Source organism: Cellulosimicrobium sp. XJ-DQ-B-000 (assembly GCF_031119065.1).
In the GTDB taxonomy this organism is placed as follows: domain Bacteria; phylum Actinomycetota; class Actinomycetes; order Actinomycetales; family Cellulomonadaceae; genus Cellulosimicrobium; species Cellulosimicrobium funkei.
Genome location: NZ_JAVHYN010000004.1, coordinates 226844 through 342186 on the forward strand (window position 1 = coordinate 226844; position 115343 = coordinate 342186).

Annotated in this window: 97 protein-coding genes, 3 tRNA genes, 1 pseudogene and 1 riboswitch (2 of these 102 running past the window's edge); of the genes and pseudogenes, 51 read left to right on the forward strand and 50 right to left on the reverse strand. The window is 73.4% G+C overall.

Annotated features, from left to right (window positions below; genetic code table 11):
• The 3 genes from RDI86_RS08815 to RDI86_RS08825 all read right to left on the reverse strand — a co-directional run.
• Window positions 1–566: the 5' portion of a Wadjet anti-phage system protein JetD domain-containing protein gene (locus RDI86_RS08815; RefSeq protein ID WP_308821199.1), read on the reverse strand. Its footprint begins 607 nt before the window's first position; only the first 566 of its 1173 coding nucleotides appear in the window; its start codon is at window positions 564–566; its stop codon lies beyond the left edge, outside the window.
• Complete coding sequence (locus tag RDI86_RS08820; protein WP_308821200.1) at window positions 544–1173, reverse strand: SbcC/MukB-like Walker B domain-containing protein; 630 nt, start codon at window positions 1171–1173, stop codon at window positions 544–546. The genes RDI86_RS08815 and RDI86_RS08820 overlap by 23 nt, the downstream gene beginning before the upstream one ends.
• A 183-nt stretch (window positions 1174–1356) precedes the next feature.
• Window positions 1357–4980: a replicative DNA helicase gene (locus tag RDI86_RS08825; protein ID WP_308821201.1), complete on the reverse strand. Its 3624-nt coding sequence runs from the start codon at window positions 4978–4980 to the stop codon at window positions 1357–1359.
• Window positions 4981–5452: 472 nt separating this feature from the next.
• Here RDI86_RS08825 and RDI86_RS08830 point away from each other — a divergent pair, with 472 nt between their 5' ends.
• Window positions 5453–6748, forward strand: coding sequence for an MATE family efflux transporter (locus tag RDI86_RS08830; RefSeq protein WP_308821241.1), 1296 nt, complete (start codon window positions 5453–5455; stop codon window positions 6746–6748).
• 99 nt (window positions 6749–6847) lie between these two features.
• On the opposite strand, the gene rplI is transcribed toward RDI86_RS08830, so the two are convergent.
• The 5 genes from rplI to RDI86_RS08855 all read right to left on the reverse strand — a co-directional run bounded on the left by rplI (window position 6848) and on the right by RDI86_RS08855 (window position 11218).
• Window positions 6848–7294 carry a 50S ribosomal protein L9 gene (gene rplI, locus RDI86_RS08835; protein WP_021481585.1) on the reverse strand — a complete coding sequence of 149 codons (447 nt, stop codon included), beginning with the start codon at window positions 7292–7294 and terminating at the stop codon, window positions 6848–6850.
• A 19-nt stretch (window positions 7295–7313) separates the two neighbouring features.
• Window positions 7314–7550, reverse strand: coding sequence for a 30S ribosomal protein S18 (gene rpsR, locus RDI86_RS08840; RefSeq protein WP_021481584.1), 237 nt, complete (start codon window positions 7548–7550; stop codon window positions 7314–7316).
• A gap of 101 nt (window positions 7551–7651) precedes the next feature.
• Window positions 7652–8197, reverse strand: a complete 546-nt coding sequence (locus RDI86_RS08845; RefSeq protein ID WP_021481583.1) for a single-stranded DNA-binding protein — start codon at window positions 8195–8197, stop codon at window positions 7652–7654.
• A 153-nt stretch (window positions 8198–8350) separates the two neighbouring features.
• Window positions 8351–8641 carry a 30S ribosomal protein S6 gene (gene rpsF / locus RDI86_RS08850; RefSeq protein WP_009863694.1) on the reverse strand — a complete coding sequence of 97 codons (291 nt, stop codon included), beginning with the start codon at window positions 8639–8641 and terminating at the stop codon, window positions 8351–8353.
• Between the two features lie 153 nt (window positions 8642–8794).
• The gene (locus RDI86_RS08855) at window positions 8795–11218 is read right to left on the reverse strand and encodes a penicillin-binding protein (protein ID WP_308821203.1); all 2424 of its coding nucleotides are present in this window, start codon (window positions 11216–11218) and stop codon (window positions 8795–8797) included.
• 414 nt (window positions 11219–11632) lie between these two features.
• On the opposite strand from RDI86_RS08855, the gene RDI86_RS08860 reads away from it, so the two are divergent.
• From RDI86_RS08860 to RDI86_RS08875, 4 genes are all read left to right on the forward strand, one after another.
• Complete coding sequence (locus tag RDI86_RS08860; protein ID WP_021482833.1) at window positions 11633–12328, forward strand: PadR family transcriptional regulator; 696 nt, start codon at window positions 11633–11635, stop codon at window positions 12326–12328.
• A complete protein-coding gene (locus tag RDI86_RS08865) occupies window positions 12325–13416 on the forward strand; it encodes an inositol-3-phosphate synthase (protein WP_074803974.1) in 1092 nt (363 codons plus the stop codon). The genes RDI86_RS08860 and RDI86_RS08865 overlap by 4 nt, the downstream gene beginning before the upstream one ends.
• 327 nt (window positions 13417–13743) lie before the next feature.
• Window positions 13744–15075, forward strand: coding sequence for an MFS transporter (locus RDI86_RS08870; RefSeq protein WP_061268288.1), 1332 nt, complete (start codon window positions 13744–13746; stop codon window positions 15073–15075).
• Window positions 15076–15401: 326 nt separating this feature from the next.
• A complete protein-coding gene (locus RDI86_RS08875) occupies window positions 15402–16979 on the forward strand; it encodes an MDR family MFS transporter (RefSeq protein WP_308821204.1) in 1578 nt (525 codons plus the stop codon).
• Between the two features lie 135 nt (window positions 16980–17114).
• Here RDI86_RS08875 and RDI86_RS08880 read toward each other — a convergent pair whose 3' ends face one another.
• Entirely contained in the window at window positions 17115–18569 is a 1455-nt protein-coding gene (locus RDI86_RS08880; protein WP_277351112.1) for a CCA tRNA nucleotidyltransferase, read from the reverse strand.
• A gap of 152 nt (window positions 18570–18721) precedes the next feature.
• Here RDI86_RS08880 and RDI86_RS08885 point away from each other — a divergent pair.
• From RDI86_RS08885 to RDI86_RS08920, 8 genes and pseudogenes are all read left to right on the forward strand, one after another.
• Window positions 18722–19309, forward strand: a pseudogene (locus RDI86_RS08885) (NUDIX hydrolase); the annotation flags it as partial.
• Between the two features lie 128 nt (window positions 19310–19437).
• Entirely contained in the window at window positions 19438–21708 is a 2271-nt protein-coding gene (locus RDI86_RS08890; RefSeq protein WP_308821206.1) for a DUF6049 family protein, read from the forward strand.
• A 203-nt stretch (window positions 21709–21911) separates the two neighbouring features.
• The gene (murJ, locus tag RDI86_RS08895) at window positions 21912–23627 is read left to right on the forward strand and encodes a murein biosynthesis integral membrane protein MurJ (protein WP_251177182.1); all 1716 of its coding nucleotides are present in this window, start codon (window positions 21912–21914) and stop codon (window positions 23625–23627) included.
• A gap of 98 nt (window positions 23628–23725) precedes the next feature.
• A complete protein-coding gene (locus RDI86_RS08900) occupies window positions 23726–25585 on the forward strand; it encodes a protein kinase family protein (protein ID WP_308821207.1) in 1860 nt (619 codons plus the stop codon).
• A 352-nt stretch (window positions 25586–25937) separates the two neighbouring features.
• A complete protein-coding gene (gene trxB, locus RDI86_RS08905; RefSeq protein ID WP_086150122.1) occupies window positions 25938–26966 on the forward strand; it encodes a thioredoxin-disulfide reductase in 1029 nt (342 codons plus the stop codon).
• A gap of 39 nt (window positions 26967–27005) precedes the next feature.
• Complete coding sequence (gene trxA / locus RDI86_RS08910) at window positions 27006–27338, forward strand: thioredoxin (protein WP_021479912.1); 333 nt, start codon at window positions 27006–27008, stop codon at window positions 27336–27338.
• 148 nt (window positions 27339–27486) lie between these two features.
• Window positions 27487–28815, forward strand: a complete 1329-nt coding sequence (locus RDI86_RS08915) for a PLP-dependent aminotransferase family protein (RefSeq protein ID WP_061268283.1) — start codon at window positions 27487–27489, stop codon at window positions 28813–28815.
• A gap of 205 nt (window positions 28816–29020) precedes the next feature.
• Window positions 29021–29941, forward strand: coding sequence for a D-alanine--D-alanine ligase (locus RDI86_RS08920; RefSeq protein ID WP_076404571.1), 921 nt, complete (start codon window positions 29021–29023; stop codon window positions 29939–29941).
• Between the two features lie 1269 nt (window positions 29942–31210).
• Here the strand turns inward: RDI86_RS08920 and RDI86_RS08925 are convergent.
• The 9 genes from RDI86_RS08925 to rpmH form a co-directional block, all read right to left on the reverse strand.
• Window positions 31211–31378, reverse strand: a complete 168-nt coding sequence (locus RDI86_RS08925; RefSeq protein WP_168945033.1) for a hypothetical protein — start codon at window positions 31376–31378, stop codon at window positions 31211–31213.
• A gap of 570 nt (window positions 31379–31948) precedes the next feature.
• Window positions 31949–33376 carry a ParB/RepB/Spo0J family partition protein gene (locus tag RDI86_RS08930; protein ID WP_308821208.1) on the reverse strand — a complete coding sequence of 476 codons (1428 nt, stop codon included), beginning with the start codon at window positions 33374–33376 and terminating at the stop codon, window positions 31949–31951.
• Window positions 33373–34545 (reverse strand): ParA family protein, encoded by a 1173-nt coding sequence (locus RDI86_RS08935; RefSeq protein WP_374990527.1) that lies wholly within the window; start codon window positions 34543–34545, stop codon window positions 33373–33375. The genes RDI86_RS08930 and RDI86_RS08935 overlap by 4 nt, the downstream gene beginning before the upstream one ends.
• Window positions 34546–34660: 115 nt before the next feature.
• Window positions 34661–35323 carry a 16S rRNA (guanine(527)-N(7))-methyltransferase RsmG gene (rsmG, locus tag RDI86_RS08940; RefSeq protein WP_308821209.1) on the reverse strand — a complete coding sequence of 221 codons (663 nt, stop codon included), beginning with the start codon at window positions 35321–35323 and terminating at the stop codon, window positions 34661–34663.
• A 411-nt stretch (window positions 35324–35734) separates the two neighbouring features.
• Window positions 35735–36262 (reverse strand): R3H domain-containing nucleic acid-binding protein, encoded by a 528-nt coding sequence (locus RDI86_RS08945; RefSeq protein WP_061268280.1) that lies wholly within the window; start codon window positions 36260–36262, stop codon window positions 35735–35737.
• A gap of 39 nt (window positions 36263–36301) precedes the next feature.
• Entirely contained in the window at window positions 36302–37387 is a 1086-nt protein-coding gene (yidC, locus tag RDI86_RS08950; protein WP_076404161.1) for a membrane protein insertase YidC, read from the reverse strand.
• 60 nt (window positions 37388–37447) lie between these two features.
• Window positions 37448–37783, reverse strand: coding sequence for a membrane protein insertion efficiency factor YidD (yidD, locus tag RDI86_RS08955; protein WP_082774590.1), 336 nt, complete (start codon window positions 37781–37783; stop codon window positions 37448–37450).
• Window positions 37780–38148 carry a ribonuclease P protein component gene (gene rnpA / locus RDI86_RS08960; RefSeq protein WP_061268278.1) on the reverse strand — a complete coding sequence of 123 codons (369 nt, stop codon included), beginning with the start codon at window positions 38146–38148 and terminating at the stop codon, window positions 37780–37782. The genes yidD and rnpA overlap by 4 nt, the downstream gene beginning before the upstream one ends.
• 6 nt (window positions 38149–38154) lie before the next feature.
• Complete coding sequence (gene rpmH / locus RDI86_RS08965) at window positions 38155–38292, reverse strand: 50S ribosomal protein L34 (protein ID WP_034225701.1); 138 nt, start codon at window positions 38290–38292, stop codon at window positions 38155–38157.
• Window positions 38293–38835: 543 nt separating this feature from the next.
• On the opposite strand from rpmH, the gene dnaA reads away from it, so the two are divergent.
• The 5 genes from dnaA (at window position 38836) to RDI86_RS08990 (ending at window position 45805) form a co-directional block, all read left to right on the forward strand.
• Window positions 38836–40257: a chromosomal replication initiator protein DnaA gene (gene dnaA, locus RDI86_RS08970; RefSeq protein WP_043651559.1), complete on the forward strand. Its 1422-nt coding sequence runs from the start codon at window positions 38836–38838 to the stop codon at window positions 40255–40257.
• Window positions 40258–41733: 1476 nt separating this feature from the next.
• The gene (gene dnaN, locus RDI86_RS08975; RefSeq protein WP_034651929.1) at window positions 41734–42864 is read left to right on the forward strand and encodes a DNA polymerase III subunit beta; all 1131 of its coding nucleotides are present in this window, start codon (window positions 41734–41736) and stop codon (window positions 42862–42864) included.
• A 53-nt stretch (window positions 42865–42917) separates the two neighbouring features.
• On the forward strand, window positions 42918–43856 hold the full coding sequence (gene gnd, locus RDI86_RS08980) for a phosphogluconate dehydrogenase (NAD(+)-dependent, decarboxylating) (RefSeq protein ID WP_034651935.1): 939 nt from the start codon (window positions 42918–42920) through the stop codon (window positions 43854–43856).
• A gap of 37 nt (window positions 43857–43893) precedes the next feature.
• Complete coding sequence (recF, locus tag RDI86_RS08985) at window positions 43894–45198, forward strand: DNA replication/repair protein RecF (RefSeq protein WP_061268277.1); 1305 nt, start codon at window positions 43894–43896, stop codon at window positions 45196–45198.
• 106 nt (window positions 45199–45304) lie between these two features.
• Entirely contained in the window at window positions 45305–45805 is a 501-nt protein-coding gene (locus RDI86_RS08990; protein ID WP_061268303.1) for a DUF721 domain-containing protein, read from the forward strand.
• Window positions 45806–45895: 90 nt separating this feature from the next.
• Here the strand turns inward: RDI86_RS08990 and RDI86_RS08995 are convergent, their stop codons facing one another.
• Window positions 45896–47455, reverse strand: a complete 1560-nt coding sequence (locus RDI86_RS08995) for a hypothetical protein (RefSeq protein WP_308821211.1) — start codon at window positions 47453–47455, stop codon at window positions 45896–45898.
• Between the two features lie 561 nt (window positions 47456–48016).
• On the opposite strand from RDI86_RS08995, the gene gyrB reads away from it, so the two are divergent.
• The 6 genes from gyrB (at window position 48017) to RDI86_RS09025 (ending at window position 54365) form a co-directional block, all read left to right on the forward strand.
• Window positions 48017–50080 carry a DNA topoisomerase (ATP-hydrolyzing) subunit B gene (gyrB, locus tag RDI86_RS09000; protein ID WP_061268302.1) on the forward strand — a complete coding sequence of 688 codons (2064 nt, stop codon included), beginning with the start codon at window positions 48017–48019 and terminating at the stop codon, window positions 50078–50080.
• A gap of 186 nt (window positions 50081–50266) precedes the next feature.
• Window positions 50267–52903: a DNA gyrase subunit A gene (gyrA, locus tag RDI86_RS09005; RefSeq protein ID WP_061268301.1), complete on the forward strand. Its 2637-nt coding sequence runs from the start codon at window positions 50267–50269 to the stop codon at window positions 52901–52903.
• On the forward strand, window positions 52900–53904 hold the full coding sequence (locus RDI86_RS09010; RefSeq protein ID WP_308821212.1) for a DUF3566 domain-containing protein: 1005 nt from the start codon (window positions 52900–52902) through the stop codon (window positions 53902–53904). Before gyrA ends, RDI86_RS09010 begins: the two co-directional genes overlap by 4 nt.
• 126 nt (window positions 53905–54030) lie before the next feature.
• Window positions 54031–54104: transfer RNA gene (locus RDI86_RS09015), tRNA-Ile, on the forward strand.
• 27 nt (window positions 54105–54131) lie between these two features.
• Window positions 54132–54251 carry a DLW-39 family protein gene (locus RDI86_RS09020; protein WP_021483216.1) on the forward strand — a complete coding sequence of 40 codons (120 nt, stop codon included), beginning with the start codon at window positions 54132–54134 and terminating at the stop codon, window positions 54249–54251.
• A 38-nt stretch (window positions 54252–54289) separates the two neighbouring features.
• Window positions 54290–54365: transfer RNA gene (locus RDI86_RS09025), tRNA-Ala, on the forward strand.
• Window positions 54366–54568: 203 nt separating this feature from the next.
• Here the strand turns inward: RDI86_RS09025 and RDI86_RS09030 are convergent.
• Window positions 54569–55735, reverse strand: a complete 1167-nt coding sequence (locus RDI86_RS09030) for a hypothetical protein (RefSeq protein WP_308821213.1) — start codon at window positions 55733–55735, stop codon at window positions 54569–54571.
• Window positions 55736–55875: 140 nt separating this feature from the next.
• Between RDI86_RS09030 and RDI86_RS09035 the strand changes: the two genes are divergently transcribed.
• Together RDI86_RS09035 and RDI86_RS09040 are read left to right on the forward strand one after the other, a co-directional pair.
• Entirely contained in the window at window positions 55876–56415 is a 540-nt protein-coding gene (locus tag RDI86_RS09035; RefSeq protein ID WP_021483785.1) for a peptidylprolyl isomerase, read from the forward strand.
• Between the two features lie 197 nt (window positions 56416–56612).
• Window positions 56613–57332: a rhomboid family intramembrane serine protease gene (locus tag RDI86_RS09040; protein ID WP_044144705.1), complete on the forward strand. Its 720-nt coding sequence runs from the start codon at window positions 56613–56615 to the stop codon at window positions 57330–57332.
• Between the two features lie 106 nt (window positions 57333–57438).
• Here RDI86_RS09040 and RDI86_RS09045 read toward each other — a convergent pair whose 3' ends face one another.
• The gene (locus RDI86_RS09045; RefSeq protein ID WP_021483485.1) at window positions 57439–57690 is read right to left on the reverse strand and encodes a cell division protein CrgA; all 252 of its coding nucleotides are present in this window, start codon (window positions 57688–57690) and stop codon (window positions 57439–57441) included.
• A gap of 321 nt (window positions 57691–58011) precedes the next feature.
• On the opposite strand from RDI86_RS09045, the gene RDI86_RS09050 reads away from it, so the two are divergent.
• Genes RDI86_RS09050 through RDI86_RS09065 form a run of 4 tightly spaced genes read left to right on the forward strand, consistent with a single transcriptional unit; the run spans window position 58012 to window position 60438 of the window.
• Window positions 58012–58812: a DUF881 domain-containing protein gene (locus RDI86_RS09050; RefSeq protein ID WP_308821214.1), complete on the forward strand. Its 801-nt coding sequence runs from the start codon at window positions 58012–58014 to the stop codon at window positions 58810–58812.
• Complete coding sequence (locus tag RDI86_RS09055) at window positions 58809–59588, forward strand: class E sortase (RefSeq protein WP_061268265.1); 780 nt, start codon at window positions 58809–58811, stop codon at window positions 59586–59588. Before RDI86_RS09050 ends, RDI86_RS09055 begins: the two co-directional genes overlap by 4 nt.
• Window positions 59588–59782, forward strand: a complete 195-nt coding sequence (locus tag RDI86_RS09060) for a hypothetical protein (protein WP_034650515.1) — start codon at window positions 59588–59590, stop codon at window positions 59780–59782. The genes RDI86_RS09055 and RDI86_RS09060 overlap by 1 nt, the downstream gene beginning before the upstream one ends.
• The gene (locus RDI86_RS09065) at window positions 59779–60438 is read left to right on the forward strand and encodes an aminodeoxychorismate/anthranilate synthase component II (RefSeq protein WP_076404157.1); all 660 of its coding nucleotides are present in this window, start codon (window positions 59779–59781) and stop codon (window positions 60436–60438) included. The genes RDI86_RS09060 and RDI86_RS09065 overlap by 4 nt, the downstream gene beginning before the upstream one ends.
• 119 nt (window positions 60439–60557) lie before the next feature.
• On the opposite strand, the gene pknB is transcribed toward RDI86_RS09065, so the two are convergent.
• The 7 genes from pknB to RDI86_RS09100 all read right to left on the reverse strand — a co-directional run bounded on the left by pknB (window position 60558) and on the right by RDI86_RS09100 (window position 70178).
• Entirely contained in the window at window positions 60558–62630 is a 2073-nt protein-coding gene (pknB, locus tag RDI86_RS09070; RefSeq protein ID WP_374990528.1) for a Stk1 family PASTA domain-containing Ser/Thr kinase, read from the reverse strand.
• A 110-nt stretch (window positions 62631–62740) separates the two neighbouring features.
• Complete coding sequence (locus RDI86_RS09075; RefSeq protein ID WP_211435823.1) at window positions 62741–64420, reverse strand: serine/threonine-protein kinase; 1680 nt, start codon at window positions 64418–64420, stop codon at window positions 62741–62743.
• Window positions 64417–65883: a penicillin-binding protein 2 gene (locus RDI86_RS09080; protein WP_076404155.1), complete on the reverse strand. Its 1467-nt coding sequence runs from the start codon at window positions 65881–65883 to the stop codon at window positions 64417–64419. Before RDI86_RS09080 ends, RDI86_RS09075 begins: the two co-directional genes overlap by 4 nt.
• Window positions 65880–67520: an FtsW/RodA/SpoVE family cell cycle protein gene (locus RDI86_RS09085; protein WP_076404154.1), complete on the reverse strand. Its 1641-nt coding sequence runs from the start codon at window positions 67518–67520 to the stop codon at window positions 65880–65882. The genes RDI86_RS09080 and RDI86_RS09085 overlap by 4 nt, the downstream gene beginning before the upstream one ends.
• Entirely contained in the window at window positions 67520–68950 is a 1431-nt protein-coding gene (locus RDI86_RS09090; protein ID WP_061268261.1) for a Stp1/IreP family PP2C-type Ser/Thr phosphatase, read from the reverse strand. The genes RDI86_RS09085 and RDI86_RS09090 overlap by 1 nt, the downstream gene beginning before the upstream one ends.
• 6 nt (window positions 68951–68956) lie before the next feature.
• Window positions 68957–69460 carry an FHA domain-containing protein gene (locus RDI86_RS09095; RefSeq protein WP_076404153.1) on the reverse strand — a complete coding sequence of 168 codons (504 nt, stop codon included), beginning with the start codon at window positions 69458–69460 and terminating at the stop codon, window positions 68957–68959.
• A 10-nt stretch (window positions 69461–69470) separates the two neighbouring features.
• The gene (locus RDI86_RS09100) at window positions 69471–70178 is read right to left on the reverse strand and encodes a DUF3662 and FHA domain-containing protein (protein WP_021480387.1); all 708 of its coding nucleotides are present in this window, start codon (window positions 70176–70178) and stop codon (window positions 69471–69473) included.
• Window positions 70179–70579: 401 nt separating this feature from the next.
• Here RDI86_RS09100 and RDI86_RS09105 point away from each other — a divergent pair.
• Window positions 70580–70663: transfer RNA gene (locus tag RDI86_RS09105), tRNA-Leu, on the forward strand.
• Window positions 70664–70786: 123 nt separating this feature from the next.
• Here RDI86_RS09105 and RDI86_RS09110 read toward each other — a convergent pair.
• Complete coding sequence (locus RDI86_RS09110) at window positions 70787–71236, reverse strand: DUF6389 family protein (protein WP_308821216.1); 450 nt, start codon at window positions 71234–71236, stop codon at window positions 70787–70789.
• A 90-nt stretch (window positions 71237–71326) separates the two neighbouring features.
• Between RDI86_RS09110 and RDI86_RS09115 the strand changes: the two genes are divergently transcribed.
• The 3 genes from RDI86_RS09115 to RDI86_RS09125 are packed head-to-tail and all read left to right on the forward strand — an operon-like array spanning window position 71327 to window position 74199.
• A complete protein-coding gene (locus RDI86_RS09115; RefSeq protein ID WP_168945043.1) occupies window positions 71327–71701 on the forward strand; it encodes a PadR family transcriptional regulator in 375 nt (124 codons plus the stop codon).
• Window positions 71701–73077 carry a permease prefix domain 1-containing protein gene (locus RDI86_RS09120; RefSeq protein ID WP_168945044.1) on the forward strand — a complete coding sequence of 459 codons (1377 nt, stop codon included), beginning with the start codon at window positions 71701–71703 and terminating at the stop codon, window positions 73075–73077. Before RDI86_RS09115 ends, RDI86_RS09120 begins: the two co-directional genes overlap by 1 nt.
• 39 nt (window positions 73078–73116) lie before the next feature.
• Window positions 73117–74199, forward strand: coding sequence for a squalene cyclase (locus tag RDI86_RS09125; RefSeq protein ID WP_308821217.1), 1083 nt, complete (start codon window positions 73117–73119; stop codon window positions 74197–74199).
• Here the strand turns inward: RDI86_RS09125 and RDI86_RS09130 are convergent.
• The 4 genes from RDI86_RS09130 to RDI86_RS09145 all read right to left on the reverse strand — a co-directional run bounded on the left by RDI86_RS09130 (window position 74124) and on the right by RDI86_RS09145 (window position 78346).
• Window positions 74124–75179 (reverse strand): ABC transporter substrate-binding protein, encoded by a 1056-nt coding sequence (locus RDI86_RS09130; RefSeq protein ID WP_308821218.1) that lies wholly within the window; start codon window positions 75177–75179, stop codon window positions 74124–74126. The genes RDI86_RS09125 and RDI86_RS09130 overlap by 76 nt on opposite strands.
• Window positions 75180–75270: 91 nt before the next feature.
• Window positions 75271–76053, reverse strand: coding sequence for an ABC transporter ATP-binding protein (locus RDI86_RS09135; protein WP_076404566.1), 783 nt, complete (start codon window positions 76051–76053; stop codon window positions 75271–75273).
• Between the two features lie 116 nt (window positions 76054–76169).
• Window positions 76170–77261, reverse strand: a complete 1092-nt coding sequence (gene fepG, locus RDI86_RS09140; RefSeq protein ID WP_228485153.1) for an iron-enterobactin ABC transporter permease — start codon at window positions 77259–77261, stop codon at window positions 76170–76172.
• Window positions 77258–78346 carry an iron chelate uptake ABC transporter family permease subunit gene (locus RDI86_RS09145; protein ID WP_076404150.1) on the reverse strand — a complete coding sequence of 363 codons (1089 nt, stop codon included), beginning with the start codon at window positions 78344–78346 and terminating at the stop codon, window positions 77258–77260. Before RDI86_RS09145 ends, fepG begins: the two co-directional genes overlap by 4 nt.
• A 183-nt stretch (window positions 78347–78529) precedes the next feature.
• Here RDI86_RS09145 and idi point away from each other — a divergent pair, with 183 nt between their 5' ends.
• Complete coding sequence (idi, locus tag RDI86_RS09150; RefSeq protein WP_051027835.1) at window positions 78530–79126, forward strand: isopentenyl-diphosphate Delta-isomerase; 597 nt, start codon at window positions 78530–78532, stop codon at window positions 79124–79126.
• A gap of 35 nt (window positions 79127–79161) precedes the next feature.
• On the opposite strand, the gene RDI86_RS09155 is transcribed toward idi, so the two are convergent.
• The 3 genes from RDI86_RS09155 to RDI86_RS09165 are packed head-to-tail and all read right to left on the reverse strand — an operon-like array spanning window position 79162 to window position 81715.
• Window positions 79162–79902, reverse strand: a complete 741-nt coding sequence (locus tag RDI86_RS09155) for a hypothetical protein (RefSeq protein WP_076404149.1) — start codon at window positions 79900–79902, stop codon at window positions 79162–79164.
• Entirely contained in the window at window positions 79899–80714 is an 816-nt protein-coding gene (locus tag RDI86_RS09160) for a hypothetical protein (protein WP_308821219.1), read from the reverse strand. Before RDI86_RS09160 ends, RDI86_RS09155 begins: the two co-directional genes overlap by 4 nt.
• Window positions 80711–81715 carry a hypothetical protein gene (locus RDI86_RS09165; RefSeq protein ID WP_137281383.1) on the reverse strand — a complete coding sequence of 335 codons (1005 nt, stop codon included), beginning with the start codon at window positions 81713–81715 and terminating at the stop codon, window positions 80711–80713. The genes RDI86_RS09160 and RDI86_RS09165 overlap by 4 nt, the downstream gene beginning before the upstream one ends.
• A gap of 194 nt (window positions 81716–81909) precedes the next feature.
• Here RDI86_RS09165 and RDI86_RS09170 point away from each other — a divergent pair, with 194 nt between their 5' ends.
• Window positions 81910–82758, forward strand: a complete 849-nt coding sequence (locus tag RDI86_RS09170; protein ID WP_308821220.1) for a methyltransferase domain-containing protein — start codon at window positions 81910–81912, stop codon at window positions 82756–82758.
• 30 nt (window positions 82759–82788) lie between these two features.
• Here the strand turns inward: RDI86_RS09170 and RDI86_RS09175 are convergent, their stop codons facing one another.
• A complete protein-coding gene (locus tag RDI86_RS09175) occupies window positions 82789–83262 on the reverse strand; it encodes a helix-turn-helix domain-containing protein (RefSeq protein WP_009862943.1) in 474 nt (157 codons plus the stop codon).
• A 128-nt stretch (window positions 83263–83390) separates the two neighbouring features.
• Here RDI86_RS09175 and RDI86_RS09180 point away from each other — a divergent pair, with 128 nt between their 5' ends.
• The gene (locus RDI86_RS09180) at window positions 83391–84905 is read left to right on the forward strand and encodes an MFS transporter (RefSeq protein ID WP_308821221.1); all 1515 of its coding nucleotides are present in this window, start codon (window positions 83391–83393) and stop codon (window positions 84903–84905) included.
• 460 nt (window positions 84906–85365) lie between these two features.
• On the opposite strand, the gene RDI86_RS09185 is transcribed toward RDI86_RS09180, so the two are convergent.
• Window positions 85366–86274 carry an SDR family oxidoreductase gene (locus tag RDI86_RS09185; protein ID WP_205688577.1) on the reverse strand — a complete coding sequence of 303 codons (909 nt, stop codon included), beginning with the start codon at window positions 86272–86274 and terminating at the stop codon, window positions 85366–85368.
• A gap of 86 nt (window positions 86275–86360) precedes the next feature.
• On the opposite strand from RDI86_RS09185, the gene RDI86_RS09190 reads away from it, so the two are divergent.
• Entirely contained in the window at window positions 86361–86885 is a 525-nt protein-coding gene (locus tag RDI86_RS09190; protein ID WP_228485158.1) for a low molecular weight protein-tyrosine-phosphatase, read from the forward strand.
• Here the strand turns inward: RDI86_RS09190 and RDI86_RS09195 are convergent.
• From RDI86_RS09195 to RDI86_RS09210, 4 genes are all read right to left on the reverse strand, one after another.
• A complete protein-coding gene (locus RDI86_RS09195) occupies window positions 86868–87476 on the reverse strand; it encodes a VanZ family protein (RefSeq protein ID WP_308821222.1) in 609 nt (202 codons plus the stop codon). The two genes, RDI86_RS09190 and RDI86_RS09195, sit on opposite strands and share 18 nt — an antisense overlap.
• A gap of 164 nt (window positions 87477–87640) precedes the next feature.
• Window positions 87641–88789, reverse strand: a complete 1149-nt coding sequence (locus RDI86_RS09200; RefSeq protein ID WP_308821223.1) for an alpha/beta hydrolase — start codon at window positions 88787–88789, stop codon at window positions 87641–87643.
• A gap of 94 nt (window positions 88790–88883) precedes the next feature.
• Window positions 88884–89483 (reverse strand): DUF1992 domain-containing protein, encoded by a 600-nt coding sequence (locus tag RDI86_RS09205; protein ID WP_251177151.1) that lies wholly within the window; start codon window positions 89481–89483, stop codon window positions 88884–88886.
• Window positions 89484–89546: 63 nt separating this feature from the next.
• Window positions 89547–90185 carry a hypothetical protein gene (locus RDI86_RS09210; RefSeq protein WP_308821225.1) on the reverse strand — a complete coding sequence of 213 codons (639 nt, stop codon included), beginning with the start codon at window positions 90183–90185 and terminating at the stop codon, window positions 89547–89549.
• A gap of 123 nt (window positions 90186–90308) precedes the next feature.
• Here RDI86_RS09210 and RDI86_RS09215 point away from each other — a divergent pair, with 123 nt between their 5' ends.
• Both RDI86_RS09215 and RDI86_RS09220 read left to right on the forward strand, forming a co-directional pair.
• Window positions 90309–91505, forward strand: a complete 1197-nt coding sequence (locus tag RDI86_RS09215) for a pyridoxal phosphate-dependent aminotransferase (RefSeq protein ID WP_076404561.1) — start codon at window positions 90309–90311, stop codon at window positions 91503–91505.
• Between the two features lie 95 nt (window positions 91506–91600).
• The gene (locus tag RDI86_RS09220) at window positions 91601–92500 is read left to right on the forward strand and encodes an endonuclease/exonuclease/phosphatase family protein (RefSeq protein WP_240696545.1); all 900 of its coding nucleotides are present in this window, start codon (window positions 91601–91603) and stop codon (window positions 92498–92500) included.
• 16 nt (window positions 92501–92516) lie between these two features.
• On the opposite strand, the gene RDI86_RS09225 is transcribed toward RDI86_RS09220, so the two are convergent.
• Entirely contained in the window at window positions 92517–92885 is a 369-nt protein-coding gene (locus RDI86_RS09225; RefSeq protein ID WP_128957677.1) for a hypothetical protein, read from the reverse strand.
• A 217-nt stretch (window positions 92886–93102) separates the two neighbouring features.
• On the opposite strand from RDI86_RS09225, the gene RDI86_RS09230 reads away from it, so the two are divergent.
• Together RDI86_RS09230 and RDI86_RS09235 are read left to right on the forward strand one after the other, a co-directional pair.
• Entirely contained in the window at window positions 93103–94020 is a 918-nt protein-coding gene (locus RDI86_RS09230; RefSeq protein WP_308821227.1) for a LysR family transcriptional regulator, read from the forward strand.
• 68 nt (window positions 94021–94088) lie between these two features.
• A complete protein-coding gene (locus tag RDI86_RS09235; protein ID WP_308821228.1) occupies window positions 94089–95570 on the forward strand; it encodes a lactate dehydrogenase in 1482 nt (493 codons plus the stop codon).
• A 47-nt stretch (window positions 95571–95617) separates the two neighbouring features.
• Here RDI86_RS09235 and RDI86_RS09240 read toward each other — a convergent pair whose 3' ends face one another.
• Genes RDI86_RS09240 through RDI86_RS09250 form a run of 3 tightly spaced genes read right to left on the reverse strand, consistent with a single transcriptional unit; the run spans window position 95618 to window position 99827 of the window.
• Window positions 95618–95983 (reverse strand): SdpI family protein, encoded by a 366-nt coding sequence (locus tag RDI86_RS09240; protein ID WP_168945057.1) that lies wholly within the window; start codon window positions 95981–95983, stop codon window positions 95618–95620.
• Window positions 95984–96021: 38 nt separating this feature from the next.
• Entirely contained in the window at window positions 96022–97932 is a 1911-nt protein-coding gene (locus tag RDI86_RS09245; RefSeq protein ID WP_308821229.1) for an ABC transporter ATP-binding protein, read from the reverse strand.
• Complete coding sequence (locus RDI86_RS09250; protein WP_308821230.1) at window positions 97929–99827, reverse strand: ABC transporter ATP-binding protein; 1899 nt, start codon at window positions 99825–99827, stop codon at window positions 97929–97931. The genes RDI86_RS09245 and RDI86_RS09250 overlap by 4 nt, the downstream gene beginning before the upstream one ends.
• A 197-nt stretch (window positions 99828–100024) precedes the next feature.
• Window positions 100025–100132, forward strand: a riboswitch (glycine riboswitch).
• A gap of 280 nt (window positions 100133–100412) precedes the next feature.
• Between RDI86_RS09250 and gcvP the strand changes: the two genes are divergently transcribed.
• Genes gcvP through gcvH form a run of 3 tightly spaced genes read left to right on the forward strand, consistent with a single transcriptional unit; the run spans window position 100413 to window position 104894 of the window.
• The gene (gene gcvP, locus RDI86_RS09255) at window positions 100413–103268 is read left to right on the forward strand and encodes an aminomethyl-transferring glycine dehydrogenase (RefSeq protein ID WP_374990529.1); all 2856 of its coding nucleotides are present in this window, start codon (window positions 100413–100415) and stop codon (window positions 103266–103268) included.
• Window positions 103265–104488, forward strand: a complete 1224-nt coding sequence (gcvT, locus tag RDI86_RS09260; RefSeq protein WP_076404138.1) for a glycine cleavage system aminomethyltransferase GcvT — start codon at window positions 103265–103267, stop codon at window positions 104486–104488. The genes gcvP and gcvT overlap by 4 nt, the downstream gene beginning before the upstream one ends.
• A gap of 28 nt (window positions 104489–104516) precedes the next feature.
• Window positions 104517–104894: a glycine cleavage system protein GcvH gene (gene gcvH, locus RDI86_RS09265; RefSeq protein WP_021483687.1), complete on the forward strand. Its 378-nt coding sequence runs from the start codon at window positions 104517–104519 to the stop codon at window positions 104892–104894.
• A 51-nt stretch (window positions 104895–104945) separates the two neighbouring features.
• Here gcvH and RDI86_RS09270 read toward each other — a convergent pair whose 3' ends face one another.
• From RDI86_RS09270 to RDI86_RS09280, 3 genes are read right to left on the reverse strand one after another with little or no spacing between them, the layout of a single operon-like run.
• Window positions 104946–105515, reverse strand: coding sequence for a hypothetical protein (locus RDI86_RS09270; protein WP_051027849.1), 570 nt, complete (start codon window positions 105513–105515; stop codon window positions 104946–104948).
• Complete coding sequence (locus tag RDI86_RS09275; protein ID WP_043653117.1) at window positions 105512–106012, reverse strand: pyruvoyl-dependent arginine decarboxylase; 501 nt, start codon at window positions 106010–106012, stop codon at window positions 105512–105514. The genes RDI86_RS09270 and RDI86_RS09275 overlap by 4 nt, the downstream gene beginning before the upstream one ends.
• Window positions 106009–108930: a response regulator gene (locus RDI86_RS09280; protein ID WP_308821232.1), complete on the reverse strand. Its 2922-nt coding sequence runs from the start codon at window positions 108928–108930 to the stop codon at window positions 106009–106011. The genes RDI86_RS09275 and RDI86_RS09280 overlap by 4 nt, the downstream gene beginning before the upstream one ends.
• A 70-nt stretch (window positions 108931–109000) precedes the next feature.
• Between RDI86_RS09280 and RDI86_RS09285 the strand changes: the two genes are divergently transcribed.
• The 5 genes from RDI86_RS09285 (at window position 109001) to RDI86_RS09305 (ending at window position 111070) form a co-directional block, all read left to right on the forward strand.
• Window positions 109001–109396 carry a response regulator gene (locus RDI86_RS09285; RefSeq protein ID WP_076404135.1) on the forward strand — a complete coding sequence of 132 codons (396 nt, stop codon included), beginning with the start codon at window positions 109001–109003 and terminating at the stop codon, window positions 109394–109396.
• Complete coding sequence (locus RDI86_RS09290) at window positions 109393–109746, forward strand: Hpt domain-containing protein (RefSeq protein ID WP_076404134.1); 354 nt, start codon at window positions 109393–109395, stop codon at window positions 109744–109746. The genes RDI86_RS09285 and RDI86_RS09290 overlap by 4 nt, the downstream gene beginning before the upstream one ends.
• 109 nt (window positions 109747–109855) lie before the next feature.
• Entirely contained in the window at window positions 109856–110137 is a 282-nt protein-coding gene (locus RDI86_RS09295; protein WP_021483475.1) for a hypothetical protein, read from the forward strand.
• Between the two features lie 170 nt (window positions 110138–110307).
• Entirely contained in the window at window positions 110308–110562 is a 255-nt protein-coding gene (locus tag RDI86_RS09300) for a helix-turn-helix transcriptional regulator (protein WP_043653127.1), read from the forward strand.
• Window positions 110563–110641: 79 nt separating this feature from the next.
• Window positions 110642–111070: a (deoxy)nucleoside triphosphate pyrophosphohydrolase gene (locus RDI86_RS09305; protein WP_044144702.1), complete on the forward strand. Its 429-nt coding sequence runs from the start codon at window positions 110642–110644 to the stop codon at window positions 111068–111070.
• Between the two features lie 113 nt (window positions 111071–111183).
• Here RDI86_RS09305 and RDI86_RS09310 read toward each other — a convergent pair whose 3' ends face one another.
• Window positions 111184–113277, reverse strand: coding sequence for a glycosyl hydrolase family 28-related protein (locus tag RDI86_RS09310; protein ID WP_308821233.1), 2094 nt, complete (start codon window positions 113275–113277; stop codon window positions 111184–111186).
• A 281-nt stretch (window positions 113278–113558) separates the two neighbouring features.
• Here RDI86_RS09310 and RDI86_RS09315 point away from each other — a divergent pair, with 281 nt between their 5' ends.
• Window positions 113559–115343, forward strand: partial view of a lipase family protein gene (locus RDI86_RS09315; protein ID WP_308821234.1) — the 5' portion only. Its footprint extends 66 nt past the window's final position; the window shows 1785 of its 1851 coding nt (coding positions 1–1785); its start codon is at window positions 113559–113561; its stop codon lies off the right edge, out of view.

Below are 115343 nucleotides of genomic sequence, written 5' to 3' on the forward strand. Positions count from 1 at the left end.
ACCAATTGGTGGTGGGTGTTCATCCACTTCGCGTGCATGCCCTCGATCGGCACCTGGCGCGGGGTCAGGCCTGTCGCGTCGTGCTCGGCGAAGAACCCGGCTGCGCGAACCAGCATCTGCAGGTTCAGGTCCGACCAGCCGTCCGTCGCCCGCACCGCCCGCGCCAGCAGGCCTAGGTCGGTGCCCGCCGTTGCGGGCAATGCGCCCGTAAGCAGCGAGCCGCGGCGCGCCCCGGCAGTCATCCGGTCCGCCCATGCCCCGCCGACCAGCCGGGCGGCGACGAACGCGTCCGCGACCATCACCGCGAACGCGAACCGCTGCGGGGTGCGTGCCACCTGCCGATCGCGGACCTCGACCAGAACGTCGTGGCGCTGGCCGAACGTGACCCAGTCCGTCGACCAGCGCCCGAACCGGGCGAGATCGCCCGCCGCCTGCGTCGCCGTCGGAGCACCCAAGGTGATCCGCGTATCCCACGCATACGGGGCGCCCACAGCTGCCAGATGCCACACCTTCCCCAGCCGGCCGGTCAGCCGGGCGCTCAGGTCACTCGGCGTCAGCTGCGGCATCGGCCACCCACTTCGCCCGCATGGAGGCCCGCTCGGGGTCCTCGACGACGCGGATGCGTGACTTCTTCGTCGACTGCTTCTTCGAGACCATCATGAACAGGTTCATGTGCGGCTCGAGGGCGCCGTACTTGTCCATCGGGGCGCCCACGATGATCTGGAAGCCCAGGCCGTCCCATGCTTTGACCGCACGGGAGGTGAACTGGGCGTCCGCCTTGATGAAGCCCTCGTCGAGGAACACGGGGGCAAACCGAGGACGCTCACGGTTCTCGTCCCCGAGGCGGAACCGCAGCGCCGCGCCGATGATGAACGCGACCAGCTCCTGAGTCTCCCCGCCGGACTTGTTGCCCAGCGTCTTGTACGTCGCCTCGCGCTTGTCCGACAGGGCAAAGCACTCGGCTAGCACCTCGACATGCTTGCGCACGTCCAGCAGGTCGAAGCGGCGCGACATGCGCGGGTCGAAGCGCTCGTCCTTCGGGGAGCGCAGCAGCGCCATGAACTCTTCGAGCTCCTTGAACTTTGCCTCCATCTGGTGATCCTCGAGCGCGAGGGTCGCCCCCGAGGACAGCGCCTTGAGGCGGGCGCGGAAGCGAGTCACCTCGTCGCGCACGATGCGGCGTGACCACCTCAATACCGCCATCGACAGGAGCGTGACAGCAGGGGAACTACGAGCCGGACCTCTGCACTGCTATGCGCACCACAACTGGACCAGGCTCAGGCAAAGCACTCCCCATGCAGCATAGGTGCAGGATTCTGCAATCTAGGCTGCACGTCGACAGGCAACAACACGTCACTACATCTGCATGTCGGCGAAGCGCTGGTAGTGGCCCTGGAACGCGACGGTGATCGTGTCGGTGGGACCGTTACGGTGCTTGGCGACGATGAGATCCGCCTCGCCCGCGCGTGGCGACTCCTTCTCGTAGGCGTCCTCGCGGTGGAGCAGGATCACGACGTCGGCGTCCTGCTCGATGCTGTTGTGTGCCGCGATGCCGTTCGCGACGAAGTTGTGCCCGTCGAGGACTGTGGCGTCGTAGACCTGCTTCTCCCCCATCGGCTCGATCGAGACGACCTCGTCCCACAGGAGGTCGTTGACCGCCATGATCTCCAGCTCCTCGCTCTCGAGCACAGCCGCGATCTTTCCGAGGCGGTGCCTCGACGGGGAGTTCTTCCACAGCGCGCTGCCGCAGAACTCGGTGCCGATTGCTGCCGCGAACTCGCGGTGCGTCATGCCGCGCTCGACGAGGATCTCGCGGACGTCGTCCCAGACCCGGCGCGGGACGGTGTCGACGTTCGTGTTGGCCCGCGTCTCGCGGATGATCGTCAGCAGCTTCTCGGCGACGTCGCCGCGGTCGCCGTGCACGCCGATCTCCTGGAGGAAGCGGCGCTGGTCATCCACCCCGCTCACGTCGAGCGTGTACCCGGGGCGGTACGACCCCTTGGGTGTCGCCGTGCGCACGCGCGTCGAGATGCCGAAGCGGAGCAGGAGGCGCGACAGCCCGTCGACGACCTCACGGGACGTCGAGGCGTAGTAGATCCGACCGCTGCGCCCGTTCTTGTTGATCGTCACCGAGCCGTCCGTGGCCCAGATGTGCTTGATGAAGAGCGCGATCTGACGCTTGGGCAGGTGGAAGACGCTCGTCGGGATGAACTTCTCGTGGCTGCGCGCCCCGAACAGGCCCAGGTCGTCGAGCCACTCGGCGATGGGGTTCCGGCGGCCGCGAGCGAGACGGTAGGGCGCCGGGAGGCGCAGGGTCGTGACTCTTGCGGCGGCATATTCATCGCGGATCGGGGTGATGCCGAAAGCGCCTGCGGCTTCGGAGACGGTCGCGAGGTTCCGCTCATCGATCGAGGCGTAGCGGATCGGCTGGCGCTTCACGAACGACCCGTCACCGAGGAGGTGCGCGAGCATGACGACCTTGCGGTCGTCCCACTCCAGGTTCCGCTCCGGCCCCGGTACGTGGCGCGGTACACCGATGCGCGAGCCCACCTCCAGGTCCCCGAGCGCCGTCCAGCCGTCGTAGGTGAGGAACGGGTGGTTCGCCGTCGCCTCGATCTCCTTGCCCGACGCGAGGCGCATCCTGAACACCGGCTTCACTCCGGTGGGGAACACGTGGGTGAGGTGACGGCGCACGTACTGGAGCCGGTCGTTGAGCGCCCACACGGGCACGTCCTTGGCGTTGAGCGCGAACAGCTCACCGAGAGTGGTCTCCGCGCCGGTGTCCGCGCGCAGGATCTTCGTGTCCTCGGTGAGGCAGCCCGACTCACGCAGGTCGCTCATCTGCGGCTTCTTGTCGCCACGCTGTTCAGGACCACGGTTCAGCTGCGAGATCGCGATGACAGGAACCTCGAGCTCCTTCGCCAGCAGCTTCAGAGCACGCGAGAACTCCGAGACCTCCTGCTGGCGCGACTCGACGCGCTTGCCGGAGCTCATGAGCTGGAGATAGTCGATGACGACGAGCTTGAGGTCGTGCCGCTGCTTGAGCCGTCGACACTTGGCCCGGATCTCCATGAGCGACATGTTCGGCGAGTCGTCGATGAACAGCGGAGCCTCGGCGACCTTGCCCATCGTCGAGGCGAGCTTCTGCCAGTCCTGCTCGTCCATCTTCCCGGAACGCATCCGCGTGAGCGGCACCTTCGCCTCGGCGGCGAGCAGACGCATCGTGATCTCGTTGCGGCTCATCTCCAGGGAGAAGATGACGGCCGCCATCTGGTGGTGCACCGCGGCGTGCGTCGCGACGTTGATGCCGAGGACGGAATTGTGCGTCGGCACCATCGACCGTCCCGCGAGGTACAGGTGCGACGGGTGGTCCACCTCGACGCAGCGCACCGGCACCGGGTCGACGCGTCGGACGTCGACCACGAACCGCGAGGTGAGCCGCGCCGTCCCAGGGCGACGGCGCTCCTTGTGGACGAGCCGCTTGCGCTCCAGCCAGAAGACGTCGTCCTCGGTCGTGAAGGTGATCGTGTACGCCGTGGACGAGGACTCGGTCCGACCCTGGACGGCCTTCGTCGACCACCCCGTGCGGTATCCCAGGGACAGGACCAGCTCTCGCGTCTGCAACGCGAGGCGCTCGCTCGTCAGCGAGATCTGGACGCTTCCCTGCGGCGTAACCGTCCCGTCGGTGTCGAGCAGACCCGCGAGAAGCTCGCGTCGTTGCGTCTCGCTCGCGCGCAGGTAGGCAACGGGGATCTCGTCGGCCGTCGGTAGGCCGAGCGCGAGCAGGTCGTCCGCGCTCGGCTGTGCGACGTAGCCCAGCCCTTCGATCCGCATCGCGATCTCGGGGTCGGCGGACGTGAACTCGGCGCGCCGAGAGCTACCGTCGCCCAGCCAGACCCCGAGCGCGTAGGGGTGGATCGGGAGGTCCGCCTCAGGAAGGTCCAGCGGTGCCGTCGTGGCGATCGAGTGGTTCGCACGGTTGTCCGCCGTGACACAACGGACCGTGGCTGCGAGCTCCTCGGTCGTACGGACGGACGACTCGGGCGTCTCGCCGGCGCGGACCGCGCGTCGCTGGGCACGGGTCGAGGTCACCCACTGGTGCTGCGCGTCCGCGACGATCACGGTGCCGTCGTCGAGCTCGACCTCGTAGCAGGGGCGGTCGACCATGACCTCGGTCGCGGCGACGACGCGCGTGGGCGTCCCGTCCGCGGAGACCAGGAGATCACCGACCGCGACCTCGCCCATCGTCGTCCAGCCCGACGGCGTGGGCAGCGGCGTGTCGAGCGCGAGGGCCTTGCCGATGGCCGGGCGCGCCGCGACGACGATCATCTGGCCGGGGTGCAGGCCGTTGGTGAGCCGGTCGAAGTCGGAGTAGCCGGTGGGGACGCCGGTCATGCCCTCGCCGCGCCCCTGGGCGGCCTCGATCTCGTCGAACGTGGGCCCGAGGATCTCGGCGAGGGGGAGGTAGTCCTCCGTCGTGCGCCGCTCCGTGACGGCGTAGACCTCGGCCTGGGCGTTGTTGACGATCTCGTCGACGTCGCCGCCGTCGGTCGCGTAGCCCAGCTGCACGATGCGCGTGCCCGCCTCGACGAGGCGGCGCAGGACCGCACGCTCGCGGACGATGCGCGCGTAGTACCCGGCGTTGGCGGCGGTCGGCACGCCGGCCATCAGGTCGTGGATGTAGGGCGCGCCGCCGATGCGCTGGAGCTCGCCGCGCTTGGTCAGCTCCGCGACGACGGTGATGGCGTCGGCGGGCTCGCCGCGACCGTAGAGGTCGATGATCGACTCGTAGACGATCTCGTGCGCCGGACGGTAGAAGTCGGAGCCGCGGATCTGCTCGATGACGTCCGCGATGGCGTCCTTCGACAGCAGCATGCCGCCGAGCACGCTCATCTCGGCGGCGACGTCCTGGGGCGGCGTCCGGTCGAACCCCGACGGCCCCGGTCCCCCGTAGCTCTCCTCGAGCTCCTCGATCGACATGCGCCCCTCGCTCCCCCGGGACTGGAACGGCCCTTGCGGGACCGCACGACCGGGACCACTCTTCGTCGTACACGTGTTCTACCGCGGGCCACCCACACGACTGTCCCGGTGGCCGCGCCCCCCGCCTCCGACAGGCACGACCCCGCGACACTAGATCGCGACCGGACGCCCTGCAAACGGCCCTGTGCACGCCCGGTGGACAGGGACCCCCGTTCCTGTGGACACAGTCCCCCACACTGTGCACACCCGGTGGAAAACGGTGTGGACAACCTCACGATCTTCCTGTGTACATCGCCGTGAGCGGCCTCTGACCAGCCTCATCACTACCCTCAGGGGTGTGGAAGAAAGAAAGTCGGGCGACACGCCGACGACACGCCGGACACCGTCCGGCCACCCCGACGACACCGGGCCGCCGTCCGGCCCCGGTACGTCGTCCACAGGTCGCCGCGCACGGTCCCGGCTCGACCGCGAGATCCTGGCCCTCGCCGTCCCCGCGCTCGGCGCGCTCGTGGCCGAGCCGCTGTTCGTGCTCGTCGACAGTGCCGTCGTCGGCCACCTCGGCACCGCGCAGCTCGCGGGCCTCTCCCTCGCGTCGACACTCCTCGTGACCCTCGTCGGCCTGTGCGTCTTCCTCGCCTACGCGACCACGGCCGCCGTCGCGCGCCGCATCGGCGCGGGCCACACGCGGGAGGCCCTCCAGTCCGGGATCGACGGCCTCTGGCTCGCCGTCGGGCTGGGCGCGCTCCTCGCCGCCGTCCTGTGGACGACGGCCCCGTGGGCCGTCGGCGCGATGGGCGGCACGGGTGAGGTCGCCGAGCACGCCGTGGTCTACCTCCGCTGGTCCGCGCTCGGCCTCCCCGGGATGCTCCTCGTCCTCGCGTCCACCGGCGTCCTGCGCGGCATGCAGGACACCCGGACGCCCCTGTGGGTCGCCGCGGGCGGCGCGACGTTCAACGCGGTCCTCAACGTCGTCCTCGTCTACGGGGCAGGGCTCGGGATCGCCGGGTCCGGCATCGGGACGGCCGTCGCCCAGCTCACCATGGGCGCGGTGCTCGTCGTGGTCGTGGTGCGCGGCGCCCGGCGCCACGGCGCGTCGCTGCGGCCCGCCGCGGGCGGGATCTGGGCCAACGCGCGCGCCGGCGCGCCGCTCTTCGTCCGCACGCTCTCGCTCCGCCTCGCGATCCTCCTCACCGTGTTCGTCGCGACCGGGCTCGGGGAGGTCACGCTCGCGGGCTACCAGGTCGTGAACTCCGTCTGGGGGCTCGCGGCGTTCGCGCTCGACGCGCTCGCCATCGCGGCGCAGGCGCTCGTCGGGCACGGGCTGGGGGCCGACGACGTCCCCCGCGTCCGCGCCGTCCTGCGCCGCACCCTCCAGTGGGGCGTGGCCGCCGGGGCAGGGCTGGGTGTCGTCATGGCTGCGGGCGGCTGGTGGTTCGCGCTCCTCTTCACGTCCGATCCCGAGGTGCGCACCGCCGTCGCCGTCGGCATGGCGGTGTGCGGAGTCCTCCTGCCGATGGCGGGGTGGGTGTTCGTGCTCGACGGCGTCCTCATCGGCGCCGGGGACGGCCGCTTCCTCGCCTGGGCGGGCATGCTCACGCTCGTGGTCTACGCGCCGTTCGCGCTCGCCGTCCGGCACTGGGCGCCCGACGGCGCGGCGGGCCTCGCGTGGCTCTGGCTCGCCTTCGCAGGGGTCTTCATGGCGGCACGCGCCCTCACCACGGGGCTCCGTGCGCGCGGGAGCGCCTGGATGGTCACCGGCACCGCCTGAGGGCTCGGCGCACGCAGCCGAGCACGACGGGGCCGGACGCGACGAAGGCCCGGCCCCTCCGAGGAGGGGCCGGGCCTTCGTGGACTGCTCAGCAGCAGATCAGGCAGCGACGACCTTCACCGCGAGGGTCGCGGAGACCTCCGGGTGGAGGCGGACGGAGACCGTGTAGTCCCCCGTCGCCTTGATCGGCTGACCGATCTCGATCTTGCGCTTGTCGACCGACGCACCGGCGGCCGTCACGGCGGACGCGATGTCCGCCGTCGTGACAGCGCCGAAGAGGCGACCGGCAGCGCCGGCCTTCGCCTCGACGACGACCGGCTTCGCCTGCAGCGAGTCGCGGATCGCCTTCGCGTCGTCGAGCGACGCGATCTCGCGGGCCTTGCGCGCCTTGCGGATCGCAGTCACCTGCGACTCGGCGCCCTTGGACCACGGCGTGGCGAGCTTGCGCGGGACGAGGAAGTTACGGGCGTACCCGTCCTTCACCTCGACGACGTCGCCGGGCTCACCGAGACCGGTGACCTCGTGGGTCAGGATCAGCTTGGCCATGAGTTCTCTCCCTTCCCGCTCAGCGAGCCGTCGACGTGTACGGCAGCAGCGCCATCTCGCGCGCGTTCTTCACCGCACGGGCGATCTGGCGCTGCTCCTGGACGGAGACGCCGGTCACGCGACGCGCGCGGATCTTGCCGCGGTCGGAGATGAACTTGCGCAGCAGCGCGGTGTCCTTGTAGTCGACCGACTCGATCTTGGCCGACTTCAGCGGGTTGGACTTCTTCTTGGGCTTGCGCACCACAGGCTTCGCCATGGTGTTGCTCCTCTACAAGGTGCGATCCCCGCGTGCGGACCGCGCCGACGAGCGGCGCGGCACCCGCGGGGACGGGTGTGTGTTCTGGGAGTGGCGGACGATCAGAACGGGGGCTCGTCGGAGAACGAGCCACCGGACGACGCGGGACCAGCCGTGGCCCACGGGTCGTCGCTCTGCTGCTGACCGCCGCCGGAGCTGAATCCGCCGCCGGAGGCGCCGCCGGAGTTGGCGCCACCTCCGTAGCCGCCACCGCCGCCGAAGCCGCCGCCACCGCCACCCGAGCGCTGGGCGCGGGTGACCTTGGCAGAGGCGTAGCGCAGGGAAGGACCGATCTCGTCCACCTGCAGCTCGACGACGGTGCGCTTCTCCCCCTCGCGGGTCTCGTACGAGCGCTGGACGAGGCGGCCCTGCACGATGACGCGCATGCCCTTCGTCAGCGACTCCGCGACGTTCTCCGCGGCCTCGCGCCAGATCGAGCAGCGCATGAACAGGGTGTCCCCGTCCTTCCACTCGTTCGACTGGCGGTCGAAGGTCCGCGGCGTGGACGCCACCGTGAAGTTGGCCACCGCCGCACCCGAGGGGGTGAAACGCAGCTCCGGGTCTCCCGTGAGGTTCCCGATCACCGTGATGACGGTGTCACCTGCCATGGCCAGCTCCTTCGTGTGTCGTCTGTGTCGTCGACGGCGCCGCGCGCCTCGCTCGTAACGTTCTCGCGTCGCTCATCCCACCACGCGGCGCCCACACGCGCTACGGCGTGCAGCGTCCGGTACGGGCCGGTCGAACGGGGGAGACGGGGAGGATCAGCGAGCGTCCGTGCGCAGGATCTTGGTCCGCAGGACGACCTCGTTGAGGCCGAGCTGACGGTCCAGCTCCTTGGCGGTGTCGGAGGTCGACGTGAAGTCGACGACCGCGTAGATGCCCTCGGACTTCTTGTTGATGTCGTACGCCAGGCGGCGACGACCCCAGATGTCCACCTTGTCGACGGAGCCGCCGTCGGTCTTGATGACCGACAGGTACTTGTCGAGCGACGGGGCGACGGTGCGCTCCTCGATCTCGGGGTCGAGGATGATCATCAGTTCGTACTGACGCATGCGGATAACCCACCTCCTCTGGTCTTCGCGGTCACGGTCTCTCCGTGACAGGAGGGTTCATGCTTCATGCTGCTGCCGTCCGACGGGCGGACGGCAGCTCCCCAGGGTACCCGCTCGGCGCGGGCGCCCGGAAATCTGCGGCCGACGGGCAGGTCAGCCCCGGCCCGGGATGATGCCGCCGACGTTGCCGTTGCCCCCGCCGGCGTTCCCTCCCCCGCCCGGGTTCCCGGGTTCCGTGGGCGACGGGTCCGGGTTCTCCGGGTCCGTGGGATCGGGAGGCGGTTGCTGGCCCGGGTCGGCGCCCTTCGAGACGACGAGCGCGATGGTCGACCCCGGCGGGACCTCGCTCATGGACGACTGGCTGATCACGAAGCCCCGGGGCTGCTGGTCGGAGAACTCCTCGGTGATCCGCACCTTGAGGCCGGCGCCCTCGAGCTGGGCGCGCGCGGCGCGAGCCTCCATGCCGACGACGGACGGGACTGCCACGTTCGCCGGCTGCTGCGGCTCCTCCGGCTCCTCGGGCGGCGCCTCCTCGGTCGGGGTCTCCGTCGGGGTCTCCGTCGGGGTCTCCGTCGGCTTCGGCTTGGGCGGGCTGTAGGGCAGGAACTCGCCCTCCGGGAGGTTCGCCGCCGCGACCTGCATGTAGGACGCCCAAGCCTCGACGGGCCACGAACCACCGGTGATCTCGGGGTTGCGCATGTCGGCCCAGCGGCCGAACGGCGTGATCTGCTCCTCCTCGCCGTTCGGTCCGACCTGGTAGAGGCCGACGACCGTCGCGAGCCCGGGGGTGAATCCCGCGAACCACGCCGACTTGTTCTCGTTCGACGTACCCGTCTTGCCGGCGGCGGGCCGCCCGATCTCCTGCGCGGGCTTCCCCGAACCCTGCTTGACGACCTCCGCGAGCGCGTACTGCGTGGCCGACATGGTCTCCGTGGTGAACTCCTGGGTGCGCTTGTCGGCACCCGGCGCCTGGTACACGAGGTTGCCGCGCGAGTCCGTGACCGACGCGACGATGTGCGGGGTGGACCGCAGGCCGCCCGAGGCGATGGTCGCGTACGCGTTCGTGAGCTCCAGCGGCGTCACGGTCGCGGTGCCGAGGACGTTGGCCGCGTTGCCCAGCACCTCCGTGCGGTCCGAGATGCCGAGGCGGTGGGCGACCTCCGCCGTCTTCTCAGGGCCGGTCTCGATGTTGAGCGCCGCGTACACGGTGTTCACGGAGTTGGCGGTCGCCTTGACCAGGTCGATGTCGCCGTAGGGCACGTCCCCGAAGTTCCGGACCTTCCAGTCCTCGCCGTTGTTGGCGTCGGGGAACGTCTTGGGCGAGTTGCCGTCGTAGCGCTCGTCGAGCGTGTGCCCGGCCTCGAGCGCCGCGATGAGGGTGAACGGCTTGAACGTCGAGCCTCCCTGCGCTGCACCTCGCGTCGCGTTGTTGTACGCCTGGGTGACGTAGTCGGGACCCCCGTACAGGGCTCGGATCGACCCGTCGTTGGGGTCGATCGACACGATCGCGGGGCGCAGGTTGGGCGAGACGGGGTTCTCGTCGCCTCGCGCCTCCTGCGGGAGGGAGTTCGCGGTGTCGACCGCGGCCTGCTGCATCGTCGCGTCGATGGTCGTGGTGACCTTGTAGCCCTTGGTCTGGAGGGCGTCGAACGAGATGTCGTTCTTCGCGAGCTCGTCCTCGACCATGCCGAGCAGGTAGCCGGTGGGCCCCTCGTACTTCTGGGACTTGACGTACGGGATCGCCTCGGGGAAGCCCGCGTCCACCGCCGCCTGGCGCTCCGCGGCGGTGATGTGGCCGTCCTCCTCCATGTTCCGCAGCGTCCGCTTCCACCGCTCCTCGGCCTGGGCGTGGTTGACGGCCGGGTCCCAGTTGCTGGGGCTGGGGATGATGCCGGCGATCATGGCCGCCTGCGAGACCGTGAGGTCGGCGGCGTTCACGCCGTAGTACTTCTGCGCCGCCGCCTGGATGCCGTAGGCGCCGCGACCGAAGTAGATGGTGTTGAGGTAGTTGCCGAGGATCTCCGACTTGTCCTGCTGCTGCGTGATCTTGACGGCGAGGATCGCCTCGCGCGCCTTGCCCGCGTAGTCCGTGACCGAGTCCGTGTAGTACCGCTCGACGTACTGCTGCGTCAGCGTGGACGCGCCCTGACGGCCGCCGCCCTTGATGTTGTTGTAGAAGGCGCGCGCGATGCCCTTGACGTCGACGCCGGAGTTCGTCCAGAACGTGCGGTCCTCGGAGGCGACGACGGCGTTGCCGACGTACGGCGGCAACGTCGCGTAGTCGACGATCTCGCGGTTCTCGACCGCGTACTTGCCCATCTCCGTGGTGCCGTCACCCCAGTAGACGGTGGACGTCTGGGCCCCCACGCTCGGCAGCTTCGTCGGGACCTCGGTCGTGAACCACGCGGCGACGGCGACGCCCGCGACGAGCGCGATGCCCGTCAGCATGGTCCCGACGACCACGCGCCACGACGGCAGCCAGCGGCGGACGCCCTTGACGTGCGAGCGTGGGTAGTTGAAGAACCGACGGCGCCCGCGCGGGGTCGGCCGTCCGTTCGTCCTCGTGGATCGCGCCACGGTCTACCTTCCTCTGGGGGGCATCGAGGAGCCGGCTCGCGTCGACCGCGGGCCTGCCCGTGGGCCGCCGTGCGGGGACCACCTGACCGACGGGACGGGCCCTGCCTCGGGGGCGGGCCGCCGTCGGGCACGAGGTCGGCGCACGCCGGACCACCCTGAACAATAGGGCGTCACCCTGTCCCGACAAGGGTTCAGCGCACCGTGAGCGGGATCGTCCGCCATTGATTCGCCCGGGCGTCCCGCCGCCTCCGCGGGTTCTTCACATGCCCGGCGACGTGTGTCACAGTCCGGTCAGGATTGCACGACACATCGGGACGACCTAACCTGTCGATGTATCGACTCGATACATCGGGTCGGACCAGATCCCAGCGAGTCCCTCCGGGGCTACGCCGAGGAGCGTCAGGAGGTGGGATCGTGCGGAGCAAGACACCTGTGCTCGAGACCGCGATCCTGGGTCTCCTCAAGGAGGCGCCGCTGCACGGGTACGAGCTGCGCAAGCGGCTCAACATCATGCTCGGCTCCTTCCGCGTGCTGTCCTACGGCTCGCTGTACCCCGCCCTCAAGTCGCTGGTGGCCCGCGGGCTCATCACCGGCACGGAGCAGTCGGCCGCGCAGTCGACCCTCGCGCCCGCCCTCTCGGGCAAGCGCGCGCGGATCGTCTACGAGCTGACGGCCGAGGGCAAGGAGCACCTCCAGACCGTCCTGGCCTCCTCCGGGCCGGCGGCGTGGGAGGACGAGAGCTTCGACGTCCGGTTCGCGTTCTTCGCGCAGACCGACGCCGAGACCCGCATCCGCATCCTCGAGGGCCGGCGCACCCGGCTCACCGAGAGGCTGGAGGCGGTCAGGGAGTCCGCGGCTCGCACGCGCGAGCGGCTCGACGAGTACACGCTCGAGCTGCAACGTCACGGACTCGAGCAGGTCGAGCGCGAGGTGCGCTGGCTCGACGGTCTCATCACCACCGAGCGCGACAGGAGCTCCGGGCACGCCCGGGGCGCCGCCCGCGCGCGGTCCAGCAGCACCCCGCATCCTGCGGAACCATCCGAGCAGGAGCCCGACGGCGCGAGGCGTCCCGAGGACCCTGGAACAACGAACACCAAGGAGCGAGGATGACCTCCATCCGCGTCGCCATCGTCGGCGTAGGCAACTGCGCATCGTCCCTCGTCCAGGGCGTGCACTTCTACCGTGACGCCGACCCGAGCAGCACCGTCCCGGGGCTCATGCACGTCCAGTTCGGCGACTACCACGTGTCGAGCCTGGAGTTCGTGGCGGCGTTCGACGTCGACGCGAAGAAGGTCGGCTTCGACCTCTCGGAGGCCATCAACGCCTCCGAGAACAACACGATCAAGATCGCCGACGTCCCGCCGCTCGGCGTGACCGTCCAGCGCGGCCCGACCCTCGACGGCGTCGGCAAGTACTACGCGCAGACGATCGAGGAGTCGGACGCGGAGCCGGTCGACGTCGTCGCCGCGCTGCGCGAGGCGCAGGTCGACGTGCTCGTCTGCTACCTCCCCGTGGGCTCGGAGCAGGCCGCGAAGTTCTACGCGCAGGCCGCGATCGACGCCGGCGTGGCGTTCGTCAACGCGCTCCCCGTCTTCATCGCGTCCGACCCGGAGTGGGCCGCGAAGTTCGAGGAGGCCGGCGTCCCGATCGTCGGCGACGACATCAAGTCGCAGGTCGGCGCGACGATCACGCACCGCGTGCTCGCGAAGCTCTTCGAGGACCGCGGCGTCGTGCTGGACCGCACGTACCAGCTCAACGTCGGCGGCAACATGGACTTCAAGAACATGCTCGAGCGCGAGCGCCTGGAGTCCAAGAAGATCTCCAAGACGCAGGCCGTGACCTCGAACCTCGAGGGCCCGCTCGGCGGCAAGACGGAGGACCGCAACGTCCACATCGGCCCGTCGGACTACGTCGCGTGGCTCGACGACCGCAAGTGGGCGTACGTGCGCCTCGAGGGCCGCGCGTTCGGCGAGGTCCCGCTGAACCTGGAGTACAAGCTCGAGGTCTGGGACTCCCCCAACTCCGCCGGCATCATCATCGACGCCGTCCGCGCCGCGAAGATCGCCAAGGACCGCGGCGTCGGCGGCCCGATCCTCTCGGCCTCGACGTACTTCATGAAGTCCCCGCCGGTCCAGATGGAGGACACGAAGGGCCGTGCGCAGCTCGAGGCCTTCATCGCCGGTGAGGTCGAGCGCTGACCTGGAGCCCTGAAAGCTGAGCGCTCCGCCGAGGTAGAGCCCTGGTCGTCCGGCAGGAGGACCAGGGCTCTACCTCGCTCGGCCGGGTTCGCCGTCGGCCGCGGGCACGCTCGAGGTGAGACGGCACCGGGAGGGCGGGGAGGCGCGCCGCGTCGTGGCGGGCCTGGCGGGAGCCGCGAGGGACGAGCGGCGGATGGTAGACGCGGCGCGCCTCCCCGCCCGACCTCCCAGCGCGACCCGGGCCCCCGACCCTCGCCCCCCCCCCGCGGCGCCCCACGGGGGACAACCGCATGTCCGACCGCACGACGACGAACGTAGGGTGACCGCGTGGGTGTGATCTCCGAGCTGCGGGCGCTGCTGCGCCTGGACGGCTTCCGCAAGCTGTTCGCCGTCCGGCTCGTGTCGCAGGCCGGGGACGGCATGTTCCAGGTCGGCCTGGCGTCGCTCCTGTTCTTCTCCCCCGAGTCGCAGGGCACGGCGGCGGCCATCGCGGGCGCGTTCGCGGTGATGCTCGCGCCGTTCACGATCGTCGGCCCGTTCGCCGGGGTGTTCCTCGACCGGTGGCAGCGTCGTCAGGTCCTCGCGTGGGGCAACGCGGTGCGCGTCGTCATCACGCTCGGCATGGCGGTGCTCATGCTGACGGGCGGGGTGAGCGGCTGGATCTACGCGCTGGGCCTGGCCGCGCTGTCCGTGAACCGCTTCCTGCTCGCGGGGCTCTCGGCGGGCCTGCCGCGGGTCGTCGACGGCCCGCTGCTCCTCACGGCGAACTCCCTCACGCCGACGCTCGGCGCGGGTGCGGCGTTCGTCGGGGGCGGGATCGGCGTGGTGCTCGGGCTGGCGTTCGAGCCGGGCCGGGTCAAGGACTCGTCGGCGCTCGTGTGCGCGGCGCTGGTCTTCGGCGTCGCGTCGCTCCTGGCGCTGCGCCTCGGGCGCACGCAGCTCGGCCCGGAGCGCCCGGCGGAGTCCGCGATCCGCTCGGAGATCGCGCGGGTCGCGCGCGGTCTGGCCGACGGCGCCCGGTACCTCGTCGCGCGCCGCACGCCGGGGCAGGCGCTGCTCGCGATGGCGACGCACCGCTTCCTCTACGGCGTGGTGTTCATCGCGTCGATCCTCATCGCGCGCAACCTCCTGAGCCCCGGCGACCAGGACGCGGGCTTCGTGACGTTCGGGCTCGTCGTGGGGCTCACCGGCGTGGGGGGTGCCGCGGCGGCGGTCATCACCCCGTTCCTGTCGCGCCGCACCGGTCCGCAGGTGTGGATCGCGATCATGCTGCTGCTCGCGGCGGCGAGCCAGCTCCTGCTCGTCACGACGCCGTCGCGCGCGGTGGTGTTCACGGGCGCGACGCTGCTGGGCCTGGCCGCCCAGGGCACGAAGATCGCGGTGGACACGATCGTCCAGCGCGACACGGACGACGAGTTCCGCGGCCGCGCGTTCGCGTTCTACGACGTGCTCTACAACGCGGCGTTCGTGGGCGCGGCGGCTCTCGCGGCCTTCACCCTCCCGGACACGGGCTGGTCGCGCGGCGTGTTCGCCGTGCTGGCGGTGGCGTACTGCGTCGCCGCCCTGGTCCTGTGGACGCGGGGCGCTCGCACGCCGTCCGAGCCGGGCGACGCCGTCGTGCCCGACGCCGGGGCGTCCCCCCGCACGCCGCACGCCTGACGCGCCGTCCCCTCGACCGCCTGCGCGACGCGCGCGGGCCTCCTTCTGCCCTCGGCGTACCGATGAGTCCGGGGCGGAAAAGAGGTCGTCACCGTCGGCGGGAATAACGCAGGATGGTGAATGGTCGTACAGGGTACGGATCTCGCGGCGAGCGCCGCGCGGGCCGTCCCGGGTCGGGTCACCCTGCTCGTGGCCCCGCCGACCGAACCGACACCGTCGTCGCGTGCCCCCGCACGCGACCGTCGCGCTGCCCTGCAGCGCACCCTGCCCCCCGACCGGGTCCGACCCTGCGCCCGGGACGCCACCGACGCGAGCGGAGACACACCGTGACAGCCTCCCCCACCCACGACACCTCGGCCGCCGTCGACCGCCTCCCCCGGGCGGACTTCCTCGTCATCGCGCTGCTGCTCGGCTCGGCGTTCGTCGTGATCCTCAACGAGACGACGATGAGCGTGGCGCTCGCGCCGCTCATGGCGGACCTCGGGATCACCGCGAGCACGGGCCAGTGGCTCACGACGGCGTTCATGCTGACCATGGCCGTCGTCATCCCGGCGACCGGGTTCCTGCTCCAGCGGCTCGGGACGCGCGGCGCCTACCTGCTCGCGATGTCGCTGTTCAGCGCGGGCACGCTGCTCGCCGCGCTCTCCCCCGGCTTCGCGTGGCTGCTCGTCGGGCGCGTCGTCCAGGCGTCGGGCACGGCCATCATGATGCCGCTGCTCATGACGACGATCATGACGCTCGTGCCGCCGGCCATCCGCGGCAAGGTCATGGGCAACATCTCGATCGTCATGGCCGCCGCGCCCGCGCTCGGTCCGTCGCTCTCGGGTCTCATCCTCAACTCCCTGAGCTGGCGGTGGGTCTTCGGCATCGTGCTGCCCATCGGCCTCGTCGCGCTCCTCCTCGGCTTCCTGTACATCCGGGACGTCGCAGACCGTACGCGCTCGCGCCTCGACCCGTTCTCCCTCGTCCTCGCGGCGTTCGCGTTCGGCGGGCTCGTCTACGGGCTCTCGAGCATCGGGGAGGCCGCGCGCCACACGCCCGTCGTCCCGCCGGCCGTGCCGCTCGCTCTCGGCGTCCTCGCACTCGCCGCGTTCGCGTGGCGGCAGATCGTCCTCCAGCGCGAGGACCGTGCCCTGCTCGACCTGCGCGTGTTCACGCACCGCGGGTTCAGCGTGCCGCTCGGCATCATGGCCGTCGGCATGGTCGCGATGTTCGGCTCGCTCATCCTCCTGCCGCTGTTCCTCCAGGACGCGATGGGCCTCGAGCCGCTCGCGACCGGGCTCATCGTGCTCCCGGGCGGGCTCCTCATGGGTCTGCTCGGCCCGACCGTCGGCCGGCTCTACGACCGGGTGGGACCGCGTCCGCTCGTCATCCCGGGCGTGAGCGTCGTCGCGGTGGCCCTCGCGGCCTTCACGACGATCCACGCCGACTCGTCGCCGTGGTTCGTCCTGGCGCTGCACGTCACGCTGAGCCTGGGCCTCGCGTTCATGTTCACGCCGCTGTTCACGTCGGCGCTCTCGTCGCTCGAGCCGCACCAGTACTCGCACGGCTCCGCGTCGATCGGCACGGTGCAGCAGCTCGCGGGTGCCGCCGGGACCGCGATGTTCGTCGCCGTCATGACGTCGCGCTCGATCGCGTACGGCGAGGCGGGCGCGTCGCCCCGGGTGGCGCTGGCCGAGGGCGTCGGCGACGCGTTCGTCTGGGGCACGGCGGTCATGCTGGTCGCCGTCGGCCTGTCGTTCCTCCTGCGCCGCAGCGCGCCGCCGGCGCACGGGCACGGCCCGGCGCAGCCCGGCACGCAGGACGCCCCGGTCGAGGACGCCCGCACCGGGGACTCCCGCGCCACGGACGCCCGCACCGCGGACGTGAAGGTCGAGGCCGCCCTGGCCACCGACGACGTCTGAGGCGACCGGCACGACGTCGCACCCGCGAGCACGGCGAGGGGTGCCGCTCTCATCAGCCCGAGAGCGGCACCCCTTCGGTGTCTTCGCTCCTTCTCACCCCCGAGGGCTCACCCGCGCGCCGGGGGTACGCCACGCTCAGGACGCCGACGACTCCGGCTGCTCGGCCCACCACCGCAGGAGGTCCGCGCGCGCCGTCTCCTCGTCGACGGGGCCCCGGTCGAGGCGCAGCTCCAGCAGGTGCTTGTACGCCTTCCCCACCACGGGCCCGGGGCGGATCCCGAGGATCTCCATGATCTGCTGCCCGTCGAGGTCGGGGCGGACGGCGTCGAGCTCCTCCTTCGCCTGGAGGTCGGCGATGCGGCGCTCCAGGTCGTCGTACGACTCGCGCAGCCGCTGGGCCTTGCGCCGGTTGCGGGTCGTGCAGTCGGCGCGCGTGAGACGGTGCAGGCGCTCGAGCAGCGGGCCGGCGTCGGTCACGTAGCGGCGCACGGCCGAGTCGGTCCACGCGCCGTCGCCGTAGCCGTGGAACCGCAGGTGCAGCTCGACGAGACGCGCGACGTCCTTGACCACCTGCTTGTCGTACCGCAGCGCCTTGAGGCGCTTGGCGACCATCTTGGCGCCGACGACCTCGTGGTGGTGGAAGCTCACGCCGCCCCCGGCCTCGAACCGGCGCGTGGGCGGCTTGCCGACGTCGTGCAGGAGCGCCGCGAGGCGGAGCACGAGGTCGGGCGAGGGGACGGCGCCGTCGGGCCCGGTCTCCTGCGCGATGGCCTGGTCGAGGACCGTGAGCGAGTGCTCGTACACGTCCTTGTGCCGGTGGTGCTCGTCGATCTCGAGCTTGAGCGCGGGCAGCTCGGGCAGCACGTGGTCGGCGAGGCCCGTGTCCACGAGGACCTCGAGCCCGCGCCGCGGCGCGGCGCCGCACAGCAGCTTCGACAGCTCGTCGCGCACGCGCTCGGCCGAGACGATCTCGATGCGCTCGGTCATGAGGACCAGCGCGGCGAGCGTCCCGCCGTCGACGTCGAACTCGAGCTGCGCGGCGAACCGCGCCGCGCGCATCATGCGCAGCGGGTCGTCGTCGAACGACTGCTCGGGGGCGATCGGGGTGCGCAGGACGCGGCGGGCGAGGTCGCCCAGGCCGTCGAACGGGTCGACGAACGTCATGTCCGGCACCCGCACGGCCATCGCGTTGACGGTGAAGTCGCGGCGCGACAGGTCGCCCTCGAGCGTGTCGCCGAACGCGACGACGGGCTTGCGTGACGTCGGGTCGTACTCGTCCGTCCGGTACGTCGTCACCTCGACGACGAGGTCGTCACCGGGGCCGCTGCTCCCGAAGCGCTTCGCGCCGATCGTGCCGAACTCCTTGCCGATGTCCCAGTGCGCGTCGCCCCACCGCGCGAGGATCGCCTCGGTCTCGTCGGGCGACGCGGAGGTGGCGAAGTCGAGGTCGTTGCTCGCCCGCCCGAGGAACGCGTCGCGGACCGGTCCCCCGACGAGCGCGAGCTCGTGGCCCGCGGCCCGGAACGCCTCGCCGAGCTCGATCGCCGCGGGCGCCATCTCGGTGAGCACCGCGAGGGCGCGGCGCTGCAGCTCGAGCGCGTGCGGCGTCGCGGGCGGTGTCGGCTGGGGCGACGGCGAGGGGGACGAAGGCTGGGGCACGACACCCAAGCCTGCCAGATGCGGCGCCCGCGCCGGGGAGCCGGTCCCGGGGAGGTGGGTGCCCACTCGGTAAAGTTGAACCCATGTCCACCCCCGCGCACGCCGACGACCCCCGGAGGGATCCGGCGGGCGGGCGTGGCGACGGCCGCGGGCAGCCCGCCCCCGTCCCGGCCCCGCCGGGCGGCCACGCCCTCCGCATCGACCCGCGCTCGCGACCGGGCCCCGCGCCGGCGCCGCTCCCGGTCGTCGACGAGGTCTCCGCGGGCGGCCTCGTCATCACCGTCGCCGGTGGCTACCCGTGCGCGGCGATCATCGCGCGGCGCAACCGCGGGGGCCGCCTGGAGTGGTGCCTGCCGAAGGGCCACCTCGAGGGCGACGAGACGCCGGAGCAGGCGGCCGTCCGCGAGATCGCGGAGGAGACGGGCATCCGCGGCGCGGTGCAGGAGCCCCTCGGCGTCATCGACTACTGGTTCACGGGCGACGACCGGCGCGTGCACAAGGTCGTCCACCACTTCCTGCTCCGCGCGACGGGCGGGCACCTCACGGTCGAGGGCGACCCGGACGGCGAGGCCGAGGACGTCGCCTGGATCCCGGTCGTGGACCTTCCGGCCCGGCTGGCGTACCCGAACGAGCGGCGCATCGCCGTCGTCGCGCAGGGCGTCCTCGAGGGCCGTCGCACGCGGTTCCACGGGGTGGTCGAGAGTAGGGTGACCCGGACGATCGTCCGCCCGCACGGCCACCCGCACGACGGCCGCGGCGGCCCGGCACCGCCCGCCCCACGGAGCTCGACCGACCACTCATGACGCCCTCCTCCCGCAGCGGTGCGCGCCCCCCCGGCGCCGCGCCGGCCTCGCTCCGCGGTCCGACCGCACGGCTGCTCGTCACCCTGCTCCTGGTGCTGGTCGTCGCGGCCGGCGTCCTGCTCGGCGGCACGACGGCGGCCCCGCCCGCCGCGGCCGACACCGTCCCGGAGGGCGAGGACGCGGTGACGCTCGAGCTCACGTCGTTCGCACCGACCGTCCTCGCGCCGGACAGCACCCTCACCGTCACCGCGCGCGTGACGAACGGGACGGAGCAGACGCTCGGCTCCCCCGCGGTGACCCTCGGCGTCGACCGCCGCGCGCTGCGCACGCGGTCCGCGCTCGAGAGCTGGACGACGATTGGTCTCGACGGGCGTGTCGGCGCCACCGTCGCCGCCGAGGACGTCGGGCGGCCGCTCGCGCCCGGGGAGAGCGCCGACGTGACGCTCTCCGCGTCGGCCGCCGAGCTCGGCCTCGGCACGGGCAACGACCCGGGCCCGCGCGGCCTGGCGGTCGCCGTGTCCGACGGCGGCACGCGCCTCGCCGTGCAGCGCACGTTCGCGCTCCGGGCCCCGGCGGACGACGTCTCTCCCGTGCGGCTCAGCGTGGTCGCGGCGCTGACGGGTCCCCCGGTCGACCCCGACCCGGTCGCGTACGACGACGCGCTCTCGGCCGCGGTGGCGAGCGAGGGACGGCTCGGCCGCCTGCTCGCCGCGACGGGCGGGACGTCCGACGTGGGCTGGGTCGCCGACCCGGCGCTGCTCGCGGCCGCTGCCGTCGCCGCCGACCCGGCGGTGAACGCCTGGGCGGACGCCGTGAGCGGGGCGACCGCCGGGCGCTCCACGTTCGCGCTGCGCGCCTACGACCCGGACGTCGCGGCGTTCGCGCACGCGGGCCTCGCGCTGCCCGAGGGGACGCCGCTGCCGTCGTCGGGCACCTCGTCCGACCCGGCGTCGGGCACGCCGGCCGACGACACGGCCGACGGCGACGACGCCGCGGACACGGGGACCCCCGCTCCCCCGGACCCGACGAACGGGTGGCGCACCGACCTCGCCTGGCCGGCCGACGCCGTCCCCGACCTCGCGACCACGACGCTCGCCGTCGCGTCGGGAGCGACCGCGACGGTCGTCGGTCCGGGCGGCCTCGCGCCGGCCGACTCGCTCACGTACACGCCCTCGGGCGTCGCGACGGTGACGACGTCCGCGGGACCGGCCACGGCGCTCGTCGCCGACCCGGTGCTCACCGCGCTGCTCTCCGCCGGCGACGGCTCCGGCGTCTCCGCGACGCAGCGCCTGCTCGCCGAGACGGCCGTGATCGCGCGCGAGCGCCCCGCCGACCAGCGGCACGTCCTCGCGGCCCTGCCCCGGTCGTGGGAGCCCGAGCCCGGCCTGTTCACGACGAGGCTCGACGCGCTGCGCGACTCCGGCTGGGTCGACCTCGCACCCGTGGACCAGCTCCTCGCGGTCGAGCCACCCGCAGTCGACCGCGCGTCGCTGCCCGAGGACGCGCCCGCCGACGGCGAGATCGGTGCCGCCGAGCTCCGGTCCCTCGACCGGTCGCGCGCGGAGCTCGCCGCGTTCGCGACGGTCGCGGCGGACCCGACGGCACTCATGCGCCCGCTCGAGCCGGCGTTCGTCACGCCGACGGCCGTCGCCTACCGCGCGGCGCCGCCGTCGCGCACGCTCGCCGTCCAGCAGGCCGAGCAGCGGTCCGCCGCGGTGCGGGGCGGGCTCTCGGTGGAGACGCGCTCGTCGTTCTTCTTCGTCGCCGAGCAGGAGGACCTGCCGGTCCGGGTGCGCAGCACCCTCACGCAGGACGCGACGGTCCAGGTCGTCCTCCGGCCGGACGACCCCCGGCTGCGGGCCCCGGAGCGCACGACGGTGACGATCCCGGCGGCGACGCGCGACGCGGACGGCGACCTCGTCCCGACCGAGGCGAGCGTCGGGGTGCCGGTCGAGGGCTTCGGGAGCGGCAACGTCACCGTCGAGGTGGAGCTCGTCAGCGCCGCGCAGCCCCAGGTCCGGGTCGCGGAGCCGCAGCAGTTCGTGGTCCGGGTGCGGGCCGACTGGGAGTCCGTCGGCACGGTCGTCGTCGCCGTCCTGCTCGTCATCGCCCTGTTCGCCGGCATCTGGCGCACCGTGCGTCGTGGTCGCTCGCCCCGCCGTCTGGCCGGCGCCACGCTCGACCAGCCGTCCCCGCAGGACCCGCCGGCCGCGGCGCCGAGCGGGCCCGACGGACCGCCCCGCCGCGACGAGGAGCGCGTCGAGTGAGCCCCGGACAGCCGCGGCACGTCCGTCCCGCGGGTGCCGGGCGAGGTTCTCGCCCGGGGACGACGCGCGACGCCGTCCCCAGGATCGAAGGCGCGCTCCCGGGCGACCCCGCGGCGTCGGGCACCCCCGACGAGACCGCGGAGGCGGGCGCCACCGAGGCCCCGGCACCCCGTACGGGGAGTCTCGGCCGGTCGTCGGCGCTCATGGCGTCCGGCACCTTCGTCTCACGCGGCCTGGGCCTCGTGCGCAACGTGCTGCTGGTCGCCGCGATCGGCACGACGGGCCTCGTGGCGGACGCGTTCGACGTCGCGAACAAGATCCCCAACGTCCTCTTCGCGATCCTCGCGGGCGGCGTGCTCAACGCCGTCCTCGTCCCGCAGATCGTGCGCGCCTACCGCGCGCGCAACACGCAGGAACGGCTCGACAAGCTGCTCACGCTCTCGGGCGTGATCCTGCTGGCGCTGTCCGCGCTGCTCACGGCCGGTTCGAGCATCCTCGTCGCGCTGTACACGGGGCCGGGCTGGACGGCGCCGCAGACGTCGCTCGCCGTCGCGTTCGCGTTCTGGTGCACGCCCCAGCTCTTCTTCTACGGCCTGTACACGCTGCTCGGGCAGGTCCTCAACGCGCGGGGGCAGTTCGGCCCGTTCATGTGGGCGCCCGTGCTCAACAACGTCGTGTCGATCGCCGGGTTCGCGGCGTTCATCGCGCTGTACGGCCCCGCGGCGACCGGGAACGTCGACGACCTCACGCAGTGGGACGGGACCAAGATCGCGCTCCTCGCGGGCACCGCGACGCTCGGCGTCGCCGCCCAGGCGCTCATCCTCGTCGTCCCGCTGTGGCGCGCGGGCTTCCGCTGGCACCTGCGGTTCGGCCTCCACGGCATCGGCCTGCGGTCCGCGGGCCAGGTGGCCCTGTGGACGTTCGCCGCCGTCCTCCTGGAGCAGGTCGGTGTCCTGTTCACGACGCGCTTCGCGAGCGAGGCGCCCCGTGCGGCGCTCGCGCAGACCTTCGGGGCCTACCGCGACGACCCCGGCACCCTGGGCGCCGTCACCGGGCTCGTGACGGGCGCCCCCGGCGCCTTCTCGGACGCGCTGGCCGTCGCGGGCAACGCGGCCTACACGCAGGCGCTGATGATCTACCTCCTGCCGCACTCCCTCGTGACCGTCTCCATCGCGACGGCGCTGTTCACGGGCATGAGCGCGGCCGCACACGCGGGCGACCTCGCGCGCGTGCGGCACGACCTCTCGCGCGGCGTCCGCACCGTGGGGGTGTTCACGGTGTTCGCGACGGCGGTCCTCGTCGTCCTCGCCCTGCCCGTCACCAAGCTGCTCGTGCCCTCGGTGGACGCCGCCTCGGGCGAGGCCGTGTCCATGGTGCTGCGCGCCATGGCGCTCGGGCTCGTGCCGCTCGGCGGCATGGTCCTCATGAAGTGGGTCTACTACGCGTTCGAGGACGGGCGCACGGTCTTCTGGATCCAGGTGCCGGGCACGCTCGTGCTCGTCGGCGTGTCGTGGGTCGGCACGCAGGTCCTCCCGCCCCAGCTGTGGGTCGTGGGCATCGGCCTGGCGATGAGCCTGTCCAACCTCGTGGCGGTCGGGCTGCGCACCGTCGGCCTGCGGCGCACCCTCCACGGGCTCGACGGTGCACGGATCCTCCGCCTGCACGTCAAGGCCGGCCTCGCCGCGCTCGTGAGCGCCGTCGCCGGGTGGGGCGTGCTGCGGGCCTTCGTCGTGCTCTCGGGCGACCCCGCCGACGGGATCTACGGGCTCTCGTGGTGGCAGTCGGTCGTCGTCGTGGCGGTCGGCGGCACCGTGATGGGCCTCGTCTACGCGGGCGGCCTCAAGCTCATGCGCGTGCGGGAGCTCGACCAGCTCGCGGGACCGCTCGTGGGCCGCGTCAGACGCCTCGTCCGCCGGTGACGCGACACGTCTGACGTGCGGGTATCCGGTGATACGGGGGCAATCCGGGCCCGCGTACCATGGGGTCTCGACCACGAGTCCCACACGGAGGAGGTCCGGTGAACGGCGTGGCCCCAGGAACGTTGCTCGTCGCGCGCTACCGGCTCGACGAGCAGCTCGCGTCCGACCTGTCGGACGTCACGGCATGGTCGGCCCACGACCAGATCCTCGACCGACCGGTGCGGCTCTCGGTCGTCACCGGCGCGCACGTCGCCGAGGCGCTCGACTCCGCACGACGCGCGGCGCTCGTCGTCGACCCGCGCCTCACGCGGGTGCTCGACGTCGGGTCCGAGGACGGCGTGGCGTACGTCGTGACCGAGCGCTACACGGGCATCACGCTGAGCGAGGTCGTCGCCGGCGGGATCGTCGACCCGCAGCAGGCGCGCGCCATCGTCGGCGAGGCTGCCGCAGCGCTCGAGGTCGCCCGGCGCCGCGGTGTCCACCATCTCGCGCTGCGCCCGGACGCGGTGCGCGTCGACGGCGGCCGCGTGCTCGTCACGGGCCTCGGGCTCGACGCGGGCGTGGCCGGCCACGACCAGCACGACGCCGAGCAGACCTCGCGCGCGGACGCCGTCGGGCTCGTCGCGCTCCTCTACTACGCGATGACGGCCCGCTGGGCCGGGCCGTCCCTCGACGTCCCCTGGATCGCCGCGGACTCCATCCACCCGCTGCCCGCGCAGCGCGCGGGCGACAGCGTGCTCGCCCTCTCGGACGTCCGTCCCGACGTCCCCGCCGAGCTCGACGAGCTGTGCGCCGAGACCTTCGCCGGCACCCACGGCACCGCGGCGGAGTGGACCGCGACGCCCCGGGGAGAGGGCCCGCGCTCGCCCGCCGACGTCGTGGGTGCGGTCGAGCCCTGGGGCGAGGTCTCCGTCGTCGCGGCGCTGCCCGCGTTCGTGCAGCCCGCCGCCGGTGTGAGCCGCCAGTCGGTGCGGACGGCGTTCGACGGCGCGGCCAGCGCGCCGCCCGGGACGCCGCCGCCCGCGCCGCCCGTCCGCCGTCCGACGACCGGACGCATCCACCGTGTCGGCGCGGTGCCGGGGTCGGCCGGTGCGGGCGCGGGGGCTGCGTACGCCGCCGGGGCGGCGACCGGGGCCACCGCCGCCGTGCCGCCGCCCACCGCCGAGGCGTACTCGGTCCCGCCGCCGCCCGTCGGCTACGACGCGGGCACCGTTCCCCTGCCGTACGACCCGGCGTCCGCGCCGCCCCCGCCCGCAGGTCCCGACGCCGCGCAAGCGTGGAGCGAGCCCGTCCCGTCGCGGCGCGGGCCGCGACGGTTCAACGCGACCCCCATCGTCCTCGTGCTCGTGCTGGCCCTCGTCGTCGGCGGTGTCGTCTGGGCCGTCAACACGGCGTTCGACGGCTTCGGCCCCGCCGTGCAGACCAACGAGCCCACCGCGGGCGGGTCGGAGGCGCCGGCCGAGGGCGGTGAGGGCACGGGCTCCGCGGGCGAGGAGGCACCGCCCGCGCCCGAGGTCCGCCCGATGATCGCGTCCGGCACCGCGCTCGATCCCGAGGGCGACGCCGCCGGCAACAACGACGGCGAGCACCCCGAGCTGGCGTCGCTGGCCTACGACCAGCAGCCGGACACGACGTGGATCTCGCGGCGCTACAACGCGGCAGACTTCGCCGGGCTGCGCTCGGGGATCGGTTTCGCCGTCACCCTGGAGGAGAAGGCGCCCGTCTCGTCGATCGTCATCGACACCGCGACGAACGGCGGCAACGTCGAGATCCGTGCGACGAGCCCGGACACCCCCACCGAGGGCACGGTGCTCGCCTCCGGGCCGCTCTCCCCCGGTGCGACGTTCACGTTCGAGCAGCCGGTCGAGGCCGAGTCCATCGTCCTGTGGTTCACCGAGCTGCCGCAGAACCCGGCCGGCGAGTACCGCGCGGAGATCAACGAGATCCTCGTCTCCTGACATCGTGGGGGGCCCGACGCCGGGTCCCCCACGGCCCGCGACGTTGCTTGCCCCTGTGCTCGTGCCAGCGGTGCGGTGCTCGTCGCGGACACGTGCGGCGTCGCCGCTCACCCGTCGCTCTGGCACCACGGGGCGTGGAGCGCCCGCCCACGGCACCGTGTCGGCGGGCACGGCCGCGGGCCGGCGCCGGGACCATCGCCGCGGCGAGCCGGGTGCCGGTCGGTTCGCACCCACGGTGAGCCGAGCACCCGCCGACCCGCGAACCCCCGTACCGTGGAACAGAAGCCGCCCCGGCGGCGTTCACACTCTCGCGTGGTCGGCCGCCACGCACCGAGCATCCGAGGAGCAGCACGTGACCGAGCAGTCAGCCGTCCAGAACCTGATCATCGTCGGGTCCGGTCCCGCCGGGTACACCGCGGCGATCTACGCGGCGCGCGCGGGACTGTCCCCGCTGGTGCTCGCGGGGTCGGTCACCGCCGGCGGTGCGCTGATGAACACGACCGAGGTCGAGAACTTCCCCGGTTTCCCCGACGGGATCATGGGCCCCGAGCTCATGGACCACATGCAGAAGCAGGCTGAGCGGTTCGGCGCGCGCATCGAGTGGGACGACGCCACGCTGCTCGACCTCGAGGGGCCGGTCAAGACCGTCGTGACGGGCAACGGCGACACCTACCGCGCCCGCGCCGTCATCCTCGCGACCGGGTCCGCCTACCGGGAGCTCGGCCTGGACGACGAGAAGCGCCTGTCCGGCCGCGGCGTGTCCTGGTGCGCGACGTGCGACGGCTTCTTCTTCCGCGACCAGCACATCGCGGTCGTCGGCGGGGGCGACTCGGCGATGGAGGAGGCCACGTTCCTCACCCGGTTCGCCGAGAAGGTGACGCTGGTGCACCGTCGTGACGAGCTGCGGGCGTCGAAGATCATGGCCGACCGCGCGCTCAACGACCCGAAGATCGAGTTCGCCTGGAACAGCGAGGTCGCGGGGATCGAGGGCGACAAGAAGGTCGAGGGCGTGACGCTGCGCGACACCGTGACCGGCGAGGAGCGCGAGCTCCCCGCGACGGGACTGTTCGTCGCGATCGGCCACGAGCCCCGCACCGAGCTCGTCAAGGGTCAGATCGACCTGGACGACGAGGGCTACATCCAGGTCGTCGGGCGCACCACCGCGACCAACCTCGAGGGCGTGTTCGCGTGCGGCGACGCCGTCGACCACACCTACCGCCAGGCCATCACCGCCGCCGGCTCGGGGTGCTCCGCCGCCCTCGACGCGCAGCGCTACCTCACCGAGCTCGCGGACGCGGCGGGGCTCGCGGACCTCGCCGGCACCCCGCAGACGCCGAACCCCGACGAGCTGCCCGAGGCGCTCGCCGAGCTCCAGGCCTGACCCCGCACCGCAGCCACCGACGACCCCAGGAGGTTCACCATGTCGACCGTCCCCGTCACCGACGCCACCTTCCGCGCGGAGGTCCTCGAGTCCGACGTCCCCGTCCTCGTCGACTTCTGGGCGACCTGGTGCGGCCCGTGCCGCCAGGTCGCGCCGATCCTCGAGGAGCTCGCCGAGGAGTACGACGGCAAGATCAAGATCGCCAAGCTCGACACCGACGCGAACCCGGAGACGACCGCCGCCTACGGCATCGTGTCGATCCCGACGCTCAACGTCTACGTCGGCGGCGAGCTGCAGAAGTCGATCATCGGTGCGCGCCCCAAGCGTGCGCTCACGGAGGAGATCGACGCGGTCCTCGCCACGACCGTCTGAGCCGTCGCCTCCGCGACCGCTCGGCACTCGGAGCTCGGACCGGGAGCGACGTCGGACCATGCACGCCGGAGGGCGGGCCACCAGCACGGTGGTCCGCCCTCCGGCGTCTTCACGCGATCCCCCGATCCTCCGTGCCACACTGGGGATCGTGACTGGACCGACGACTCCCTCGCAGCAGCCCGCTCCCAGCGGCACCCGCCTCGACCCGTGGTTCGGTGCCTACGCAGAGCGAGCGCACGGGATGCGAGCGTCGGAGATCCGAGCGCTGTTCTCGGTCGCGAACCGGCCCGAGGTCGTGTCGCTCGCCGGCGGCATGCCGTACCTCGAAGGCCTCCCTCTCGACCAGATCGCCGACACCATGCAGCGCCTCGTCGCGACGCGCGGTGCCACGGCGCTGCAGTACGGCTCCGGCCAGGGCGACGAGACCCTGCGTGAGCGGATTCTCGACGTGGTGCGGATGGAAGGCATCGAGTGCCACCCCGACGACGTCGTCGTGACGACCGGCTCGCAGCAGGCGCTCGACCTCGTCACGCGGATCTTCGTCGACCCGGGCGACGTGGTCGTCGCGGAGGCGCCGAGCTACGTCGGGGCGCTGGGCGTGTTCCGGTCGTACCAGGCCGACGTCGTGCACGTGCCCCTCGACGAGCACGGGCTCGTCCCGGAGGCGCTGGAGGAGACGCTCGCGCGCCTCGCCGCCGACGGGCGTCGCGTCAAGCTGCTCTACACCGTCCCGAACTTCCACAACCCCGCCGGCGTGACCCTCACCGCCGAGCGCCGCCCGCGCATCCTCGAGATCGCGCAGCGGTACGGCGTCCTCGTCATCGAGGACAACCCCTACGGGCTCCTCGGCTTCGACGGCCAGACGCTCCCCGCGCTGCGGTCGCTCGACGAGGACGGCGTCCTCTACCTCGGGTCGTTCTCGAAGACCTTCGCCCCGGGATACCGCGTCGGCTGGGTCGTCGCACCGCACGCCGTCCGCGAGAAGCTCGTTCTCGCGAGCGAGTCCGCGATCCTGTGCCCGTCGAACGCGTCGCAGCTCGCCATCGCCGCCTACCTCGACACGTGCGACTGGAAGGGCCAGATCAAGCAGTTCCGCGAGCTCTACCGCGAGCGTCGCGACGCGATGATCGGCGCCCTCGCCGAGCACCTCCCCTCGGCGCGCTGGACGGTGCCCGACGGCGGCTTCTACACCTGGGTCCAGCTTCCCGACGGGCTCGACGCGCGGTCCATGCTCCCCCGCGCGGTCACCGCGCGCGTCGCCTACGTCCCCGGGACCGCGTTCTACGCCGACGGCACGGGCGCGAGCCACGTGCGCCTCTCCTACTGCTTCCCGACCCCGGAGCGGATCCGCGAGGGCGTCCGTCGCCTCGCGGGCGTCGTGAACGCCGAGCAGGAGCTCGTCGAGATCTTCGGCACCAACGCCGAGCTCGACCCCGACGTCACGGACGTCGAGAACCCCTCGCCGAACCTGGCCTGAAGCCCCTCACCACACGACGCCGCGGCCGCCCCACCGGGCGGCCGCGGCACCGAACAGGAGTCCGTCACCAGTGGACACGACCACGGGCAGCCCCACGACGAGCGGCGTCGCCGACAGCACGACCTCGACGGACGCGCAGCGCCCTGACCAGCACCTTCACCTTCTCCGGCCCGACGACGACGTCCCCCCGGGCGGGCACGTCGCCATCCTCGCCGGCGGCCTCTCGCACGAGCGCGACGTCTCGCTCCGCTCCGGGCGCCGTGTCGCGGAGAGCCTCCGCGCCGCCGGTCTCGAGGTGACCGTGCACGACGTCGACGCCGACCTCCTCCCCTTCCTCGAGTCCGCGCGACCCGACGTCGTCTGGCCGCTCCTCCACGGTGCCAGCGGAGAGGACGGTTCCATCCGCGACGTCCTCGAGCTCGTCGGCGTGCCCTACGTCGGAACCGGTCCGCGTGAGAGCCGTGCAGCCTGGAGCAAGCCCGTCGCGAAGAACGTCGTCCTCGGCGCCGGCCTGTGCACCCCGGAGTACGTCACCCTCCCCCAGAGCCTGTTCCGCGAGCTCGGCGCCCAGCCCGTGCTCGACGCGGTCGTCGCACGCCTCGGGCTGCCGCTCGTCGTGAAGCCGACGCACGGCGGGTCCGCGCTCGGCGTCACGCTCGTCGAGCGAGCCGACCAGCTTCCTCGCGCCATGGTCGACTGCTTCGCGTACGGAGAGGTCGCACTCATCGAGCAGGCCGTCCGCGGTGTCGAGCTGGCCGTGAGCGTCGTCGACCTGGGCCGCGGTCCGGAGGCCCTGCCGCCGGTCGAGATCGTGACGACGGGTCCGTACGACTTCGACGCACGCTACAACCCCGGCCGCACCGAGTACTTCGCACCGGCGCGACTCGACGACGACGTCCTCGGCGTCGTCCGCGAGGTCGCCGTTCGAGCCCACTCCGCGCTCGGTCTCCGCGACCTCTCCCGGACGGACGTCATCCTCGACGCTGACGGGGTCGTGCAGTTCCTCGAGGTCAACGTCGCGCCGGGGATGACCGAGACGTCCCTCCTCCCCCAGGCGGCACGCGCTGCCGGACTCGATCTCGGGCACCTCTACCGGTCTCTCGTCAACGCGCACGTGCGGCACTGATCCCTCCTCCGCCTGGCTGACCGGCATCGCTGTTTCACGTGAAACGGCGGCGCCGTTCGTTTTCGGCCCCCTCCGGGGGGTTCGTTCTCGGCCCACTCCGGTGGCACTGGTGAGCGAGAGACACGGCGATGCCATGACCTGCCGCGACGGAGTTGGCGGTGTGGTGGCCCGACGGGATAGCACCGACTGATGCGACCCATCACGACCGTGGCGCGGATGCTCGTTCCCGGCCCGACCCACGTTCCCGTCATGATCTCGAACGGTGCACCTTCGCGCCCCACCGACAGGTCGGCTCAGGATCGCCGACAGGAGCGTCGTTTCACGTGAAACACGCCTGATGGGACCGGCCGACTTCGCGCGGGGCCACTCTCCGGGCGAACGGCCCCGCGTCGCGAACGCGCAGTCCCCGGCCGGCGTCCCGGGTCCGCGCCCATGGACTGGGCGACGCACGGCGTCGCGCTCGCGAAGCGCGTAGACGTCTGGTTCGCGTGGACGCACCCGTGCTGACTCGTTCTCCGAAGGCAGAGAGCTTTCCCACCCACGGCGACGCGCACGGTGCAGCAGAGCCACGGAGGCGAAGGTCTCGGGTGGACGGGGGTTCGCCCGTACCGATGTGTGATGGCACTGCCCGCCCACGACTGCCGCGGGGCCAGGATGGTCGCGAGGGGGAACAGCGAGCCTCACGCGGCGGGCGTCCCGAACGGCACTCCTGACCTCCCCTGTATCCAGGTCCACTCCCGGTGGTCCTGGCGGCGCATCACGGGAGCCCCTCCCCTCCCCCGGTGCCGGGCTGTAGCCTCCAAAGCCCCGCCGACGCGTCGCGCACCCGAGCGCTTCACATGCGGAGTCCGACGACGCAGTGCGGCGAGTGCCTGGCGTCCGGCACAGCCGCGTCGGGCGCTGCCACGACCTTCCGATGTTCCACGTGAAACAGCCGGTCACGCCGCGCGAGCGAACGACGCCGCGTTGTCAGGCCCCTCCGCGTACGGGCCCACCGCTACGCCGCTGTGTCCGCACAACGGGTCTCCACCGGACCGTCAACCGGCACCCGAGGTCGGCCGGCGGTGCACGGCAGCGGCATCGAAACGCTGTGGCCACCAACCCGAGAGGGTCAGCTCTGCGGCCCATCGTCGAAGGCCCGCCCCGCTCGACGGCCATCCCGTTCTCAGAGAATCCGCATGGTGTCGGGGTGCTCGGCCTCTGCCACAGGGAACAGCCGACACGCCGCCCCGCACATCGACCCGGGGGCGGGGTGACAGAGTGGCGACGTCACACGGGCGCCTTGATCTGCCCAGCGCTTCCGGGCAGCGTCGGCCTCTCCCCCTCCGCGAGCGTCTCTGAGCGGAGAGCGCCGCGGACCTCCGCTGCCTCGACGGTGGACTGGCGCTGCACGCGCATGAGGAGGTCGGCATCAACCGTCTGCTCGCTTGCCGTCATGGAACTCACTGACCAGGGGCCACGTCGTCCCTGACGTGTTCCACGTGAAACACGGCGCGACAACACCATGCTCCCTGCGGAGGGCCTCTGGCCTGCCGTTTCACGTGAAACCCGCCCTTCCCTCCGGGGAGCGATCATCGCAGTCGGGTGCGCGCAGTGCTCGAATGGCGTAGGCGAAAGCCGCTCATCGCGACGCGGCCCTCCTCGGCAGCGAGGCGGTCCGGCACTCGCCGAAGAACCTCGTGCTCCAGACGGCGGTCTTCCTCCTACCTGTCTCGAGGCGGGCCTGCGGCAGATGCACAGCTCCCACACCACGCACCATGGGCACAGCGCCTTGTGGCGACCGGCCGACACCGGGGTTGCTGGTCATGCGACTCAGACGCGTGCCGGTGAGGCCGGCCGGGCGTCTCACCGTAAGAATGCGGAGGAGACGCGGTGCGGTCCGTCCTCCAGACAGGCCAGCGGGGCGGGCGCACTCGCCGTATGGCGTGCGCACCCGCCCCGCTGGGTGATCCCGCGAGCCGACGCTGGTCGCCGCAGATGCGCCGACAACACCGGCACGAGCGTCGTCTACTTCCGCAACAGACCCGGGTCGTCGGGCGCCATGACATCGAGGATGCGGTTGAGGTCCTCGACGGAGGCAAACTCCACAGTGAGACGGCCCTTGTTCTTGCCGAGGTCGACCTTGACCCGCGTCTCAAAGCGGTCGGACAACCGATGTGCGAGCTCGTCGATCGCCGCGGAACGCTGTCCCGCCCGTGGAGTTCTCGGCGCGCGACGCTCGCCGTCAAGACCGCCCATCGCGACGATCTCCTCCGTCGCCCTCACGGAGAGCCCTTCGGCGACGATGCGCTGCGCCAGACGCTCGATCTCCGCACCGTCCGTGAGCCCCAGGAGCGCGCGGGCGTGTCCTGCCGAGAGCACTCCGGCAGCGACCCGACGCTGTACCAGCGGCGGCAGGCGCAGCAGGCGCAGGGTGTTCGAGATCTGCGGACGGCTTCGCGAGATGCGGTCCGCCAGCTCCTCGTGGGTGCAGCCGAAATCGTCCAGAAGCTGCCGGTACGCGGCCGCCTCTTCGAGGGGATTGAGAGCACTGCGGTGCAGGTTCTCCAGGAGCGCGTCGCGCAGCAGGTCGGCATCGTCGGTCTCACGGACGATGGCCGGGATGACATCAAGACCCGCTGCCTGCGTCGCCCGCCAGCGGCGTTCGCCCATGATCAGCTCGTACGCGGCGGACTCCCCTGTCACCGGGCGCACGACGATCGGCTGGAGCACGCCGATCTCACGGATGGAACCGATGAGCTCGTCGAGCTCGCCCTCGTCGAAGACGGTCCGCGGCTGCCGCGGGTTGGGCCGGATGGACGAGGTCGGGAGCTCGGCGAACCGCGCGCCCGGAACGGGCACCAGGTCGTCGGCGGCCCCGCCCGTCCACTCCTCCACGCTGGCCGATTCCGCAGGTGAAGGGCCACCGGACTCCGTTGCTGAGATCTGCTCCGTGCCCGTCTTCGGGCTGGAGTCCGACGTCGTTTCACGTGAAACCGCGGCCGTCGTCGCCGAGTCAGTCGTCGCCGAATCGGTCGTCGCCGAGTCAGTCGTCGCCGAATCGGTCGTCGCCGAGTTGATCGTCGCTCGGTCTGTCTTCGCCTGGTCTGTCGTCGACGAGTCGCGAGTCGGCGCGGAGTTCGCGCTCGAGTGGGCGGTGTCCCCTGCCGCCACAGCGTCCAACTCAGCGAGGTACGCGTCCGAGAGCGACGTGAGCGACGCGAGGTCAGCGGGCCCGGCGTCCGCGTCCGCCACCAGGGTCGTCACACTCGTCGTGGCTGCGTCCTCCCCGGCCTGCTGGTCCACAGAACTCTCTGCAGCGTCGCTCGTCTCGTGGTGCTTCGGCTCGTCCGTGGAGGGGCTCGGGAAGAAGACGTCGACGGGCCGCCTGCCCTCGGAGCTCGTCGGGATCAGGGCACCTAGTCCTCGACCGAGCCCTCGGCGCTTCTCGCTCATCGCTGTTCCTCCTGCCGCAGGCCGGGACCACCGATGGTGCCGGCGAACTCATGATCGTGGTGAGACGTGGAACCGGTGTGTGCTGATGCTGGAGGGTCCTGGGGTGGCGGCGATTCGGCGTTGCGCTGAAGGCCCTCGCTGGTCCCCTCGTCGCTACGGTTCTCCGCGCGTTGCGTGAGTTCGCGGGCCGCTTCGAGGTACGCGAGGGCCCCCGTCGACCCTGGGTCGTAGGTCATGACCGTCTGCCCATGGCTCGGGGCCTCCGAAATCCGCACGGATCGCGGGACCGTCGTGCGCAGCGTCTGCTCCGGGAAGTGCTCGCGGACTTCGCTGGCGACCTGCTGCGCAAGGTTCGTCCTGCCGTCGTACATGGTGAGCAGGATCGTCGAGACATGGAGCCCGGGGTTGAGGTGCGCCTTGATCAGCTCGATCGTCTTGAGGAGCTGGCTCAAGCCTTCCAGGGCGTAGTACTCGCACTGGATCGGGATGAGCACTTCCCGACCGACCACGAAGGCATTCACCGTCAGGAGGCCAAGGCTCGGGGGGCAGTCCACCAGGACGTAGTCGATGGGTTCAAGCCCGTCACGCTCACGCTGGGCGAGATACTCGTCGAGCGCACGACGAAGCCGTGTTTCACGTGAAACGAGCGACACGAGCTCGATCTCCGCACCCGAGAGATCGATGGTCGCCGGGACGCACCAGAGCGTGGGGATGTCGGGACACTGCTGCACCGCGCTCGCCAACGGGTCACCATCGACGAGAACCTCGTAGACCGACGGCGTCCCTGCACGATGCTCGACGCCGAGAGCGGTCGACGCATTGCCCTGGGGATCGTTGTCGATCACCAGGACGTTGAGCCCGGCCATCGCCAGCCCGGCGGCAAGGTTCACTGTCGTCGTGGTCTTCCCGACGCCGCCCTTCTGGTTCGCGACGGTGATGATCCGGGTCGTCACCGGTCGAGGGAAGCGTCGCCCGTGAAGGTCGATCCGACGGCGGGCGTCCTCCGCGAGCTGGGCCGCCAGCGGCGTCGACTCGTCGGCGACGGGAAGACTCGCCATCAGCGCTGCCCGGCGGTCGTCCTCGGTTCCCATGCTCCGTGCGCCCTCCCCGTCGTGGGAGAGCGCCACCTGCTCCTCGGAGCCGTCGGGGCCCACAGGGCTCTGCGTCACGCGTCTCATCCTCTCCGTCGTCGCCTCTCAGCATCCGCCGTGCGCCATGGCTTTCGACGGATCTCGGGGCCGAGAGCGGGCGTGTCGCTCACGTCCTCGGCACCCGTTCCCTAGATCAGCGTGAACCAGTCTGCCGCACGATACGAACGACCGTCGTGGTCTCCACACCGGGGAGCGTCGGTGCCTCGATGATCTCCGGCTCCGACCCCTTGAGCTTGCGCAAGGCCTTCCGTGCCGGATCGATCTCGCGACTCACGTTACGACCCTTGAGAACGATCATCTCCCCGCCTGGTCGAACCAGCGGGAGCGACAGGCGCGCGAGCTTGTCGAGTGCCGCGACGGCACGCGACGTCACCGCGTCGCACTCGAACGCACCGTGATACTCCTCGGCTCGGCCCCGCTTGACCTCGATGTTCGGCAAGGAGAGGTCCTCGGCGATCTCCGTCAGCCAGGCGCAGCGTCGCTCCATCGGTTCGATGAGGTAGACGGTCGCCTCCGGGCGCATGGCGGCGATCACGACGCCCGGCAGACCAGCGCCCGACCCCACGTCAGCGATCAGCCCGGTCCTGGGCAGGAAGGGCACGACGGCGGCCGAGTTCAGGATGTGACGATCCCAGATGCGCGGAACCTCCCGCGGTCCGATGAGACCGCGCAGCTCGCCTTCGTTCCGCAACCGTTCCGCGAACTTCTCGACGGCGACGAACGAGTCACCGAAGTACTCGATCAACGCCTCCCGGGGGATGTCCGGCTCCTCGTTGCCTGCGGCCTCGTGCTGCATCGGGTCGTCTGCCTCCTCGTGTGCGAACGCCTCATCGTTTCACGTGAAACGACGTCGAGGGTGCGCGGCCCACCGAGCGTCGAGCGAGGTTCGACGAGCTTCGACCATGTCGCCAACCGTTCCGGGAATCGTCGTCACACCTCTCCTCGCCGACCCGAAGAACGGCGGTCGTCACGACGTGGCGAACGCCGTCGAGCAGGGCATGCGCACAGGACTGCACGCGCCCCGCCACCCGGCGCTCGTCCCACTCCGCAGCTCCCGTGCGGTTCCCGTACCAGCGAACCCGTCAGCACCCCCGCACCCAGAGTCGCGCGGAACTCCTGGGTACCAGCACCCTCAGCAACGCACTTCGCCCCGTGTTTCACGTGAAACACGGGGCGAAGAAGAAGCGGGGGTTCGTCTCCGGCGGTGTCAGTCTGCCGGGTAGATGACGACGTAGCGCTGAGGCTCGACACCCTCCGAGTCGCTCCGCAGCCCCGCTGCGGCCACGGCGTCGTGGACGACCTTGCGCTCGAACGCGTTGAGCGGATCGAGCGAGACCTTGGCTCCCTCGGCACGCACGCGCTCGATCGCCTCTGCGGCCTGCGCCGTGAGCTCACGACGACGGCCCGCTCGGAAACCGGCGACGTCGAGCATGAGGCGGCTCCGCTCCCCCGTCCTGGCCTGCACGGCGAGGCGCGTCAGCTCCTGCAGCGCATCGAGCACCTCGCCGTCGTCGCCGACGAGAGAGCTCAGCGCGGCGGGGTCGTCCGCAACGATCTCGACAGCGGCCCGGTCGTGCTCGACGTCGATGTCGATGTCACCGTCGAGGTCCGCGATGTCGAGGAGTTCCTCGAGGTAGTCCGCCGCGATCTCCCCTTCTTCCTCGAGTCGGGTGGTCTCCGGGGCGGATTCCTCGGTGGACGTCGCGTCGGACGCGGGCGTCTCGGTAGGCGTCATGCGTTGCTCCTCACGGCACGTGCGCGCTCGGGCGCAGGTCTACTTCTGCTTCTTCTTCTTGGGCGCGGGCTTCGATGCGCCGGTCCCGGACCCGCCCTTCGCGGCACCGCCCGGTGCCGGCTTGTCCGCCGGGGCATCCTCCGCCGGGGCATCCTCCGGGGTAGACGCGGACACCGTCCCGACGGGACGAGGGGCGCTCTTCTGGCGGTCCTTGCGCTTGGGCTGCTGGCGCTGGCCGCGAGGCTGCTCGATGACCGGCGTCGCGTCCTCGACGACGCCCTTCGCCGCGCGCTTGCGCGCCTGGCGCTCCTTGAGGAGGCGCTCCGCCTCCGAACCCGGGGCCGGCATGCGTCGGATCGTGTAGAACTGCTGCCCCATCGACCAGAGGTTCGTCGTGGTCCAGTAGACGAGGACACCGACGGGGAAGTTCACGCCGGAGACGGCGAAGATGAAGGGGAAGACGTAGAGCATCATCTTCTGCGTCGAGGCCATCGGGCCCTCGAGAGCCGCCTTCGGCATGTTCTTCATCGTGAGCTGACGCTGCGTGAAGAACGTCGTCGCACACATCGCGACGATGAGGACCGCGATGACGATCTTCGTCTGCAGGTCATCGGTGCGGAGGAAGACGTCGGACAGCTGCGCACCGAAGACGGACGAGCTCTCGATGTCGGACGCCACGGAGGCGTCGATAGGACCGATCGGCTTCGAGGAGCCGTCGGAGATCGGCACGAGCCCGTTCAGCACCCGGAAGAGCGCGAAGAAGATCGGCGACTGGAGCAGGATCGGCATGCACGAGGCGAAGGGGTTCGTCCCGTGCTTGCGATAGAGCTCCATCGTCTCGCGGCTCATGGCCTCACGGGACGCGGGGTCCGTCTTGCCCTTGTACTTCTTCTGGATCGCCTGCATCTCCGGCTGCAGCATCTGCATGCCGCGCGACGCCTTGATCTGCTTGAAGAACAAGGGGATCAGCAGGATACGGATGATGATGACCAGGCCGACGATCGACAGGACCCACGCCGGGCCCGGGCCGTCGGAGAACCCGAGGAACACGAGACCCTGGTGGCAGAGGTACATGATCCACGCCACGACCCACTCGATCGGGGCGAGGAACGCGAAGAAGTCCATCGGTGACTGCTCCCTCAACTTCAGACAAAGCGTGTGAATCGCCCGGGATCGGGCTACGGACTAGTGCGTGTGTCGTGCCGGCGGAACGTCGTCGACCCCACCGAGGCTCCAGGGGTTGCAGCGCAGCAGCCGCCAGAGGGCGAGGCCCGTTCCGCGCAGGGCGCCGTGACGACGCACCGCCGTGAGGGCGTACTGGGAGCAGGACGGGTAGTACTTGCACGTGGGCCCGGTCATCGGGGAGATCACCGACTGGTAGGCCCTGATCATGCCGATCAGCGTGAGCGCGGGGACCCGGCGCAGCAGGTCGGCGACGCGGCGGACGACGCCGCGCTCGTCGGGTGCCGGCTCCTCGGACGAGGGCGGCGCCGGGACGCGCGGCGGGTGGGTCGTCGTCATCGACGCTCGCCCGCTCGCTCGTCGAGCCGACGGGTCGCACGCACGAGACCGCTGTCGAGGTCGGCGCTGAGCTCCTCGAAGGAGGCGAGCGCCGCGCCGGGAAGCGCGCGGACGACAGCGCGCCCGTGCGCGGGCAGCACGAAGAGACGCGACGCCGTGGCGGCGCGCAGTCGGCGCTTCACGAGGTTGCGGTGCACCGCGTTCCCCACTGCCTTGGAGACGACGAAGCCGACCTGCGGCTGAGCAGCGCCCTCGGGATCCTCCGAGAGGTGCACGACCACGGTCGACCTACCAGCACGCACGCCGCGGCGCACCGCCCGCTCGAAATCGACGGAACGGCGCAGTCGGTGCGCCGCGGGGAGCACGTGCGATCAGGCAGAGAGCTCGGTGCGGCCCTTGCGACGGCGGGCAGCCAGGATGGCGCGGCCGGCGCGGGTCCGCATGCGCAGCCGGAAGCCGTGGGTCTTCGCCCGGCGCCGGTTGTTCGGCTGGAAGGTCCGCTTGCTCACGAGGTACTCCAAGAACGTCGGGGAGGTACACCGTCTATGTCCTCGACGATGCAGTGACAGGCTCCGGTTGGCTCCTGCCGATGGTTCGGGTCGTGCGCCGGACGGTCGCCCGCCCGGTCACCGCTCAGGCGCGCGGACCGGATGACCATTGCTGGGGGCATCGGGTCCTCGCAGGCATATCCTGACGTGAGGCCTCGCGTCGAGTTTCCTCCACGCGGGCGCGCCAAGAACACCTGGAACGGCTGTCTGACGTTACGCTGCGCGACCCCCCCGGGTCAAACCGCGACGGGTGACCTTCACCGCGTGCGACGATGGCGCGGCGTCGTCCCGGATCCCGGCATCCTGCCGGTGAGAGCATCCTCACCCTACAACCCACAGCCTGTGGACAACTATGTGGATGAGGGGTTCCCGTGGCACGATCGACCCCAGCATCACCCCATCCGTGACCTTCTCCTCGTCGGCGCACCCCCGCCCGGCCCGTCAGCGTGCTCGACGGCCGGAGCTCTGCCCGGCGCACGCTGTCGACCCCGTGAGGAACTGCCCGTGGCCAACCCGGACGAGAACATCGCCGACGTCTGGGCGCAGACCCTGAGCATCCTCGAGGCGAGCCCGGACATCACTCCGCGGCAGATCGCGTTCATCCGGCTGGCCAAGCCGCTCGCGATCCTGGACGACACCGTCTTCATCGCGGTCCCCCACGAGCAGACCCGCACGTACCTCGAGACGCGGGTCCGCGACGAGCTGGTGACCGCGATGTCCTCCTGCCTCGGGCGCGACGTCCGGTTCGGCATCACCGTCGACCCGGAGCTCAGCTCGGACCCCGTCCTCGCGCCCGCGTCGCGGCCGGCGGTCGAGCGGCCCTACATCGAGCCCGACGACGTGCTCCTCCCGGACCTGCCGGCGCCTCCCCCGCCCCGTCCCCAGGCCGAGCCGAGCCGGCTGAACCCCAAGTACGTCTTCGAGACGTTCGTCATCGGCTCCTCCAACCGGTTCGCGCACGCCGCCGCGGTCGCGGTGGCCGAGGCACCCGCCAAGGCCTACAACCCGCTGTTCATCTACGGGGACTCCGGGCTCGGCAAGACGCACCTGCTGCACGCGATCGGGCACTACGCCCACAACCTGTACCCCAACGTGCGCGTGCGCTACGTGAACTCGGAGGAGTTCACGAACGACTTCATCAACTCCATCGGCGAGGGCAAGGCCGGAGCGTTCCAGCGGCGCTACCGCGACGTCGACGTTCTCCTCATCGACGACATCCAGTTCCTGCAGGGCAAGGAGCAGACGATGGAGGAGTTCTTCCACACCTTCAACGCGCTGCACAACGCCAACAAGCAGGTCGTCATCACGTCCGACCTGCCCCCCAAGCAGCTCAACGGGTTCGAGGACCGCCTGCGGTCCCGGTTCGAGTGGGGCCTCATCACCGACGTCCAGCCGCCGGACCTCGAGACGCGCATCGCGATCCTCCGCAAGAAGGCGTCGAGCGAACGCCTCGCCGCTCCGGACGACGTGCTGTCCTACATCGGGTCGCGCATCTCGACGAACATCCGGGAGCTCGAGGGCGCGCTGATCCGTGTCACCGCGTTCGCGAACCTCAACCGCCAGCAGGTCGACCTCCCGCTCGCGGAGATCGTGCTCAAGGACCTCATCACCGACGAGGACAGCGCGGAGATCACCCCCGCCGCGATCATCGCGCAGACCGCCGCGTACTTCGGCCTGACGATCGACGACCTCTGCGGCAGCTCGCGATCGCGCGTCCTCGTCACCGCTCGCCAGATCGCGATGTACCTGTGCCGAGAGCTCACCGACCTGTCGCTCCCGAAGATCGGGCAGCAGTTCGGGGGCCGCGACCACACGACGGTCATGCACGCGAACCGCAAGATCACCGAGCAGATGGCCGAGCGTCGCTCCACGTACAACCAGGTCACGGAGCTCACGAGCCGGATCAAGCAGCAGCACCGCGGCTGAGGCGGCGAGGCCGTGCCCGGACGGTACTGCTCGTCGGCTCGACGCCGCGCTGACCGGGGCTCTCCCCCTCACGGTGCGGTCCGGTCCCGGACGAAGCGGGTCGCCCCCGCGCACCGGCGCTTCCTGAGCCCACGGCGGGTGCGCCGTACGGGGAGGCAACCGCACATCCCCGCCGTTCTGCCTCGCACCCGGGCCGGACGCAGCCCTCGGCACGAGCCGCTGTCAGGCGCCTCGGCCGGGCTCTCTCGCGTCGCCCCTCACACCACCGGTGGCCCCCGTCACGCGCCCCGGCGGCCCTCCTCGGCCTGCGTCGAGCTCGGACGATCCATGTCCATCACGTTCCAGGTCTCTGCCCGGGAGATTCTCGTCGTCCCTCGCCGGAGCGCCTCCGAGATCACCGAGATCCCTCGTCGACCATGCCGATCTTCTTCTGGCTGTCCACTCTCGTCGCGCGACGAGACGCCGTCCGACGCCCCGGGACTGACCAGACGCGCCCCTCCCCGAGCGGTCTGCCATCGGGGTTGTCCACCGCCAGTGGACGGTCTCACCAGCTCGTCGCCGACCCCGAAGACCCTTCCCCACCTGTCCCGCGCGCTGTCCACAGGGTTACCCACCGTGGTGCTCTATTCTGTGGAAATCGGCGTCAAGCACCGACGCGCCTCTCCAGCCACGGGCAGGTACGACACTCGTACACAGCTTGTGGGTGGAGTTGTCCACAGTCATCCACAGGACTCCTGTGGGTATTCACATCCGCGGAATGCAGACGACGACGGTGGACCACAGGGTCTCGTGCGGCGCGACAAATCCTGACAACATCATGGTTTTCCCCCCGAAACCTGTGGACGGCGGCCTCGTACACACCCTGTGGACGGCTCACCCGGAGGGGCTCTGTGCACAGTTCTGTGGACAGCTGTGGACGAAGGCCCTCTCAGTGTGGACGGGCCACCCTCGATCAGTGGACGACGTGTGGGGACAGATCGGCCGCCCACAGGCGCCGCGACTTTCCCACACTGGGCCCACCGGTTCGTCCACACGCATTTGTGCCCTCTGACCTGGGCGGACACCGGTTTTCCACGAGATCCACAACCCCTATGACGACGACGAAAGTGTTCTCAGAGGGGAAATTCCACACGCCTTCATCAGGCCCCGGCGGCCGACGGTGCGACCTGTGCTCCACGAGCCCGCTCCCGATCCTGGCCGAGCCGTGGTGAGCGCGCGACGTCGGCGGAGACCGCCGTCGGGCCTCCGTCCCCAGGCCCGCCGTTCCAGTTCCTCCCACCCGCCTCCTCGCGTAGGGTTCATGCACGACACGTGTGCGCGGACCTGCGACCCGGCACCTCGTGTCCACAGCGGCAGACCTGCCCGGTGGACGAGCGAGGACGAGCGGCCCCGACGGCGAGCCCGGCGTCGCGGCGAAGCAGGACGGCACATGTGAAGATCGGGTCCGACCGAGACGTGGGGACGAGAGGGTGTGGGATGAAGTTCCGGGTTGAGCGTGATGTCCTGGCCGACGCGGTGACCTGGACGGCGCGAACCCTGCCGACCCGCCCGCCCGCGCCCGTCCTCGCCGGGGTCCGGCTCGAGGCCGACGCGTCGGGGACCATCGGGCTGTCGAGCTTCGACTACGAGGTCTCGGCCCGTTCGGAGATCCCCGCCGAGGTCAGCGAGCCCGGCACGGTCCTCGTCTCCGGCCGGCTGCTCGCCGAGATCTCCCGGGCGCTGCCCGCGAAGCCCGTGGACGTCGTCCTGGAGGGCAACAAGGTCACGGTGACGTGCGGCGCGAGCCGGTTCACGCTCCTCACCATGCCCGTGGACGAGTACCCGGCGCTGCCCGCGATGCCCGAGCTCTCCGGCACCGTCTCGGGCGACGAGCTGACGAACGCCGTCGCGCAGGTCACGGTGGCGGCGAGCCGCGACGACACGCTCCCCCTCCTCACGGGCGTGCGCGTCGAGATCGAGGGCGAGAAGATCACGCTCCTCGCGACGGACCGGTACCGCCTCGCCCTGCGCGAGCTCACCTGGACGCCCGTGACCCCGAGCTACTCCGCCGTCGCCCTCGTGCGCGCGCGCACCCTCAACGACGTGGCGAAGTCCCTCGGTGGCTCGGGCCTCGTCAACATCGGGCTCAACACGGGCGCCGGCGTGGACCTCATCGGCTTCGAGGCCGGGGGCCGTCATACGACGTCGCAGCTCGTCGACGGCGACTACCCCGCAGTGCGTCGGCTCTTCCCGGACGAGACGCCCATCCACGCCGTCGTCCCCACCGCCCCGCTCATCGACGCCGCCAAGCGCGTGTCCCTGGTCGCCGAGCGCAACACGCCGATCCGCCTGTCGTTCACGGACGGCCAGGTCGTCCTGGACGCCGGACAGGGCGACGACGCGCAGGCGTCCGAGGCGCTGGAGGCGGTGCTCGTCGGCGAGGACATCTCGGTGGCGTTCAACCCGCAGTTCCTGCTCGACGGCCTGGGCGCGCTCGGCACCGACTTCGTGCGCCTGAGCTTCACGCACCCGAACAAGCCGGTCGAGTTCACGGGTCAGGACTCCCTGGACGGCGAGGACTCGTCCCACTACCGCTACCTGCTGGTGCCGATCCGCTTCGCCGGCTGATCCCGACGGAGCCGGACGGCTCGCACCGCACCACCGCACCCCGGAGGACTCGTATGGTCACGCGCATCGGCCTCGTCGGCCTCGGCAAGATGGGCAACAACATGCGGGCGCGCGTCCGCGCCGCCGGTATCGAGGTCGTCGGCTACGACCCTCGTCCCGAGGTGTCGGACGTCGCGACGCTCGCCGACCTCGTCGCGGCCCTGCCCGACGACGGCCCGCGCATCGTGTGGGTCATGGTCCCGGCGGGCGACGCGACCCGCGGCGTGGTCACCGAGCTCGGCGGTCTGCTCGGCGAGGGCGACTTCGTCATCGAGGGTGGGAACTCCTACTACGCCGAGGACCAGGCGCGGGCCGCGGAGCTGGCCGAGAAGGGCGTCGGCTACCTCGACGTCGGCGTCTCGGGCGGCGTCTGGGGCCTCGAGAACGGCTACGGGCTCATGGTCGGCGGGGACCGGACGTACGTCGAGGCGGCCATGCCGGTCTTCGACGCGCTGCGTCCCGACGGCCCGCGCGAGGAGGGCTTCGTCCACGCGGGCGAGGTCGGCGCCGGGCACTTCGCGAAGATGGTCCACAACGGCATCGAGTACGGGCTCATGCAGGCGTACGCCGAGGGCTACGAGCTCCTCGCCGCGAAGAGCGAGCTCGTCAAGGACGTGCACGGCACGATGAAGGCGTGGACCCGTGGCACGGTCGTGCGCTCGTGGCTCCTCGACCTCTTCGTCAAGGCGCTCGAGGAGGACCCGCAGCTCGCCGCGATCGACGACTGGGTCGACGACTCCGGCGAGGGCCGCTGGACGGTCGACGAGGCGATCGACAACGCCGTCCCGCTGCCGGTGATCTCCGCCGCCCTCTTCGCGCGCTTCGCCTCGCGCCAGGAGCAGTCGCCCGCGCTCAAGGCCGTCGCCGCGCTGCGCCAGCAGTTCGGCGGGCACGCCGTCAAGGCGGCCGGGCCCGCCTCCCCGGGAGCCGGGCCGCTCGAACCCCCGGCCTGACCGCTCCCCGCCGACCTCCTCGACCCTCGCCGCACCGATGTACGTCTCGCACCTCTCCCTGGTCGACTTCCGCTCGTACGAGTCCGTCGACGTCGAGCTCGTCCCGGGCGTGAACGCGCTCGTCGGGCAGAACGGGCAGGGCAAGACGAACCTCGTCGAGGCGATCGGGTACGTCGCGACGCTCGCGAGCCACCGCGTCGCGGGCGACGCCGCGCTCGTCCGTGCCGGTGCCACGCGCGCCGTCGTGCGGACGCGCGTCGTGCGGGGCGACCGGGCGAGCACCGTGGAGCTCGAGATCGCGTCGGGGCGGGCCAACCGGGCGCGGATCAACCGGTCCCCGGCCCAGCGGCCGCGCGACGTGCTCGGCATCGTCCGGACGGTGCTCTTCGCGCCGGAGGACCTCGCGCTCGTCAAGGGCGACCCGGACGGGCGGCGTCGCTTCCTCGACCAGCTCGCGGTGCTCCTGGTGCCGCGCGTGGCGGCGCTCCTCGCGGACTACGACCGGGTGCTGCGCCAGCGCGGCGCGCTGCTGAAGTCGGCGACGGCGCTGCGCGGCCGCGGCCGGCGGAGGCCGTCCGCCGTCGAGCCGCCGCCCGAGGACGACGCACCCGAGACCGCGGCCTCGCCGCTCGCGACGCTCGAGGTGTGGGACGCGCGCCTCGCGAGCCTCGGCGCGGAGATCACGGCGCTGCGCCTGCAGCTCGTGGCCGCGCTCACGCCCTACGTCGCGGAGGCGTACGAGCAGGTCAGCGCGGGGCAGGGCGAGGCGCGCATCGCGTACCGCTCGTCCGTGGACGAGGCGCTCGACGCGGACGACGGTCCCGTGAGGCCGCCCGCGGCGGGTGACGCCGCGGACCCGGGCGACGCACCGGCGTCGGGCATCCCCGACGTGGCGGCCCTCGAGAGGCGCATGCTGGAGGCCATGGAGGCCGTGCGCGCGAAGGAGGTCGACCGCGGGGTGAACCTCGTCGGTCCCCACCGCGACGACCTCGTCCTCACCCTGGGCGGCCTCCCGGCGAAGGGCTACGCGAGCCACGGCGAGTCGTGGTCGTTCGCGCTCGCGCTGCGGCTGGCGTCGTACCGGCTGCTGCGCGACGGCGCCCCCGCGGGCCTCGACTCGCTCCTCTGGGCGGACCAGTGGGGGCCCGACGGCGAGCCGATCCTCGTGCTCGACGACGTGTTCGCCGAGCTCGACGTCCGGCGGCGCGAGCGGCTCGCCGAGCTCGTGGCCGACGCGGGCCAGGTGATCATCACCGCGGCCGTGCCCGACGACGTCCCGAGCCGGCTCGACGGCGCGCGGTTCGCCGTGCACGACGGGACGGTGCACCGTGTCGAGGACTGAGCCCGCGGACCGGGATGGGGCGGACCGCCAGTACGACGACGCGCGCCCCGGCCCGGCCGACGACCTCCCGGAGCGACGCACGACGGGGCTGCCCGTCGGCCACGTCGTGGAGCTGACCCCACCGGCGGAGGTGGCGCGGCAGGCCCTGAACCGCGCCAAGGCGGCGGCGCGCGCGAAGGGGCTCCGGCCCGGGCAGGAGCCTCGCCGACGCATCCTCGCGGACCCGCCGACGTCGGGCGCGCGCCCGGGCGGTCGCGACCCGCAGCTCCTGGGCGACGTCGTCGCGCGCCTGCTGCGCGAGCGGGACTGGGTCGCGGACGTGTCGGTGGGGGGCGTCGTCGGGCGGTGGCGGGAGGTCGTGGGCGACCAGGTCGCCGACCACTGCGAGCCCGAGACGTTCGAGGACAAGGTGCTCGTCGTGCGGGCCGACTCGACGGCGTGGGCGACGCAGGTGCGGCTCCTCACGCCGCAGCTGCTCGAACGTCTCGCGCGCGAGGTGGGCGAGGGGGTCGTCGAGACGGTGACCGTCCTCGGGCCGGCGGGACCGAGCTTCCGCCGGGGGAAGAAGTCCGTCCGGGGTCCGGGTCCCCGCGACACCTGGGGCTGAGAAGGTCCGGACCGACGACGAGGCCCGCCGTGCAGGGGGCACGGCGGGCCTCGCGGTGGTGACCGGGGCGTTGGTCACCACGTCAGGGGGTCAGGCCTGGGCTCGGCGGCGCAGCCAGAGCACCAGGGCCCCACCGCCGACGAGCAGCGCGGCGAACGCGGCCGCGCCGGCGACCGTCGCACCGGTCGTGGCGAGCGCGGGGCCGGTCGGCTCCTCGGGTCCGGCGACGTCCTCGACGGCCACGGGGGCGACGGGCGGGTTCGCGCACGCGCTCGTCGCCGGCGGGTACTCGACCACGGTGGAGTACGACGGGTTGACCTCGAACAGCACCTCGGCGCCGTCGCGGGTCCAGGCGTAGTTGCCGTCGGTCTGGGTGTACGAGCCGTCCTCGTTCCGGACGAACCCGGGCCACTGCTTCGGCTCCTCGGCGGAGGCGCCCGGCCACAGGAGGGTCCCGCTGAGCGGCTGGTCCGTCACGACGTAGTCCTCGCCGCCGTTCGGGTGCAGGAAGGTGATCGTCAGCGGGGTCTCCGAGTCGACCGTCACGCCCTCGGGCAGCCCGATCTCGTAGCCGAGGTACGGGACGTCGCCCTGGCAGACGGCGCCGATCTCGCCGGGCACGAGCGCGCACGTCTCGTCGGAGGGCAGCAGATCGACGAGCGGGAGCAGCGCGCTGCGGCCGTTCGTGGCCACGACGTAGCCGAGCTTCGCCGTCTCCGAGGAGAAGGTCGCCGCGGCGCTCTTCGGGACGGCGACGACGCCCTCCGCCGTGAGCTCGTACCGGACGTCCTCCGACTCGGCCGGGAGGTCCTGCTTCGTGAGCTCCGTGCCACAGACCTCGACGGCGGCCGGCACGGCCGGCGTGACCACGTCGACCTCCGGCGCGACCGGCGTGGCGGGAGTGCCGGGCCTCGGGGTGTCGCACGCGTCCTCGGGGAGGAGGTCGGCGAGGTCCTGGTGGTCCCACGCGACGAGCGTGCCCTCGGGGAACTCGCCGAGGTGCTCGCCGTCGGGTGAGTAGCGGATGTCCGTGGGGAGGTCGTCGAGACCGCCGGGGAGGTCCACGAGGTCCTGCTGGACTGCCCACGCGGTGCAGAGGTCGGCCGTGTCGACGTCCGGCTGGATCGCGCGGGCGACCTCGCTCACGTCCTCCAGGTCGAGGGGCTGCACGACCCAGGCCCTGTCCCACGGCTTCTCGGGCAGGGCGACCTCGGTGCCCGTGACGATCTTCTGCGGGCCGGAGTTCTCCCACGCCGCGGGCTGTGCGGGGTCGATCTTGGGGTACACGTAGACGCCGACCTGGACGGGGGCGTCGGGCGTCTCGCAGGCCCGGGTCGAGCCGGACTGGTCGTAGTCGTACTGGCGGCCGTCGGACGCGTCGACGGAGACGGTCCAGGTGTGGTCCTGCGTGGGGTCGAGGTCGTAGGAGCGCGTGAGCTCGCGCTGGAAGGTCGTGGACTCGACCTCCTTGCCGTCCACGGTGACGGTCAGGTCGTTGCTCTTCTTCGAGTAGGCCCAGAGCTTCACCGAGAGCGTCGTGCAGTCGGCCGTGACGACGGGCGTGTGGGCGGAGGCGGGTGCCGCGGTGGCCACGATCAGGCCACCGAGCGCGAGCGCTGTCGCCGCAGCGCTCGCGAGGAGTCTCTTCACTGAGTGGGGTCCCTTCGGGGTCGAGCCGCCCGCGTGCGATCGCTGCTGCGCGGACGACGCGCGAATCAGGATGGTGTGTGGTATTAGACCACTTTCCGCGTGAAACGCCGATTCCCGACTTGTCGGTTGCGGTAGCGCTCCCACCAGGGAGCGCGCGACGGTTGCTGCGGGCACTTTTTCGACGGCCGTCGACGGCCACCTGCGCGTCGTGAACAGAGCCTGTGGACAACCGTGTGGAGAACTTCCGCCGAGACGGCGCGGATCGCGTCGCGGATGTCCTGCGAGATGTCCTCAGGACGGCCGAGATCCGCGGAATTCGGCTCGTGGCGGGTAGACTGGGGAGGTCATTCCGGGTCTTGTCACCACCCGCTCGCGCAGCCCGTCCGCGGCGCCTCCACCAGCCGTCCGCGGCAGGTCGGACGCTCCCTCACGGAGCCGGCGCAGGCGGCGGTGCGGGCCCGGAACCTTTGAGCAGCGGCGGCCGGTCCGGCACGGACACGGCGGCCGCGCGCACGACGACGAGGAGCAGTCCTGCCCGTGGCAGAGCACACCGACACCGCCATCCCCGACCCGACGGCGTCCGCGGAGGCGACACCCTCGGCGGGCGGCGGCTACGACGCGAGCAACATCACCGTCCTGGAGGGCCTCGAGGCGGTCCGCAAGCGTCCGGGCATGTACATCGGCTCGACGGGTGAGCGAGGCCTCCACCACCTTGTGTACGAGGTTGTGGATAACTCTGTGGACGAGGCCCTCGCCGGGCACGCGGACACGATCGACGTGACGCTCCTCGCCGACGGGGGCGTGCGCGTCGTCGACAACGGGCGCGGCATCCCCGTCGCGATCCACCCCACCGAGGGCCGGCCCACGGTCGAGGTCGTCATGACGATCCTCCACGCGGGCGGCAAGTTCGGCGGTGGCGGGTACGCCGTCTCGGGGGGTCTGCACGGCGTCGGCATCTCGGTCGTCAACGCGCTCTCGTCCCGTGTGGTCACCGAGGTCCAGCGTGACGGCTACGCCTGGCGCCAGGAGTTCGCCGACGGCGGCAAGCCCGTGGGCGAGCTGCACCGCGGCGAGGCGACGCAGGCGACGGGCACGACGCAGACGTTCTGGGCCGACCCGACGATCTTCGAGACCACCGAGTACGACTTCGAGACGCTGCGTGCGCGGTTCCAGCAGTACGCGTTCCTCAACAAGGGGCTGCGGATCACGCTCACCGACGAGCGCCCTGCGCACCTCGACACCGGGGACGAGGTCACCGGCGAGGCCGAGGACGGCACGCCCGCGAGCGGCGACGCGACGTCGTCGGGCGCGTCGACCGCGGCGCGCACGGTGAGCTACAAGTACGACGGCGGCCTCATCGACTACGTGAAGCACCTCAACGGCGCGAAGAAGGTCGAGCTCGTCCACCCCGACGTCATCGACATCGAGTCGGAGGACACCGAGCGGCGCATCTCCGTCGAGATCGCGATGCAGTGGACCAGCGCCTACTCGGAGTCCGTCCACACGTTCGCCAACACGATCTCCACGACCGAGGGCGGCACGCACGAAGAGGGCTTCCGTGCGGCGATGACCTCGCTGGTCAACCGCTACGCGCGGGACAAGGGCATCCTCAAGGACAAGGACGAGAACCTCACGGGCGACGACATCCGCGAGGGCCTGACGGCGGTCATCTCCGTCAAGCTGGGCGAGCCGCAGTTCGAGGGCCAGACGAAGACGAAGCTCGGCAACACCGAGGCGAAGACGTTCGTCCAGCGCGTCGTCAACGAGCGGCTCAACGACTGGTTCGACTCGCACCCGAACGAGGCCCGTGACGTCCTGCGCAAGGCGATCCAGGCGTCGCAGGCGCGCCTCGCCGCCCGCAAGGCGCGCGAGGCCACCCGCCGCAAGGGCCTGCTCGAGTCCGGCGGCATGCCGGGCAAGCTGCGCGACTGCCAGTCGAACCGCGCGGAGGAGTGCGAGATCTTCATCGTCGAGGGTGACTCCGCGGGCGGCTCGGCCGTCCGCGGGCGCAACCCCCGGACGCAGGCGATCCTGCCGATCCGCGGGAAGATCCTCAACGTCGAGCGCGCGCGCCTCGACCGGGCCCTGTCCAACCAGGAGGTCCAGTCGATCATCACGGCGTTCGGCACCGGCATCGGCGAGGACTTCGACCTCGCCAAGCTCCGGTACCACAAGATCGTCCTCATGGCCGACGCCGACGTCGACGGCCAGCACATCGCGACGCTCCTGCTCACGCTGCTTTTCCGGTACATGCGCCCGCTCATCGAGAACGGGCACGTCTACCTCGCGCAGCCGCCGCTCTACCGGCTCAAGTGGTCGAACGCCCCGCACGACTACGTGTACTCCGACAAGGAGCGCGACGCGTTCCTCGCCGCCGGGCAGGCCGCCGGCAAGCGGATCCCCAAGGAGAACGGGATCCAGCGCTACAAGGGTCTGGGCGAGATGGACTACTCGGAGCTGTGGGACACGACCATGGACCCCGAGCACCGCACCCTCAACCAGGTGACCCTCGACGACGCCGCGGCGGCCGACGAGATCTTCTCCGTCCTCATGGGAGAGGACGTGGAGTCCCGCCGGAGCTTCATCCAGCGCAACGCGAAGGACGTGCGGTTCCTTGACATCTGAGCCGCTCCTCGCGGAGCCGGGGGGCGGCAGGACCGGACGCCCCGGCGCGGCCCGCCCTCCCGGGCGGGTCCGGAGGTCTTCCAGGACGACGACGCACGAAGAGACGAACGAACGAGGTAGACCGTGACCGACGAGCAGAACCCCGAGAACGAGCCCACGGCTCCCGGCGACGGGTCCGAGGAGACCGTGCACGCCGACGGGACGGCGGTCGCGGTGCACCACGGGCGCATCGAGCAGGTGGACCTGCAGCTCGAGATGCAGCGGTCGTACCTCGACTACGCGATGAGCGTCATCGTGGGTCGTGCGCTGCCGGACGTGCGCGACGGCCTCAAGCCCGTGCACCGGCGCGTGCTGTACGCGATGTACGACGGCGGCTACCGCCCCGACCGCTCCTACTCGAAGTGCTCGCGCGTCGTCGGCGACGTCATGGGCAAGTTCCACCCGCACGGCGACAGCGCGATCTACGACGCGCTCGTGCGCCTCGTGCAGGACTGGTCGCTGCGCTACCCGCTCGTCGCCGGCCAGGGCAACTTCGGCTCCCCCGGCAACGACCCGGCGGCCGCCCCGCGGTACACCGAGTGCCGCATGGCGCCGATCGCCATGGAGATGGTCCGGGACATCGACAAGGACACCGTCGACTTCCAGGACAACTACGACGGCCGCACGCAGGAGCCGTCGGTCCTGCCGGCGCGGTTCCCGAACCTGCTGGTCAACGGCTCGGCGGGCATCGCCGTCGGCATGGCGACCAACATCCCGCCGCACAACCTCCGCGAGGTCGCGGCGGGCGTGCAGTGGCACCTCGACCACCCGGACGCCTCGCGCGAGGAGCTCCTCGCGGCGCTGCTGCAGCGCATCAAGGGCCCGGACTTCCCCACGGGCGCCACGATCCTCGGCCACAAGGGCATCGAGGAGGCGTACCGCACGGGCCGCGGTTCGATCACCATGCGCGCCGTGGTCAACGTGGAGGAGATCCAGGGCCGCGTGTGCCTCGTCGTCACGGAGCTCCCCTACCAGGTGAACCCGGACAACCTGGCCGCGAAGATCGCGGACCTCGTCAAGGAGGGCCGCGTCCAGGGGATCGCGGACATCCGCGACGAGACGTCGGGCCGGACGGGCCAGCGCCTCGTCGTCGTGCTCAAGCGCGACGCGGTGGCGAAGGTCGTCCTCAACAACCTGTACAAGCACACCCAGCTCCAGGACACGTTCGGCGCGAACATGCTGGCGCTCGTCGACGGCGTGCCGCGCACGCTGAGCCTCGACGCGTTCGTCCGGCACTGGACGACGCACCAGCTCGACGTCGTCGTGCGCCGCACGCGGTACCTGCTGGCGGAGGCCGAGCGCAGCATCCACATCCTGCGCGGGTACCTCAAGGCGCTCGACGCGCTCGACGAGGTCATCGCCCTGATCCGGCGCTCGCCCGACGTCGAGGAGGCCCGCACGGGCCTCATGGAGCTGCTGGGCGTCGACGAGGTCCAGGCGACCGCGATCCTCAACCTCCAGCTGCGCCGGCTCGCGGCCCTGGAGCGGCAGAAGATCCTCGACGACCACGACGCGCTCGAGCGCCAGATCCTCGACTACCAGGACATCCTGGCCAAGCCCGAGCGGCAGCGGTCGATCGTGGGCGACGAGATGGGCGAGATCGTCGCGAAGTACGGCGACGAGCGTCGGACGACGATCCTCCCGTTCGACGGCGAGGTCTCCATCGAGGACCTCATCGCCGAGGAGGAGATGGTCGTCACCATCACGCGCGGCGGGTACGTGAAGCGGACGCGCAGCGACAGCTACCGTGCCCAGAAGCGCGGCGGCAAGGGCGTGCGCGGCACGCAGCTGCGCGAGGACGACATCGTCGACCACTTCTTCGTGACGACGACGCACCACTGGCTGCTGTTCTTCACGAACCTCGGCCGCGTCTACCGCGCGAAGGCGTACGAGCTCCCCGAGGGCGGGCGCGACGCCAAGGGTCAGCACGTCGCGAACCTGCTCGCGTTCCAGCCGGGCGAGAAGATCGCCCAGGTGCTCGACCTGCGCGACTACGACGCGGCGCAGTACCTGGTGCTCGCGACGCGTCGCGGCCTGGTGAAGAAGACGCGGCTGTCGGAGTACGACTCGCCGCGCTCGGGCGGACTCATCGCGATCAACCTGCGCGAGGACGAGTCCGGGACGCCCGACGAGCTCGTCGCGGCGCTCCTCGTGGACGCCGACGACGACCTCATCCTCGTGTCGCGCAAGGGCCAGTCCATCCGCTTCCCCGCCGACGACGACACGATGCGGCCGCTGGGCCGCGCGACGTCGGGCGTCACGGGCATGAAGTTCCGCGACGGCGACGAGCTGCTCTCGGCCGACGTGGTCGAGGAGGGCTCCGACCTCTTCGTCGTGACGGAGGGCGGGTTCGCGAAGCGGACGCGGATCGACGAGTACCGCGTCCAGGGCCGCGGCGGTCTGGGCATCAAGGTCGCCAACCTGGTGGAGGCTCGTGGAGATCTCGTGGGGGCTCTGGTGACGGAGGCCGACGACGAGGTGCTGGTCATCATGGAGCGCGGGAAGATCGTGCGGTCCGCGGTCGGCGAGGTGAACCTCACCGGTCGGAACACGCAGGGGGTGACGTTCGCGAAGCCCGACAAGGGCGACCGCATCATCGCGGTCGCGCGGAACGTCGAGCGTCGTCTCGGAGAGGATCGGGATACCGTGGAGGGCGAGGACGGGACCGGCACGGCCCCGGGCGTCACCGACACGAGCAGCGCACCGACCACCGACGCGACCGCCTCGTCCGACGGGGCGGGCGGGACCGACCCGGCCCCCGGAACCACCGAGGAAACCAGATGAGCAGCGAGAACAACGCACCGCCGACCATCACGCCGCGGCTGACCGTGCCGCGGCCGGACACGGACGCGTCGGCACGCCCCGGGGCCGCGTCCCCGAGCCGGCACGGCGAGGCGGACGGGACGTCGTCGAACGGCTCGTCGAAGAAGGGCTCGTCGAAGGGCGCCTCGGCGGCGGCGGCCCCGCGTGACGGGGCGACGGCCGCCGTCCCGCCGCCGCCTCCGCCGCCCCCGGGCCCGTCCGCCCAGGCCGCGCCCGCGCCGGGCACGGTGGACGACGACGGCATGGAGCGCGCGTCGGGCGAGAGCCGTGTCGCGGTCGCGCGTGCCGGGGCCGTGAAGGCGGCCGCCGCGGCGATCGCGGCGGCGAAGACGGCCGCGAAGAAGGTGTCGGCGGCGGTCCCCGCCGCGCCCGCAGAGACGGAGCCCGAGCGCGGGCACGACGAGATCGACGACGAGACGGTGAGGCGCGTGCCCACGACCACCTCGGCCCCCACGAGCGCGGGTGCCGCCGGCGCTCCCGCCGGGGCCTCCATGCACTACTCCGCCGCCGGGGTGACGGGCACCGCGAGCCCGCTCACCGGCGCCACGCCGGCCGTGGGGACCGCGACGGGCGCGACGCCCGCCGTCCGGCCCGACGGCGGCCCGCGCCGCGTGCGGCTCGCGGTCTCGCGCATCGACCCGTGGTCCGCGATGAAGCTCGGCTTCCTCCTCGCGGTCGCCATCGGGATCATGACCGTCGTCGCGACCGCCGTCGTCTGGTACGTGCTCGACGGCATGCAGGTCTTCTTCAAGATCGAGGAGCTGTTCACGCAGATCGTCGGCACGGAGACGGACGTCGACATCCGCCAGTACGTCGCGTTCGGTCGCGTGATCTCGATCGCCACGCTGCTCGGCGTGGTGAACGTCGTCATCATCACGGCGCTCTCGACGATCATGGCGTTCCTGTACAACATCGTCGCGGCGCTCGTGGGTGGCGTGCACCTCACGCTCACCGACGACTGACCGCGCACCGGCTCCTCGACCGGGAGCACGGGCCCTCGGTTTGGGTCTGCGGCTCCCGGTGGGGTAACCTCAATCGCTGCCTGCGAGCGGAGCAGCCCTCCTGGGGCTGTCCGACGAGGCGCGTGCGGGCCTATAGCTCAGACGGTTAGAGCGCTTCCCTGATAAGGAAGAGGTCAGAGGTTCAAGTCCTCTTAGGCCCACTGCCAACCCACTCGAGGGGGAACATCATGAAGAAGCTTCTGCTCCTGCTCCTCGCCGCCGGCGCCGGGTACCTCGTGTGGCGCAAGTACACGGAGGACAACGCCGAGCGCGACCTCTGGGCAGAGGTCACCGACACCTTCGAGTGAGCACCTCTCGCCGCTGACCGGCCCCGGCCGCGTCACCCGGGGCCATGGCGCAATTGGTAGCGCACCTGCTTTGCAAGCAGGGGGTTGGGGGTTCGAGTCCCCCTGGCTCCACCATCGTCACGACCACGAAGACCCCGTCCGGCTGCGGACGGGGTCTTCGTGCGTCCGGACTGGGCGTCGGCGTGCCCGCGGCCGCGTGCCGCCGCCCTGTCCGCGTGCTCGTGAGGTCTCCGCCCCCTGGGGACGACGAGGGGCCCGTCCCTGCTGGGACGGGCCCCTCGTCGTCTGTCGCCGTCCGAGGACGGCGGGGTGGAGCGTCAGGCGTCGTCGGCCTCCTTGGCGGCGTCCTGCGCCGCGGACTCGGCGGCCTCGCGGGCCTTCTTGCCCGCGTCGCCCAGGTCGTCCTTGGCGTCCGCGGCGGCGTCCTTGACGTCCTCCGCCGTGTCCTTCACCGCGTCCTTCGCGCCGGCAGCGCCGCCGCGGGTGGTGCTGCGTGCCCGGCTCGTCGCCTTCTTCGCGGCGTCCTTCGCGTCGGAGACGGCCTCGGTGACGCGGTCGGTGACGTCGTCGCGGACCTCGGCGGCGCGCTCGGCCAGCTTGTCCGTGGCCTCGCGGCCCTTCGCGACGGCGGCACCCGCGGCCTCGCCGATCGACTCGGCGGCATCCCCGACGGCGTGCTTGGCGTCGCCGACGACGTCGTCGAAGTGGACCTGCTGCTGCTCCTGCTCCCACGGCTCGGCCCAGGGGTCGGTCGTGGGCTGAGCGCGGCGGTAGAGCACGTAGCCGACGCCCGCGGCGGTCACGCCACCGGCGATCCACCAGAGCGTGCGGCCCTTGCCCTTCGAGGAGTCCGCCTCGGCGGCCTTGGCCGCCGCCTTGTCCGCGGCCGCGGCGAGCTTGGCGGCCGCCTTCTCCGCGGTCTTGTCGGCGTGCTTGGCGGCCTTCTTGCCGGCCTTGCCCGCGGACTTCTGCGCCTGCTTCGCGGCCTCCGCCGTCGCCTTCTTGGCCTGCTTCGCGAGCTTGCGCGCCTTCTTGCCCGACGCGGCGGCTGCCGCGGCCGTGGCGGCGGCGGTCGCCTCGGCCGCGTTGTCCGCGGCGCGCTGGGCGGAGTCGGCCGCGCTGGCGGCGGCGGCGTTGAAGCTCGCGACGATCTTCGGCAGCACGTCCTCCACGAGGCGGTCGTGCGCGGTGTCGATCGCGGGCGCGGCCTTGGTCGCGGCCTTCTCGACGCGCGGCGCGGCGGCCTGGATGCTGTCCTGCCACGCCTTCTCGACGCGCGGCTGGAGCCACTCGAGGAACGCCTCCACCTTGGGCGTGCCCCACTCCTTGGCGTGCACCGCGGCGTCCTTGGCCTGGTCCGCGAGCTGGGTCGCGGCGCTCTGCGCGGTCGCGGCGGCCTGGGCGGCCTGTTCCTTCAGCTTCTCGGTGTCGATCGACTCGAGCGTGTCCTTGACGGAGTCGCTCGCTGAGCGAGTACGGGTCATGCGTGCTCCCCGGGGTCGTCGTCCGACGGGACGAATGTGCGGATGCGATGCGTTTCCGCCCACTCTGCCACCACCCCGGCCACGCCGCGAGACATCGCCCCGGACGGGTCGGGCGCGGGTCTCGTGGGAAGATGGTGCCCATGTTCGCAACCCTCCACACGACCGCAGGTGACATCCGGATCGAGCTCCTGCCGAACCACGCCCCGAAGACGGTGGCGAACTTCGTCGGGCTCGCCCAGGGCACCACGACGTGGTCCGACCCCCGCACCGGTGCCGAGCGCACCGAGCCCTTCTACGACGGCCTGATCTTCCACCGCGTGATCCAGGACTTCATGATCCAGGGTGGCTGCCCGCTCGGGACCGGCACCGGCGGCCCCGGCTACACGTTCAACGACGAGATCCACCCCGAGCTCCAGTTCGACCGCCCGTACCTGCTGGCGATGGCGAACGCGGGCGTGCGCCGCAACCCGGTGACGGGCGAGGCCGAGGGCACCAACGGGTCCCAGTTCTTCATCTCGACGGTCCCCACGCCGTGGCTCAACGGCAAGCACACGATCTTCGGCGAGGTCGCGGACGACGAGTCCCGCGCCGTCGTCGACGCGATCAACGCGACGCCCACGCGTCCGGGCGACCGCCCGCAGGAGGACATCGTCATCACGTCCGTCACCATCGAGGACTGACCATCTCGGCGACACCTCCCGGGCCACCCGGCCCGCCGGCGTACGGGACGGCCGGACCGCACGACGGTCCCGCCGTCCCGCCGGTGTGCCCGCGGCACCCGGACCGCGTGTCGTACGTGCGCTGCCAGCGGTGCGGGCGCCCGGCGTGCCCCGAGTGCCAGCGACCGGCCGCGGTCGGCATCCAGTGCGTCGACTGCGTGCGCGACGCCGCCCGCCAGGCGCCGACGCAGCGCACCGCGCTGGGTGGGAAGGTGCGAGGCGGGCCGCCCGTCGTGACGTTCACGATCATCGGCCTGTGCGTCGTGAGCTGGCTCCTCCAGCTCGTCACGGGCGGTACGTGGACGAACATGCTCGCGTTCGCGCCCTGGGTCGGCGAGCTGCAGCCCTACCGCTTCCTCACGGCGGCGTTCCTGCACTCGACGAGCCCTGTCCACATCCTCTTCAACATGTACGCCCTGTGGATCACGGGCCCGTTCCTCGAGCAGCAGCTCGGCCGGCTGCGCTTCACGGCGCTCTACCTGCTCTCCGCGCTCGGCGGCTCCGTCGGCTACCTGCTCCTCGCAGGGGGGCCGACGTCGGAGGCCTGGTACCAGCCCGTCGTCGGCGCCTCGGGCGCGGTCTTCGGCCTCTTCGGGGCGATCCTGCTCGTCCTGCGCCGGACGGGCCGCAACGCGATGCAGATCGTCGTGCTCATCGGCATCAACTTCGCGATCGGGCTGTTCTTCCCCGGCATCGCGTGGCAGGCGCACCTGGGCGGCCTCGTGGTGGGGCTCGCGCTCGGCGCCGCCTATGCGTACGCGCCGCGCGAGCGTCGCACCCTCGTGTCCGTGGGGGCGACGGTCGTCGTCGTGGTGGCGCTGGTCGCCGCCTCCTGGCTCACCTACGCCGCCGCGGACCAGTTCGGCCACCTCGCCTGACGAGGCGGCCACAAGAGTTATCCCCAGGGTTACTCACAGGTGTGGAACTACACCGGTGTGAGGCCCGACGCGCCAGGGCGGGGCCCAGGCCCCGCCCGGCGCGCGGCTACTTCCAGCGCGTCGTGAGCGCGAAGCCCGCGATGATGAAGGCGAAGCCGACCCCGAGGTTCCACGCGCCGAGCGGCGGGACGGGGAGCTGCTTCGGACCGCTGAGGTAGAACAGCACGATCCAGGCGAGCCCGACGAGCATGAGCCCGAGCATCGTGGGCACGAGCCAGCGCGGGTTGCCCGTCTCGGGCTTCGGCACGCTCGGCGGACGCTGCGGCTTGGGCTTCTTGCGCGACTTCGACTCGGGCACGAGGGTGGGCTCCTGTCCTGGTGGGGCTCGCTGCGCCGGCGCCGAGACGCACCGCGGGAGCGGACGCCTGCCGTCGTCGTGCAGGAACCGTGCATGGGTCGGGCGAAGGTCGTCGACGGGCCGCGAGGCTCTGCCGGAGCACAGGTCCGTCACGATCGTGGACGACGTTCGTCGACTAGCGTAGTGGGCGCACACAATAGGCACGGACACCGCGCGCGGAGGACGTGCCGCGAGGTGTGCGCAGCACGACCTCAGCACGACGCCGACGCACGACCCAGACCCGGTCGACGACCTCGTCCGCCCCAGGAAGGAGACGGTCGCGTGAGCACCACGGACCCTGCCGCCACGGGCCCGGACGACCCCGCCGAGGGGCCGTCGTCCGCCCCGGGCGGCACGCCGCGCGCGCGTCGCGTCCGGTCCGCCGTGACGGTCGCGCTCGTCCTCGCGCTCGCCGGGGTCATGTTCACGGCGAACGCGCGCCTCGCGCGCGGCGACGAGTCCCGGCACCCGGAGAACCTCGCGCAGCTCGTGGACCGCGAGTCCGACCGCGTGGCCGACCTCGCGACGCAGGTCGACGCCCTGACGGCGGAGGTCGCTGGCCTGTCGCAGACCGGGGACGCGCCCGCCGGCGTCGACCCCGACCTCGCGACGCGCACCGCCGTCGCCGCGGGGACGACGCCCGTCCAGGGTGCCGGCGTCTCCGTGACGCTCGACGACGCGCCCCCCGAGGGCAGCTACCCGGCGGGGATCCGCCCCGACGACCTCGTCGTGCACCAGCAGGACATCCAGTCCGTCGTCAACGCGCTGTGGGCGGGCGGTGCCGAGGCGATGACGCTCCAGGGGCAGCGCGTCACGGCGACGTCGGCGTTCCGCTGCGCGGGCAACATCCTGCTGCTGCACGGCCGCGTGTACTCCCCGCCCTACGTCGTCGAGGCCGTGGGCGACCCCGAGGCCCTGCGCGACGCGCTCGACCGTTCGCCGGGCGTCCAGGTGTACAAGGAGTACGTCGACGCGGTGAACCTCGGCTGGTCGGTCGAGGACGAGAGCGACATCGAGATGCCGGGCTACCAGGGGGCGCTCGAGCTCCGCTACGCGCGCCCGTCCGACGCGGTGGCGTCGTGACCGCGACGACCCCCGCACCGGCCCGCCACGCGGGGCACCGCGGCTCGGGTCGCGGTCCGGTGTCCGCCGTCGTGGGGGTGCTCGGCGAGCTGCTCATCACGCTGGGGATCCTGCTCGGCCTGTACGTCGTCTGGCAGCTCTGGTGGACGGACGTCCAGGCGGACCGCGTCCAGGCGCAGGTGCTCGAGGAGATCCAGGCGCCGACGCCGGACGCGGCGGACGTCGGTACGACGATCCTGCGTGACGACCCGCCCGTCCCCGCCGCGCCCGCGCTCGGCGAGGTGTGGGGCACGCTCTACGTGCCGCGCTGGGACGGCAAGATGATGCCGATCGCGGAAGGCACCGACAAGCGGTCGATCCTCGACCAGGCGATGGCCGGGCACTACCCCGAGACCGTCATGCCGGGCGCCGTCGGGAACTTCTCCCTCGCCGGCCACCGGCAGACGTACGGCAAGATCTTCCACGACGTCGAGGAGCTCGAGATCGGGGACCCGATCGTCGTCGAGGCCGACGGCACGTGGTACGTCTACCGCGTCGACCACATGCAGGCCGTGAAGCCCGACCAGGTCGAGGCGATCGCGCCCGTCCCGTGGCAGCCCGGCGTCGAGCCCACCGAGCGGTACCTCACGCTGACGACGTGCCACCCGATCGGCCTCAACTCGCTCGTCGCGCGGTACATCGTCAACGCGAAGTTCGACTACTGGATGCCCGTCGAGGACGGCACGCCGCCGGAGCTCGTCGGCCAGACCGCTCCCGCCGCCGAAGGAGGCTCGTGATGTACGGGGCGCTGTGGCGCGTGCTGCCCGGCCCGGCGTGGCTGCGGGTGCTGATCCTGCTCGTCCTCGCGGCCGCCGTCGTGCTCGCGTGCTTCGAGTGGCTGTTCCCGCTCGTGTCCGAGTACATGCCGTTCAACGACCCCAACATCCAGACCGACGCCGCCGGCGCAGCGTCCGTGGAGGCCCCGCGATGACCCACCCGACCCGCATCCTCGTCGTGGACAACTACGACTCGTTCGTCTACACGATCGTCGGCTACCTCGACCAGCTGGGCGCGCAGACCGTCGTCGTGCGCAACGACGCGGTGCCGGAGCCCGACGCCGAAGGGCGCTTCCGCGACGCGGACGGCACCGTGTTCGACGGCGTCCTCGTCTCCCCCGGGCCCGGCACGCCGAAGGAGGCCGGGCAGAGCGAGCACGTGATCCGCACGTGCGCCGCGTCGCGCACGCCCATGCTCGGCGTGTGCCTGGGCCACCAGGCCCTCGCCGAGGTGTACGGCGCGACGGTCACGCACGCCCCCGAGCTCATGCACGGCAAGACGAGCCTCGTGGAGCACGAGGGCGAGGGCGTGCTCGCCGGCCTCCCCCACCCGTTCACCGCGACGCGGTACCACTCGCTCGCCGTCGTGAGCGACACCGTGCCCGCCGAGCTCGAGGTGACGGCGACGACCGCCGGGGGCGTCATCATGGGCCTCCAGCACAAGGACCTGCCGCTGCACGGCGTCCAGTTCCACCCGGAGTCCGTGCTCACCGAGGGTGGCCACCGCCTGCTCGCGAACTGGCTCGAGGCGTGCGGCCTGGAGGGCGCCGTCGAGCGCTCCGCAGGCATGGCCCCGCTCGTGCGCCAGTAGCGAGCACCGCGCGGCACCGGCCCCGGTCTGCCGCCTACTCGGACGCGCCGCACGACGACGGGCCCTCACCTCCGTGGAGGTGAGGGCCCGTCGTCGTGGAGGGGCCCGGGGGCGGTGGGTCAGCCCTCGCCGTCTCCGCCGTTGCCCCCGCCGTTCCCGTTGCCGCCGCCGTTGTTCCCGCCGCCGTTGTTCCCACCGTTCGACGGTCCGGGTCCGGTCGAGACGATGAGCGACACCTGGGTGCCGACCGGGACCTCTGCCCCGCCGCGCGGGTCGGACCCGATCACGACGCCGGCCGGCCACTGGTCGGACTCCTGCGTCTGGCGGGTGCCCACGTTGAGCTCGGCACCACCGAGCGCGTCCTTCGCCTGGTCCTCGGTCATCCCGACGAGGTTCGACGGCACCGTCGTCGTCTCCGCCGCGCGCGGGATCGCGACCTTGAGGGTCACGGTCGACCCCTGCGGGACGCTGCCCGCGTTGGGCTGCTGCGAGAGGACCTGGTTCTCCGGCTCGTCGGACTCCTCGTCGCTGCGGTCGATCTTCAGGCCGAGCGCCTCGACGGTCGACTTCGCAGCGTCGAACTGCTGGCCCGTGACGTCCGGCAGGGCGACGAGGCCGCTCGACACGAACAGGTTGACCGTCGAGCCCGCCGGCACGGACTGGCCGGCGCCGGGGTCGGTCTTCGTCACCGCGCCCTTCGGGACGTCCGGCGAGTCCTCCGTGTTGACGTCGCCGACGTTGAGCCCGGCGTCGGAGAGGTACTGCCGGGCCTCCTCCTGCGTCTTGCCCTTGAGGTCCTGGATGGTGACGGCGTCGGGACCGGCCGAGAAGAAGGCGGTGACGGTCACCCCCAGCTCCTGGGTGGTGCCGCCGGCGGGGTCGGTCCGGGTGAACGTGCCCTCGGGCTCCGTGGAGTCCTGGTCGATCGCCTGCGCGTACTCGAAGCCCGCCTCGGTGATCCTCTGCTCGGCCTCCGCGGGCGTGACGCCCGCGGACAGGGTCGGGACGGTGCCGGTCGTCGGCTCGTCCTCGCCCTGGCTGTTGATGACGATCATCGTGATGATCGCGGCGAGCGCGAGCACGCCGACGGCGATGAGCGTCCACATGAGGCCCTTGCGGCTCTTGGGCTGCTCCTCGTCCTCACCCGGTGGCTGCTCCCCCGGCGGGACGGCGGGCGCCGCGCTGGTCGCCCAGGGGTTCGCCGCCGCGGCGGCCGGGGTCATGACCTGCGTCGCGGACTCGACCATCGTCGGCTGGAGGTCGGCGGCCGCGGCGGCAGCGCCGAGGCCCGCGGCGGCGGCCGCGACGCCGAGCGCCGGAGCCGTGATCGACCCGCCGCGCACGGCGTTCTCCAGGTCGGCCCGGAACTCGGCGGCGCTCGAGTAGCGCGCCGTGCGGTCCTTCGCGAGCGCCTTGAGCGTGATGCGGTCGAGCACCTCGGGCACGTCGGGAGCGATCGCGCTCGGCGTCGCGGGCGCCTCGCGCACGTGCTGGTAGGCCACTGCGACGGGCGAGTCGCCGATGAACGGCGGGCGGCCGGTGAGCAGCTCGTAGAGCAGGCAGCCGGTCGAGTACAGGTCGGAGCGCGCGTCGACCGTCTCGCCGCGCGCCTGCTCCGGGGAGAGGTACTGCGCGGTGCCGATGACGGCCTGGGTCTGCGTCATCGTCGCGGCCGAGTCCGCCATGGCACGGGCGATGCCGAAGTCCATGACCTTCACCGCGCCCGTGGGCGTGATCATCACGTTCGCGGGCTTGATGTCGCGGTGCACGATCCCGGCGTGGTGCGAGTACTCGAGCGCGGCGAGCACGCCCGCCGTGATCTCGACCGCCTCGTCGATCGGGACGGCCTGGCCGTCGCGCAGGATGTCCCGCACGGTGTGGCCCTCGACGTACTCCATGACGATGAACGGGACGTGCACCGAGTTGCCGGTGGCGTCCGCGTGGACGTCCTCGCCGGTGTCGTAGACCGCGACGATGGCCGGGTGGTTGAGGGACGCCGCTGCCTGGGCCTCGCGGCGGAAGCGCGCGAGGAAGGTCGGGTCGCGCGCGAGGTCGGAGCGCAGGATCTTGATCGCGACGGTACGACCGAGGCGGTTGTCGTGCCCGATGTGCACCTCGGCCATGCCACCACGGCCGATGAGCTCACCGACCTGGTAGCGCCCGGCAAGCACTCGGGGAGCGTTGTCCACCACTCATTCGTCCTTCGGTGTCGTCGGAGCCGTGGGCGCGTCCGCCCACGGCACAGCTGGCGCAATCATCCCACCCGCGACCCGGCGGCCACGCGGGGAACACCACGATGTCGTCACGATGTCACCCGTCCGGGGAGCGTCTCGGCGTCGGGCACGGCGACCTCGACGGAGGTCTCCGCGCCCCGCACGGGGGCGGCGTCGCCGCCGTCGCCGTCCCTGTCCCCGAGCGTGGCGATCGTCGCGATCACCAGCACGAGCAGGAGGCCCAGGAGGGCGACGAGCGGCCAGGTCAGGCCGTTGGGCAGACCTCCCAGGCGGCGGCCCGTCGTGGTCGACGTGCGGCGCCCCGCGGAGCGCGAGGGCACGGGTGCCGACTGCGACTGACGTCGGGCCTCGGCGCGGGTCGCCGGGGCGACGGGCTCGGCGCGCGTCGAGCCCGCCGGACCCCCGGGCGCGCCGGCCGGGCGCGTACCCGCGCGGGTGGGCTGCGGCCGTCGTGAGGAGCGCGTCGGGCCGTGCATCTCGCGGCGCGGCGGGTACGAGCGCGGGGCGGCCGGGTCGTCCGCCGGGGCCGCGGGGACGGGGCGCTCCCACGGGAGGGCGGGGCCGGGGGCGGCGCCGTCCGGTGCGGGCGGCGCCGGGACGGGCTCGGCGGTCTCCGGGACCGTCCCGCCGTGCCGCCCGAGCGGGCGGACGCGGGTGGCGTCGTCGTCGGGCGGGCCGGGGGGCGTCGCGGCCGACGGCGACACGTCCGCCTGTGCGGCGTGCGCGGCGCGACGCGGCTCGGGGGCGACCCACGGGTTCGCCGGGTCCGTCGCGTGCGGGTCGCGCACCGCGGCCGGGATGACGAGCGGCGTGATGACGGGTGCCGGGTCCGGCTCGGGCGCGGGGACGTCGTCGGCGGTGGGGCGGGCCCGGCGCGCGCGGCGCGTGGGGGCGGGCGCCCCCGTGCGGGCGGACCAGGGGTCGCTCGCGAGGCGCGCGGCGATGCCCTCGAAGACGCGCGCGAGCGCGTCGGCCGGGTGGGGCCGCGCCAGCGGGTCCTTGGCGAGCATGACCATGACGAGCTCGCCGAGCTCCGGGTCGACCGACGTGGGCAGCGGCGGCACCGGCTCGTTGACGTGCGCGACCGCGATGTCCACCGGCGTGGACCCCGTGAACGGGCGGTTCCCCGCGATGGACTCGTACGCGACGATGCCCAGCGCGTAGATGTCCGAGGCGCCGGTGGCGGCCTGGCCGACGGCCTGCTCGGGCGAGAGGTACTGGGCCGTGCCCATGACCATGCCCGTCGCGGTCATCGGGACCTGGTTGGCCGCGAGCGAGACACCGAAGTCGGTGATCTTCACCGTGCCGGAGCGGTCGATGAGGATGTTCCCGGGCTTGACGTCCCGGTGCACGACGCCGGACAGGTGGGCGGCGTGCAGCGCGCGGGCGGTCTGCGCGAGGATCGGCAGGAGCCGCGCGGGCGGGAGCACCGGCTCGCGCTCCAGCAGGTCCGCCATGGGCTCGCCCACGACGAGCTCCATGACGAGGTACCCGGAGCCGTTCGTCTCGCCGTAGTCGTACATCTGCGCGATGTTGGGGTGCGAGAGCGCCGCGCTGTTGCGGGCCTCGGTGCGCAGGCGGTTGAGGAAGTCCTCGTTGCCCGCGTACTCGCTCCGCAGGACCTTGACCGCGACCTCGCGGCCGAGCGCGTCGTCGGCCGCGACCCACACCTCGCCCATGCCGCCGACGGCGATGCGCCGCACGAGGCGGTAGCGGTTGCCGAGCGTCAGCCCCCGGACCGGCTTCATCCGTTCAACACCGCCTCCATGACGGCGCGGGCGATCGGCGCGGCGATCGCGCCGCCCGTCGCCTCGTTGCCCATCGAGCCGCCGTTCTCGACGATGACCGCGACCGCGACCTGCGGGTCGTCGGCCGGGGCGAAGCTCGTGAACCACGCGTGCGGCGCGGCCTCGCCGCCCGTCTCGGCGGTGCCCGTCTTGCCCGCGACCTGCACGCCCGGGATCTGCGCCGCCTTGCCGGAGCCGTTCTGCACGACGCCCACCATCATCTGGGTGAGCTGCTCGGCCGTCGACGGCGAGACCGAGGTGCGCAGACGGCGCGGCTCCGACTGCCGGACCACGTCGAGGTCGGGGTTGCGGATCGTCTCGACGGTGTACGGGGCCATCTGGACGCCGTCGTTCGCGATCGCGGCGGCGACCATCGCCATCTGGAGCGGCGTGACCTTGACCTCGCCCTGGCCGATGCCGGCGCGCGCGATCCCGGCGGCGTCCGCGCCCGGCGTGCCCTCGGCGGGGAAGCGGCTCGGCGTGACGTCCATGGGGATCTCGAGCGAGGCGTCGAAGCCGAAGTCCTCGGCCTGGTCGCGCATCGCGTCCTCGCCGAGGGTCATGGCCAGGTCGCCGAACGCGGTGTTGCACGAGATGCGCAGCGCGTCCGCGAGGGTCATCTCGCCCGTGGGCGAGCAGCGTGTGCCGCCGAAGTTCTTCATCGTCTGCGTCGACTGGGGGTACGGCAGCTCGTCCGGGGCCGGGATCACGGTCTCGGGCGTGTACTGCCCGCTCTCGAGCGCCGCGGCGGAGGTGACGATCTTGAACGTCGAGCCCGGCGGGTACGTGTTGCCGCGGATGGCCCGGTTCGACATCGGGTTGCCCTCGGCGTTGAGCAGCTCCTGGTAGCGCTGGCGCGCGAGGGCGGTGTCGTGCGTCGCGAGCTCGTTCGGGTCGTAGCTCGGCTTCGACACGAGCGCGAGGACGCGGCCCGTCTTCGGCTCGATCGCGACGACGGCGCCGCGCTGGTCACCCAGCGCGTCCCACGCGGCCTGCTGGGCCGCGGGGTCGATCGTCAGCTCGACGGACGCGCCCTGCGGCTGCTGCCCCGTGAAGAGAGCGCTCAGGCGGTCGAGCCACAGCGAGCTCGCCTCGCCGTTGAGGTAGTCGTTCTCCTTGTCCTCGATCTCCGTGCGCCCGTTGGTGAGCGACAGGAAGCCGGAGACGGGTGCGTAGAGCGGGCCGTTCGAGTACTGGCGCTGGAAGCCGAACGCGTCGTCCACCGGCGTCGAGGACGCGATGGCGTCGCCCGCGACGACGATCGGGCCGCGGAACTTGTTGTACTCGCGGTAGATCGTGCGGGCGTTGCGCGAGTCGTTGTTGAGCGAGTCGGCCTGGACGAACTGGATGTACGTCGTCGACACCATGAGCGCGAGGAACATCACGAGGACGACGGTCGCGACGCGACGCAGGGGGACGTTCACCGGGCTCCTCCCCAGGGGTCACGGTCGGTCTCGGCGCCTGCGTCCGGGCGCTGCACGACCTCGGTCCGCAGGTCGTCCGGGTGGTCGGGGACCTCCCCGGCTCGCCCGACGGCGGGCTGGACGCCCGTCGTCGCGCGCGCGGGGCCCGTGGACGGACCGGGGACGGCGGGCGCGCCGACCGTGGTGGGGGCGTCGTCGGGCAGGGCGCCCACGGCCGCGCCGCCGCCCACGACCGCGACCGGGTCGGAGTCGGTGCGGCTGCGCGCCCCGCCGGGCGCGACCTGCCCGCGCACGGGCAGGGAGGAGGGCCGGCGCGCGTCGTCGGAGATGCGCAGCAGCAGCCCGACGACGAGCCAGTTCGCGAGGAGCGACGACCCGCCCTGGGCGACGAACGGCATGGTCAGGCCCGTGAGCGGGATGATCCGCGTGATCCCGCCGACCACGACGAAGAGCTGCCACGCCATGACGAACGCGAGGCCGCCCGCGAGCAGCTTGCCGAACCCGTCGCGCACGCCGATCGCGGTGCGCAGGCCGCGCTCCACGAGGACGAGGTACGCGAGCAGGATGCCGATGAGACCCGTGAGCCCGAGCTCCTCGCCGAGCGACGCGTAGATGAAGTCGGAGAACGCGTACGGGACCGTGCGGGGGTAGCCGGCGCCCCAGCCCGTGCCGAAGAGGCCGCCGTTGCCGAGCGAGAACAGGCCGCCCACGAGCTGGCCCGAGCCACCCGGGCTGCGGCCGAAGATCTCCGGGTCGAACGGGTGCAGCCACACGTCGATGCGCGCCTGCACGTGCCCGAACGTCGACGCCGCGAGCACCGCGCCGACCGCGATGAGGAGCAGACCGATGACGACCCAGCTCACGCGCTCGGTCGCGATGTAGAGCATCGCGACGAACAGGCCGAAGAACAGGAGCGAGGTCCCGAGGTCGCGCTCGAACACGAGGATCGCGAGCGAGACGAGCCAGACGATGATGATCGGCCCGAGGTCGCGCAGGCGGGGGAGCTGGAGGCCGAGCACACGGGGGCCGGCGAGCGCGAGCGTGTCGCGGTTCGTCACGAGGTACCCCGCGAAGAAGATCGCGAACGCGACCTTCGCGAACTCGGCCGGCTGGAGCGAGAAGCCGAACAGGTTGATCCAGATCTGGGCGCCGTTGATGCGGGTGCCCAGGCCCGGGACGAGCGGTAGCGCGACGAGCACGATGCCCGCGATCATCGCGGTGTACGTGTAGCGGCGCAGGGTGCGGTGGTCGCGCAGGAACCAGACGACGGCGAACGCGCAGAGGATGCCCAGCGCGGTCCACTGGAGCTGGCGGGGCGCGAGGTCCTGCTCGCCGCCCGTGACCTGCGAGCCCAGGTCGAGGCGGAAGATCATGGCGAGGCCGATGCCGTTGAGCGCGACGGCGATCGGCAGGATCACCGGGTCCGCGTACGGCGCCTTGAACCGCAGCAGCACGTGCGCGGCGCCCGCGAGCACCACCGTGCCGATGCTGTACACGTAGAAGCGGCCCGGGAGCTCGCCCGTGAGCTGCAGACCCACGAGCGCGTACGCCCCGATGCCCAGCGCGAGCGCGAGGACGAGCAGACCGAGCTCCGCGCCCCGGCCGGGGCGCACCTCGGTGGTCTCCACCGTGGCCATCAGGCCCCCGAGCCGGCGCCGTCGGTGGGCGCGGGGGTCACGGCCGGCGCGTCGGCCTCCGGGGTCCCCGTCGTCGCGTCGTCGGGGGTCCCGCCCGTGGTCCCGTCCGTCGAGCCGTCGGTCGCGGGGGTCTCGGTGGTGTCCTCCGCGGCCTCGGCCACCAGCCGCTCGGCGCGGGCGCGGGCGTCCTCGAGCGACTCCGCGGGGATCGTGGTCTCCAGGCGGTCGACGACGTAGCCCGGCAGGTCGTCGACGCGCGTCCCGGTGAGCTCGATCGGGGTCGACAGCGTGACCGGGCCCGCGTTCTCGGGGATGCCGCGGAACACCGCGACCTGGCCGTCGGCGACGCCCACGTAGTACTGCGACTGCGTCCAGCGGTAGCCCGCCCAGCCCGCGACGCCCAGGCCCGCGACCACGAGAAGGATGGCGACCACGGTGACCCAGCGCCGGGGCGCGCGACCGGGACGCACGTCGTCCTCGTCGTCGCCGGAGCCCTCGGGGGTGGTGCGACCCTCCGCGCCGTCCTCGTCCGCCGCGTCGGCGTCCGGGTCCTCGGCCGGGGCGGTCGCCTTCGTGCTCGCCATGAGCGCGGCCGCGCGGGCCGCCGGGCCGTCCGCGGCCGACGTCGGGGCGTCGCGGTCGATCGCCGCGGACCCGACGACCTGCGCGCCCGTGCCGGGGGCCCCGCCGTCGGGCAGGGCGTCGACGTCCACGACGTCCGCGACGACGACCGTCACGTTGTCCGTGCTGCCCGCGCGCAGCGCGAGCTGGAGCAGGTGGTCGGCGCACGCGTCGACGTCGTCCGTGTCGGCGAGCGTCTGCGCGATGGTCTCCTGGCTGACGAACCCGGACAGGCCGTCCGAGCACAGGAGCCAGCGGTCGCCCGGCTTCGCCTCGCGCACGGACATGTCCGGCGTGAGGTCGATGTCGAAGTCGCCCAGCACGCGCATGACGACGTTGCGCTGGGGGTGGGTCTCCGCCTCGTCCGCCGAGATGCGCCCCGTGTCGACGAGGTGCTGGACGAACGTGTGGTCGGTCGTGACCTGGTTGAGCTCGCCGTCGCGCAGCAGGTAGGCGCGCGAGTCGCCGAGGTGCGCCATGGCGAGCTTGTTGCCGGCGCGCAGGATCGCGGTGACGGTGGTGCCCATGCCGACCAGCTCCGGGTCGGTCACGCTGCGGTCCACGAGGTCCTGGCGGGCGTGGTCGATCGAGCGCTCGAGCTCGGCCAGCGCGTCGTCCGGGCCGTGCGACTCGCCGTCGAGCGGGGCGAGCGCGGCGATCGCGATGGAGGACGCGACGTCGCCCCCCGCGTGTCCGCCCATGCCGTCCGCGACGACGAGCAGGTGCGGGCCCGCGTAGCCGGAGTCCTGGTTGTTGGAGCGCACGAGCCCGACGTCGGAGCGCGCGGCGTAGCGCAGGGCGATGTTCACTGCGGGCTACCTCTGCAGCTCGACGACGGACTGACCGATCCGCACCCGCGTCCCCAGGCCCAGGGGGGTGACCTGGGCGATCCGCTGGTCCTCGACGTAGGTGCCGTTCGTGGAGCCCAGGTCCTCGACGAACCAGGACCCGTGCTGCGGGAAGATGCGGGCGTGGCGCGACGACGAGTAGTCGTCGTCGAGGACGAGCGTGCAGCTCGGCGCGCGGCCGATGAGGATCGACGACGTCGTGAGCGGGATCGTCGTCCCGGTCAGCGGGCCGGCGGTGACGACGAGCCGCGACGGGCCCGCGGGCGCGGCGGGCCGCGACGGCTCCGGGGCGGCGGGGGTGGGGCCCGACGTCGGGCGGGCGGCCGGGGCGGGGGCGCCCTTCTTGCCGCGGCGCGGCGTGATCTTCGTGCCGTACAGGTCCCGACGCAGCACCCCGATCGCGGAGAGCACGAACACCCAGAGCAGCACCAGGTAGCCCAGCCGGAGCAGGGTGAACGTGAGATCGGTCATGCGGGCCGGATCACCACTCCTCGTTGTCGGACGCGCCGGTCCAGAACATGATGCGGGTCCGGCCGATCGTCAGGGAGTTCCCGTCGAGCAGCGTCGCGGCGGGCACCTGGTGGCCCTCGACGAACAGCCCGTTCGTGGAGCCGAGGTCGGTCGCGATCACACCCTCCGGGGTCACGCGGATCTCCAGGTGGCGCCGCGAGACGCCCGGGTCGTCGACGACGATGTCGGCTTCCGAGCCGCGGCCGATCACCGTGACCGGGCCGGTGAGCAGGTAGCGCTGCCCGTCGATGTCGACGAGCGGGTGGCGCGTGCTCGGGGACGCCGTCGTGGCGGGGGCGACGTTGCCGCGCACGCTCGCCGAGCGGAGCTGGAAGCGGCCGACGTCGAGCGTGTCGTTCTGCTCGAAGCTCACGCTCACGGGCCCGACGAACGCGTAGTGCTGCGACGCGGCGTACTGGGTGACGTTCGAGGCCAGCTCGTCGGCGAGCGTCTCCGCGCCCCACCCCTCGACCTGGCCGAAGTCGTCCACCGACAGCTCGATGGTGAACTCGTTGGGCACGACCGTGCGCTCGCGGTCGACGACGGCGGCGCGGTCGTCGACCTCGCGCCGCAGCGCGCTCGCGAGCTCGACGGGCTTGACCTCGCTGCGTCCCACCTTGGCGAAGGCGTTGTTCACGACGCGCTCGACGCCCTTCTCGAAGCGGTCCAGGACTCCCATGCCACCTCCTCCCTCGTGCTCGCTCGTGCCGCGGCCCACGCCGCGCGGATCTCGTCTGCTCTGCCGGCACCCTTCCCTGGTGGCCCCCCGCGCACCCGCGTCCGGGCAGACTACCTAGATCGTATCGATCGCGTCGGACCAGCAGGCCCGTTTCGTCGGACGATTACCGGACGGATGTGGCGCTTTCGTGGCGGAGCGTGTGAACGTCGGGCGTCCGCTCCCCCGCCGAGCACGAGGTTGCCGTCGTCTCGCCGCTCTTCCCGGGAGCGACGACGTGCTCGAGGGCGACGAAGGTCGTGGTCGGCGACGGGGCCACGCCGCGGTGCGTCCGGGTGGCGGGCGTCACGCAGGACGGCGCGGTGCCGGTCGGTCGCCCGCGCCGTGCTAGTCTTCTGCGGCACGCGCGAGTGGCGGAATAGGCAGACGCGCACGGTTCAGGTCCGTGTGCCCGAAAGGGCGTGGGGGTTCAACTCCCCCCTCGCGCACGTGACGAGGTCCCGGTCAGGTCGTCCCTGACCGGGACTTTCGCATTCCCGGCCCGTGCTCTTCCTCCGGGCGGCGCCTCCGGGTTTCGCCCCCGGCGACCACGCGTGGCCTGGCTCCCGCGCTTATGGCGCGAGCGCGCGCGGCACGGAGGTGCCGTGGCCGTCGTGCCCGTCCACCACGCCCGGCACGCGCGACCTGCCGCGCGCTGCGGCGTCCCACACCTCCACGACCCAGTCGGCGGCGGCGTCGACGACGACGTCGCGCGCGTCGTACGGCTCGCGGCCGGGTGCGACGAGCGGCACGTCCGGGACGGGGCCGTCCTCGCCGTGCACGACCTCGAACAGCGTGCGGTGCGGCGCGATCGCGCGGTCGAGCACGGCGGCGTCGGGGCCGTCGAGCGACACGACGACGTCGAACGTGCCCTCGCCGTCCTGGTCGGGGAAGACCGTGACGACGATCTCCTCCGCGCGGTCCGGGAGCGCGTCGACGACGGCGCGCAGGCGGCGCACGGCCTCCGGCGTCGCGGCGTCGAGGTGGGCTCGCACGAGGCGGGCGTGCGTCGCGGCGTCCATCGCGCCACGGTAGCGCCGGGCACGCCTGCCGATGGCAACCCTAGGTCTGCTAGGGTCGTTACCCCTAGAACAACTAGGCATAGGAGCGTTATGCGTATCGACAAGGACCTCGTGGCCGCGTCGGCCACCCCGCTCGTGCTCGGGATCCTCGCCGACGGCGAGTCCTACGGCTACGCGATCCTCAAGCGCGTGGACGAGCTCTCGGGCGGCCGGATGCAGTGGACCGACGGCATGCTCTACCCGCTGCTGCACCGGCTGGAGCGCCTCGGCCTTGTCGAGGCGTCGTGGGGCACGTCCGACGTCGGCCGTCGCCGCAAGCACTACGCGATCACGGCCGCGGGGCGCGAGGCGCTCGTCGAGCGCCAGGCCCAGTGGGACGTCGTCGCGCACGCGCTCCAGCAGGTGTGGCGCTCCGCCCAGGACGGGCTGCAGAGCCCGCCGCACGTCGCGGAGGGGTGGGCCTGATGGGCGCCGCGACCGCGCCGGCCGGCGCCGCGAGCCCCGGCCCGCACGCCGCGCTCGAGGCGCAGATCGACCAGTGGCGCGGGTACGTCCGGCGCCGGGAGGCGATCTCCGCCGCGGACGTCGACGAGATGGAGGACCACCTCCGCGAGCGGGTCGAGGATCTGCGCGCGACGGGCCTCGACGACGACGAGGCCTTCCTCGTCGCCGTCAAGCGCATGGGCACGCTCGACGACCTGTCGCGCGAGTTCGCGCAGGAGCACTCCGAGCGCCTGTGGAAGCAGCTCGTCCTCGTGGGCCAGCAGCCCGGCCGCACCCGCTCGTGGCGCGAGCTCGCGGTCGTGCTCGGGCTCGCCGTCGCGGTGGGCGCCACGGTCAAGGTCGCGACCGTGCTCCTGCCCTGGGAGACGGTCGGGCTCAACGTCGGGCTGCTCGTGCTGCCGTTCCTCACGGCCTACCTCGCGTGGAAGCGCCAGGTCACGCTGCGTGTCGTCGGCGCGCTCGTCGTGCCGTTCGTCGTGCTGGGCGTCGTCCTCAACGTGTACCCGTTCGCGCCCACGGACGCGACGTTCGTCCTCGCGGCGCTCGCCGCCCCGGTGACGCTGTGGTCCGTCGTCGGGCTCGCCTACGTGGGCGGGCGGTGGCGCTCGGACGCCCGCCGCATGGACTTCGTGCGGTTCACGGGCGAGCTCGCCGTGTACTACACGCTCATCGCGCTCGGGGGCGGGGTGCTGCTCGGCCTGACGATCGGGGTCTTCTCGCTCGCCGGCGTCGACCTCGAGCCCTACCTCGACAGCTGGATCCTCACCCTGTGCGTCCCGGCGGCGCTCATCGTGGCCGCGTGGCTCGTCGAGGCCAAGCAGAACGTCGTCGAGAACATCGCGCCCGTGCTCACGCGCGTGTTCACGCCGCTGACGCTCGTCATGCTCCTCGCCGCGTTCGTCGTCCTCGCGACGGCGGGGAACCTCGCGGCGGTCGACCGCGAGCTGCTCATCCTCATGGACGCGATCCTCGTGCTCGTCCTGTGCCTGCTCCTCTACTCCGTCTCGGCACGCGACCCGCTCGCGCCCGGGTCGTTCTTCGACGGGCTCCTGGTGGTCCTCGTCGGCGCGGCGCTCGCCGTCGACGCCGTCGCGCTCACCGCGATGCTCACGCGCATCGCCGAGTTCGGCGTGAGCCCCAACAAGGCGGCGGCGCTCGGGCTCAACCTCCTGCTGCTCGTCCACCTCGCGTGGTCGGCCGTGCTCGCGACGGCGTTCCTCCGCGGGCGCCGGCCGTTCGCCGACCTCGTCGCGTGGCAGACGCGCTTCCTGCCCGTCTACGCGGCGTGGGCGGCGGTCGTCGCCCTCGTGTTCCCGCCCGTGTTCGGCTTCGTCTGACGGACGGCGGTCGGCCGTCCCCGGGCGTAGCGTGACGGGATGGCCGACCGACCGTCCGGCGGGCCGGTCGACGACGACGTCGTCGGCTGGCTCCTCGACGCCGACCCGGCGCTGCGCTGGCAGGTGGAGCGCGACGTCGTGCACGCCCCGCCCTCCGTGTGGCGGGCGACGCGGGCGCGCGTCGCGACCGAGGGCTTCGGCGCCCGGCTCCTCGCGCTCCAGGACCCCGACGGGCAGTGGGCGGGCGGCGCGTACTTCCCCGCGGACGTCGGCGGGGACGGCGCGGCCGCGCCGGACGCCGAGGGCAGGCCTGAGGAGGGCCAGCCCTGGACCGCGACCACCTGGTCGCTCGTCGCGCTGCGCGAGTGGGGTCTCGACCCCGAGGTGCTCCGCGCGCGCCGCACGCCCGAGCTGCTGGCCGAGCACTGCCGCTGGGAGTACGACGACCTGCCCTTCTGGGGCGGCGAGGTCGACTGGTGCATCAACGGGTACACGCTCGCCGCGGGCGCGTGGCTCGGCGTCGACGTGTCGGGGCTGCTCCGCACCGTCCTCGACGGTCGGCTGCCCGACGGCGGGTGGAACTGCGCGTGGGTCGAGGGCGCGACCGTGTCGTCGTACCACTCGACGCTCAACGCGCTCAAGGGCCTCCTCGCCTACCAGGAGCACGCCGGGGCCACGGACGAGCTGCGCGCCGCGCGCCGCGCCGGCGAGGAGTACCTGCTCCGCCGCGGCCTGTTCCGCCGGCTCGGCACCGGCGAGCCCGTCGGGGACTGGGCGTTCCGCCTCGCCTACCCGTTCCGCTGGTACTACAGCGTGCTCAACGCGCTGGTCTACCTGCGCGCCGCGTCGCTGCTCGACGGCACGCCGCCGGACCCGCGCGCGGCGGACGCGGTCGAGCACGTCCGCCGCGCGCGGCGCCCGGACGGCACCTGGCTCCAGGGCCGGCGCCACCCGGGCCGCGTGTGGTTCGAGGTCGACGCGCCCGCGGGCGAACCGTCATGCTGGCTCACGTACCACGCGACCGTCGTCCTCGACTGGTGGGACGGTCAGGACGCGGGCGGCCCCGAGACGACCTCGGCGCCGTCGAGCACCGCGATGAGCTCGTCGAACCACTCGACGTAGCTCGCCCACGTGAACGGGCGCTTGTCGTCCCAGCCGACGACCTGCCCCGCCTGGACCGCCGGCAGGCCCGCGTAGACGGGGTTCGCCCCCATGGCCTCGTCGGAGCCGGTGTAGCTGAGCACGACGTCCGCCGGGTAGTCCGGCACGCGCTCCCAGCTGAGCTCCGCCCAGGCCTGCTGGTCCTGCGGGCCGCCGATCGTGAAGCCCAGCTCCTCCAGCAGCGCGAGCTGGCCCAGGGTCCGCTGCCCGACCCACAGCTCCTCGGCCCCGTTGAGCGGCAGGATCGTCAGCGGCTTCTCCGCCGCGATCGCCCGCAGGGTGTCGAGGCGCTCGTCGAACGCGGCGCGCGCCTCCGTGACCTCCGGGGTGTCCGCGTCACCGCCGAGCGCCTCCGCGAGCGACGCGTAGTCCTCGATCACCTCGACGACGGGGCGGCCGGAGAACTTCATCCCGACGAACGGCGCGACGGCGGTCGCCTCCTCGGTGATCTTCTCGTCCCACCACCGCCACGCCGTGCCGTCCTCCGTGCCGAACCCGATCACGAGGTCGGGGTCGAGCGCGAGCAGCTTCTCCAGGTTGAGCTCGGCGTCGGTGCCGACGACCTCCATCTCGTCGACCCGGGCGTTGCCGATCGACAGCGCCCCGGTGTCCGAGAAGCCGTACCCGAACACGCCGTCGGGCCGCACGCCGTAGTCCCACAGCGCGGCGGCCGAGTAGCCGTCGACGACGAGGCGGTCCGGCGCCTCGTCGAGCTCGTACGTCGTGCCGTGGCCCGAGGACGTCCACGACCAGCCGTCGGCGCTCGCGGACGGCTGGCCGCCCCCGGCGCCGTCGGAGCCCGCGTCGGTGCCCGGGGAGCACGCCGCGACGACGGCCGTGAGACCGAGCGCGAGAGTGGCCGCCGCGACCGTGCGCGCGGGCCGGCGCCGCGCACGGGGCGCGCCGGGCAGGGTGGACGAGGGACGGGTCGTGCGGGTCATGCGGTGCTCCTCCGACGAGGCGGTGCGGGCGAGCGCAGGACGGTGGGGGGCCGGTCGGGCGGGGTGGTCCGACCGGGAGAACGGGGCCGCGTCAGGCGCGGCGGGGCCGGCCCTCGGGCACGACGAGCGGGGTGCCCGTCACGGGGTCGGCGATGATGCGGCACGGGAGGCCGAACACGTCCTCCACGAGCTCGGCCGTGACGACGTCGCCCGGCGCGCCCTCGGCGACGATCGCGCCGTCCCTCATGGCGATGAGGTGGGTCGCGTAGCGGCACGCGTGGTTGAGGTCGTGCAGGACGGCGACGAGCGTGTGCCCGCGGTCCCGGTTGAGGTCGGCGCACAGCTCGAGCAGCTCGATCTGGTGGGCGATGTCGAGGAACGTCGTCGGCTCGTCGAGCAGGAGGAGGGGCGTCTCCTGCGCGAGGACCATCGCGACCCACACGCGCTGGCGCTGGCCGCCGGACAGCTCGTCGACGAGCCGGCCCGAGAGGTCCGTGGTGCCGGTCGCGGCGAGCGCGGCGACCACGGCCGCCTCGTCCTCGCGCGACCACTGGCGCAGGAGCTTCTGGTGCGGGTAGCGCCCGCGCGCGACGAGGTCCGCGACGGTGATCCCCTCCGGCGCGATCGACGACTGCGGCAGGAGGCCGAGGCGGCGCGCGACCTCCTTGGCGGGGATGGACGAGATGGAGCGGCCGTCGAGCACGACCTCGCCCTGCGACGGCTTGAGCAGGCGCGACAGCGCCCGCAGCAGCGTCGACTTGCCGCACGCGTTCGGCCCGACGATCACCGTGAACGAGCCGTCGGGGATCGTCACGTCGAGCCCCGAGGAGATAACGCGGTCGTCGTAGCCGACGGTGATGCCGTCGGCGTGCAGGCGGTCGGCGGCGGGGGCCGCGGGCCGGCCGGCCGTGCCGGGCGCGGCCGCGTCGTGCGGGGCGTCCGCGAGCTGGGTGGGTGCCACCGGGGTCCTTCCGGTCTGCGGGGTCGGGGTCACTTGCGGGCCTCGCGGACGAGGAGCCAGACGAGGTAGGCGCCGCCGACGCTCACGGTGACGACGCCGACGGGGAGCTGGGTCGGGGCGAACGCGCGCTGCGCGACGAGGTCGCTCGCGGCCAGGAGCACCGCGCCCATGCACGCGGCGGGCAGGATGCGCACGCCTGCGCTGCCCGTGAGGCGGCGCGCGAGCTGGGGCGCGGCGAGCGCGACGAACGCGATCGGCCCGGCCGCGGCGGTGACGAGCGCGGTGAGCGCGACGCCGAGGACGACGAGCGCGAGCCGCACCCGCTCGCTGCGCAGGCCCAGGGCGGCCGCGGCGTCGTCCCCGAGCTCGAGCAGGCCCATGCGGGGGGCGAGCCACACGAGCGGCAGGGCCAGGAGCGCGGCGAGCACGCACGCGGGGACCGCCTGCGCCCACGTCATGCCGTTGAGCGACCCCGCGCCCCACACGGCGGCGGCCATCGCCGTCTCGAGGTCGGCCTTGACGATGAGCCACTGGTTGGCGGACGCGAGCATCGCCGACACCGCGATGCCGACGATGATGAGGCGGAACCCCTGCACGCCGCGCCGGTAGGCGAGGACGTACACGACCCCGGCGGTGACGATCCCGCCGACGAGCGCGCCCGCCGCGACGCCGACGTACCCGCCGCCGAGCAGCATGATGACGACGAGCGCCCCGGTGTACGCGCCCGTGTTGAAGCCGATGACGTCGGGGCTGCCGAGCGGGTTGCGCGTGAGCGACTGGAAGATGGCGCCGCTCGCGCCGAGCGCCGCGCCGAGCACGAGCGCCATGAGCGCGCGCGGGAGGCGCCACTCGACGACGACCATGTGCACCGGGCCGTCGGCCGCGCCGACGAGCGCCTGGAGCACCTGCGGCACGGTGAGCGGGTAGTCGCCGGTGGTGAGCGCGACCACGCCGACGGCCAGCGCGACGAGCAGGAGCGCCCCGCACACCGCGAGCGTGCGCAGGTCGAGCCGCAGGCTCACGCCCCGGCCGCGCACGACGCGCGTCGGGCGGCCGAAGTCGACGCGCCGGTCCGGACCGGGCGCCCCGGCCGGGAGACGGTCCTGCACCGGGGCGCTCACAGCCCGCTCGCCTTCGAGCGGCGCACGAGCGCGATGAGGACCGGGGCACCGACGAACGCCGTGACGATCCCGACCTGGAGCTCGCCCGGCATGACGACGACCCGGCCGACGACGTCGGACACGAGCAGCAGGACGGGCGCGAGCACCGCCGAGTACGGGAGGATCCAGCGCTGGTCCGGGCCGACCGTCCACCGCGCGACGTGCGGCACCATGAGGCCGACGAACGCGATGGGCCCGGCCGCGGCCGTCGCCGCGCCGCACAGGAGCATGACGGCGACGCCGACGAGCACGCGCGTGCGCCCGACGTGCGCCCCGAGCGAGCTCGCGAGGTCGTCGCCGAGCGCGACGGTGTTGAGCGGGCGCGCGACGACGAGCGCGATGACGAGCCCGATCACGACGAACGGGGCGATCGTCCCCGCCATCTCCATCGTGCGGCCCGCGAGCGAGCCGGCGCCCCAGAAGCGCATGCGGTCGAACGCCGCCGGGTCGAGCAGGGTGATGCCCTGCGAGACGCCGCCGAGCACCGCGCCCAGCGCGACGCCCGCGAGGGTGAGCCGCACGGGCGTCGCTCCCCCGCGGCCCTGCGACCCGATGGCGTACACCGCGACGGTCGCGACGACGGCGCCCGCGAACGCGAACCAGATGAACGACCCGATGTCGGTGAGCCCGAGGAACGCGACGGCGAGCACGACGGCGAACGCGGCGCCCGCGTTGACCCCGAGGATGCCCGGGTCGGCCAGGGGGTTGCGCGTCATGGCCTGGATGAGGGCGCCCGAGACGCCGAGCGCGGTGCCGACGAGCAGCCCGACGATCGTTCGCGGGAGGCGCAGGTCGCGGATGATCACGTGGTCGCCCGAGCCGTCGTAGCCGGTGAGGGCGTCCCAGACCGTGCCGAGCGGGACCGGCTTCGAGCCGACGACGAGGCTCAGCACGACCGCGAGCACGAGGACCGCGAGGGCGACGACGAGCCCGAGGCTGCGCCCCGCGTTCGTGCGGGCGACCCCGGCCGGGCGGTCGGCGGGGTCGGCCGGTGCCGTGCCGCCGGGGACGTCGGCCGTCGTGGCGGCGGTCGCGGGCGAGGTCATGGTGCTCGGATCTGCTCGGGGGCGCTCGGCCCGGCGGGTCAACACGAGTGAGGTTACCCTCACCTTAATTCACGCCCCGGAGGGTCCGGCAAGATCGTCCACGAACCCGCTGGAGTGACCCCGCTCACCGTCGGTGCCGGAGGGGGTTGCCGGTCCGCGAGCGGCGTGTGCGAGAGTGGCCGCATGACCTCGCACGTCCCCGTCGCCGCCGACCACGTCGTCACCGTCGACGACCAGGGTCGCCGGACCGGCACCTTCGAGCGCGCCGCGGTCCACACGACCGAGACGCCCCTGCACCTCGCCTTCTCCTGCTACGTGCTCGACGACGCGGGCCGCCTGCTCCTCACGCGGCGCGCCCTCGCGAAGCGCACGTGGCCCGGCGTGTGGACCAACTCGTTCTGCGGGCACCCGCGCTGGACGGAGTCCACCGAGGAGTCGATCCTCCGCCACGCGCGGCACGAGCTCGGGCTCGAGATCGCGGACCTGGAGGTCGCCGTCCCCGGGTTCCGCTACCGGGCCGTCGACGCGTCGGGCGTCGTGGAGAACGAGATCTGCCCCGTCTACGCCGCCCGTGCTGCGGGCCCGGTCGAGGCGAACCCCGACGAGGTGATGGAGCTCGCCTGGGCGGACCCGCGGGACGTCGCGCGCGGGGTCGCCGCCACGCCGTGGGCGTTCAGCCCGTGGATGGTGCTCCAGGTCGGTGCGCTGGGCGGCGCGAGCACGGCCGGCGACGGCCCGACGGCGCCCCTCGCCGCGGCCTTCGGGCCCGCCTCCGCCTGACCGCGCCCGGCCCGCGACCGGGCAGGAGCGAGGATTCAGACGCGCCGGAGCTGCGGGCGGCGGAACCGCTCGGGGATGCCCAGGTGGTCGGCGTCCTCGGCGGTCGAGCGCAGCCGCCGCGGCGGGAGCGCGTGCGGGAGGACCGCGTCGGCGCCGGGGACCCGCGCGTCGTGCATCGCGGCGGCGAGCGCGTGCACCAGGGGCGCCTGCCGGGACGGCCGCCGCGTCGAGAAGACCCACAGGTCGAAGCCGGGGGCGGTCGCGAGGTCGACGGGCTGGCCCTGCGCCCACGCGTGCCGCGCGACGACCGGCGACACCGCCAGGAACGTGACCGGCCGGCGCGACCAGAGCACCGTGCGGGACGCGCCGCTCACGCCGCGGTCGGCCATGAGGAGCCCGATCGTGCGCTGGTTGCCCACGACGGCGGACACCGTGCGGGGGTCGATCCCCGACCACGGGATGACCGTCGGGCGCAGGAACGGTGCGAACGAGCCCACGACGATGCCGCCGTCGAGCACGAGCAGCTTCTCCGAGCCCAGGAACCACAGCAGGACGCCGAGCACGGCGGCGACGGCCACGAGCAGGACGGCCGCGGCGACGACCTCGCCGTCGGCGAGGCTGGCCACCGGCGCGAGCAGCACGAGCACGAGGACCACGGCCCACGCGGGGCCGTTCGGCGTCGCGGCCTCGACGTGCCGCAGGCGGCCGAGGCGCGACGCGTCGGCCCAGTGGCGCACCTTGCGCGTCGCGCGGTCGCCGGTCGGCGCGGCCGTCATCGGCCGAGCAGCTCGGCGGGGAGGCGGCGCAGCGTCGCTGGCCCGACCTCCGACAGCTCGAGCGTGACGGGCGCGCCGTCGGCGTCGTGCTCGCCGCCGCGCACGACGTACACGCCGTCCGGCGTCGCGTAGACGCTCACCCGGACGAGGGTGTCCGAGCCCGCGCGCACCGCGCCGAGCACCGTGACGGCGACCGCTCCGGAGAGCTCGGGCGACGTGCGGGCCTCCGCGGCGAACTGCTCGGTCGTGAAGGTGCGGGCGCGGCCGTCGAGCACGGCCTTCGCCGCGGGGTCGAGGAACACCGCGAGGCGCCCCGCGAGCTCGGCGAGCGGGTAGACGCTGAAGGAGTGGTGGCCGCTCGGCCCGACCTCCTCCTCGAGCACCCGGTCCTCGTCGTGCAGGTAGACGTACACCCAGTGCTTGCCGAGCGCCGTCGTGCGGTCCGCGGAGAGGATGGCCGACGCCGTACGCCGCAGCACGAGCGGGCCCGTCACCTCGGGGACCGCGTCGATCCCGACCTGCGGCTCGCCGCCCGGCCCGCGCGGGCGCTCCTCGTCGGACGGCACCACGAGACCCCGCGCGAGCAGCGACCGCAGGGCTACGCGCCCCACGAGCGTGCGGTCCGCGCCCTCCTGCGCGTCGAGCCAGGGCAGCGGGACGAGCTGCGGGTTCTGGAGCCCGTCGAGGATCGCGACCTCCTCGTCCGTGAGCGTGACGACGTGCGTCACCTCACCGGGCGCCGTGCGCGCGAGCGTCTGCTCGGCGGCCGCGATGTCGGCCGCGGACCACTGCATGGTCGGCTGCTGGGTCACGAGAAGAGGCCTCCGATGAAGTCGCCGGCGGCGGAGAGCCCGTCGCCGATCGCGTCACCGACGTCGGACGCGACGTCGCCGATGGTATCGGCCGCGTCCCCGACGAAGCTCGTGACGTCGTTCCAGCCGTCCGCGAGGTACGGGCCCGGGTCCGAGAAGAACCCCGTGATCGAGTCCCAGTTGTCGTAGACGAGGTTGCCGAGCGCCCAGACGCCCGCGACCGCCGCCGCGCCCGCGACGACCGCGATGCCGACCGGGTTGGTGAGGAGCCCCGCTGCGATCGCCATGGTGCCCGCGCCGCCGATCACGGACAGGACGCCCATGCCCCGGTCGACGCCGCCGCGCACGCCGTCGTACTGGGTGTTGACGATCTGGTTGATGCCGCCGACCACGCCGGCCGCGCCGCCCGCGAAGCCCATGAACCGGGAGAACGTCGTGGCCCGCCCGAGCACGCTCAGCGCGTCCCCGACCGCCATCCCGCGCGTGAGCTGCAGGGCGCTCGCCGCCGCGGGCGACAGCGCCGCGAGCCGGCTCGCGTCGAGGAAGCCGCGCGCGGCGAGGAAGGTGCGGTACGCGATCCACGCGCCGCTCCCGGCGCCCCACGCGGACAGCGCGGTGTCGCCGACGTCCCAGATCGAGCCGTCGAGCGGGTCGCCCGCGCCGGGAGGGCCGCCGCCGGGGCCGGTCGGCACGCCGGGCCCGGGGACGCCCGGGGACGGGATGGACCCGCCCTCGGTGCTCGTCGCGAACTGCTGGTCGGCGTGGCGCAGGACGGCCTGCGACGCCTCGGAGAGCGTCTGGCTCACGCCGCGCAGCAGCGCGACGGACGTGCCGGTCCACTCGCTGCGGAACTGGTCGGCGTCGCCGCCCTGCCAGCGGCCCGCCGCCTCCACGAGGCCGCTGACCTCGGACGTCGTGCTCACGAGCTGGTCGGAGGCGGACCGCAGCGACTGCGCGAGCCTCCGCAGCTCGTTGACGTCCGCGCCCCACATACCGCTCACGTCGTTCCCGTCCCCTCGTCGGTCGTCCGGCCCGCCGGCACCCGGTGTCCGGGACGCGCGAGGCGGGCACCGGGAGGCTACCGTGCGTGCCGTCGTGCGGGCGATGGGGAGTCCTCCCCGTCGGGTCGCGGCGCGCCCGCGCCCGCGCACCGCTCGCGTTCGGCTCCGGCGCCCGGGCGGGTGACAATCGACCCATGCCTGACGCGGTACCCGACACCCCCGCCACCCCCGAGCGCGCGAGCGAGGCGCCGGTGCCCGCCCGGGACGCCTCGTTCGAGGAGCACGTCGCGTGGGCCCGCGCGGTCCCGGTCGTCGGGTCCGACCTCTCCCCCGTGGCGGGCCGCGTCGTCGAGGACCCGCTGCCGTGGGACTACGTCGCGCTCGCGCGCGAGCTCGTCGCGAGCGGGCGCGGGCCGGTGCTCGACCTCGGCACGGGCGGCGGCGAGCTCCTCTCCACGCTCGGCCCGTTCCCCGCGGGCTCCGCGGCGACCGAGGGCTGGGCCCCCAACCTCCCGGTGGCCCGACGGCGGCTCGAGCCCCTCGGGGTCGAGGTGCGGCCCGTGGAGGGCGACGACGAGCAGCTCCTGCCGTTCTTCGACGGCCAGTTCGCGGTCGTCCTCGACCGGCACGAGGAGTTCGACCCGGACGAGGTGCTCCGCGTGCTGGAGCCGGGCGGCGTGTTCCTCACGCAGCAGGCCGACTCGCGCGACGGCGTGCGCCTGAGCACCGCGCTCGGCTCCGAGCCGGCGTGGGACCCGGACTCCGTCACGCTCGACGCCGCGGTCGAGGTGCTCCGCGAGGCCGGCTTCGTGGTCGACGCCGCGCGCGAGCACGAGGGCCTGCGCCGGTTCCGCGACCTGGCCGCCCTGCTCTGGTACCTGCGGCTCATGGCCTGGCAGGTGCCGGAGCTCGCATCGCTCTCGCCCGAGGCGGTCGCGCGCTACGAGGCGCCGCTGCGCGCCCTGCACCTGCACCTCGCCGCGGGCCACGAGTTCGTCGACGAGGCGCCGCGCTTCCTCGTCGTCGCGCGCAAGCCCTTCTGACGCCCGCGCCGCCCCGCCGCGCGGACCGGGTCACAGGTCCCGGAGCTCCGCCTCGCGCTCGTCGTAGGCGCTGCGGGCCGCCGCGATGCGCTCCTGGTGCGCCTCGGTCCAGACGACGAGCGCCTTGGTCGTCGCGTGGAGCGAGCGCCCCATCTCGGTGAGCGCGTAGTCGACGCGCGGCGGGACGGTCGGGTAGACCGTGCGCTCGACGATGCCGTCGCGCTCGAGCTGACGCAGCGTGCGCGACAGCATGCGCTGGCTGATCCCGTCGATCTCGCGCTTCAGCTCGGTGAAGCGCATGACGCGCCGGTCGAGCAGCGCGATGGCGAGCAGCGACCACTTGTCGGCGATGCGGTCGAGGATCTGCCGCACCTCGCAGTCCTCGCGGGCGTCCCACTGCCAGACGTCGGCGTCGCTCTCCCAGCGTGACGGCGGTCGCGGGTCGCACACCTCCTCCGTCGCGGCGTGGTCGGCCGCGCCCGCCGGTCGAGGGCGCGCCGCCACGGTATCCGCGGTGATACCAGGTGGGCGTGATGTGCCGTCTTCCATGCCTCCTGATCCTGACCCACGATGGGTTCGGTATCAAGAGGTAACCGGGTGCCGAAGGGTGCTCACGACGACAGGGGACGTCCATGGGCGACGGGACGACGAGCCGCAGCGGTGCGAGCATCCGGGAGGCCGGCCGCGAGGCCGCGCGGGAGGCCGCGCGGTTCAGCCTCCGGGACTGGGGTCTTCTCCTCGTGCTGTGCGGGGCGATCTTCCTCGAGGGCAGCGACATCGCGATGCTCTCCGTCGCACTCCCGGGCATCCGCGCCGACCTCGGCCTCGCGACCGGCGAGCTCGGCGGGGTCGTGACCGCCTACGTCGTCGGGTACGGCGGGTTCATGCTCCTCGGCGGACGCGCGGCCGACCTCTACGGCCGACGCCGCATGTTCGTCGTCTGGCTGCTCGTCTTCCTCGTGTTCTCCGGGCTCGGCGGGTTCGCGACCGACGGCTGGATGCTCCTCCTGTCGCGCTTCGTCACGGGCGTGGCGGCCGGCTTCCTCACGCCCGCCGGGATGTCGCTCATCACGACGTCGTTCGCGGAGGGGCCGCGCCGCAACCGCGCGCTCGTCGTCTACGGGGCCGCGGGGGCGGCGGGCTTCTCGCTCGGGCTCGTCGTCGGCGGTCTGCTGGCGGCGGTCCACTGGCGGTGGGTCTTCTTCGCCCCGGTGCTCGTCGCCGTCGTGCTGCTCGCGCTCGCCCTGGTCACGGTCCCGCGTGACACGACGACGCGCGTCCGCGGCGCGCTCGACGTCCTCGGTGCCGTCCTGGCGACGACCGCCATGGTCCTGCTCGCCGTCGGCATCGTGCGCCTCGAGCACCCGGGCGACGGGCTCGCGTGGACGGTCGCCGCGCTCGGGGGCGGCGCGGCGCTGCTGGTGGGGTTCGTCGTCCGGCAGCGACGTGCCCCGCACCCGTTGCTGCCGCTGCGGCTCTTCCGGTCGGTCGAGCTCGGGCGGGCGAACGTCACGGCCGTGCTCTTCGCGGGCGGGTTCTACGGCTTCCAGGTGCTCCTCACGCTGTACCTCCAGGAGCTGCGCGGCTGGACGCCGCTCCAGACCGGGCTCGCGATGCTCCTCATGGCGATCGACGTCGTGCTGGCGCCCGTCCTCACGCCGCGCCTCGTGGAGCGGTTCGGGGTGCCGCGCGTCATCGTCGGGGGCCTGGTCGCCGGCACGCTCGCCGCGGCGTGGTTCCTCGGGTCGGGGCTCGACTGGGCGTACGCCGTCATGGTCCCGTCGCTGGCGCTCGTCGGGGTCGCGTTCGCGCTGGTCTACGGGCCGATCGCCATCGCGGCGACGACGGGCGTGACCGACGCCGAGCAGGGCGTCGCGGGCGGTGTGCTCAACACGTCGTTCCAGCTCGGTGCGGCGATCGGCATCTCGGCCGCGACGGCGGTCAGCGTCCTCGCCCTCGGGGACGCGACGGGACCGGACGCGGGCCTCGCCGCCTTCCACACCGCGCTGTGGGTCCCCGTCGCGGCGTTCGCCCTCGCGGCCGTGGCGATGGGGGCACCGCGCCGCCGGGCCGCCGTCGGGCCGGCCGGTCCCGCCGTCGAGTCCTCGACCACCGAGACCGCACGACCGGCCCCCGCCACCCGCTGAGTGCATGAAACAGTCGCGTCCTGGCGTCCCGGACGCGACTGTTTCATGCACTCAGCGTCGGGGTGCGGGCAGCAAGAAGCCCGCGGGCTGGAGGGTTCCTCCTGTCGTGCTGGACGAGGGCACGACACCCGCGGGCTCCGGTGGTTGCGTGGTACTCGCTCGCCGCCGGGGGCTCCCCTCGGGAGACCCCGCCCGGTTCACGGGCTCACCGCATCCGGTCCGTTGCTGGATCGGTTGCGCGACGACTAGCGCGCAACCACCTCACGAGTCCGAAGAATCTTCACTTCCAGGACCACCTCCTTTCGCGTGTACGACGACGGTACGTCCGCCTCCCGCGGCCACGCCAGGGGTTTTCGCCCACGGCGTGGAACCGCCGGGGAACGGGCCGCCGGCTCGCCCGGTCGGTCCTGCGAGGGTCGACCAGGCGACGCGCGGGCCGACGCCGCGCGCTCGACGCGGGTCAGGCGGGGCGCAGGTGCGCCCACTCCTCGGGGTAGTCGTCGAGCCACGCGGCGAACGACTGCGCGGGCCGCTCGACGAGCCGCGGGACCGTGTCGCTCACGTGCGCGAGCTCGCCCGCGGCGATCGCCGTGTACGACGACACCCAGCCGTCCACCTCGAACCGCGGCGCCCCGTACCGGTCCCGCGACGCGTACGCCTCGTCGACGGTCTCCGGGTGGTACGTGATGTCGCGGCCCGTGGCCGACGACAGCTCGGCAGCGACCTCGGCGAGCGTGAGCGCCTCGGGGCCCGTGACGTCGTAGGTGACGCCGTCGTGGCGGTGCGCGTCGGCGTCGAGCAGCACGACGGTCGCGACGTCGGCGATGTCGTCGTGCGACACCGACGCCACGCGTCCGTCGCCCGCGGGGCCGCGGATCACGCCGTCGTCTCCCACCATGAGCGCGAGCCCGCGGTGGTAGAGGTTGTCGCGCAGGAACGTGTGCCGCACGCCCGTCGCGCGGATGTACTCCTCGGTGCGCCAGTGGTCGCGCGCGAACGTGAACACGGCGTCGGGGGCGGCGCCGACGAACGACACGTAGACGATGCGGTGGACGCCCGCCGCGACGGCCGCGTCCACGGCTGCGCGGTGCTGCGCGACGCGGTCGACGTCCTCGCGCGCGGACACGAGCAGGACCGTGTCCACGCCGGTGAACGCCTCGACCATGCCGCGCGTGTCCGTGTACCCGGCGACGACGGCGACGTCCGACTCCGGCAGCGGGTCGTCGCCCAGGCTGGGCGCGCGGGCGGCGTCGCGCACCACGAGGCGCTGCGGCGCGCCTTCGGCGGCGAGCCGGAACGCGAGCTTCGACCCCAGGAGACCGCTCGCGCCCGTCACGGCGACCCGTCCCGACCCCGCCCCGATCATCATCTCCTCACGGTAGGCGCCCTGGTCACGGGCCGCCCGACGACCGCCCCGGACGGGAGGGGAACGCCCTCCTCGCGCAGAATGGGGCCATGTCCAGTGCCGAGACCCGCCCCGGGCCCTACCGCGTCATGACCGTCTGCACCGGCAACATCTGCCGCTCCCCCATGGCCGAGGTGGTGCTGCGCGACCGCTTCGAGGCGGCCGGGCTCGGCGACCGCGTCGTGGTGGACTCGACCGGGATCAGCGACGAGGAGCGGGGGAACCCGATCGACCGCCGCGCCCGGGCCGTCCTGGCCGAGCACGGGTACGTCGTCGACGGGACGCACCGGGCGCGTCAGGTGCGCGCGGGCGACCTCGCCGCGCGCGACCTCGTGCTCGCGATGACCGCCCAGCACGCGCGGGCGCTGCGGCGCCTCGACGCGTCGGCGCCGGTGCGCCTGTACCGCTCGTTCGACCCGGCGGCGCCGCGCGTCGAGCCGGGCGGGTCCGAGCACGTGCTCGACATCGCCGACCCCTGGTACGGCGGGCAGCAGGACTTCGAGGACTGCCTCGCCGAGGTCGAGGCCGCGGCCGACGGGATCGTGGACCTCGTGCGCTCAGAGCTCGACGGCTGAGCGCGCGCGACGGGCGTCCGTCCCGCCGGCGCGCGACCCGCGCGGCCGCGGCGGAGTGGACCAGCGGAAGCGGTCGAAGAACGCGTCGAGCGCGGGGACGCGGCACAGCACGGTGAACAGCCCGAGGCCGAGCGCGCCGCCCACGACGTTGAAGAGCAGGTCGCTGGCGTCCGCGACGTGGCCGCCACCCAGCAGGTGCGAGGTGACGTACTGGGTGACCTCGATCGCGAGACTGAAGGCCGCTGCCGTGAGCACGACGCGCCACCACGACGGCCGCGCCAGGAGGAGCGGCAGGAGCATGCCCAGCGGCACGAACACGAGGACGTTCATCACCGCGTCGGCGGCCTCGTAGTCCACGAGGGGCACGAGGACCAGGTGGGCGTCCCACGCGGCGCTGCTCGCCGGCTTGTCGAGGAAGATCGGGAACACCGTGTTCGCCACGACCCCGGCCGCGTAGACGGCGAGCGCGAGCGCGACGGCGGCCCGCGGCAGCGTGAGACGACCGGACCGGTGCAGGCGCCACAGCAGCAGCCCGAGGACCACCGCCCCCAGCGGGACGACGACGGGGAGGACGGGGACCTCGCGAAACACTCGAACCGCTCCTTCAGCTGACGACGCCACGCACGACGTCGCCGACGGTAGCGGTGCCCCGCCACCCGGGAGATCCCCCGACGGTGCGACCCCGGCCGCGGCGCCCTCCCCCTGCGGGTGGACCGGGGCGCGCCGCCCGAGGTGTCATCGGGTGTCGTCGAGCGTCACCGGCGGCGGGTCCGCCCGCGCAGCGTCCCGACGGCGGTGCCCACGGACCGCGCGACGGACCGTCCCGCGTGACGCACCGTGGCACCGAGCCGGCCGAGCGCGCGGCCCACGCCGCCCGTCGCGCGCGGCGCGCCGCGGGGAGAGGGGGCGACGGCGTCGGGCACGGGCGGGGTGACGGGCGCGGGCCGCGGCAGGTATGCCCCGACCCACTGCGCGACCCGCCCGTAGGCGAGCGCGCGCACGGGCCGGGCGGAGAGGACGACGTCGTGCAGGGCGCCGTCGAGGCGCGCGACCGTGACGAGGTCGCCGAGCTGGACCGAGCGTTGCGCGACGCCGTCCACGTCGATCGCGGTGTCCGTGCGCATCATCTCGGGCGACCAGCGGGGCAGCAGCGTGCTCCGGGCCGAGAGCAGCACGAGCACCGGGGCGCCGATCCCGAGCCCGCGTGCGACCGTCTGCTGCCCGCGGAAGACGGCGGACAGCCACGCGGGCGTCGTCCGGAAGCCGTGCTGCGGGCGCCAGGCGAGGTCGTAGGACCACTCGCCGTCGAACTCCTTGCTCACGGAGCGCGTGTAGAAGCCGAGGTCGACGTTGGGCAGCGGGCGCGTGGGCGTGAGCCGGGCGCGCGCGCCGATCACGGGCTCGAGCAGGAGACGGCCGACCTCGCGCGTCTGGAACTCCAGCCACGGGCTGTTGAGGACGAGCGCCGCCGCACGCCCGGGGTGGCGCGCGAGCCACAGGCTCAGCGTGAGGCCGCCGGTCGAGTGGCCCATGAGCACGACCTCGCGCGGGGACCGCCCGTCGCCCCGGTGGCCCATCGCGACGAGCGCGGCCTCGATGTCCTCGTCGTACGTCGCGAGGTCGGCGACGAACCCGGGCGTCTGGCCTGGCCGCAGGCTGCGGCCGTACTTGCGCAGGTCGAGCGCGTGGAACCGCGCGCCGTGCGCCTCCCAGAAGTCGGCGAGCTCGGTCTGGAAGAAGTAGTCGGACCAGCCGTGCACGTACAGCACGTCGAGGTACGGGTCGGGCCCGGGGCGCCGGCGCCGCACGAGCGTCGCGACGACGTCGCCCTCCTCGTCGGGCGCGAGCGGCAGCGTGAGCTGCTCGTAGTCGTCGCCCAGGACGTCGGGCTGCCAGTCCGCCATGCGGCCGACCCTAGGCGGGCCCGACGACGACCGCCCGCCCGGCGGGTCGCGGACCGGTCGGGCGGGGTCGGGTCCGGTCGGGCCGGTCCGGTGGTCAACGGTCGGCGCGGCGGGCGCGCCAGCGCGCGACCTCGTGCTCGACGTCGCGCGTCGGGGTCACGACGGGCGGCCCGCCGAGCAGCTGGCGGCGGGCGTCGACGACGCGCGCGTTGAAGTCCGCGAGGATCTCGCGCACGGCCTGCTCGTCGAGCTCGCGGTCGAGGCGGTCGTCGAGCTCGCGGTCCTCGGTCTTGAGGAGCATCGCCGGCGGCCCGAGACCGGTGAGCTGCTCGCGCTCGATGACCGCCTTGAGCCACCAGTCCGGGTCGTGCGTGCCCGTGAGCCCGGGGATCGGCTTGCCCGCGAGGGGGAGGTCGTCGAACTCCCCGCGGCGGACGGCCTGGTCGATCACCATGTCGACGTACATCGCGCGGTCCTCGGGTCGTACACGGCGCGGACCCCCGACTGGGGCGTCGTCGTCGCGCGCCTCGACGGCGCCGTGCGTGCCCGCCCCGCCCGGCGGCTCGCGGCGGGCGGGGTCGTCGTCGGGCACCTCCCGCTCCGCGGCCTCGCGCGCGGCCTCCCGCTCGACCCGGTACTGCGCGGCCCGCCGGACGGGGTCGTCGTCCGGGGTGCGGGAACGTCGTCGGAACACGAGCACCTCCCTCGTCGTCTCCGCCCAGCGTAGGCAGCCCCGGTCCGGCCGGACGAGCGGACATCAGCCGTCGAGGAGCGGGTGGTACCGGCGGCGCAGGGCCCGGTCGAGGGCGGCCAGCACGCCGCCGACCGTGAGGACCGTGTTCACCGGGCCCGGGAGGTCCGGCACGAACGGCGGCGTCCAGCCGGTGAACTGCGACGCCAGCTCGAGCAGCTGCGGCACCTGCGTGAGGAGCGCGACCGCGAGCACGACCCACGCCGTCACGCCCACGGCGCGGCTCGCCGTCGGGCGCTCGCGGTCCATGCGGTCGCGCCACGCCTCCGCGGTCCCGGGCAGCGGCGGGACGTCGTGCACGGTGCCGACCGCGTCGACGACGCGCACGTACCGCATCCCGTAGGTGCTCATCCTCGCCTCCAGCGTCGCGCCCCCGAGGTCGAAGCGGGCGCGCGAGCGCTGCTCGTCGACGAGCCGGCCGTCCCGGTACAGGCGGATGCGCTCGTCCCAGTCGAGGAAGTCCACGGCCACGACGTACTCGTGGCCGCCGTGCCGGAGCCCGAACGCGCTCCGCCACAGCACGGCCCACCCGCGCACGGGCCGGAAGGTCGCGGCGCCGTCGCGTCGGTCGCCATGGTCGCCGTGGCCGCTGCGGTCGTCCTTCCGGTCCTCGGGGCCGTCGCGCCAGGCGTCGTCGGTCGTCATGGCCTCATCCGACCCCGGGCGCGCGGTGCGGCGCGTCGCCCGGACGACCGACACCTCCGCGCGGGGCCGGCCGGCGTCCGCCGAACGGATGACCCCGGGCATGATGGGCTCATGCCCGGGTCGATGAAGGTCTCACGCCGCTCCCACGTGCCGCCGTTCGCCGTGATGGAGGTCCTCGCCGAGGCGAACCGCCTGCGCGACGCCGGCGCGTCCGTCCTCAACCTCTGCGCGGGCGAGCCGTCGACCGGGGCGTCGGACGTCGTGCGGCGCCGGGCGATCGAGCTGCTCGAGCACGGCGACCTCGGCTACACCGAGTCGCTCGGGGTCCCCGCGCTGCGGCGCGCGATCGCCGAGCACTACGACCGCTGGTACGGCGTCGAGATCGACCCGGCGCGGGTCGCGGTGACCACCGGGTCGTCCGGCGGGTTCCTCCTCGCGTTCCTCGCGGCGTTCGACGTCGGCGACCGCGTCGCGCTCGCCCGCCCCGGCTACCCCGCGTACAAGAACATCCTGCGCGCGCTGGGCTGCGAGGTCGTCGAGCTCGACTGCGGCCCGGAGACGCGCTACCAGCCAACGGTGTCGCAGCTCATGGAGGCGTACTACGACGGCGGCCTCGACGGGCTCGTCGTCGCGAGCCCCGCGAACCCGACGGGGACGATGATCCTGCCCGCCGAGCTCGACGCCGTCGCGGCGTGGTGCGCCGACCACGACGTGCGGCTCGTGAGCGACGAGATCTACCACGGCATCGTCTACGGCGACGGCGACGGCGACGGCGCGGAGCGTCCGGCCGCGGCGCTGCCGACGGCGGCGCGGTACGTGCCCGACGGCGCGGTCGTCGTCAACTCGTTCTCGAAGTACTGGGCGATGACCGGGTGGCGCCTCGGGTGGCTCGTGCTGCCGGACGAGCTCGTCGGGCCGGTCGACGCGCTCGCCGGGAACGTCGCGCTGTCGCCGCCCGCGCTCGCGCAGCACGCGGGCGTCGCCGCGTTCTCCCCCGAGGGGTATGCCGCCGCGGCCGAGAACGTCGCGCGGTACGCGGCGTCGCGCGAGCTCGTGCTGTCCCGGCTCGACGACCTCGGGTGGTCGCGGGTCGCGCCCGCCGACGGCGCGTTCTACGTCTACGCCGACGTGTCCGGGGACGGCCTGGACTCCGTGACGTGGTGCGCGCGCCTGCTCGCCGAGGCGGGCGTCGCGCTCACCCCCGGCACGGACTTCGACGGCGTCCGCGGCGGGGACTGGGTCCGGCTGTCGTTCGCCGCGGCGCCGAGCACGGTCGCCGAGGCGGTCGAGCGCATCGCCGCCTGGCGCCGCACCCTCTGACGGGCCCGGGGCGCGCCGCCCCTGCGGCGTCCCCGGTACCGGGCGGGGAACCCGCCCTGGTCGCGACGGTCCGTGGCCCGCGCGAGGATCGTCCGGTGCCCCACGACTCCCGTGACCTGACCCACGGACCGCTGCCCCCGCGACCGGAAGGCGCCCTCCGTCTCGCGACCTTCAACACGCTGCACGGCGCCGCGCTCGACGGGACGGTCGACGTCGAGCGGTTCGCGCGCGCCGTCGCCTACCTCGACGCCGACGTGCTCGCGCTCCAGGAGGTCGAGCGCGACTCGCCCCGCTCGCACCGCGCCGACCTCGTCGCCGTCGCGGCGGAGGCGCTGCGCGCCGAGCACCGGCACCTGTCCCCCACGCTGCGCGGCGTCTCCGGTGCGTGGGTGCGCGCGGGCCGGCCGGGGTCGGGCGTGCGGCGCGTCCCCGGCGTCGCGTCGTACGGGATCGGGCTCGTCAGCAGGTTCCCCGTCGAGCGGTGGGCGCGCCTCGAGCTCGACCGGATGCCGTGGCGGTCGCGCGTCCGACGGCGACGGCCGGGTGCCGCGACGGGGGCCGCCCGCCTGCTCCCGTTCCGGGTGGTGCCCGACGAGCCGCGCGCCGCGCTCGCCGCCGCCGTCCGCACGCCGTGGGGGCCGCTCACCGTCGTGACGGCGCACACGACGTCGCGACCCGAGTTCACCGCGGACCAGCTCCGGTCCTTCACGGGGGCCTGCGCGCCGCTCCCCCGCCCGCTCGTGCTGCTGGGCGACCTCAACCTGCGCGCGCCCGAGCCCGCGGAGATCACCGGGTTCACGTCGCTCGCCGACGTGCTCACGCACCCCGTCGACCGGCCCGTGCGGCAGATCGACCACGTGCTCGCCGACGGCCTGCCCGGCGGCCCGACCGTCCGGGCCCTCGGGCCCGCCACGGCCGTCGACACGGGGCTGTCCGACCACCGCGCGGTCGTCGTGGACGTCGTCCTGGAGCCCGCGCCGGGCGCCTCGCGCTGAGCGGGGCCGGGGGCGGTCAGGCCGCGAGCCCGACCTCCTGGGGAGCGGGGTCGCCGTCGGCGCGCACGGCGGCCGGTGCGGAGGCGGCCGCCGTGATCCCGGCGGCCTCGGCGAGCGTGCGACGGCGCGCACGACGCGCCCGCACGATGACGACGATCGCCTGGGCGCCGATGAGGACCCACACGAGGTTCGCGGCGACGGACGGCCACACGCCGTTCGCGGCGGCGACCATGCCCATGAGACCTGCGGCGGTGAGGTTGGTCAGCTGGAACGGGGCGGACGACGGCGCCCAGCGGCCACGGCTGACCATCGCGTAGGCGACGACGCCGGCGGCGGCACCGATCCAGCCGAGGAACATGACGATCGCGTCGAGGGTGACGGGCACAGCGGTACTCCGGTGACGAAGAAGGGGTGGAGGGGGGGTACCGCGACGCTGCGGTGGCTGTGCGCTCCGGGCCGATGGCTGGTGGCGCGGGTGGTGCGAAGCTCGGGCGCCGACCCGTAAGGAGGAGGAGGTAACCGACCGGCGCCACGACAAGTGTGAGGCCTTCCGAGGTTCAGCACAATCGAAGGATTCTGCACCGGCCGTTTAGCATCTCTACATGGCGACGGACCCACGCAGACTTGGTTTCCTCCTTGCCGTGCACCGGGGCGGAGGCATCCTCGCGGCAGCGGATCTCCTGCACGTCACCCCGTCCGCGGTCTCCCAGCAGATCCAGCGGCTCGAGGCCGAGGAGGGGGTCGTCGTGCTCGACCGTGGACCGCGCGGCGTGACCCTCACCCCGGCCGGTCGCGTGCTCGCCGAGACCGCCGAGCGCATCGAGACCGAGCTCGTCGAGGCCCGCAAGGCGCTGGCCGCGCTCGGCGACGAGGTGAGCGGGCGCGTCGCCGTCGGCTCCTTCCAGACGGCGATCCGCGCCGTCGTCGCACCCGTCGCCGGGAGGCTCGCCGAGACCGCGCCGGGGATCGAGCTCGACGTGCAGGAGCGCGAGCCCACCGAGGCGCTGCGGCTGCTGCGCGCGGGCGAGCTCGACGTCGTGCTCCTCGAGCGCGACTACGAGGCCGACTCCCCCGCCCCGCGCGGCACGCGCGAGATCGTCCTGCTCGACGAGCCGTGGCGGCTCGTCGTCCCCGCGGGCATGCCGACGCCCGCGCGCCTCGACGACGTGCGCGACGCCGTCTGGCTGGGACCGGAGCCCGGCACCGCCGCCGCCCGTGCGCTCCGGCGGCTGGCCCGGGGGCTCGGCGGGACCCTGCGCACGCGGCACAACTACTACGACTTCGACGTCGCGCTCTCGCTCGTCGCCGCCGGGCTCGGCGTCGCGATGCTCCCGGCGCTCGCCGTGGAGGGCGGCGCGTCGGACGAGGTGCCCGACGGCGTCACGGTCGTCGGGCTGCCCGGCCTCGGCTCGCGCCGCCTCGTCGCGCGCCACCGCGCGACCCGGCACGAGCCGCGCCCCGTGGTCTCCGCCGTGCTCGACGAGATGGTCGCCGCCGCGGGCGACATCGCGTTCGCCTGACGCCGGGGTCCCCATCCCGGGGGCCACTGGGAGGTCCGCGTCGTCGCGGGGCGTCGTAGCCTGCCGGGGTGGACGTAGCGGTGGTGGGGGCGACGGGCGACGTCGGCCGGCAGGTGTGCACGCAGATCGTCGAGCGGCGGGTGCTCCCGCCGACGGCGCGGCTCCAGCTCGTCGGCCGGGCCGGCGGGGCGTCGGGGCGGGCCGTGCACGGGCTGCGCGCCGACCTCGTCGACGCGTACGACGAGCACGCGCCGCTCCTCGACGTCGCGCACTCGCCCGACGACGTCACCGCCGACGTCATCGTCGTCGCCGCCGGCCTCACTCCCCCGGCCCGGACGGGCGCCGACCCCGACCGGCGCGCGCTCGCCGCGACCAACGGCGCGGTGCTCGCCGAGTACGCGGACGCGATCGCGCGGCACGGCTCGGGGCACGAGGTCGTGATCGTCGTGACCAACCCCGTCGAGCTCGGCGTCGCGGTCATGGCGGAACGGCTCGGGCGGCACCGCGTGCTCGGCATGGGGGCCTGGCTCGACACGCTGCGGTTCCGGCGCGAGATCGCTGTCGAGCTGGGCGTGCGGCGGCACCGCGTCGGCGGGTTCGTCGGGGGCCAGCACGGCGAGGACGCCGTCCCGCTCTGGTCGACCGTCCGGGTGAGCGGGCTCGACGCCGACGAGCGGGCGCGCGCCGTCGCCGCGCTGCGCCGCGGCCGCACCCTCGACGCGCTGCCGGGCGAGATCGCCGCGGCGAAGGACGAGCTCGCGCGCGTCGCGAGCCAGGACATGGGTGCCGCGTTCGAGCTCATCGACACCTGGCCCGCCGACCTGCGGCTCGTCACGCGGCCCTGGATGACGCACCAGTCCGGCGCCAAGACCCCTGCGGGCACCGCGAGCGCGACCGTCGACCTCCTCGAGGTGATCCTCGACGGCCGCGAGATCGTCGTCGCGGGGCAGGTCGCGCTCGACGGCGAGCTCGACGGACGGCTCGCCCCGGCCGACGGCGTGCCGTCGCGCGGCGTCCTCGGCGTCCCGGTCGTGCTCGGCCCGGGCGGGTGGACGCGCGTCCTGCTCGACGAGCTGCCCGACGACGAGGCGCGACGGCTCGTGCAGGCGGCCGAGGGGATCGATCGCCTGATCTCGGCGAGCGCGGTGCCGGACGCGGGCCGTGCGGCGGGCGCGGCGGGTTCGCAGGGCGGGGCGGGCTCGCCGGGCGGGGCGGCGGTCGTCCCCGACTCGACCGGTGCGGCGGGCGCAGTGCGTGCGCCGGCCCCGGTCGGCGCGGAGCGCGACTGGGTCGCGACCGTGCACGGCCTCGACCAGCCGGGCACGCTCACCGCGCTCACCGGGGTCTTCTCGACGCGCGGCGTGAGCTTCGACTCGCTCGCGACCGGGCCGGTCGACGGCGACGGCCGGGCGGGGCGGATCATCGTGTCGTTCAGGGCGACCCCCCGCCGCACGCGCGCCCTGGAGCGCGCGGTCCGGCGGCTCGCGACGGTGCGTTCCGTCGTCGTGGAGCCCGCGGGCGACTCCTCCCGGCGCGGGACGCCGGGCTGAACGACGGCCGGGCTCGCGGGGCCGACCGTGCGCGAGGCGCCACCGGGTCAGCGGCGAGGACGCACCTCGCGGCGCACGGCCCGCGTCCCGACGACGAGCCCTCCCACCGTGAGCGCGAGCGCCAGACCGGTCGCGACCAGCACGACGACGAGGCCCGCGGCGTCGTCGACCAGGAGGAGCACCGGGGCGGCCGCGACGAGCGCCCAGCCCGCCGCCTCGCTCAGCGGGCGGGCCGCGCGGTGGGCGGTGCGCCAGGCATCGTCGCTCGCGAGCGTCGTCGCGGTGCGGATGCCCGCGACCTGGTTGCGCCCGATCCGTCCGGAGGCCGTGGCGCGGGCGCACCAGACGAGCAGGAGACCCGCTCCGGCGAGGACGAGCAGGAGCACGAGATCGGCCACGGTGTCGGGGTGCACGTGCCCACCCTGTCACGGCGGCGCGCGCCCGTGCCGGGCTACCGGTAGGCGTGCGCCTGGAGCGCGTACATCTCCGCGTACGGCCCGCCGGCGGCGACGAGGTCGTCGTGGGCGCCGAGCTCGGCGACCCGGCCGCCGTCGAGCACGACGATGAGGTCCGCGTCGCGCACCGTGGAGAAGCGGTGGGAGACGAACAGCGTGACGCCGCCCGAGGTCGTCCCCGCGCGGCGCGCCGTCTCCGTGAACCGCTCGAACAGCGCGTGCTCCGCCGTCGCGTCGAGCGCGGACGCGGGCTCGTCGAGGGCGAGCAGGAGCGGGTCCTCGCGCAGGAGCGTGCGGGCCAGCGCGAGCGTCTGCCACTGCCCGCCGGAGAGCTGGGTGCCGTCCGCGTACGCCGTGCCGAGGATCTGGTCGAGGCCGTCGGGCGAGCGCTCGACGATCGGGCGGGCGCGGGCCTCGTCGATCGCGGTCCACAGCGCGCTGTCGTCGTGCAGCGCGGCCACGCGGCCGACGCCGACGTCCTCGCGCAGCGTGAGCTCGAGGCGTGCGAAGTCCTGGAACAGCGTCGCGACCCGGGACTGCCACGCGTCGGGCGCGACGGCGGCGAGGTCGACGCCGTCGGCCAGGACGCGGCCCGACGTCGGGCGGTACAGCCCGCACAGGAGCTTCACCAGCGTCGTCTTGCCCGCACCGTTCTCGCCGACGAGCGCGACCGTGGCGCCCGCGGGCAGGTCGAGCGTGACGCCGTCGAGCACGGGCCGGTCCGCGCCCGGGTAGGCGAACGTGACGCCCTCCAGGCGCAGACCGTGCGCGAGCCGGGCGGGGATCGCGCGCTCCACGGCGGCCTCGTCCGTCTCCGCGGCATCGCTCACCGGCGCGGCCTCGCTCGTTCGCGCCGCCTCGCCTCGCCGGACGGCGGCCCCCGCCTCGTCGGTCGTGCCGACCTCAGCGCTCCCCGGGGTCCCGGGCCGTGGCCCCGCCGTCCCGGTCGTGGCGCGCAGCTCGGTGAGCTGCTCGACCGTCCGTCCGGCGCCCTGGAGCGAGCCGAAGAGCGCGAGCGCGCCCGCGACCTGCGTGCTGACCTGGATCGCGAGCGTCACCACGAGCACGACCTGGCCGATCGCGGCCGTCCCCGACGCGGCGCCCCGCAGCACGACGAGGACCGCCGCGCCGTACGCGAGCGCGAACCACACCTGACCCGCGGCGCGCAGCAGCGCCGACCGGCGGTGGGCGCTCCACAGGCTCGCGGTCGTGCGGTCCCACGCGGTCCGCTGGCGGTCCGCGACGAGGCCGCGCGCGCCGAACAGCCGGATCTCCTTGGCCGACGAGCCGGTCGTGCCCGCGGTGACGAGGTGCCGGGAGAGGCGCACGTCGTCGGCGGCGTCGTCGCGCGCGCGGTCGAGGAGCCGCTGCGCCCGGTCCGCGAGCCACACGGGCGGCAGCGCCGCGAGCGGGAGCAGGAGCAGCCACGGCTCGACCACGCCGAGGATGACCGTGGTGACCAGGACCTGGAGCGTCATACCGCCCAGCTGGAGCGTGCCCTCCAGCGCCATCCGGACGCGCTGGAGGCCCTCCGTCACCGAGGTGAGCAGGCGCACGCGCTCGGGGTCCTCCAGCTCGGCGAGGCTCGCCGAGCCGTGGGTGAGCCCGGCGACCTCGTCCACGAGCGCGAGCTGCTGGAGGTCGGCGAGCTCGAAGTACGACAGGTGGGCGAAGTGGCTCATCATCAGCTCGGCCACGAGCAGCACCGCGAGCGCGCCTGCCAGCCCCACCGCGCGCGCCGTGTCCGCGTCGACCGCGGCGTCGGTGAACATCCCGAGGCCCACGCCCACGAGCGGCGCCGAGAGGTACCCGACCGTCATGAGGACGATCGCGACGAGCAGGCGGCGCCGGTCCGTCGCCCAGCCGTGGGCGAGCATGAACCGGGCGGCGAGGACGACGCGCCTCACAGGGCACCTCCGGCGGTGGGGGTCGGCAGCGGGTCGGTGCGGAAGCGGCGCGCCTGGAGGAGGAACAGCTCCGCGTACCGGCCGTCGAGGGCGAGGAGCTCGTCGTGCGTGCCCTGCTCGACGACGCGCCCCTCCGCGACGACGACGATGCGGTCCGCGGGTCGCACGGTCGAGAAGCGGTGCGAGATGACGACCGACGTGACCGGGCGCCCGGCCGCGACGGCGTCGACCGCACCCTGCGCGAGGAACCGCTCGAAGAACTCGGCCTCCGCGCGGACGTCGAGCTGCGCCGTCGGCTCGTCGAGGACGAGCACGTCCGCACCGCCGGAGACGGCGAGCAGGGCTCGGGCCAGGGCGATCCGCTGCCACTGCCCGCCGGACAGGTCCCGCCCGCCGGCGTACCCGCCGGAGAGCACGGTGCCGAGGCCGTCGCCGAGCCCTGCCACGACGGCGTCCGCCCCGGCCGCGGCGACGGCCTCGCGCAGCCGGGCGTCGTCGTCGCGCAGCGCGGGCGCGCCGAGCGCGACGTTGTCCGCCGCCGGGAGCTCGAGCCGCACGTAGTCCTGGAAGATCAGCGCGAGGCGCGCGCGCCACGCGTCGAGCGGCAGGTCGCGCACGTCGACGCCGTCCACCGTGATGCGGCCGCGGGTCGGCTCGTACAGGCGCGCGAGGAGCTTGATCGTCGTCGTCTTGCCCGCCCCGTTGAGCCCGACGATCGCCGTCGACGTGCCGGGCACGAGCTCGACGTCGAGGCCGCGCAGGACCCACGCGGCGTCGTCGCGGTAACGGAACCACACGTCCTCGAAGCGGATGACCCCCCGCGGGACGGCCCGGTCGCCGTCCGCCGCCTCGGGTGCGTCGCCCGACGCGAGCCGCTCCTCGAACCGGGCCAGCGCGTCGAACGACTGCAGGCCGAACTGGGTCTGCACGTCGCACTCCGGGAAGTACACCCCGAAGCGCATGGGGATGAGCACGGCCTGGAGGGCGACGCCGAGCGCGAAGAGGTCGAGCGTCGCGGCGTCGAGCGCGACCAGCACGAGCACCGCCGCGCCCCCGACGAGGCCGATCGCCGAGAACCCGACGAACGGCCAGAGCTGGAGCCGCCGGCTGCTCGCCCACTGCGGCTCGAGGAACGCCATCGTGTCGTCGTGCAGGCGCCCGCGCAGCCACGGCAGCAGGCCCAGGAGGCGGACCTCCTTGGTGATCGACGGCGTGGTCGCGAGGTCGCGCAGGTAGGACTGGCGGCGCCGCAGGGGCGCGAGCGAGTCCCACACCGGGCCGAACCGGCCGAGCGTGCCGCGCACGCCGGTCCGGATCGCGAGGGCCGTGGCGAGGATCAGCGCACCGGCCAGCGGTGACACGACGACCGCGACGAGCACCGACGCGCCGACGAGCTGGACGTACCGACCCACGAGCGGGACGAGCGCCGACGCCGCGTCGCCCGGGCTGCGGGACTGGCGCGCGAACGCGGCGCGCGCGTCGGCCACGACGTCGAGCACCTCCGGGTCGTCGAGGAGGGCCAGCGGGGCGTCGGACAGCGCCGCCGTGAGCAGGCGGTCGATGCAGCGCTGGTCGACGCGGCGACCGATCGTCTCGACCACGCCCGCCTGGAACGGCGCGAGCCCTTGCTGCACGACGAGCGCGGCGACCGCCAGCCCGAGCACGCCCAGCAGCTCGCCCCAGCCGCCGGGGCGGGACGTGACGTCCGGGAGCAGGAACAGCACCCGGCCCAGGAGCACGATCGTCGCGAGCGGCAGCACCGCGAGCAGCAGGCTGAGCGCCAGGCCGGCCGCGACGATCGGCAGTCCCGCATGCCGCAGCAGGCCCCACATCGTCGTCCAGCGCCGTACCCGGTGCCGCAGCGGTGGTCGCCCCTCGTGCCGGTCCTCGCTCATGACCCTCCCCGCTCGCGTCGTCGCACGTCGGGCGACCGTAGCGGAGATTGTGAGGGGTCCGTAGTTTTTATCCCCAGGACGAGCACGCCCACCCCGGGCATTGCTGCGGACGTGGGGACCGACGTCGGTCTCGACCCCCGCCCGCCCGGGCGGCACGACCCCGGTAGGATCGTGCGCACAACTGCAGTACTGCCGCCCGAACCTCGACGGGAGAGCTCGGCAGCACGGTCCCCGGACCGGGCGCCGGCGCCGAAGGAGCAAGTCCTCCCCGGGAATCTCTCAGGCCCACGTACCGTCGAGGCGAGGCAACTCTGGAAAGCGGTCGTGCGCTCGTCGGGCCCCCGGCGACCTCGGCCCACCGACGGTGCAAGTCGGCGCGCCCCGGCCCTCGCGGCACGGCGGACCGGCAAAACTCTCAGGTCGACGCGTGCGTCCGATGACAGAGCGGGGAGGGACCCGCCGTCGTCCCCTCCCCCGGAGGTCCCCGTGACCCAGCCGTCCCTCGACCGCACCTCGCCGCCCGACGCCGCCTCCGGCGCGTTCGCGCCGCGCCACCTCGGCCCGCGCGGCCGCGAGGTGCAGGTCATGCTCGACCAGCTCGGCTACTCCTCGCTCGACGCGCTGGTCGACGCCGCGGTGCCCGCGACGATCCGCACCGAGCGCCCGCTCGACCTGCCGGCGGCGCGCACCGAGACGGAGGTGCTCGACCACCTGCGCGCGCTCGCCGCGAAGAACGTCGTCAAGACGCAGATGATCGGGCTCGGCTACTACGGCACCGTCACTCCCCCGGTGATCCGTCGCAACGTCCTCGAGTCCCCCGCCTGGTACACGGCGTACACGCCGTACCAGCCCGAGATCTCGCAGGGCCGCCTGGAGGCGCTGCTGAACTTCCAGCAGGTCGTCGAGGACCTCACCGGCCTCGACGTCGCGAACGCGTCGCTGCTCGACGAGGCGACCGCGGTCGCAGAGGCCGTCGCCCTCATGTGGCGCGCGTCGCGTGCGAAGAGCGGCTACGTGGTGCTCGACGCCGACCTCTTCCCGCAGACGCTCGCGGTGACGCTCGGTCGTGCGCAGGCCGTCGGCCTGCCCGTGGTCGTCGCGGACCTGTCAGGCGGCCTGCAGGCGGGGCTCGCCGCCGCCCGCGCGGCGGGCGCGTTCCCCACCGTGGTGGACGACGACGCGCACCTCGTGGGCGTCGTCGTCCAGCAGTCGGGCGCGTCGGGTCGCGTCGTGGACTGGCGGCCCGTGGTCGCGGAGGCCAAGGACGCGGGTGCGCTCGTCACAGTGGCGAGCGATCTGCTCGCCCTGACGCTGCTGGTCTCCCCCGGCGAGCTCGGCGCCGACGTGGCGGTGGGCTCCGCCCAGCGGTTCGGCGTCCCGCTGTTCTACGGCGGCCCGCACGCCGCGTTCATGGCGGTCCGCAAGGGCCTCGAGCGGTCCCTGCCCGGCCGTCTCGTGGGCGTCTCGATCGACGCCGACGGCGACACCGCCTACCGCCTCGCCCTCCAGACGCGCGAGCAGCACATCCGGCGCGAGAAGGCGACGAGCAACATCTGCACGGCGCAGGCGCTCCTCGCGATCGTCGCCTCGATGTACGCGGTCTACCACGGCCCCGACGGCCTCCGCGCGATCGCCGAGCGCACCCACGCCCACGCCACGACCCTCGCCGAGCACCTGCGCGCGGGCGGCGTCATGGTCGAGCACGCCACCTTCTTCGACACCGTCCGCGCCGTGGTCCCGGGCCGCGCCGCCGACGTCGTCGAGGCCGCCGCGACGGCCGGCGTCAACCTGTACAACCCCGATGCAGACCATGTACAGATCGCCTGCGACGAGACCACCACGCCCGCGATCCTCGCCACGGTCGTGCGGGCGTTCGGGATCGATCCCGCGACCGGGCGGAGCGAGGACGGCGCTGCGGCCGCAGCATCCGGCCACGACCTCCCGGCCTGGGCGACCCGCACGACGCCGTACCTCCAGCACCCGATCTTCCGCCTGCACCGCTCCGAGACGTCGATGCTGCGCTACCTGCGCCGTCTCGCGGACAAGGACCTCGCCCTGGACCGCACGATGATCCCGCTGGGCTCGTGCACGATGAAGCTCAACGCGACGGCGGAGATGGAGGCGATCTCCTGGCCGGGGTTCGCGGACCTGCACCCGTTCGTCCCCGCCGACCAGGCGCGCGGCTACGAGGAGCTCATCGGCGGCCTGGAGTCGGCGCTGGCGGAGATCACGGGCTACGCGGGCGTCTCGGTGCAGCCCAACGCGGGCTCGCAGGGCGAGTTCGCGGGCCTGCTGGCGATCCGCGAGTACCACGTGTCTCGCGGGGACGTGGAGCGTGACGTGTGCCTGATCCCCGCCTCGGCGCACGGCACGAACGCGGCGTCGGCGGCGCTGGCGGGCCTGAGGGTCGAGGTCGTGCGGACCGCCGAGAGCGGCGAGGTGGACCTCGCCGACCTGCGCGCCAAGCTGGCCGACCACGGGCCGCGGGTCGCGGCGATCATGATCACCTACCCGTCGACGCACGGGGTCTTCGAGGAGCACGTCCGTGAGGTCTGCGACCTCGTACACGAGGCAGGTGGCCAGGTGTACATCGACGGGGCGAACCTCAACGCGCTCGTCGGGCTCGCGCGCCCGGGGGAGTTCGGCGGCGACGTCTCGCACCTGAACCTGCACAAGACGTTCTGCATCCCGCACGGCGGGGGAGGGCCCGGGGTCGGACCGGTCGCGGTCGGCGAGCACCTCGTGCCGTTCCTCCCGGGCGACCCGCTGGCGCCGGGCGCGTCCGCCGCGACGCCCGTCTCGGCGACGCGGTACGGCTCGGCCGGGATCCTGCCGATCTCGTACGCGTACGTCGCCCTCATGGGCCCGGACGGGCTGACGGAGGCGACGAAGACCGCGGTGCTCACCGCGAACTACGTCGCGAGCCGGCTCGCCGACCACTACCCGGTGCTGTACACGGGCCCGAACGGCCTCGTCGCGCACGAGTGCATCCTCGACCTGCGCCCGATCACCGCGGAGACGGGTGTGACGGCGGAGGACGTGGCGAAGCGGCTCATGGACTACGGGTTCCACGCGCCGACGCTCTCGTTCCCCGTGGCAGGCACGCTCATGGTGGAGCCGACGGAGAGCGAGGACCTCGCGGAGCTCGACCGGTTCGTCGACGCGCTCGTCGCCATCCGCGGCGAGATCGACGCGGTCGCGTCGGGCCGCTGGGCGGTCGAGGAGTCGCCGCTGCGCGGCGCGCCGCACACCGCGGCGGCGCTCGTGGCGGAGGACTGGGCCAAGCCCTACTCGCGCGAGCTCGCGGCCTACCCGGTCGCGAGCCTGCGCGCCGGGAAGTACTGGCCGCCGGTGCGCCGCATCGACGGTGCGCGGGGCGACCGCAACCTCGTGTGCTCGTGCCCGCCCCTGGAGTCCTACGTGACGGGAGACCTCGCATGACCGAGCAGCAGACCGGGACGACCGAGAGCGCGGAGCGCCGCAGCCCGCTGCACGACGAGCACGTCGCGCTCGGCGCGAACCTCACGAGCTTCGGCGGGTGGCTCATGCCGCTGCGGTACACGTCCGACCTCGCGGAGCACCGCGCCGTCCGCGAGGCGGCCGGCCTGTTCGACCTCTCCCACATGGGCGAGATCGAGGTCGCGGGACCGCAGGCCGCGGCCGCGCTGGACCACGCGCTCGTCGGGAACCTCTCCGCGGTCGCGCCGGGCCGGGCGCGCTACACGATGATCTGCCAGGAGGACGGCGCGGTCCTCGACGACCTCGTCGTCTACCGCCTCGCGGACGAGCGGTTCCTCGTGGTCGCGAACGCGGGGAACGCGGACCTCGTCGCGCGCGAGCTCGTGGAGCGCGCCGCGGGCTTCGACGCGACGGTCACCGACCAGGGCGCGGGCACGGCGCTCGTCGCGGTCCAGGGGCCGCGTGCGGAGGAGATCGTCGCGGGCCTCACGGACCCGGCCGACCCGGTCGCCGCCGAGACCGTGCGCGGCCTCCGGTACTACGCGGCCGCGCCGCTCGTGCTGCGGACCGACGACGGCCCGGTCGACGCGCTCGTGGCCCGCACCGGGTACACGGGGGAGGACGGGTTCGAGCTGTTCGTGCCTGCGGACCGCGCCGCCGACCTGTGGCGCACCGTGCTCGCCGCGGGGGCGCCGCTCGGCCTGGTCCCGGCGGGCCTGTCCGCGCGCGACTCGCTGCGCCTGGAGGCCGGGATGCCGCTGTACGGGCACGAGCTCGACACCACGACCACGCCGTACGAGGCCGGGCTCGGGCGCGTCGTGAAGCTCGACAAGGTCGACGCCGACGGCGCGCCGCTCGAGTTCGTCGGCCGCGCCGCGCTCGCCGCGCGCCGGGAGTCGCCGCCCGCGCGCGTGCTCGTCGGGCTCCGGGGCCTGGGGCGGCGGCCCGCGCGGGCGGGCTACGCCGTCGTGCTGCCGGGCGACGGCGTCGACGCCGGGGGAGCGGTGGGGGAGTCCGCGCGCCGCGTGGGCACGGTGACGTCCGGCGCGCCGTCCCCGACGCTCGGCCACCCGATCGCCCTCGCGTACGTCACGCCCGAGCTGTCGGCGGAGGGCACCGAGCTCGCCGTCGACGTGCGCGGCCGGGCCGAGCCCGTGGTCGTCGTGCCGCTCCCGTTCTACCGTCGTCCCCAGCAGTCCTGACCGCCCCGTCGTCCCGAAGGAGAACCCCATGACCGAGGCCCAGTTCCCGGCGCACCTGCAGTACACGGCCGAGCACGAGTGGATCGACGGCTCGACGCCCGCCGTCGTCGGGATCACCGCGACGGCCGCCGAGGCCCTCGGCGACATCGTCTACCTGGAGCTGCCCGAGGTGGGCGCCGAGGTGACCGCCGGGAGCGTCATCGGCGAGGTCGAGTCGACCAAGTCCGTGTCGGAGCTCTTCTCGCCCGTGACGGGCACGATCGTCGAGGTGAACCAGGCGGCGGTCGACGACCCGGCCGTCGTGAACTCGGACCCGTACACCGACGGCTGGCTGTTCAAGGTCGACGTCGTCGACACGGGCGACCTGCTCACCGCCGACCAGTACGCGGCGCACGTCGGCAGCTGACGGCCGTGCCGGGGCGGTGCGGACCGCCCCGGCACAGGGTCGGCGCGCCGGTCAGCGGAACGTCGTCGCGTAGTACGTCTGCTGGTCGACGGTCTCGACCTCGACGTCCTGCGTCCGCTCGAGGTGGCGGCGCAGGTTGTCCGCGAACCGCAGCGAGTCGTCGTTGAACCGCGACACGTCGTAGGCGCACACCACGCGGTTCTCCGCGAGGTGCGCGACGAGCGCGTCGATCATGTCCATGAACGTCCGGCTCGCCCGACGGCCCGGGTGGGCGAGCGTGAAGCCGATGTACCAGACGGCGCCGCGCGCAGCGTGCTCGGGGTAGCGCGCCGCGAAGAACTCCGGGCTCACCCACGGGACCGCCGCGAGGTCTGTCGCGAGCGTCGTCAGCCCGACGGCCGCGCCGTCGTCGTCGTGCGCGAGGAGCTTGAGGACCCGCGGGTCGCTCATCTCCTCGTCGAACTCCTCCCGGTGCAGCACGTGCCGGGCCGCCGCGCGCGTGCGCAGCGGCTCGAACGCCTCGAGGTAGAGCTCCCAGAACCGGTCGGCGAGCTCGCCGCCCACGGTCTGCTCGAACGTCACCGCGGCGCGCCCCGCGCCGGCGCGCGTCGGCGCCGTCACCGGGTCTCCCCGTCCCAGCCCTCGCGGCGGTACGCGGCGACGACGACGGAGCACACGGGCAGCGACTCGCAGCGCACCCCGGCGACCCGGCGGCCGGCCGGGTGGAACCGGTTGCCGCGCGTCGCGGCCAGGTCCTCCAGGCTGAGCGTGAGGTCCAGCTCGAGCTGCTCGTGCGACGGCGCCTCGTGCTCCACGAACAGACCGGCACCGCTGTCGTCGTCACGCAGCGACCACGCCACGCCGGCCCACGCCTCGTGGCCGGGCATCACGGCGTGCGCCTCGGCGTACACGCAGTAGAGGAGGTCGCCGTGCCCGCCGTACCCCTCCTCGAGGCGGTCCACCTCGACCACGCGGGACCCGGGCGGCACGACGGAGCTCAGCCGGACGAGGTTGAAGTCGCCGACGCCGGCGTCCGTGAGCGCCGCGTCGAACGCGGACAGCTCGGTCCTCCCCGTGCCCGTCCCGTGGCTCACGTAGATGATGGGTCCCGCGGTCATGTGTTCTCCGTCCTCGAGGCTCTCGCCCCGTCGTCGTGCGCCGTGCCCCAGCGGCCCGCGGCCGTGTCCAGGAGGTCGAGCACGGGTTCCAGCAGCTTCTCGGGGGCGGTGCTCCCCTTGCGCAGGTAGACGGTATCTCCCAGCCGGAGGTCCGCACGCTGGTGCGCGTCGAGGCGCGCCCCGCTGTAGATGACGAGCGGGACCCGGCTCAGGCGGCCGTCCTGGCGGAGCGCGTCGACGACCTCGCGGCCCGCGCCGTCGGGCAGCGTGAGGTCGAGCACGACGAGCGCCGGGTCGTCGCCGCCCGCGAGCACCTCCAGCGCCTCGTGGACGCTGCGCGCCAGCGTGACGACGAGACCCGCGCCCTGCAGGACGGCCCGGACCACCTCGCCGACCTCCGGGTCGTCCTCGACGACGAGCACGTGCTCGTGGTGCGGGCGCAGGCTCACGGCCTCCTTGACGGTGCGCTCGAGCTCCGCGGGCGCGACCGGCTTGACGAGCCAGCGGTCGGCGAGCGACGCCGTCGCCTGGGCCTTCGAGGGCTGCGAGCCCGAGACGATGACGACGGGCACGTTCGCCGTCGCGGCGCTCCGGCGCACCCGGTCGAGCACGTCCTGCCCGTCGCGCCCCGGCATCGCGAGGTCGAGCACGACGGCGGCGGGCCGGGCGGCCTCGATGGCCGCGAAGGCGAGCGTGCCGTCGGTCACCCCGACGACGTCGTACCCGCGCGACTCCAGGACCGCGCGCAGCACGTCGACGACGTACGCGTCGTCGTCGACCACGACGACCCGCGGGCGCTGGTCACCGGTCGCGGTCGCGGGCACGTCGTCGGCCGCGCCGAGGACCGGCTCGGGCCGGGGGAGGGTCGCGCGGAAGGTCGCGCCCGTGCCCTCGCCGCGGCTCTCGGCCCAGATGCGGCCCCCGTGGCGCTCCACGATGCTCTGCGAGATCGCGAGCCCGAGCCCGCTGCCGCCCCGCTCGCGGGAGTCCGACGCGTCGACCTGCTCGAAGCGCCGGAACACCGCCTCGAGCTTGTCCGGGGGGATGCCGCGCCCCTCGTCCTCGACGCGGAGCTCGACCATCTCCCCGGCGGAGCGCGCGGACACGCGGACCGTCCCGCCCGGCGGGGAGAACTTCACGGCGTTGCTCAGCAGGTTGGTCAGCATCTGCACGACGCGGTCCCCGTCGACGGCGACGACCTCGTCGGTGTCCTCCTGCACGATCTCGACGCCGGCGTCGCGCGCGAGCAGCCCGACCGGCTCCGCGGCCGTCGCGACGAGGTCGGCCACGCGGTGGTCGGCCCGCTCGAGCGGCGTCGTGCCCGAGTCCATGCGCTCGATGTCGAGGATGTCGTCCACGATCCGGTTGAGGCGGTCGCTGCTGGACCGCGCGACGTGCACCATGCGCGCCGAGCGCTCGGGGAGCGTGCCGAGGGCCCCGCTGTCGAGCAGGCCGAGCGCGCCGCGGATGGCGGTGAGCGGCGTGCGCAGCTCGTGGCTCACGACGGACACGAACTCGTCCTTGAGCCGCTCGACCTCCCGCCGGTCCGTGATGTCGCGGAACACGACGACCGCGCCCAGCGTGCGGCCGTCGTCCTTGAGCGGGCTCGCCGTGACCTCGACGGCCACCTCGGAGCCGTCCTCGCGGAGGTAGACGTCCTGCTCGGCGACCGCGGTGATGCCGTCGCGCACGGCCTCCCGGATGTAGCAGGACTCCGCGGGGTAGGGGTTGCCGTCCGCGTCGGGCGCGTGGAAGAGCGCGTGCGCGTCCCGGCCGATGAGCGAGTCGGGGCTCGCGCCGAGCGTGCGGGACGCCGCCGCGTTGACGAAGGTGACGCGGCCGTCGGGGTCGACGCCGTAGATGCCGTCCGCCACGGACTCGAGCGTCCGCGCGCGCTCCCCGGCGAGCGCGCGGAGCTGGGACGTGCGCTCCTCGACTCGCCGTTCGAGGCCGTGCAGCAGCGACTCGTTGTCGGCGACGACGAGGATCTGCCGCGCGACGACGGCGAGCAGGACGACGACCCAGAGCGCGTTCGGGGCCCACGAGAACCCCGTCGAGGAGGACTGCACCACCCGCACGAGAGCGGCCGCGAGGAACAGGCAGAACGTCACGGTCGTGCCGAGGATCGCGGACCCCTGCGCCCGCTCGTCGGCCACGGGGCTGCCGCTCGCCGCCCGGTGCCGCGCGGCGAGCGCGATCATGAGATACCCGCCGACCCAGCCGACGTCGATCGGGCTGCCGAACGTGAACGTGCCGTCGGCGGAGAGCAGGGCGAACGCGACGTCGGCCACGGCGTAGAGCACGAACCCGCTGCCCACGAGCACGAGGGGCACCCGCTCGGAGGCGGTCGAGCGGGTCATCACGAGGACGGCGAAGGTCGCGAGCAGCGCGTCCACCACCGGGAGCGTGTACGCCGTGACGGCCGCCGTGCCGGTCGGCGGGGCCTCGGCCGAGCGGAGCGTCACCGCGTAGAGCGCGATGTACAGCACCGAGCCGCCGACGACGACGCTGTCGAGCAGCATCCGCCCGATCTCCTTGCCGCGCGGGCGCACGGTGGGGAAGAACGCGAGCCCGACGATGCCGAGGAGCAGCGCGGCGATGTAGGCGTAGTCGCCCGTCGAGGGGTTGTCGACCAGGCCCGCGTAGACGTTGCCCACGAGGCCGACGACCCCGCCGAGCGCGAGCAGGCTCCATGCCCGACGCCGTCGGCCCGTCGAGCGTGCCGCGCGCCACCCGCAGCTCGCCGCGGCGATCGCCCCGGCGCTCACGATCGAGGCCTGCGAGATCGTGCGTCGCGTCTCGGCGTCGAGGGGGCTCGCGAGGACCGCGGCGAGGAGCACGAGGAGGATGCCGACCACCCAGCACCAGAGGACGAAGGGGTCGTGCGTCCGCTCCGTCGGTCCCCGCTGCCCCACCATGCGTCGAGCGTAGGGGACTGCTCGTGGGCGCGCGCTGCCGGGCACGAGCTTCTCGGCTAGCGTCGGGACGATGGACGCGGAAGGGCAGACCAGGCGGCGCGTGGTCGTCATCGACGACGACCCGTCGATCCGCGAGGTCGTCGAGCTCGCGCTCGACGTGGTGGGCGGCTACGAGGTGCACGTCGCCGCCGACGGCGACGAGGGCGCGGCGCTCGCCGAGCGGGTGCGGCCCGACGCGATCGTGCTCGACGTGATGATGCCCGTCGTGGACGGGCCCACCGTGCTCGCGCGCCTGCGGACCCGCCCCGCGCTGCGCGACGTACCGGTCGTGTTCCTCACCGCCAAGGTCGGCGCGGGGGAGATCTCGCGCCTCGACGGCCTGGGCGCGGCCGGCGTCATCACCAAGCCGTTCGACGCTCTCGACCTCGCGGCCCGGCTCGGCGCGCTCCTCGGGTGGAAGCCGTGACGGCCGGGCCCGACGGTCGTGCGGAGGACCGGCTCGACGCCGCGCTCGTCGTGCTGCGGCAGCGGGCGCGCGTCCGGAACGCGGCGCGCGTCGAGGAGGCGGCCCGCCTCCTGGGGCACGGGGCGGACGACGCGGAGGAGCCCTCGGCCGAGGCCGTCCTCGAGGCGGCGGCGCTGTGCCACGCCGTCGCCGGGTCCGCCGGGACGTTCGGCGACGACGACACGACCGCGGCCGCGCGCGAGCTGGAGGCGGCGCTCCGTGGGGGCGACCTCGCCGCGGTGCCGGCACGTCTCGAGCGCCTGCGCGCCCTGACCGACGGCGCCCGGGAGGGCACGAACCCCGAGTCTTGAGCAAATCTTGAGGTTCTCCTGCGGCGGACGTGGGATTCCCCCGAGGACCGCGCACCAGGGTGGTGGGTGCCGAGGGGACGGTCCCCCGGACTGGCAGGGGGGTACTCCCATGATCGACACCGTGACGTCGCCCGACAGCCCGACCCGCGCGAGCCACGGGCCCCGCGTCCCGACGCCGACCTATCTCACGTCGGGCCCGCAGGCGAGCATCGACGCCGCCATGGCAGCGCTGAGCGACACCGTCGAGCGCACGCTGCAGGAGGACCTCGCCCAGGGAATGCTCCCGACGGTCGAGCAGATGAGCGTGAGCGTCGTGACCCGTTCGACGGGTTCCGTCGAGGACTACACGGCCGTCGCGCTGCTGCTGCTCTCGTACCAGCACCTCGTCTGACCTGCACCGACGCCGCTCTGGCGGCACGTTCGTCCGGGTCTGGACGAACGTCCTGAAACTCGTCGCGAGAAGTCGCGTCATGAAACGACTCCCGTCCCATCCCTTCAAGTAGCACCAACCGGAACTCGCCACGTGGGGATGACGTGACCGGAGAGCATCTGGAGGAGAACATGAGCACCATCGAGCTGGTCCGCCCCGTGGCGGCCCCGTCGGAGCGGATCGCCACCCCGATCGCTCCGCTGACCCGCCGGGAGCGGGTCGTCCTGTCGAACCTGTCTGAGGACGTCACGCTCGAGCAGATCGCCACGAAGCTCTTCGTCACGCGCAACACGGTCAAGTCGCAGGTCCGCAGCCTCTACCGCAAGCTCGGCGTCTCGACCCGTGCCGAGGCCGTGGCCTGGGCCCGGGCGGCCGGCCTGCGCTGACGAACGGCTCCGCCGCCCTCGCAGGCCGCGGTCACGGTCGCGTCACCCGCACGTCACGACGCCGTGCGACACTCCGCGTATGACTCTGCGCAGACTGGTGGTGGCCGCGGCGATCGTCGACGATCTCGTCGCCCCGCGGCTCCTGCTCAGCGCGCGCCGGTCCCGTCCGTCGCACCTCGCAGGCCGCTGGGAGTTCCCCGGGGGCAAGGTCGACCCCGGTGAGACCCCGACGGAGGCGCTGCACCGCGAGCTCCGCGAGGAGCTCGGCGTGGCCGTGGAGCTCGGCGACGAGATCGTGGGCCCCGACCACGGGACCTGGATCATCACCGACCGCCACGTGATGCGCCTGTGGTTCGCGCGGGTCACCGCGGGAGAGCCCCAGCCGCTCGTCGAGCACGACGAGCTGACCTGGCTCGACGCCGGGAGCTGGCTCGACGTGCCGTGGCTCGACGCCGACGTACGCATCGTCGAGGAGCTCGCGCGCCAGGTGGCGCCCGAGGCCGTCTGACGTCGCGGACCGTCGCGCCGTCGTCCCACCCGTGAGCGCACGGACCACGTGAGCGCACGGACCGGTCGCGGCCGGCACGATCCGACCGCGACCGATCCGCGCGTGCAGCGGGGTCAGCCGACCGGCTGGACCCAGGGCGACGGGGCCGGGGGAGCGACGACCGGCGGCCGGTCGGTGCAGCTCGGCGCGTTGGGGGCGAACCGGCCGAGCCAGTTCACCGTCCCGGGCTCCCACGGGCTGAGCGACGTACCGTCGTTCCCCCCGAGGTCGGTGAGCGTGAACTCGGTGCCGCCGTCCGGGAAGGTGAACGCGCCGCAGTTGTTCACGCCGGCCCAGCCGACGTTGCGGGCGTCGACGTTCTCGAACGACGCCCCGCCGCGCACCCGTGCGCTGACCACGGACGTGCCCGTGCCGTCGACCCGCACGTCCTGGAACGCGACGCCCTCGATCTTCACCTTGTCCTTCACGCCCCAGTCGGAGACCAGCATGATCGCGTTGTACGTGCTGTCGAGGTAGTGGTCGCCGGTGACCCGGACGTCGGCGTCGATGTCGCCGTCGAGCGCGTAGAACCAGATCGCGCCGAGCCCGATGTTCCAGTTGAGCTCGAGCGTGCCCGCACGCACGGCGGTGTTGTCGGTGAGGTCGAGGCTGCCCTCGAACGGCTCGGCGCCGAACCGCGACCCGACGTGGAGCCCGCTGCCCTCGCGGACAGGGTCCGCGACGAGGTTCGCGCGCACCGTGTTGTCCGTGCCGCCGTAGACCGCGATGCCGTTGGCCAGGGTGTTCGACTGGATCGTGTTGTTCTCGAACACGTTGCCGGCGTTGGCGACCTTCTCCGACCACATCGCGAGGCCGTCGTCGCCGGTGTTCCGGACGAAGACGTTCCGCACGACCGAGCTCGTCACGCCGCCATGGAAGTTCAGCGCGTCGGCGATCTGGTCGACGATCACGGTGTTCTCCACGCGCAGGTCGTCCATCGGCCCGTCGAACCACAGCCCGACCTTGGTGTGCTGGATGTGCAAGCCTGAGATCGACGAGCTGCTCAGCGCGCCGCCGACCCCGTTGACCTGGTCGGTGTCGATGCGTTCGCGGACGTCCCCGAGGATCGCGAAGTCGCGCAGGTGGACGTTCCGGCTGCCGCCGTCGTCGGCGTGCTTCCCGTAGAACCCGACGCCGGTGTGCACGGACCCGTCGGGGGCGGGAGCGTCCAGCGCGACCTCTCTGCCCCGGAAGATCGTGTACCAGCTCCCGGCGCCCTGGATGGTCACGTCGTCGACGACGACGTGCCGGTTCACCTGGTAGACGCCCGGCGGGACGTACACCTCGAGCCGGTGCTTCCTCGCGAACGCGATCGCCTTGTCGAGCGCGTCGGCGGAGTCGCGCCGACCGGTGGGGTCGGCCCCGAAGAGCAGCGCGTTCGCGGCGAGCAGGCGCACCTTCGGCGGCGCGACCTTCTCGGAGTCGAGGAGGTCGATCACGGTCCACTCGGCGGCTCCGCGCGCCGGGACCGCGAGGCGGACGACGTCGCCCTTCTTGTACGTCTGGCCGAGCAGCAGCCGCTGCTCGTCGTAGAACTTCATGGGGCGGAACGGCTTCTCGAACGTCGGGGTCGGCGTCGTCTCCGCGGGGACGCACGCGCACTCCGCGACCCACCAGCCGGGCTGGAGGACGTCCGCCGTCGGGTCGTTGGTGAACGGGTACTGGTTGTACAGGTAGGAGTACGCCGACGTGAGGGTCATGCGCCGGTCGAGCCCCACCTTCTTGCCCTGACGCAGGACCGACACGTCGAGCGGCGACGTGAGGCCGCCGCCCGTGGGGGAGTCGGGGACCGAGTACCTGACCGTGATCGCGTTCGCGTCCGCGGGGAGCGTGAACTCCACGTTCTGACCCGCCGTGAGCCGGACGGCGGAGCGGCCCGACGCCTCGGCCTCGATCGTGTAGGCGTCACGGCCGGGCCCGATCACGGTCCCGGTCGTCACGGCGTTCTCCGCCTCCTGCTCGAGGAACGGGACGGCGGCGCCGCGTCCCTCGACGAGCGCCGGGTCGACGGCGGCCCGTGTCACCACGGCGGGCGCGGGTGGTCGGGGCGTTCCGTGGGCCAGGGCCGACGGCGCGCCGCCCGCGAGGAGCGTGAGGGCGAGCGCCGTCACGGTCACGGTGCGGGCGCTGCGTCGGCGCGCGGTGGGGTGGTTCGTGCTGCGAATCATCGTCGACCCGTCTTCTCTCGGGAGGCGTGCGGCCTCCGTGCTCGCCGGGGGCGTGCTGACCCTCCGGCCCGCTGCGCGGTCGCACCTCCGGGCAGCGCCGTTCGTGCTGAACACTAGGATGCAGTCGCCGCAGTGGCAAGGGTCTGTAGCGATATTGCGCGTCCGCGTCGTTTTCTTGCACGGACGGCTCGCCTCCGTCGAGACGGCCGCGTCCGGGGGTTGCCGAGGACGAGCCCCCCGGCCGACGCGCGCTCCGGGGGCCCGCCCGGTACGGTCGCCGCGTGAGCCGCCTCGTCGCCAGGACGCGAGCCACGGTCACCGCGAGGGACCGGGTGCCCCCGTGGGCCGTCATCACCGTGGGAGCGGTCTGCGTCCTGCTCGGGGCGGCCGTCGTCCTGCGGCCGTTCGCGTCGCTCGCTCTGCTCGTCGTCGCGGTCGTGGCCGGGGCCCTCGTCCTGGGCGTCGCCGAGCTCGCCGATGGCGCGGTCGACGAGCGCACCACCGCGCCGGGCAGCGGAGGGCCCGCACGTCCGCGCGGGCTGCGGTTCGCGCGAGGAGGCCTGTTCCTGGCGCTCGCGGTCGCCGTCGTTCTGTGGCCCGCGCCGTCGATCGTCGTCGTCGCGCTCCTCGTCGGTGCGAGTCTCGTCGTGGCCGGACTGCTCGACGTGCTCGGGGGCGTGCGCTCCGCGGGGATCGACCGCTGGAGCCGCGTCGGCCTCGGCGCGGCCTCGGTCGTGCTCGGCCTGGTCGCCCTCGCGTGGCCGGACGTCACGGTGCTCGTCGTCGCAGTGGTCTTCGGGGTGCGGCTCGTGGTCCTCGGTGTCCGGCTGGTCGTCGCCGGGGTGCACCGCACCCGCGCTCCGGGACGGGGCGAGGGCGCCGCGGACCTCGACGCCGGGCTCGTCGAGGCGCCCGGCCCGGCGACGACCCGACCGCACGGCCGGGGGGCGCTCGCCGGGGCGGTCCTGGCGGTCGTCGCGGCGGGCGGGCTCGCCGTCGTCAGCGTCGGGCTGCACCGCGCGGCGCCGCAGGTCGACGCGTTCTACGACCCGCCGGCGTCCGTCCCGGACGAGCCCGGTCGGCTCCTGCGCGCCGAGCCCTTCACCCGCGAGGTCCCTGACGGGGCGACGGCCTGGCGCATCCTCTACACGACCACGCGCGACGAGGGCCGGCCCGCGGTGGCGAGCGGGCTCGTCGTGGTGCCGGACGCCGCGGCGAGCCCGTCGCCCGTGATCGCGTGGGCCCACGGCACGACGGGCTCCGCGCAGGGGTGCGCGCCGTCGGTCCTCGACGAGCCGTTCGAGTCCGGCGCGTTCTACCTGCTCGACGACGTGCTCGCGCGGGGGTGGGCGCTCGTCGCCACCGACTACGTCGGCCTGGGCACGGAGGGCCCCCACCCGTACCTCGTCGGGCAGGGCGAGGCGCGGTCCGTCGTCGACGCCGTCCGCGCCGCGCGCGAGCTCGACGGTGCGACGCTCGGCGAGCAGACCGTCGTCTGGGGCCACTCCCAGGGTGGCCACGCCGCGCTGTGGACCGGGGCCGTCGCCCCCGGGTACGCGCCCGACGTCCCCCTCGCCGGGGTCGCCGCCCTCGCGCCGGCGAGCGACCTCACCGGCCTCGTGGCCCACCTGGAGAGCGTCGCGGGCGGGAGCGTCTTCGCGTCGTTCGTCGTCGAGGCGTACGACGCGATCTATCCGGACAGCGACGTGGCGGGCTACGTCCGCCCGGGTGCGCGGTTCGTCGTGCGGGAGATGGCGTCCCGCTGCCTGTCCGAGCCCAGCGCGCTGGTCTCGGTGGCCGAGGCCCTGTCGATGGACCAGCCCCTGTGGACGACGGACCCGACCACGGGGCCGCTGGGCGAGCGCCTCGCCGAGAACGTGCCGACCGGACCGGTCGCCGCTCCGTTGCTCGTCGCCCAGGGGGCGTCGGACACGTTGATCCTCCCCACGGCGCAGGAGGCGTACGTCGGTGCCCGGTGCGCGGCCGGGCAGCCGGTCGACTACCGCACCTACCAGGGGCGGGACCACGTCGGGCTCGTGCAGGCGGGCTCGCCCGCCGCGGCGGAC

Bases quoted from the DNA above. Each gene is read 5' to 3' on its own strand.
- RDI86_RS08825 (WP_308821201.1), bottom strand. From the start codon at position 4,980: ATGTCGATCGAGGAGCTCGAGGAGAGCTACGGGGGACCGGGGCCGTCG.
- rplI (WP_021481585.1), bottom strand. From the start codon at position 7,294: ATGGCCAAGCTGATCCTGACCCACGAGGTCACCGGTCTCGGTGAGCCC.
- rpsR (WP_021481584.1), bottom strand. From the start codon at position 7,550: ATGGCGAAGCCTGTGGTGCGCAAGCCCAAGAAGAAGTCCAACCCGCTG.
- RDI86_RS08845 (WP_021481583.1), bottom strand. From the start codon at position 8,197: ATGGCAGGTGACACCGTCATCACGGTGATCGGGAACCTCACGGGAGAC.
- rpsF (WP_009863694.1), bottom strand. From the start codon at position 8,641: ATGCGTCAGTACGAACTGATGATCATCCTCGACCCCGAGATCGAGGAG.
- RDI86_RS08865 (WP_074803974.1), top strand. From the start codon at position 12,325: ATGACCTCCATCCGCGTCGCCATCGTCGGCGTAGGCAACTGCGCATCG.
- RDI86_RS08890 (WP_308821206.1), top strand. From the start codon at position 19,438: ATGACGCCCTCCTCCCGCAGCGGTGCGCGCCCCCCCGGCGCCGCGCCG.
- murJ (WP_251177182.1), top strand. From the start codon at position 21,912: ATGGCGTCCGGCACCTTCGTCTCACGCGGCCTGGGCCTCGTGCGCAAC.
- trxA (WP_021479912.1), top strand. From the start codon at position 27,006: ATGTCGACCGTCCCCGTCACCGACGCCACCTTCCGCGCGGAGGTCCTC.
- RDI86_RS08925 (WP_168945033.1), bottom strand. From the start codon at position 31,378: ATGACGGCAAGCGAGCAGACGGTTGATGCCGACCTCCTCATGCGCGTG.
- RDI86_RS08930 (WP_308821208.1), bottom strand. From the start codon at position 33,376: ATGAGCGAGAAGCGCCGAGGGCTCGGTCGAGGACTAGGTGCCCTGATC.
- rsmG (WP_308821209.1), bottom strand. From the start codon at position 35,323: ATGCAGCACGAGGCCGCAGGCAACGAGGAGCCGGACATCCCCCGGGAG.
- RDI86_RS08945 (WP_061268280.1), bottom strand. From the start codon at position 36,262: ATGACGCCTACCGAGACGCCCGCGTCCGACGCGACGTCCACCGAGGAA.
- yidC (WP_076404161.1), bottom strand. From the start codon at position 37,387: ATGGACTTCTTCGCGTTCCTCGCCCCGATCGAGTGGGTCGTGGCGTGG.
- yidD (WP_082774590.1), bottom strand. From the start codon at position 37,783: ATGACGACGACCCACCCGCCGCGCGTCCCGGCGCCGCCCTCGTCCGAG.
- dnaN (WP_034651929.1), top strand. From the start codon at position 41,734: ATGAAGTTCCGGGTTGAGCGTGATGTCCTGGCCGACGCGGTGACCTGG.
- gnd (WP_034651935.1), top strand. From the start codon at position 42,918: ATGGTCACGCGCATCGGCCTCGTCGGCCTCGGCAAGATGGGCAACAAC.
- recF (WP_061268277.1), top strand. From the start codon at position 43,894: ATGTACGTCTCGCACCTCTCCCTGGTCGACTTCCGCTCGTACGAGTCC.
- RDI86_RS09010 (WP_308821212.1), top strand. From the start codon at position 52,900: ATGAGCAGCGAGAACAACGCACCGCCGACCATCACGCCGCGGCTGACC.
- RDI86_RS09020 (WP_021483216.1), top strand. From the start codon at position 54,132: ATGAAGAAGCTTCTGCTCCTGCTCCTCGCCGCCGGCGCCGGGTACCTC.
- RDI86_RS09030 (WP_308821213.1), bottom strand. From the start codon at position 55,735: ATGACCCGTACTCGCTCAGCGAGCGACTCCGTCAAGGACACGCTCGAG.
- RDI86_RS09035 (WP_021483785.1), top strand. From the start codon at position 55,876: ATGTTCGCAACCCTCCACACGACCGCAGGTGACATCCGGATCGAGCTC.
- RDI86_RS09060 (WP_034650515.1), top strand. From the start codon at position 59,588: ATGTACGGGGCGCTGTGGCGCGTGCTGCCCGGCCCGGCGTGGCTGCGG.
- RDI86_RS09065 (WP_076404157.1), top strand. From the start codon at position 59,779: ATGACCCACCCGACCCGCATCCTCGTCGTGGACAACTACGACTCGTTC.
- RDI86_RS09075 (WP_211435823.1), bottom strand. From the start codon at position 64,420: ATGAAGCCGGTCCGGGGGCTGACGCTCGGCAACCGCTACCGCCTCGTG.
- RDI86_RS09085 (WP_076404154.1), bottom strand. From the start codon at position 67,520: ATGGCCACGGTGGAGACCACCGAGGTGCGCCCCGGCCGGGGCGCGGAG.
- RDI86_RS09095 (WP_076404153.1), bottom strand. From the start codon at position 69,460: ATGACCGATCTCACGTTCACCCTGCTCCGGCTGGGCTACCTGGTGCTG.
- RDI86_RS09100 (WP_021480387.1), bottom strand. From the start codon at position 70,178: ATGGGAGTCCTGGACCGCTTCGAGAAGGGCGTCGAGCGCGTCGTGAAC.
- RDI86_RS09110 (WP_308821216.1), bottom strand. From the start codon at position 71,236: ATGGACGCCGCGACGCACGCCCGCCTCGTGCGAGCCCACCTCGACGCC.
- RDI86_RS09115 (WP_168945043.1), top strand. From the start codon at position 71,327: ATGCGTATCGACAAGGACCTCGTGGCCGCGTCGGCCACCCCGCTCGTG.
- RDI86_RS09120 (WP_168945044.1), top strand. From the start codon at position 71,701: ATGGGCGCCGCGACCGCGCCGGCCGGCGCCGCGAGCCCCGGCCCGCAC.
- RDI86_RS09125 (WP_308821217.1), top strand. From the start codon at position 73,117: ATGGCCGACCGACCGTCCGGCGGGCCGGTCGACGACGACGTCGTCGGC.
- RDI86_RS09130 (WP_308821218.1), bottom strand. From the start codon at position 75,179: ATGACCCGCACGACCCGTCCCTCGTCCACCCTGCCCGGCGCGCCCCGT.
- RDI86_RS09145 (WP_076404150.1), bottom strand. From the start codon at position 78,346: ATGACCTCGCCCGCGACCGCCGCCACGACGGCCGACGTCCCCGGCGGC.
- idi (WP_051027835.1), top strand. From the start codon at position 78,530: ATGACCTCGCACGTCCCCGTCGCCGCCGACCACGTCGTCACCGTCGAC.
- RDI86_RS09155 (WP_076404149.1), bottom strand. From the start codon at position 79,902: ATGACGGCCGCGCCGACCGGCGACCGCGCGACGCGCAAGGTGCGCCAC.
- RDI86_RS09170 (WP_308821220.1), top strand. From the start codon at position 81,910: ATGCCTGACGCGGTACCCGACACCCCCGCCACCCCCGAGCGCGCGAGC.
- RDI86_RS09180 (WP_308821221.1), top strand. From the start codon at position 83,391: ATGGGCGACGGGACGACGAGCCGCAGCGGTGCGAGCATCCGGGAGGCC.
- RDI86_RS09185 (WP_205688577.1), bottom strand. From the start codon at position 86,274: ATGATGATCGGGGCGGGGTCGGGACGGGTCGCCGTGACGGGCGCGAGC.
- RDI86_RS09190 (WP_228485158.1), top strand. From the start codon at position 86,361: ATGTCCAGTGCCGAGACCCGCCCCGGGCCCTACCGCGTCATGACCGTC.
- RDI86_RS09200 (WP_308821223.1), bottom strand. From the start codon at position 88,789: ATGGCGGACTGGCAGCCCGACGTCCTGGGCGACGACTACGAGCAGCTC.
- RDI86_RS09210 (WP_308821225.1), bottom strand. From the start codon at position 90,185: ATGACGACCGACGACGCCTGGCGCGACGGCCCCGAGGACCGGAAGGAC.
- RDI86_RS09215 (WP_076404561.1), top strand. From the start codon at position 90,309: ATGAAGGTCTCACGCCGCTCCCACGTGCCGCCGTTCGCCGTGATGGAG.
- RDI86_RS09230 (WP_308821227.1), top strand. From the start codon at position 93,103: ATGGCGACGGACCCACGCAGACTTGGTTTCCTCCTTGCCGTGCACCGG.
- RDI86_RS09250 (WP_308821230.1), bottom strand. From the start codon at position 99,827: ATGAGCGAGGACCGGCACGAGGGGCGACCACCGCTGCGGCACCGGGTA.
- gcvP (WP_374990529.1), top strand. From the start codon at position 100,413: ATGCTCGACCAGCTCGGCTACTCCTCGCTCGACGCGCTGGTCGACGCC.
- gcvT (WP_076404138.1), top strand. From the start codon at position 103,265: ATGACCGAGCAGCAGACCGGGACGACCGAGAGCGCGGAGCGCCGCAGC.
- gcvH (WP_021483687.1), top strand. From the start codon at position 104,517: ATGACCGAGGCCCAGTTCCCGGCGCACCTGCAGTACACGGCCGAGCAC.
- RDI86_RS09275 (WP_043653117.1), bottom strand. From the start codon at position 106,012: ATGACCGCGGGACCCATCATCTACGTGAGCCACGGGACGGGCACGGGG.
- RDI86_RS09280 (WP_308821232.1), bottom strand. From the start codon at position 108,930: ATGGTGGGGCAGCGGGGACCGACGGAGCGGACGCACGACCCCTTCGTC.
- RDI86_RS09285 (WP_076404135.1), top strand. From the start codon at position 109,001: ATGGACGCGGAAGGGCAGACCAGGCGGCGCGTGGTCGTCATCGACGAC.
- RDI86_RS09295 (WP_021483475.1), top strand. From the start codon at position 109,856: ATGATCGACACCGTGACGTCGCCCGACAGCCCGACCCGCGCGAGCCAC.
- RDI86_RS09300 (WP_043653127.1), top strand. From the start codon at position 110,308: ATGAGCACCATCGAGCTGGTCCGCCCCGTGGCGGCCCCGTCGGAGCGG.
- RDI86_RS09305 (WP_044144702.1), top strand. From the start codon at position 110,642: ATGACTCTGCGCAGACTGGTGGTGGCCGCGGCGATCGTCGACGATCTC.
- RDI86_RS09310 (WP_308821233.1), bottom strand. From the start codon at position 113,277: ATGATTCGCAGCACGAACCACCCCACCGCGCGCCGACGCAGCGCCCGC.